This is a genomic window from Micromonospora endolithica (assembly GCF_003626595.1).
Lineage (GTDB): Bacteria > Actinomycetota > Actinomycetes > Mycobacteriales > Micromonosporaceae > Micromonospora > Micromonospora endolithica.
On sequence record NZ_RBAK01000001.1, the window covers coordinates 515344 to 630184 of the forward strand.

Here is a 114841-nt window from a genome sequence, read left to right on the forward strand (position 1 = left end):
AGGCCGCGCCGTGTGGCCCGGAGCGGGCCGGCAACGTGCTGATCGGCCTGCTGCTCAGCACGGTCGTCGCCGGGTGGCTGGGGCTGCGTTTCGCCGCCGGGGTGGGCGTGGTCACCGCCATCGCGCTGGTCGGCTTCACCCTGGCCCGTCCCCTGGTCGGACCGCCGCTGTGGTCGGCCGGGGTGGCGGTCGCGTACGTGGCCGGCTGCGTGCTGCTGCACCGCCGAGCCGTCGGCCGGTCCCGCGTCCGCCGGCCGAGGTCCGCAGAGCGGCAGCCGGTGCCGCCGATCCGCTGGTCGGTGCGCCCGCCGCTCGCGCCGACCCTCGCCGCGGTGGCGCTGCTCGGCGCGGGCGTCGCGGTGGCGCTCTGGGTCGCGTACGCCCAGGACCGGGCGGACGCCCGGCAGGCCGCCGCGACGGTGGTCACCGGCACGGTGCGGTCACACCCGGACGAGGCGACGGTGGAGCTGGCTCTGCCCGACGGCAGCACCACGCGGATCGGGGTGTTCGGGGCCGACGACCACCCGGTGGGCGGCCCGTTCCGGCTCGCCGTCGACGACCGTGGCCTGCGGCAGCCGCTCAGCGAGCCGTACGACCTGACCCCGTGGCTGTCCCTGGCCACCCTGCTCGGTGTGCTCGGCATCGGGGGCAGCGCGCCGGCGGCGACAGCCCTGGCGTCCCGTTGGCGGTTCACCCGCCGGCCCCAGCCGACAAGTGAGGTCGTCGTCGAGTTCGCCGCCGGGGTGGTCCGGCTCCGGCGTCGGGCCATGGACGAACTGCCCTTCGGTGAGGTGCCGATCCGGCCGGAGAGCGGCCTGCCCGGCGGGAGGCGACGGGACGCGATACTGCACGGCGTTCCGGTCTACGGTCGATGGTGCACGGTGACGGTCGACGGTCGGACGCTGTCGCCCCGGGCGCCGCTGCGGGCGCCGGCGCCGCCCCGGCCGGCACGGGACCGGCAGGGCGCCCCCGCGTGGCCGGCACTGCACGCGGTGGAGATCATCGCGACGGTGGCGGCCGTCCTCGCCGCGACCGTGTTCGGCATCCGGGTCAGCGACGTCACGCTCACCGGCCTGTTCGACCTGCTCTGCACCGCCGACCGCTGCCAGCCGGTCGCACTCGCCGTCGTCGGCTGGTCGACGGTGGGCGGCACGATGGTCCTGGCCGGCCTGATCTACCGGCATGCGCGGCCCGGTCGTCCCGCCCTCTACGCCCTCATCGGCTGCGTCGTCCTGCTCGCCTTCGCCCTGACGCTCCTGTTCGCCGGCGGCGGTCCCGGCGAGGATCCGCCCCCGGGGGCCGGTGCGCTCCGGGTCGGCCTCCTGGCCGGGCTGGCCCCGCTGCTGATCGGTGGGGTCGGTGGTTCCCCGTCGGCCCCGCGTCGCGGGCGCGGGCGGCCGGAGCCGGCCGAATCGGGACGGCCGCTGCTGCTGGTCAACATCGGGCAGGGCATCACCCTGACCGCGGTGGTGCTCTGGGCCGCGCTGTTCGGCTGACCGGCCGGCTCCTCGTCCCGAAACCTGGCCCGAGGTTGCGTGAATAACAAGACGGACGTACGGTTTTATTGAAGACGCCGACCGGCGGTAAGTGTCACCTAACCTGGGCGGCACTCCGGCCGGTACGAAAGACTGCTCAGGACTACTCACGGTCGCTGGTGTGAAGGAGTACGACGTGGCGAGCCTCGACACCTTCGGTGCGAAGACCCAGCTGCGCGTCGGAGACGCGAGCTACGAGATTTTCAAGATCAGCACGGTGGAGGGCCACGAACGGCTCCCCTACAGCCTCAAGGTCCTGCTGGAGAACCTGCTGCGGACCGAGGACGGCGCGAACATCACCGCCGACCACATCCGGCAGCTCGGCGGCTGGGACGCCGCCGCCGACCCGAGCGTGGAGATCCAGTTCACCCCGGCCCGGGTGCTGATGCAGGACTTCACCGGCGTGCCCTGCGTGGTCGACCTGGCCACCATGCGCGAGGCCGTCCGCGACCTCGGCGGCGACGCCGGGAAGGTCAACCCCCTCGCCCCGGCCGAGCTGGTCATCGACCACTCGGTGATCGCCGACCTGTTCGGCCGCGAGGACGCGTTCGCCCGCAACGTCGAGCTGGAGTACGAGCGCAACAAGGAGCGCTACCAGTTCCTGCGCTGGGGTCAGACCGCGTTCAACGAGTTCAAGGTCGTCCCGCCGGGCACCGGCATCGTGCACCAGGTGAACATCGAGTACCTGGCCCGCACGATCATGGAGCGCAACGGCCAGGCGTACCCGGACACCGTGGTCGGCACCGACTCGCACACCACGATGGTCAACGGCCTGGGCGTGCTGGGCTGGGGCGTCGGCGGCATCGAGGCCGAGGCCGCGATGCTCGGCCAGCCGGTCAGCATGCTGATCCCGCGCGTGGTCGGCTTCAAGCTGTCCGGCGAGATGCCGGCCGGCACCACCGCCACCGACCTGGTCCTCACCATCACCGAGATGCTGCGCAAGCACGGCGTGGTCGGCAAGTTCGTCGAGTTCTACGGCCCCGGCGTGAGCGCGGTGCCGCTGGCCAACCGGGCCACCATCGGCAACATGTCCCCGGAGTACGGCTCCACCGTGGCGATCTTCCCGATCGACGCCGAGACCATCCGCTACCTGGAGCTCACCGGCCGCGACGCGTCTCAGGTCGCGCTCGTCGAGGCGTACGCCAAGGAGCAGGGCCTCTGGCACGACCCGGACCACGAGCCGGACTACTCCGAGCGCCTGGAGCTGGACCTGGGCACCATCGAGCCGTCCCTGGCCGGCCCGAAGCGCCCGCAGGACCGGGTGCCGCTGGGCAGCGCGAAGACCCTCTTCCGGTCGGCGCTCACCGACTACGTGGCCGCCGACGAGACCGGCGGCGACCCCGGCCGCAAGCCGGGCGTACCGCAGCAGGACAAGCCGTTCGGCGCCGACGGCCACGCCGACGAGGCCAGCGCCGAGTCCTTCCCGGCCAGCGACCCGCCGGCCAACGGCGTCAGCGACCCGGCCGACGCGCCGCGCGACCTGGAGACCGCCGCGGTGGGCGCGGGCGGACGGGCCACCCGGCCGACCCGGGTCACCAGCCCGGACGGCGTCGAGTACGAGCTGGATCACGGCGCCGTGGTGATCGCCGCGATCACCTCCTGCACCAACACGTCCAACCCGCAGGTGATGATCGGGGCGGCGCTGCTGGCCCGCAACGCGGTGGAGAAGGGCCTCACCCGCAAGCCGTGGGTGAAGACCACCCTGGCCCCCGGCTCCAAGGTGGTCATGGACTACTACGACCGGGCCGGCCTCACGCCCTACCTGGACAAGCTCGGTTTCAACCTGGTCGGCTACGGCTGCACCACCTGCATCGGCAACTCCGGCCCGCTGCCGGAGGAGGTCTCCGCCGCGGTCAACGAGGCTGACCTCGCCGTCGTCTCGGTGCTCTCCGGCAACCGGAACTTCGAGGGCCGGATCAACCCGGACGTCAAGATGAACTACCTGGCGTCCCCGCCGCTGGTCGTCGCGTACGCGCTGGCCGGCACCATGGACATCGACCTGGCCAACGAGCCGATCGGCCAGGACAGCGAGGGCAACCCCGTCTTCCTCCGGGAGATCTGGCCGAACAGCGCCGAGATCCAGGACGTCATCGCCCAGGCGATCGGCGCCACCGGGTTCAGCGCCGCGTACGCCGACGTGTTCGCCGGCGACGAGCGGTGGCAGTCACTGCCCACCCCGACCGGCGACACGTTCGCCTGGGACACCGAGTCCACCTACGTGCGCAAGCCTCCGTACTTCGAGGGCATGCAGCAGGAGCCGGCGGCCGTCGTCGACATCGCCGACGCGCGGGTGCTGGCCAAGCTGGGCGACTCGGTCACCACCGACCACATCTCCCCGGCCGGCTCGATCAAGGCCGACTCCCCCGCCGGCACGTACCTCGCCGAGCACGGCGTGCCGCGCCACGAGTTCAACTCGTACGGCTCCCGCCGGGGCAACCACGAGGTGATGATCCGGGGCACGTTCGCCAACATCCGGCTGCGCAACCAGCTGGTCCCCGGTGTGGAGGGCGGCTTCACCGTCAACCACCTCACCGGCGAGCAGACCTCGATCTACGACGCCTCGGTCGCCTACCAGTCCGCCGGCATCCCGCTGGTCGTGCTGGCCGGCAAGGAGTACGGCTCCGGCTCGTCGCGGGACTGGGCCGCCAAGGGCACCATGCTGCTCGGGGTCAAGGCGGTCATCGCCGAGTCGTACGAGCGGATCCACCGCTCGAACCTCATCGGCATGGGCGTCCTGCCGTTGCAGTTCCCGGCCGGCGAGACCGCCGACTCGCTGGGCCTGAGCGGCACCGAGGCGTTCACGATCACCGGTGTTACCGCGCTGAACGAGGGCCGGACGCCGCGTACGGTCAAGGTCACCACGGACAGCGGCGTCGAGTTCGACGCGGTGGTCCGGATCGATACCCCCGGCGAGGCGGACTACTACCGCCACGGCGGCATCCTTCAGTACGTGCTGCGCCGCATGATCGCCAACTGACGCACCGCGGACCGAAGGCCCTCCCAGCACGAGCGGGGAGGGCCTTCGGCATTCCCGCTCGCCGTGAGTTCGACCTCGCCGCGTTCCGCAGCCGGTCTCCTCACGGCCGGTGGATCGCGGGCGCCGGATGGATCGCGGCGACCGGGTGGGCGGCCGGGAGATCGACGAGCCGCGAGCGTGCCGCCGCCCCGCCGCCGGTCCGGGCGGGCCGGCGCGGTGCGGGGACACCCGCGCCGGCCCGGGTCACCGCGCGGAGGTCCGCGGCCAGGGCGTCGACCTGGCCACGGGTGACCCCGGGCACGCAGACGACGTGCGACCAGTGCCCTTCGGTGGCCAGCAGCCACTTGCGGGTCACCTCGGCGGGTGGGGTGGCCAGGACCACGGTGAAGGCGTGCGGGTGTCGCCAGGCCGGCCAGCCGATCTCGGTGAGCCGGTCGACCGCGTAGCCGGCCACGTCCCGGGCACGGGCCGCGCGGGCGCGGTGCCCGTCGGTGCCGTAGCCGGCGATGGCGTACCAGAGCAGCGCGGCGGCCTGTCCACAACGGGAGCCGCTGACGGTGGTGTCGAGGGTGGAGGTGTAGGCGATGTGCCGACCCTCGCGGCGGATGCTGTCGCGCATGAGCACCACGCCGCAGGGAATCGGGGTGCCGAGGAACTTGTGCCCGGAGACGGCGAGGCTGTCGGCGCCACCGCCGTCGAGGGTGATCGCGCCGTCGAGGGCCAGGGGAAGACCGGCGAGAGCGCCGTCGACGTGGACATGCCGCCGGTCGACGCCCAGCTCCAGCAGGACCGCCTCGATGCGGTCGGGCCGGTCGACGGCCTCGGTCATCGTCGTCCCGGCGGTGGCCACGACGATCGCCGGTCGGTGGTGCCGTCGCCGGACGAGGGCGGCGAGGTGCCCGTAGTCCATCTCGCCGTGGTCGTCGACGTCGACGACCACGCCGGGGGCGCCGATGATGTCGATGATCTTGCTGATCGAGTAGTGCGCCGACCGGCTGTGGTAGACGATCGCGCCGGGGTGGCGGCCGAGCGCCGCGTGCAGGGCCGCGAGGTTGCCCTCGGTGCCGCCTGCGGTGACGTAGCCCCACCGGTCGCCGGCGGGCAGGGCCACCAGGTCGGCGCACCAGTCGACCACCGCTCGTTCCAGGGACTTGGTGTGCGCGGTGCCGCCCGGGTCGGTGTTCGGATCACCCACGTTGTTGAACAGCCGCCCGAACAGAGGCAGGACCGGGCCGTAGTCGATGTCGACCGCCCCGGGAAAACCGATCGCCGTGGCCTGCCCGGCCGCGGCCCGGGCGAGCAGCGCCCGGACCACCGCCCCCGTGTCGATGCCGCCGGCGTGCAGATCGACCGCGGAGGAGGTGAGGGCGGCCGCGTGCTCGGCGGGGCCGGCGCTCACGCGGTCCGTCCGGAGAGCAGGTGGTCGGCGAGGGTACGGTGCAACGTACCCAGTTGCGCCCACGCCGCCCGCAACGTCTGGTCGCCCTGTTCGGTGAGGTCGGCGTACGGGTTGTACGGCCACCGCTGGCTCGCGTCGAGGCTCTTGTTACTGGTGAACCCGTCGTCGCCCAGACGCCGGCGTGGATTGCGTACCATCCGGAGCGCGGTGCCGTCGCACAGCAGTGCGATGCCCTCGCCGGCCAGGTCGAACACCGACCTCGGCCGCGGCATGTCCGCCGGCTGGCGGCGCACCGCGTCGGCGACGGCGTGCCAGGGCCCGTCCTCACTGTCCAGAGTGCTGATTCCGACCCCCAGATAGCCGGCGTCACGCGGCATGTCGGGGTCGCCGCCGTTGATCAGCGAACCCTCCGGCCCGCGCGGGTCCCACCGCTGGCCCCGGCTCTCCGCCCGGGCGATGTTGCCGGCCGCAGTGCGCGACAGGTCATGCAGCACCTTGGGCAGATCATCGGATTCCGGGCCGGCCAGGAAGAGCCGGGTGGCGATCAGCAGCCGGCACCCGTGGGGCACCTGCCGATCCCCGACGGTGTAGAACAGCACGACACCGTGCGGGCCGAGCGCGTTGCGTCTGCCGAGCCGGTCGAACGCCTCCTGGCAATGTTTGGCGTTGACCCCGCGCAGCCGGGAGGCGACCTGTAGTCGCAGGTCCACCCAGGCGCGCTCGATGGCCGTCGTCTCACCGGGCCGGCCCGCCGGCGGTGGCGCGGCGGCTACCGGCTGGCCGGCCGGCGACCACTGGCCCCGGCCCTCGGTCCCCCACTGCGGGGGCGGTGGCGCGGACGGGCCGGGGCCGGGGCCGGGTTGACCCCGCCAGTCCGAGCCGGGTCCGCCGGACACGGGGTAGGCGCCCGACGGTCCGGTCGGCGGCTGCTCGGCCGGGGACCAGCCGCGGTCGTCGGGGCCGGCGTGGTGCCGGCCCGGAGGTGGCGACATCGAGTAGCTCATCCGTGCCCCCGCACTAGAAGGTGACGCCGACGTCGTCGGGCACCGCGTGGGTGTCCGGACGGCCCCGGCTGATTCCCTGGTAGACGGCCGGCCGCGTCCGCCGCAGGAACCCGGCCCACAGCACGCCACCGACGGCGGCGCCGGCGATGACCAGGGGCAGCAGGTACGGCGTCAGCGAGCCGGGTGCGGCGCCGAGCAGCGACCCGACGTTGCTCACCAGCGCGCCGAGGACGACCAGGCCGAGGAGCACCCCGGCGACGGGTACGAACAGCGATGATCCCGCTCCGGTGCCGGCCAGCATCGTGGTGCGCGCCGCCACCGCCGCGACGGAGGCGGCGATGAGCAGGCACAGGAGTCCAAGTGCGCCCAAGGTGGACAGCCAGGTGAACATGGTCGCCACCGGGTCCGCCCCCATCAACGCGAAGACGGCCACGACCACCACGGCGATCACGGTCTGGAGCACCGATCCCCCGACCGGCGCACTGACCCGGACGCCGCTGCCCGAGCGGGCCAGCGCCGCGGGCAGCACCCCCTCACGGGCCATCGCGAAGGCGTACCGGGCGATGACACTGTGGAAAGCCAGCAGCGACGTCATGATCGCCAGGACCAGCACCAGCTGGGCCAGCGGCGTCATGAACCCGCCGAACTGCCGCTCCAGCACCGCGAACGGCAACCCGCCGTCGGGATCGGCGGCGACCTCGGCGACGCGGTCCGGGCCGGCGGCCACGCCCATCGCCCACGCCGCGACGGCGTAGACGAGGGTCAGCAACAGCACGCTGGCGAAGACCGCTCGGGTGACACCCCGCTCGTCGCGGCTCTCCTCGGAGAAACTGGCCGGGGCGTCGACGCCCATGAGCGCCGCCAGGCACAGGGCGACCGCACCGCCGATCCCGCCGGCGCCCAGCCCCGAGATCGAGAAACCCTCCCAGGAGAGGCTGCCCGTCGCCGGAGCGGACATCGCGGACGTCGTGAACAGAACGACGATGACCAGCGAGCCCGCCAGCACCGTCGCCAGCAGCGCGGTGGACAGCCCGATGGCGCGTACCCCGACCGCGGCCACCAGGACCAGGGCCACCGCGGCCCACACCCACCAGGTGCCACCGACCAGGCCCGCCAGCGTCGCACCGAGCAGCCCGTAGAGGCTGATCTGGATCGCGTTGTACGCCACCAGCGCCACCACGCCGCCGGCCACACCCGACCGCCGGCCCAGGCCACGCGCCAGAATGGCGTAGTACGCCGCGGCGTGCGGCACCTGCCGTGACATGGCCGTGTAACCCACCGCCAGCAGCGCGACCACCCCGCCGACCAGCAGGAACACCAGCGGCACCGTGGTCACCCCGGTCGTGGCGTAGGTCGCGACCATACCGCCGGCCAGCACGACCATCGGGGCTGAAGCCGCCGCGCCGAACAGGCCCATTCCCCACGTGTTCAGAGTCCTGCGGGCCAGCGCCGCCTGTACGTGCGCCGTCATCGCTGAGCCGCCCGGAGGAACGGCGCGCTCGGGAGGCAAGCCGGCGGGACCGGACACGAGTCGCCGCGGAGGGCTCGCGATCGGGTCGGATGGAGCAACGCTCCACAAAGGACATCGGGGGTGGCCGGGCCGTTCAGGCTCAGCATGACGGGTCCTCCAGGAAGTTTCGCGCAGGAGCGCATCGATCACGAGGGGGTGACTGAATGATCACTACGGGTTCGGATCAAGATACTGATGATTGCCCCCGGGTGGCAATCCGCCACCGGCCGTATCCACCGACCCCGTGGGCCGGACCGTTGTCACCCGGGGCGGTCGACAACGGGCCGCCACGCCGGCTGACTACGGTCAACGGCCTGCGGTCGCGGGTAGAGCCGCATCGGCAACCGCGGCCACGGAGGACGTCCGCACGTGTTCGATGAGGGTGATGAGGACTCGCTTGCTGGACTCGCGGTCGCGGACGTCGCACAGCAGCACGGGCGTGCCGGGATCGAGATCGAGTGCCCGCCGCACCTGCTCGGTCGTGTAACGGCGAGCACCGTCGAAGCAGTTGACGGCGACGACGAACGGGGTGCCGCGGGTCTCGAAGTAGTCCAGGGAGGGGAAGCAGTCGGCCAGCCGGCGGGTGTCGGCGAGGACCACGGCGCCGAGCGCGCCGAGGGCGAGTTCGTCCCAGAGGAAGGCGAAGCGGTTCTGACCGGGGGTGCCGAACAGGTACAGCGCGAGGTCGTCGCTGATCGTGATGCGCCCGAAGTCCATGACGACGGTGGTGGTGGTCTTGTCGCCCACCCCGGACGTGTCGTCGACACCGATGCCACGCTCGGAGAGGTCCTCCTCGGTGGTCAGGGCCCGGGTTTCACTCACCGATCCCACGAGCGTCGTCTTGCCGACGCCGAAGCCGCCGGCGATGAGGATCTTGACAGCCGTGGGCACGCGCCGGCCGGCTTGGTCAGAGCGCTCGGAGCCCATTGAGGACCTCCTCCAGGGTGCGGTCGTCGTGGGTGATCACTGGGGGCGCGGGGTCCCAGACCTCGACGAGTCTGCGGACGAGGAGATCCCCCAGCAGCACCCGAACGGCTCCGAGAGGGAGGTCGAGGTGCGCGGACACTTCCGCGACCGACATGAGGTTGCGGCAGAGTTCGAGGATGCCCAGGTGCTCGGGGCTGAGCCCGTGCCGCTGGTCGGGAGGCAGCTGAGTGGTCTGGATCAGGGAGATGAGGTCGAACCGGCCGCTGACCGGATGGGTGCGTCCGCCGGTGACAGCGTACGGGCGCACGACGGGTCCCGGATCATCGTCGATCGGCGCCGGGACGGCACCGTGCCCTGTGGTCATGCCGGCTTACTTCCCTGCGCCGGCGCCGTTGGTGCGCGCGGGTGCGGTGAGGTGCCGCCCGGCCTGCTTGACGAGTTTCGCCATCTCGTAGGCGATGAGGCCGAGATCGGCGTTCTCGGTGGCCAGAACGCCCAGTGAGGCGCCGGAGCCGGCGGCGGTGACGAAGAGATACGTCGACTGCATCTCGATGATGGTCTGCTGGACGGGCCCGCCACCGAATCGGCTGCTGGCCCCTCGGGCGAGGCTCTGCACGCCGGAGGCGAGTGCGGCGAGGTGCTCGGCGTCGTCTCGGCTCATGGTGCTGGAGAAGGCCAGGAGCAGCCCGTCGTTGGACAACACGATCGCCTTGTCGACTTCTCGGACCCGGGTGACCAGATCGTTGAGCAGCCAGGCCAGGTCGGTGTTCACGGCGTTGGTCATGTGCGCGTCTCTTTCGAGGGGTGGGGTCAACTGCCGACGGGGGTGGAGGTGCCGTCGCCGTCCTGGTCGTTGTCTGCGCCGGCGGCCCGGCCTCGGCGGGTGCCGTCCTGAAAGGCGCTGATCTTCTGGCGAACGGCCTCCGGGTCCCGCTCGGGAGTGGGGGTGGCCGGGAGTGCCGTGGCCTCGACGGCCTGCGGCGCCCGGCGGACCCGCTGCGGCAGCCCGGTGTCCGTCACACCGTCAGCGACCCCGTCGGGCGCGGTCGGTGTCGGCTCCGACACGACGGTTGCCGGGGTCTGCTGGGTCGCGACGACCGCGGTGGAGGGTTGAGCCGGGGCCTGGCCGGAGTCCGCCGCGGGCTGTCGTGCTCCGACGATGGCGAGGGCCTGGGTGTCCGCCTGCGGACCGCGCAACCCGGCGTTCGTGTTGGTGGTGGGAGAGTCGGTGACGAGGTCGCTGGGGAAGAGCACCACCGCCGTGGTGCCACCGTACGCCGACTCCTTGAGATGCACGCGCGCGCCGAGGCGCGCGGCGAGGCGGGCCACCACGAACAGGCCGAGCTGCGGGTTGTCGGACAGGCGGAATCCGTCCGGGGAGGCGAGGCGCGCGTTGGCCGCGGCGAGGCCCTCCGGGTCCATGCCGAGTCCGCGGTCCTCGACCTCGACGGCGTACCCGTTGGCGACGGCCTGGCCGGTGACGTGGACGGGCGTGGTCGGCGGGGAGAACGACAGCCCGTTCTCGATGAGTTCGGCGAGCAGGTGGGTGGCGTCGGCGACCGCGCGTCCGGCCAGGCCGGCGTCGGCCATGGGCAGGACGGAGACGCGGGTGTAGTCCTCGACCTCGGCGACGGCTCCGCGTACCACGTCGAGGATCGGGATGTCGCGCTTCCAGGTCCGCGGCGAGGTTGCCCCGGTGAGCACGATCAGGTTCTCGGCGTTACGGCGCATCCGGGTGGCGAGGTGGTCGATGTCGAACAGCCGCTCCAGCGTCGCGGCGTCGTCCTCCTGACGCTGCATCTCGGTGAGCACGGTCAGCTGCCGGTGCACCAGGCCCTGGGTCCGGCGGGAGATGTTGAGGAACATGGAGTTGACGTCACGACGCAGCTCAGCCTGCTCGACGGCGGCCCGGATCGCGGTGTGCTGGACGTCGTTGAACGCGAGGCCGACCTGGCCGAACTCGTCACGGCCGTAGTCGAGATCCGGCGCTTCGGCGCGCACGTCGACGTGCTCACCCCGGCTGAGCCGCTCGATGACGGTGGGAAGCTTGTCGGTGGCCAGTTCACCCGCGTCCCGACGGAGGCGGTCCATCCGCCGCACGAGGTGCCGCGACGCCAACAGCGACGCCCAGACCATCAGCGCGCCGAGACCGGTGGCGAACAACAGGCGGAGCACGATTCCCACGACCACCGGGACCGCGGCGGCGACCAGGGCGTCACCCCGGGCGAGAATCAGATCGTTGACCGCGTCACGGGCGGCCTGCGAGGTTTCCTGCCAGTCCGCGATGGTCAGGCGGGGGGCCCCGGTCGGGCCCGCCTCGACGACCTGGTCCTCGTACCTTCGCAGGCGCTCGAAGACGTCTCCCGTGGTGAGCTGTCGGAGCGCGACCTGGTCGTCGCCGGACAGCCTCGGACCGGTGTCCTGGATGAGGAAGCGGTAGGTGCCCACCAGCTTGGTGAACTCGGCGTGCTCCGCGGGGCTGATCCGGCCCGCGGTCAGCGCTCCGGTCACCAGGGCGTCCTGCTGGGACATCACCTCCCAGGCCCGCTTGAGGTCGATCAGGTTGGCGGTGGTGTTGGCGATGTGTTCGTCGTCGAGCTGGCCGAGGGATCGCCAGACCTGGAAGATGCTGTCGATCACCTCGGTGTAGCCCGCGATCGCGGTGGCGCGGTCCACGACCGTGTCGTCGACCGGCTTCCGGGTGTCGCCCAGTTGCTCCAGCCGCGCCACCGTGTCCTGGATGAGCTTGTCGCTCTCGTCGCTGCCGGCGAGACGTGCCTGCCACCGCTGGGACTGCTCGACGAAAGAGGCCACCGCACTGTCGGTGGCCTCGCGCGTCTCCTCCAGAGCCCTCCGGTCCCGCACGGCGCTGCCGAGGTAGACCACACTGGCCCGCCGCTCCTGTTGCAGGGCGGCGATCAGCGGTTCACTCGGCTCGTAGACCTTGGCGTTGAGCTCGTTGACCCCGAGCATGTTCGCCCCGTCTCGCAGGGTCATCCACGCGGCGAAGGCCCACAGCAACACCAGTGCCGTGACCAGGAAAGCGACTTGCCTGCGCAGAGTGATCGTGCGGGAGCCCATCACACCGTCCCCGTGGAGAAGAAATTCGGGATCGCTCGCGCGGGCCGGCTCCCGCTGCTGAGAGTCGCTGCTCGTGAGCGCGCAGAAACGGTAGCAGCGCCCGTTGCGTCCCTCAAGGTCGCCCGGATCGACGACTGTCCTACCTGCACCTCTCGGATTCCCTACCGACGTGGAACAAGGTCGACCGCCACGTCACCCTTCGGCCGCAGCGACACCGACACCGCCGGCCGGATCGGACGAGCGGTAGCCACCCGAACGGCGAAGCGGCTCAGGATGGCGGCCGCCGCCAGCGCCGCCTCGATGAAGAAGAAGGCCTGACCCAGGCAACGATGCACCCCACCCGCGAAGGGGAAGTACGCGTAGGGGTGGCGCCCACGCTGGGCGCCCGGGGCGAAGCGCTCCGGGTCGAAACGGGCCGGGTCAGGCCACAGCTCCGGCAGCCGGTGAGTCAGGTAGGGACTGAGCACCACGGTCGCGCCGGCCGGCAGACGTACGCCGCCGAGGGTGTCCGGGGACCGCAGGGTTCGCGGGATCATCCATGCGGGCGGGAAGAGCCGCAGGGACTCCTCCAGCACCATCCGCGTGTAGCGCAGGCCCTTCACCTGCTCGGCGGTCACCGGTCCGTCGCCGACGACGGCCTCGACCTCGGCGACGATCCGGGCGGCGATGTCGGGGTGCGCGTCGAGCTGGATGAACATCCAGGTGAGGGCGAGAGCGGTGGTCTCCGTCCCGCCGGTGAACAGGCCGACCACGTCGTTGCGGACCTGCCGCACCTCCAACGGCCGACCGTCCGGGCCGGTGGCGTGTGCGAGCATCGACACGACGCCGGGCTGCGGCTTCCGCTGCCGGGCCCGCGCGATGTGCGGCAGGAGGATCGCGTCCACGGTACGGACGGCGCGACCGAAACGGCGGTCCCCGGGTAGCGGAACGCGGTGCGGGACGAACGGCATGGCCAGGCGCGCCTGCATGGATCCGAAGGCGGCGGCGATCTCACGACCCACGGTGTCGGCCTCGTGGCCGGGAATCTGCTCGCCGAGGAACACCCGCCCGAGGACGCGGTGGGTGATCCGCATCATCTCCCCCGCCAGCTCGACAGACTCCCCGCCCGCGGTGCGCGCGGCCAGGTCGTCGACCGCCTCGTTGACGGCCTCCACCATGCCGGGTACCAGCGCGCCGACCGCCTTCGCGGTGAACAGCGGCTCGATGAGGTGCCGGCTGCGTTCCCACCCCGGGCCCTCGGCGCCGATCCCGTCGGTGCCCTGCAACCGTTGCATGGCCGCCCACATCATCCCGTCGCGCAGGTACGTCTCCCGGGAGTTGCGCCACACGTGCTGCACCTGGTCGGGGTTGGTGACGAGATAGGGCTTGAACATGCCCAGGTGCAGTTGGATCATCTCGTCGCCGTAGGTGTCCCGGATGCGGTCGAGCTCGCCGAGAGGGTCCCTGCCGAGCGCGCCGAGGCGGGTGTAGAGGCGGTGGCGGCGGATGGTGGCTTCGGTGCCAACCGTCATGGGGCTCTCCGGAGGGGTAGCGCGGCCAGTGCGGGGGTGCGGGCGGAACCGACTATGTCCGGACCAGCCGGTAGGTCACGTCGGTCAGCTCCTGCGATCGGTTCCAGAGTGTTCGTTGCAACGTCTCGTCCCGGGCCCGCGACCCCAGGTCGACGCGGATCGGCGGCCCGGTCAGCCCCTGCCAGCCGGCCGGGCCGTACACGTCGCCGCCACGGACGTCCGGGTCGACGGCGGCCCGCACCGTGGGCAGGGCCGCCGAGGCGATGTCGTGGGTGAGCCAGTTGGTGCACCACTGTGTCTCCGGGCGCGCGAGCAGGCGCATCCACAGCGGACCGTCACGGGTGATGTCGGTACGCGCTCCCCCGGGATGCGCGGCGACGGACATGACGCTGGCGTTCGCCGCGTCCAACTGGTGCTGCATCTGGTACATGGTGAGCATGTTGGCCAGCTTGCTGTCGCTGTAGGCCTGGAAGGCCCGGTAGCGGCGGGCCCGCCAGTGCAGGTCGTCGAAGTCGATCGCACCCTTGCGCTGGGAGAGGCTGCTGACCCAGACCACCCGGGCGGCCGGCGCGGCGAGCAGCAGCGGCAGCAGGCGGCCGGTCAGTGCGAAGTGTCCGAGATGGTTGATGCCGATGTGCTGCTCGAAGTCGTCGGCGGTCTGTCGCGGCGGACCGACCAGGGTCATCACACCGGCATTGTTGATCAGGACGTCGAGGCGGTCGTGGCGGCGCAGGAGCGCGTCGGCGGCGGAGCTGACCGACGCGAGGGACGCCAGGTCCACGGTCAGCACGCTGACCGATCCGGCCGGGGCCGTCGCGTCGATGGCGGCGGCGGCGGCTTCGGCCTTCGCCTGGTCGCGGCAGGCCAGGACGACCGAGGCGCCGCGCCGGGCGAGCACGGTGGCGGTGGCCCGGCCGATGCCGGTGTTCGCGCCGGTGATCAGAATCGTCTTACCGCTGAGGTCCGGCACCTCGTCGATACCCCAACTCAGCGTAGTGAGATCGCTTCGCACGCCACCACCCTAGGGTCTCGGACCGTTCTGGGTGGCCCCGCCGGAGGCTGGCGGATCACCGCCACGGCGACTCCGGCGGGTGGCGGTCCACTCGCGACGCGAGGTGAGCACGAATCCAGGCGTACCGGGGCGTGCTGTGTCAGGCTCAGGGGCATGGACGACAAGACCATCCTGAACCGGATCTCCGAGTTGGTCGACGAGGAGCACCGGCTGCGCGGCGAAGCGCAGGCCCACGAGACGGGCACCGAGGGCGAGGCCCGGGACCGGCTGCGCGAGCTGGAGGAATCCCTGGACCAGTGCTGGGATCTGCTCCGCCGCCGGCGGGCCGCCCGGCAGGCGCACGGGGATCCCGACGCGCAGGGCGAACGCCCCAAGCCCGCCGTCGAGCGCTACCTCCAGTGACGGCTCTCCCGGGCGGCCGCGGGGCCGCCCGGGAGACCGACGTCAGCGGATCCCCGCCTCCCGCAGCAGCAGCGCGGTCAGCGCGGCCGGGTCGGCCACGGCGGCCGGCAGCCCCCGGGCCGCGAACCAGGACGAGACCACCCGTACGTCCCGCGCCAGGAACTCCGGGCCCTGCGGGTTCGCCACCAGGTCGACCACCTGCGGCAGGTCGATGAGCACCAGCCGTCCCGCGTGCACCAGCAGGTTGTACGGCGACAGGTCGCCGTGGGCGTGGCCGGCACGGGCGAGTACGACCAGCGCGTCGAGAAGCTGGTCCCAGAGGCCCCGCAGCTCCTCCGGGTCCGGTCGGAGCTGGGCCAGCCGGGGCGCGGCGGTGCCCTGCTCGGCGTCGCCGAGGAACTCCAGCATCAGCTCGGTGCCCCGCAGCTGCACGGGGTACGGGACGGTGACGGTGCCGTACCGGGAGCCGATCTCCCAGAGCCGGGCCAGCGCGGCGAACTCCGCCGCCGCCCACTGCCCGGCGATCATGCCCCGGCCGAAGGCGGTACGCCCGGCCATCGCCCGGGTCTCCCGGGAGCGGCGGACCCGGCGCCCCTCCAGGTAGCCGGCGTCCCGGTGGAACTGCCGGTGGTGCGGGTCGCGGTACCGCTTGACGGCCAGCAGGCAGGAGCGGTCGGTGCCGGGTACCGCGCGCCGGACCAGGTGGACGTCGGCCTCCTTGCCGGTCTTGAGCACGCCGAGTTCGGCGTCCTTGGCGGCCAGTTCGGTGACCAGCCAGTCCGGGAACGGCCGCGGGCCGTGCTGGGCGCCGTCCCAGGAGGACCAGTGCTCGCCGGTGTCCGGGTCGGGCTCGTCGTCCGGGTCGACGAGGGCGGGCCGTGCCGGCCCGCGCTTCAGGAACTGTGGTTCGTCGTCGTCGAAGCGGCGCTTGCCGCGGGTGCGGCGCTCGGGCGCCGGAAGATCGTGATCGCGCACGGTGGGGTTGATCCCTTATTCGAGGCTGATGGAGGCAGGTGGAAGCGACCTGCGAAGACGGTCATGACCGACCCCCTCTCCTCGACCGGGCTCGTCGCCCGGGTGCACCTTGCGTCGACCATGCTCGCGGTCCACCGGCCCACCACACAACCGAATTACCGGCGGGACGGGCGGACGCGACCGGTCAGCCGTCGCTCAGGCACCGGGCACCGTGGCGGCACCGCCGGGGCGGTCGCTCAGGCGCCGAGCACCGTGGCGACGGCGGCGATCAGGCCGTCGACGGTGCGGGTGGGCGCGAAGCGGGTGTCGGTCCACGGCCGGCCCCGGTGCAGCCACACGCTGGGCAGGCCGACCGCGGCCGCGCCACCGATGTCCGCCTCCGGGCCGTCGCCGATCACCCAGGCGCCGCGCAGCGGCATCCGTACCCGCTGGGCGGCCAGCGCGAAGATCCGCGGGTTGGGTTTGCTGACTCCGACCTCCTCGGAGATCACCCAGTCCGCGACGTACCGGTCCAGCCCGGTCTGCCGGATCTTGGCGTCCTGCTGGCGTACCGCGCCGTTGGTGACCACCACCGGCACCCAGCCGGCGTCGTCGGCGATCCGCAGCGCGCAGGCGACCAGCGGGTCGAGCCGGGTGTTGGCCGCCACGCCGTCGTGCAGCTCGTCGACCAGGTCGATGGACGGGATCCGCAGCGCGTAGCGGTCCCGGATGGCGTCCGCGACGTCCCACCTGTTGGTCAGCCCGTCCGCGTCGATGGACAGCAGCCACTCGATGTCGGTGGGCGGTGCGCCGATGCCGGCCAGGAACCGCTCACCCCAGGCGCGGAACGGCCCGGCCCGGTCGAGCAGGGTGTTGTCCAGGTCGAACAGGAGCAGCGGCACTCGGGCACCTTACGGGAACAGGGTGTCCGCCCGACAGGGCGCGGGGGCGGAGTTCACCGGCCGTCCGGGCCGTCGATCCGGTTCAGGCCGCCGACGCCGTCCGGGTGCGTCCCTGGTCGGGGAGACGGTCGACGAGCATGGAGTGCGCCTCCCGGGTCGCGGCGAGCGCCGCCGGGTCGAGCGCGACGACCAACACCTCCTCGCCGTCGTCGGCGGCGCGGGCCAGCGGCCGGCCCTCCGGGTCGTACACCGCCGCGCCACCGTTGAACCGCCACGGGTCGGTGCCGCCCACCGCGTTGGCGAACACCACGTACATGGTGTTGTCCAGGGCGCGGGCGGCGTAGTAGAGGTCGCGGCGGTGCGCGGAGCCGGCGAGGTAGCCGCTCGGGCAGAGGTAGCCGTGCGCCCCGTCGTCGGCGGCGGCCCGGCCGTGCTCGGGGAAGCAGCCGTCATAGCAGATGCCGAGGCCGAGCCGCCAGTCCTCGACGAGCAGGGTGGCACCCCGGTCGCCGGGCTGGAACAGCTCCCGTTCCCCGCCCCAGAGCTGCTGCTTGTCGTAGCCGACCCGGACCGTACCGGTCCGGTCGACCAGCAGGGACGAGATGGTCCGGCGACCGTCCGGGTGGCGGACCGCCGCGCCGACCACCACCGCCGTACCGCCGTCCCGGGCCGCCGCGCACAGCGGCGCGAGGCGGGGGTCGTCGACCCGCCCGTCGGGGTCGGCCGCCACGTCGGTGCCGGCGGGGTCGGCGGCGAGGGTCGGCGGATGGTACGCGGGCAGAAACAGCTCCGGCAGTACGGTCACCCGGGCACCCCGGTCGGCGGCCCGGCGGACCAGCCGGGCGGCGGTGCGCGCGTTGCCGGCCACCGCGCCGGGCACCGGCTCGGCCTGCACCGCGGCGACGGTCAGGGTGGTGCCGGGAACGACGGCGGGGGGTGGGCGCACCGGCCGATCCTAACCGGACGGGCGTCGCCGGACGCTATCCAAGCCGTACGTACGGTTTGCCTGACGCGGGGTGACCTGACACGATCTACCCGTGCCCAGAGTAAGTCAGGACCAGCTCGACGCGCGCCGACAGGAGATCCTGGCCGCCGCGCGGGCGTGTTTCGCCCGGCACGGCTACGAGGGCGCCACCGTACGCCGGCTCGAAGAGGCCACCGGGCTGTCCCGGGGCGCGATCTTCCACCACTTCCGGGACAAGGACTCGCTCTTCCTGGCGGTCGCCGAGGACGACGCCGCCGTCATGGTGGAGACGGTCGCCCGCAACGGACTGGTCCAGGTCATGCGCGACCTGCTGGGCCGGGCCACGTCCCCGGACACCGCCGGCTGGCTCGGCAGCCAGTTGGAGGTGTCCCGCCGGCTCCGGACCGATCCGGCGTTCGCCCGCCGATGGGCCGAACGGTCCGCCGCGATCGCCGAGGCGACCCGGGACCGGTTGGTCCGGCAACGGGACGCGGGAGTGCTGCGCGAGGACGTACCGATCGCGGTGCTGGCCCAGTTTCTCGAACTCGCCTACGACGGCCTGGTGCTGCACCTGGCCATGGGCCGCCCCGCCGACGACCTGGGCCCGGTGCTCGACCTCGTCGAGGAGGCGGTCCGCCGCCGCTGAGCCGCGGTACGTCTCGGGTTGGTAACTCGACCCTCGGGCCGACTCCGGTGTGGCGTCCCGGTTCCACAATGAGGCGGCGATTCTCCTCGTCCGACAGGAGCAGTCATGACCGTACTCGCCGCAACGGGCGACACCTGGGGCATTTCCAGTCCCGCCTTCCTCGGCCTCTACCTGCTGGCGGCCCTGGTGACCGTCGCCGGCACCCTGGTCCACCGCTCCCGGATCCTCGCCGGTCAGCGCGGCCTCGCCGCCGACCAGCTCGGCCCGCAGCAGGTGGCCTACCTCAACGGCGGCGACCAGGTCGCCGTCCTGACCGCCCTCGGCGGCCTGCGCGGCAGTGGTGCGGTGGGCGTACGCCCCGACCGGCTGCTGACCGTCGGCGGCCAGCTGCCCTCCGGTGTCACCCCACTGGACCAGGCGGTCTACCACGCCGCCCGGCGCAACCTGCGCTCCCGCGACCTGGGACGCGACGAGTGGGTCGGCCGCGCGCTGACCGAGCTGCGGGAAGGGCTCCAGCGGCAGGGGCTGGCGCTCTCCCCGGACCAGCGCAGGTCCGCCCGGCGCGGATCCCGGGTGCTGTTCGGGCTGCTCGCGCTCGGCATGTTCCGGACGATCGCCGGGCTGAGCAACGGCCGGCCGGTCGGCTTCCTGGTGATCGCGCTCGTCGCCGTGGCCGGCGCCGCGCTGCTGCTCGGCCGGGTGCCGTGGCGTACCCGGGCCGCCGACGCCGCGCTGCGGGACCTGCGCCGCCGCAACGCCCACCTCGCGCCCGCGTCCGCCCCGGCCTACGCCACGTACGGCCCGGCCGGCGCCGCGATGGGGGTGGCCCTCTTCGGTGCCGCGTCGCTGTGGGCGCTCGACCCGGGCTTCGCCGAGCAGGCCGAGATCCAGCGCCAGGCGACGGCGAGCAGCGGTGGCGCCTCGTGCGGCGGCGGCAGCTCGTGCGGGGGCGGCAGCTCCGACGGCGGTGGCGGGGGCGGCGGCTGCGGTGGGGGCGGGTGCGGCGGATGACCCCTCCGCACGGCGTGGGCATCGGCTGGCGTACCGAGATCGCGGGTTTCGTCGCCGGTCTGCCCGGGCTGCGGTTCGTGGAGGTGGTGGCCGAGTCGGTGCCGGCGGACGGCCCGCTGCCGGACGGCCTGGTGGCCCTGCGGGAGCGGGACGTCGCCGTCGTACCGCACGGGGTGCGGCTCTCCCTCGGCGGCGCCGAGCCGGTCGAACCGGCCCGGGTCGCGCACCTCGCGTCGGTGGCCCGACGGCTGGACGCGCCGCTGGTCAGTGAGCACATCGCCTTCGTCCGGGCCGGCGGCCGGGAGGCCGGCCACCTGCTGCCGCTGCCGCGCAGCCGGGGGGCCGTCGACGCGACCTGCGCGAACGTGGCCCGGGCGCAGGCCGAGCTGCCGGTGCCGATCGCGCTGGAGCCGATCGCCGCGCTGTTCGACTGGCCGGACGACGAGCTGGACGAGGCCGAATTCCTGACCGAGATCCTCGACCGGACCGGCGCGCTGCTCCTGCTCGACGTGGCCAACGTGTACGCCAACGCCCGCAACCGGGGCACCGACCCACTCGCGCTGCTCGACCGGCTGCCGCTGGACCGGATCGCGTACCTGCACGTGGCGGGCGGCGCCGAGCACGGCGGCTTCTATCACGACACGCACACCCACCCGGTGCCGTCGCCGGTGCTCGACCTGCTGGGCGAGCTGTGCGCCCGGCACCGCCCGCCGGCGCTGCTGCTGGAGCGGGACGGGCACTACCCGCCCGCGCCGGAGCTGCGCGCCGAGCTGGACGCCCTCGCCGGCGTGTCCGGGTACCCGGTGGTCACGTGAACGGCGACGAGGCCGCCGCGGCCGGTCACCCGGCGAGTCACCCGAGCGGTGACCTGGCCGCCCGACAGGCCGCGCTGGTGGCGGCGCTGGTCGCCGGCGGGCCGGCCCCGGTCGGCTTCGACCCGGCGGCGCTGGACGCCGCCCGTTCCGCCCTGCTGCGCAAACGCGCCGGCGAGGTGGCCCGGCACTGGCCGCTGCTCGCCGCCGGCCTCGGCGCCGACTGGCCGGCCACCTTCGTCCGGTGGGCGGCCGGCCGGCCCACCGCCGGATCGCTGCGCGACGGCTGGGACCTGGCCCGCGAGCTGCGCGACCGGGGCACGCTGCCACCACTGGGCGCCGAGGAGTTGGCCGTGCGCGAGGCCGTCGACCGCTATGACGGGCACCGGCCGCCGCGCCACCGCCGGCTGCCGGGTTGGGGACGCGCCGGCGGCGCCGTCGCGATTCAGTTCGCCGGCCGGGTACGCCTCCTGACCCCCGCCCCCCGCTGAACCCCGCACCCCGTGGGCGGGTGACGCGGAACGGGGGCGGGCGGTGGGGCAGGATCGCACCATGGATCTCGGACTGACCGACCGGGTGTACGTGCTGACCGGCGCCTCCCGGGGCCCCGGCTTCGCCGCCGCGCGTTGCCTGGTCGACGACGGGGCGAGGGTGGTGCTCTCCGCCCGGCACGACGACGCGGTGGCCGCCGCGGTACGGGAGCTCGGCGGACCGGAGCGGGCCGTGGGGTTGACCGCTGACCTGGCCGACCCGGAGACGCCGGAGCGGCTGGTCGCCGGGGCGCGCGAGCACTTCGGCCGGCTGGACGGGGCGCTGGTGTCGGTCGGCGGGCCACCGCCGGGCAGTGCCGCCTTTGTCGACGACGAGGGCTGGCGGCGGTCCTTCGAGACGATCTTCCTCGGCACGGTTCGGGTGGTCCGGACGGTCGCCGGTGTCCTGGCCGGCGGCCAGGGGGGCGCGATCGGTCTGGTCCTGTCCACCTCGGCCCGGTCGCCGGTATCGGGTCTGGGTATCTCCAACGGTCTGCGCCCCGGCCTGGTCGGGATGGCCAAGGACGTCGCCGACGAGTACGGCCCCCGGAATGTCCGGGTGGTGGGGCTGCTGCCCGGGCGGATCGGGACCGACCGCAGCGAGGCGTTGTTCGCCGCCGCCGACGATCCTGACCGGGCGCGCGCCGAGGCCACAGCGGGCATCCCGCTGCGCCGGATCGGCGAGCCGGCGGAGTTCGGCCGGGTGGCCGCGTTCGTCCTCTCCCCCGCCGCCGGCTACCTGACCGGGATCACCATCCCGGTCGACGGCGGCGCACTGCGGAGCCTGTGATGCCCGCCGACGGCCGGCACGATTCGACCGGACACGGATCGACCAGGCGCGCCGTACCGGCGAAGACATACCCCCGGCCCAGCCGGGAGGACCTCGCGGCGGCGGCGGAGCGCACCCTGCCCGACGTGATCGCGCCGGGCCTGGACGTGCTCTTCGTCGGCATCAACCCGGGACTGTGGTCGGCCGCCACCGGCTGGCACTTCGCCCGTCCGGGCAACCGGTTCTGGCCGGCGCTGCACCGGGGCGGGTTCACGCCCCGGCTGCTGCACCCCAGCGAACAGGACGACCTGCCCGGGTACGGGCTGGGGATCACCAACATGGTGGCGCGGGCCAGTGCCCGGGCCGACGAGCTGACCCCCGCCGAACTGGTCGACGGGGCCGAGGTGCTCACCGGCAAGGTGCGGCGGTACCGGCCCCGGTGGGTCGCCGTGGTCGGGGTGACCGCCTACCGGATCGGGTTCGCCCGGCCGAAGGCCACGTTCGGTCCGCAGCCGGAACCGCTGGCCGGCGCCCGGCTGTGGGTGCTGCCGAACCCCAGTGGGCTGAACGCGCACTTCACCCCGGAGACCCTCGGAGCCGCCTTCGCCGAGCTGCGGGCCGCCACCGGGTGACCGCGGGGCCGGGCGGGCCGGTCAGTTCGACGCGGCCGGGGGCAGAGCGTCGTCGGGGACGTAGGAACGCATCGGCAGGGTCACCGGTTCCGGGCCGGTCGCGTCGACGTACGGGGTCGGCGAGTCGGCGACCGCGAACTGGGTGCGGTACAACTCGGCGTACAGCCCGCCCACGGCGACCAGTTCGTCGTGCCGGCCTCGCTCGACGATCCGGCCCTCGTCGAGCACGATGATCTGGTCGGCGTCCCGGACCGTGGAGAGCCGGTGCGCGATGACCAGCGCGGTACGCCCGGTCAGCGCCACCGACAGGGCCCGCTGCACCGCCGCCTCGCTCTCCGAGTCGAGGTGCGCGGTCGCCTCGTCGAGGATCACGATCGACGGGGCCTTGAGCAGCAGCCGGGCGATCGCGATGCGCTGCTTCTCGCCGCCGGAGAAGCGGTAGCCGCGCTCACCGACGGTGGTGTCCAGTCCGTCGGGCAGCGCGCGGACCAGGTCGGCGACCTGCGCGCCGGCCAGCGCGGCCCAGATCTCGTCGTCGGTGGCGTCCGGCTTCGCGTACCGGAGGTTCTCGGCGATGGTCTCGTGGAACAGGTGCGAGTCCTGGGTGACCACGCCGATCTCGTCGCGCAGCGAGTCCAGGGTGGCGTCGCGCACGTCGACGCCGCCGACCAGCACCTGCCCGTCGGTCACGTCGTAGATCCGCGAGATCAGCATGGACAGCGTCGACTTGCCGGCGCCGGAGGGGCCGACCAGGGCGACCATCTGGCCCGGTTCGACGCCGAAGGAGACCCCCCGCAACACCGGTTCGTTGACGGTGCGGTCCAGCGTGGCGACCTCCTCGAGGCTGGCCAGGGAGATCTCGGCGGCGCTCGGGTAACGGAAGTAGACGTCGCGGAACTCCACCCGGCCGTTGGCCCGGGGCACCGGGGTCGCGTCCGGCTTCTCCTCGATGCCGGGCCTGAGGTCGAGCACCTCGAAGACCCGGTCGAAGGAGACCAGCGCGCTCATCACGTCCACCCGGACGTTGGACAGCGCGGTCAACGGGCCGTAGAGGCGGGTGAGCAGCAGCGCGAGGGTGACGACCGTGCCGGCGCTGACGTTGCCGGTCACCGCGAGCCAGCCGCCGAGCCCGTAGGTGAGTGCCTGGGCCAGCGAGGCGACCAGCAGCATGGCGACGAAGAAGGTGCGCGAGTACATCGCCGACTGAATGCCGATGTCGCGGACCCGCTCGGCCCGGTCGCCGAACCGCCGGGCCTCGACGTCCGGACGGCCGAACAGCTTGACCAGCAGGGCACCGGCGACACCGAAGCGCTCGGTCATCGTCGCGTTCATCTTCGCGTCGAGGTCGTACGACTCCCGGGTGATCTCGGCCAGCCGCTTGCCCACCCGGCGGGCGGGGATGATGAAGATCGGCAGCAGCACCAGCGACAGGGCGGTGATCTGCCACGAGAGGGTGAACATCACCGCGGCGGTGAGCACCAGCTGGATGACGTTGCTGACCACCCCGGAGAGGGTGGACGTGAAGGCGCGCTGCGCGCCCATCACGTCGTTATTGAGCCGGCTGACCAGGGCGCCGGTCTGGGTGCGGGTGAAGAACTGCAACGGCATCCGCTGCACGTGGTCGTAGACCCGGGTCCGCAGGTCCAGGATGATGCCCTCGCCGATGCGGGCGGAATACCACCGCTGGGCCAGCGACAGCATCGCGTCGGCCACCGCCAGCGCGGCGATGACCAGGGCGAGCCGGACCACCGCGCCACCGGCGTCGGAGCCGCCGTCGTTGATCGCGTTGATCACCCGGCCGGCCAGCACCGGGGTGGCGACGCCGATGATCGCGGCCAGCACCACCGTCACCAGGAAGACCACGATGTCGCGCCGGTAGGGCCGGGCGAAGGCCACGATCCGCCGGGCGACGCCGCGCTTGAGCCGGTGGGAGGAGATCTCGTCGCGGTTGCGCATCGACCGGAGCATGCTCCACCCGGCCATGCCACCGCCGGACATCGGGTGGGACACACGCACCTCCGGGATCGTCGGGCCGACCACACCGCCAGGTCGATTCTCCCGACGCCTGTGACAACCTCCGTCGCGGCCCGACTCTTCCCGAACGGTCCCCGCTATTCGCCGCGCCCGGCGAGATCGCGCAGCCGCCGGGTCTGTGCCTCCCGCTCAGCCCGCTGCTGGTCGGCCGCGGACCGGCCGACCGCGCCGGCGATCAGGGCCTTGATCTCCACCACCGCGTTCCGGTTGCCGGCGAGCAGGCCGGCGGTCAGGTCGCGGACGGCGACGTCCAGCTCCGCGTTCGGTACGACGAGGGTGGCCAGCCCGATCCGGTCCGCCTCGACGGCGTCCATCCGCCGGCCGGTGGCACAGATCTCCAGGGCACGGGAGTAACCGACGAGGTCGACGAGGCGCTTGGTGCCGGCCAGGTCGGGAACCAGCCCGAGGGTGACCTCGGCCATCGAGAGCTTGGCGTCCTCGGCCAGGACCCGCAGGTCACAGGCGAGTGCCAGTTGCAGGCCGGCGCCGATGGCGTGCCCCTGCACCGCGGCCACCGAGATGACGTCCGGGCGGTGCAGCCAGGTGAAGCCGGCCTGGAACTCTGCGATCGCGTCGGCGCACTCCTGCTCGGGCAGGGTGGCCAAGTCGGCGAACGAGCCCGGTCCGGAGGCACCGGCCACCGAGAGGTCGAGGCCGGCGGAGAACGCCCGCCCCTCGCCACGCACCACCACGACGCGCACGTCGCCGGGGAGATCCCGGGAGAAGTCGGCCATGGCGCGCCACATCGCCGGGGTCTGGGCGTTGAGAACGTCGGGCCGGCACAACGTGACCGTCGCGACCGGCCCGTCACATTCCAGCCGTACCCCGGTCGCCTCGGCGGTCACCGGGCGGCCCGGGGCGCGGCGCTGGTGGACGACGCTGGTGGGCGGGTCACGCCTTCTTGCGGCGCCGGGCGCCGCCGCGCTGCCGCAGCTGCACCCCGGACTCGGTGAGCACCCGGTGGATGAACCCGTAGGATCGTCCGGTCGAGGCCGCGAGAGCGCGGATGCTCTCACCGCCGGTGTACCGCTTTACCAGGTCCTTGGCGAGCGTCTGACGCTCGGCTCCGACGATCCGGCGACCCTTCTCAGTGCTGGTGGCTGTGCCGGTGGCTGCCATACTGTGTCCTCACGTCCCAGACTGTGCGGTTCGGATACGGTCCCACCTATTAGACCGCCTCGGACGATCATGCGCCAGATATCAACTCTTCGCCAACCGACACGCTATGCGATGTCAGCTTCCCGATACAGTGATGCCGACGACCGGCCCACCCCGCCGGCGACGCCGTCCCGCCGGGCACGCTCCCGCCGGACCGTACGCTTCGGGTCATGATCGACCTGTTGGGCACCGCGGCCGGCGCGGCCGTGGTGTTCGCCGCCACCGATGTCGACGACATCGTCATCCTGACCCTGTTCTTCGTCGCCGCCCGCACCACCGGACGGCCCCGCACCGGGCAGATCGTCGCCGGGCAGTACCTCGGCATCGGCGCGCTGGTGCTGGCCAGCGCGGTGGTCGCGGCCGGGCTGCTGGTGGTCCCGGACCCGTGGACCGGCCTGCTCGGCCTGCTGCCGATCGCGCTGGGCATCCGCGCGTCGCGGGACTCCGACGGCGACGAGACTCCGGCCGTGGTCACCGGCACGCTCGGCGTGGCCGGTGTGACGATCGCCAACGGCGCCGACAACGTGGCCGTCTACGTGCCGGTGTTCCGGGCCCTCGGCCCGGCGGACAGCGCGGTCTTCCTGCTCGTGTTCGTGGTGCTGATCGCGCTGTGGTGCGCGGCGGCGGCCTGGCTCGGCGGACACCCCCGGGTGACCCGGCTGGTCCAGCGCGCCGGTCACCGGCTGGTCCCGGCGATCTTCATCGCCATCGGCATGGTGATCCTGGTCGGCTCCGGCGTGGTCGGCCACCTGCTCGACCTGCTTGGCTGACGCTCGGGCTCGACCCGGCCCGCCGACGCCTCGGGCTGACCCGGTCCGCTGACACCTCAGGCGAGTTCGACCAGTTCCAGGAGGTCGTCACTCCAGGCGTCCTCGTCACCGTCGGGCAGCAGGATCGCCCGGTCCGGCTTGAGCGCCAGGACCGCGCCCGGGTCGTGGGTGACCAGTACGATCGCGCCGGGATAACGGGCGATCGCGTCGAGCACCTGCTCCCGGCTGACCGGGTCCAGGTTGTTCGTCGGCTCGTCGAGCAGGAGCACGTTGGCGCCGGAGCAGACCAGGGTGGCCAGCGCCAACCGGGTCTTCTCCCCGCCGGAGAGCACCCCCGCCGGCTTGTCCACGTCCTCGCCGGAGAACAGGAACGCGCCCAGGATCTTCCGCAGGTCGGTGTCGGTCTGGTCCGCGGCGGCGCTGCGCATGTGCTCCAGGATGGTCCGCTCCACGTCCAGCGTCTCGTGCTCCTGGGCGTAGTAGCCCAGCCGCAGGCCGTGGCCCGGGTGCACCGCGCCGGTGTCCGGCTCCAGCAGACCGCCCAGCATCCGCAACAGGGTGGTCTTGCCGGCGCCGTTGAGCCCGAGGATCGCCACCCGGGAGCCCCGGTCGACCGCGACGTCCACGTCGGTGAAGATCTCCAACGACCCGTACGACTTGGACAGGCCGGTGGCGGTCAGCGGCGTCTTGCCGCACGGCGCCGGGTTGGGGAAGCGCACCTTGGCGACCCGGTCGGCGACGCGTACCTCGTCCAGGCCGGCGATCAGCTTCTCGGCCCGGCGGGCCATGTTCTGCGCGGCGACCGTCTTGGTGGCCTTGGCCCGCATCTTGTCCGCCTGCGCCATCAGCGCGCCGGCCTTCTTCTCGGCGTTGGCCCGCTCCCGTCGCCGGCGCCGCTCGTCGGTCTCCCGCGCCTCCAGGTACGCCTTCCAGCCGAGGTTGTAGACGTCGACCACGGAGCGGGTGGCGTCCAGGAACCAGACCTTGTTGACCACCGACTCCAGCAGCGACCCGTCGTGCGAGATCACGATCAGGCCGCCCTTGTGGTTGGCGAGGAAGCCGCGCAGCCAGGTGATCGAGTCGGCGTCGAGGTGGTTGGTGGGCTCGTCGAGCAGCAGGATGCCGCCGCCGTTCTCGCCCGCGTCGCGGAACAGGATCCGGGCCAGCTCGATGCGCCGGCGCTGACCGCCGGACAGGGTGCCGATGGTCTGCGCGAGGGCCCGGTCGGGCAGACCGAGGTTCGCGCAGATCCGGGCGGCCTCCGCCTCGGCGGCGTACCCGCCAAGGGCGGCGAACTGGTCCTCCAGCGCGCCGTAGCGACGGACCAGCTTGTCGTCGGGGTCCTCGGCCAGCCGGGCCTCGACCTCCTTCATCTGGGCCATCAGTACGTCCAGGCCCCGGGCGGAGAGCACCCGGTCCCGTCCGGTGGCCTCCAGGTCGCCGGTCCGCGGGTCCTGCGGGAGGTAGCCGATGGCGCTGCGCCGGTCGATCTGGCCCGCGTACGGCTGTCCTTCCCCGGCGAGCACCTTCAGCGTGGTGGTCTTGCCGGCACCGTTACGGCCGACCAGGCCGATGCGGTCACCCGGCTGTACCCGCAGGGTGGTGTCGGACAGCAGGATGCGGGAGCCGGCACGGAGTTCCAGGCCGCTGGCAGTGATCATCTCGACGGACTCGCTCTCGGGGTCTGGAAGGGCTGACTCAGGCACGCGAAAGCGCCGGCGGACGCGGTGGGTCCGTCGGCGCGGGGCGGTTCAGCCTTCGCAGAGCAGCACCCGACAAGTGTACCGGGCGCCCCGTGGCCGTTCCGCCGGATTACCAGTCAAGATCATCGGGTACCGAATCCGTCGTCCGGACCCGGTCCGGTACCGCAACCACCTCAACTGGATCAAAGGGTGATCGGGGTACACATGGAGCTGAACGAGAACGCGCGTATCGACACCAGCCAGGTGGACGACCGCCGGGGGTCCGGAGGCGGTGGGGGCATCGGCGGGATCCCCATCCCGATCGGCGGTGGCCGGGGCGGCATCGTCGGAATCGTCATCGCCGTCCTGGTCGCCCTGGTAGGTGGCGGCTTCGGGCTGAATGCCGCCACCAACGGCGGCGGTGGCGAGCAGGGTGACAACACGTCGCTGGAGCAGACCTGCGCGGCCGAGGACGCGCTGCAGAAGCTCGAGTGCCGCAACACCCTCTACGTCAACTCGATCCAGGCGTACTGGCGCACCGCGCTGCCGGAGGCCTTCGGTGACCAGTACAAGGCGACCGACACGGTCTTCTTCAGCCAGGCCGTCACCACCGCCTGCGGGCAGGCCGACTCCGGCGTCGGCCCGTTCTACTGCCCGGCCGACTCGCTGGTCTACATCGACCTGAGCTTCTACCAGGTGCTCGGCGAGCAGCTCGGCGCCGAGGGCGAGTTCGCCCAGCCGTACGTGCTCGCCCACGAGTACGGCCACCACGTGCAGAACCTGCTCGGCACCAACGAGCAGGTGCGCCGCCAGCAGCAGCGCGACCCGGACAACGCCAACGCCCTGTCGGTCAAGCTGGAGCTGCAGGCCGACTGCTACGCCGGGGCCTGGGCGAAGAACGCGACCGGGACCGCCGACGACAGCGGCCAGAAGATCTTCAAGAGCATCACCGAGCAGGACATCCAGCAGGCCATCGACACCGCCGAGAAGATCGGCGACGACGCCATCTCCAAGCGCGCCGACCGCCCGGTGAACCCCGACGAGTTCACCCACGGCTCGTCGGCGCAGCGCCGCGAGTGGTTCACGAAGGGCTACGAGACCGGCGACCCGAAGTCCTGCGACACCTTCAGCGGGACCGTGTAGTCGGCGCGCCCGGAGTTAGGAAGGGTCCCTTTTACCACGCCAGGCGTTAAGAAGGGGCCCTTCCATACTGCCGGACGAGGATGTGCACGGCGCGGGCGGCGGCGACCGCCGCGACCAGCACCGCGTGCCGGGGTTCGGGCACGTCGAGCAGACGCTCGGCGCGCAACGCCGCCAGCGGCGCGAGCCGCCGGTCGGCCAGCACCGCGTCGACCGCGCGCCGGTCGCCGCCGCACACCAGCGCGGCGAGCGTCCCGACCGCCGGCAGCAGCAGGCGTACGGCCAGGTCGACCGCGTCCGCGGTGGCCGCCTTCGCCTGGTTGTCCCGCCGTCGGGCGAACCGCTGCTGCGACCAGCCACCGGCCGCGGTGCGCCCCTGCACGTACCGGGTGTCCACCTTCGACACGGTCAACTCGTCGCCGTCGGCGACCCCGACCGCTACCGCCCCCTTGCGGGCGAGCAGCAGACCGAGCCGGCGGGGCGCGGTCACGGCGGCCACGAAGCCGGGGAGGTCGGCGGTTTCCGGGACGCCGGGCGGCGTGTGCAGTTCGGCGGTCTCGCCGTCCGGGGCGACGAGCATCAGCCCGTACGCCTCGCTGGTGACAGCGGGCGGACCGTGCCGGTCGGTGAAGCCGTCGACCCAACGCCCCACCCGCCCCGGCGCCACGTCCACCCAACGCCCGCCACCGGCCGCAGCCCTGAAACCCACCCCCAGAACCTACGCCCTCTGCCTGGGTGGCCGACATCTTCGGGGAAGGTGCTGCCTCCACGGCGCCGGTGCCGGCATCTTCCCCGATGTCGCGTGCTCGCCGCCTTACCCGGCGAGAAGCATGGTGAGAGCAAGCGTGGCGATGACGGCGCTCGACACCAGGGCGGTGACCAGGCGGCCACGCCGACCCGCCAGCACCCGGCCGACCAGGGTGCCGCTGCCGGCGACCAGAAGTTGCCAACTCGCCGAGGCGAGGAACGCCCCCAGCACGAACGCCCCGGCGGTGCCCGCGTCCGGGTCGGCGGCGTCGCGCCGACCCAGCACGAGCGCCGCGAAGTAGACCACGGTCGCCGGGTTCAGCAGGGTCAGCGCCAGCAACCCGGCGAACGCCCGTGAGGGGCTGTCCATCCCCGGGCGCTCCGCGGCCGGCACCGCGGCCGGGCGCAGGGCCCGGCAGGCGGTGTGCGCGGCGAGACCGAGCAGCACCACGGCGGCCACGACCCGCAGGGGCCCGGCGACCGGGGCGATCGTGGCGGCCAGGGCCACGCCGCCGATCGCCGCCACCGCGGCGTACAGTCCGTCGGCCGTCGCCACCCCGAGCGCGGCGGCAGCTCCGACCCGGAACGAGGTCCGCGCGGCCAGGCCCATGACCAGTACCGCGATCGCACCGACCGGGATGGCGACGCCGAACCCGGCGACCATTCCGGCCAGGAACGCCGCCGTCACGACGGCGGACGGCGCGCCGGGGCGGACCTCGGCCCGGTCCGCTGTCGACGCGCGGCGGTCACCGCACGGACAGGAACCTGCTTCGGGTACGCCTCGGTCACGCGCCCATTCTGGACCGCGGCCGGCCGGCGACGCCTCCGGTTTTGCGCGGGTGGATCGCACCCGCAGATCAGGTTCGGCGGACGGGGAGAACCGTCGGACGGGCCGAGAAACTTGTCGCTCCCACCCAGGGCGGCGGGACGAGGCCGCGGACACAATGGTCGGGCACGATCGCCTTCTACCGTCAGTGAGGTTCCGTGCCCAAGGACCGCATCCTGCCCAACGAGACTGCCGTGCCGCTGCTGCACTGCACGTCACCGGACGAGACCCTGGCGTTCTGGCAGGCCCTCGGCTTCGCAGTGACCTGGAAGCAGACGAAACCGTACGTGTACCTGGCGTTCCGGTTTAGTGGGTTCGAGTTGCACTACGACGGCGCGCCGAGCGCTGTCGACCCGTCGGCCGAGAACACCGGTGGTTGCCTGGTGTTCGTCGACGCGGTCGCGCCGTACCACGCGGCGTTCAGCGCGGCGATGCGTCGCGCGTACGGCAGGGTGCTCGCCAAGGGGCAGCCCCGGATCACCCGCTACCGGCCCGGTGCTTCCCGGTTCACCCTGGTCGACCCGTCCGGAAACTCGATCACCTTCATCAGGCGCGACGAGCCTGCGGAGCTGGAGTACGGCGGCGCGAAGGAGCTGGCGGGGCTGGCCCGGGTGCTCGACAACGCCCGGATCCTGCGCGACTTCAAGAGCGACGACAAGGCCGCCTTCCGGGCACTCAATTCCGGGCTACGCCGACACGGCGACGCGGCGCCGGCCGTCGAGCAGGCGTTGGCGCTGGCCGCGTTGATCGAGCTGTCGGTGGCGCTGGAGGAGCCGGAGCGGGTACCCGGCTGGGGCACCCGGCTACGGATGCTCCCGCTGACCGACGCGGAACTCCAGCAGGTGACCCGCGCCGTCTCCGACCCCGCCGTCCTCCTGGACTGGCTGCCCTCGCAGCCTTGATCGGATGATGGAGAACCGTCCGCCTGACGGCGTGTCCGACAGTTTTCCATCATCCGATCGAGGTGCCGGCCGCGCCACGGCAACGGCTCAGACGTTGAAGCCGAGCGAGCGGAGCTGGTCGCGTCCCTCGTCGGTGATCTTGTCCGGGCCCCACGGCGGGAGCCACACCCAGTTGATCCGGATGTCGTCGACCAGACCGCCGCCGGGGCCGGTGGTCAGCGCCTGCCGGGTCTGGTCCTCGATCACGTCGGTGAGCGGGCAGGCCGCCGAGGTCAGCGTCATGTCCAGGGTGGCGACGTTGTCGTCGCCGATGTGCACGCCGTACACCAGGCCGAGGTCGACCACGTTGATGCCCAGCTCCGGGTCGACGACGTCCTTCATCGCCTCCTCGATGTCGGCGACGGCAGCCTTACCGGCGGCCGGCGCCGTGGCGCCCTCGGTCGCGACGGCACCGCTCGTCGTCGCGGTGTCCCCCGTCTGCGGCGTCGCGGTTTCCTCGCTCATGCCTTCACCTCCGTCGGGCTCGCGCCCACACCGGCGCGTGCCGCGGCGTCCTTGAACGCCATCCACGGCAACAGCGCGCACTTGACCCGGGCGGGGTAGCGGGCGACACCCGCGAAAGCGACCCCGTCACCGAGTACGTCCTCGTCCGGCGTGACCTGGCCACGACCGGACATCAACTCCACGAACGCCTCGTGCACCTCGAACGCCTCGCCGGCGGCCCGGCCGGTGAGCAGCTCGTGCAGCACGCTCGCCGAGGCCTGGCTGATCGAGCAACCCATGCCGTCGTACGAGACGTCGTGCAGCACCGCGCCGTCGGTGGCCACCCGGACGGTCACCTCGTCACCACAGGTCGGGTTGACGTGGTGGGCCTCGGCGACCCGGCTCGCCGGGTCGCCGGCGTCCCGCAGACCACGGCCGTGCGGGCGCTTGTAGTGATCCAGGATGATCTCCTGGTAAAGAGATTCGAGCTGCATCAGCCGAACACCTTCCGCACCTTTTCCAGGCCCGCCACCAGGGCGTCGATCTCCTCGGTGGTGGTGTAGAGGTAGAACGACGCACGGGTGGTCGCCGGCACTCCGAAGCGGGTGCAGACCGGCCGGGCGCAGTGGTGCCCCACCCGCACCTGCACGCCGAGGGAGTCCAGCACCTGCCCCACGTCGTGCGGGTGCACGTCGCCCAGCGCGAAGGAGATGGTGCCGCCCCGGCCGACCGGCACGGTCGGGCCGAAGATCCGCAGGTCGGGCACCGACGCGAGGGCGTCCAGCGCGTACGCCGTCAGCTGCTTCTCGTGCCACTGGATCGCCGGCATGCCGATGCCGGTGAGGTAGTCCACGGCCGCGCCGAGCGCCACCGCCTCGGCGATCGGCGGGGTGCCCGCCTCGAAGCGCGCCGGCGGCGCGGCGAACGTCGAGCCCGCCATCGACACCGTCTCGATCATCGAGCCGCCGCCGAACACCGGCGGCATGGCCGCCAGTAGCTCGGCCCGGCCCCACAGCACCCCGATGCCGGTCGGCGCGCACATCTTGTGGCCGGTGAAGACGATGAAGTCCGCGTCGAGGTCGACCACGTCCATCGGCATGTGCGGCACCGACTGGGAGCAGTCCAGCAGCAGCAGCGCACCGACCGCACGCACCCGCGCGGTGATCCGCGAGGTGGCGTTGACGGTGCCGAGGATGTTGGACATGTGCACCAGCGAGACGATCTTCGTCCGTTCGGTGACCAGCTCGTCCAGGCCCGACTCGTCCAGCCGGCCGGCGTCGGTGACCGAAAACCAGCGCAGGGTCGCGCCGGTCCGCTCGGCCAGCAACTGCCAGGGCACGATGTTCGAGTGGTGCTCCATCTCGGAGATCACGATCTCGTCGCCGGGGCCCAGCCGGAACCGCGGGTCACCGTCCGGACGCAACGAGGCGTTCGAGAAGGCGTACGCCACGATGTTGATCGCCTCGGTGGAGTTCTTGGTGAACACCACCTCGTCGACGCTCGGCGCGTTGACGAACGCGGCGACCTTGGCCCGCGCGCCCTCGTACGCCTCGGTGGCCTCGGTGCCCAGCGTGTGCACCGAGCGCGAGACGTTGGCGTTGTGCATCGCGTAGTGCTCGGCGAGCACGTCGAGCACCTGGCGCGGCTTGTGCGAGGTGTTGGCGCTGTCCAGGTAGACGAGCCGGTGCCCGTTGACCTCCCGGTCGAGGATCGGGAAGTCGGCGCGGACGGCGGCGACGTCGTACCGGGGCACGTCGTCGTACTGCGGCATGCCCGCCGGGATCGCGATCGCGCTCATGCCGGCACCCCGCTTCGCTCCGTGCCGGAACGAGGCACCGACGGGCTGAGCCGATGGTTCGCTCGCTGACGCTCGCTCACGGTTGGTCAGGCCTTCGCCGAACCGGCTCCGGCGGCGTACCGCTCGTAGCCCTCTTCCTCGAGCTTGTCGGCCAGCTCCCGGCCGCCCTGCTCGACGATCCGACCGGCCACGAAGACGTGCACGTGGTCGGGCTTGATGTAGCGCAGGATCCGGGTGTAGTGGGTGATCAGCAGCATTCCGGTGTCGCCGTTGTCGCGGACCCGGTTGACGCCCTCACTGACCACGCGCAGCGCGTCCACGTCGAGGCCGGAGTCGGTCTCGTCGAGGATGGCGATCTTCGGCTTGAGCAGTTCCAGCTGCACGATCTCGTGCCGCTTCTTCTCGCCGCCGGAGAAGCCCTCGTTGACGTTGCGCTGGGCGAACGCCGGGTCCATCTGGAGGCGCTCCATCGCACCGCGCAGCTCGCCGCCCCAGGTGCGCAGCTTCGGCGCCTCGCCGTCGATGGCGGTCTTGGCGGTACGCAGGAAGTTGGCCACCGAGACACCGGGGACCTCGACCGGGTACTGCATGGCCAGGAAGAGGCCGGCGCGGGCCCGCTCGTCGACGGACATGGCCAGCACGTCCTCGCCGTCCAGGGTCACCGAACCGCCGGTGATCTCGTACTTGGGGTGCCCGGCGATCGAGTACGCCAGGGTGGACTTGCCGGAGCCGTTGGGGCCCATGATCGCATGGGTCTCCCCCGACCGCACGGTCAGGTCGACACCGGCCAGGATCGGCTTGAGCTCACCCTCGGGCAGCTTGACCGACACCTTCAGGTCGCGGATCTCCAGGGTGCTCATTATCGGGTCACTCCATTGCTCGGCGTCAGGCTGACGTAGATGTCCCCGTCACGGACCTCGACGGGGTAGACGGGAACGGGTTCGGTGGCGGGCAGCCCGGTGGGCTCACCCGTCCGCAGGTCGAAACGGGAACCGTGCAGCCAGCATTCCAGCGTGCAGCCGTCGACCTCGCCCTCGGAGAGGGCGACGGCGGCGTGCGAGCACTCGTCGTACACCGCGTGGAACGAGCCGTCCTCGGCGTGCACCAGCGCGATCTGGGCGCCGTCGACGGCCGCGCTGATCGCGGTGCCCTTCGGCACGTCCTCGGTCGAGCAGATCCTGATCATCAGGCGCCCGCCTTCGCCAGCCGGGCCTCGATCGCGTCCCCCAGGCGCTCGCGCAGGGACTCCACCGGGATCTTGTTGATCAGCTCGGCGAAGAAACCGCGCACCACCAGGCGCCGCGCCTCACCCTCCGGGATGCCCCGGGCCATCAGGTAGAAGAGCTGTTCGTCGTCGAAGCGGCCGGTCGCGCTCGCGTGGCCGGCGCCGGCGATCTCGCCGGTCTCGATCTCCAGATTGGGTACGGAGTCCGCCCGCGCGCCGTCGGTGAGCAGCAGGTTCCGGTTGATCTCGTACGTGTCGGTGCCGGTCGCCTCGGCCCGGATCAGGACGTCGCCCACCCAGACGGTGTGCGCGCTCTCCCCCTGCAGGGCACCCCGGTAGCCGACGTAGCTGCGGCAGTCCGGGACGCTGTGGTCGACCAGCTGCCGGTGTTCCAGGTGCTGGCCGGAGTCGGCGAAGTAGACGCCGTACAGCTCGGCCTCGCCGCCCCGGTCGGTGTACTCCACCGAGGTGTACTGCCGGACCAGGTCGCCGCCGAGGGTCACCTGGACGTGCGTGACCCGGGCGTCCCGGCCCAGCTTCAGCTTGAGGTGCTGCGCCTGCACGGCGTCGTCGGCCCAGTCGGCCACGGTGACCAGGGTCAGCTTCGCCCCGTCGGCGATGGAGACCTCGACGTTGTCGGCCAGGGTGGCCGAACCGGCGTGCTCGACGACCAGGGTCACCTCGGCGAAGCGGCCCACCTCGACGAAGGTGTGGCCGAACGCCGCCCGGTCGGCGCCCTCGCCGACCACACGCAGGCTCACCGGCGCCGGAACCACCGCCGAGGAGTCCACCCGGACCAGCAGCGCCCCGTCGGCGGCGCCGTACGCCAGCGCGCTGACCCGGTCGACCGGGGTGAGCACACTGCCGATCCGCTCGTCGTCGCGGCCGACCCGCGAGACGGTCACGCCCGCGGGCAGGTCACCGTACTCGTGCCGGACCGTGCCGGTCCCGGCCGGCGCGTCGCCGGTCAGGCCGCGCAGCCGCTTGAGCGGGGTGAAACGCCACTCCTCCTCCAGGCCGGTCAGGGCCGGGAAGTCGGCGACGTCGTACGAGCGGAGCGCCTGCGACTTGGTGCTGGGCGGCGCGGAAGCCTGGGTAGTCATCTCTTCCTTGGTCTGTCCTGTGACGACGATGTCTGGTGCTCGGTGCGGCGAGCCGGCGTGGCCGGCCCGCCGCGCGGGACGGGCGGCGTCAGCCGACCGCGCCCTCCATCTGGAGCTCGATCAGGCGGTTGAGTTCCAGGGCGTACTCCATCGGGAGCTCCTTGGCGATCGGCTCGATGAAGCCGCGGACGATCATCGCCATCGCCTCGTCCTCGCTCAGGCCCCGGCTCATCAGGTAGAAGAGCTGGTCGTCGCTGATCTTGGAGACGGTCGCCTCGTGCCCCATCGACACGTCGTCCTCGCGGATGTCGACGTACGGGTAGGTGTCCGAGCGGGAGATGGTGTCCACCAGCAGCGCGTCGCACTTCACCGTGCTGCGGCTGCTGTGCGAGCCCTCCAGCACCTGCACCAGGCCCCGGTACGAGGTCCGGCCACCGCCCCGGGCGATCGACTTCGACACGATGGTGCTGCTGGTGTGCGGCGCCGCGTGCACCATCTTGGCGCCGGCGTCCTGGTGCTGGCCCTCGCCGGCCATGGCCACCGAGAGCACCTCGCCCTTGGCGTGCTCGCCGGTCATGTAGACCGCCGGGTACTTCATGGTGACCTTGGAGCCGATGTTGCCGTCGACCCACTCCATGGTCGCGCCCTCGTGGCAGACGGCGCGCTTGGTGACCAGGTTGTAGACGTTGTTCGACCAGTTCTGGATGGTCGTGTAACGGCAGCGGGCGTTCTTCTTCACGATGATCTCCACGACCGCGCTGTGCAGCGAGTCGGAGGAGTACAGCGGCGCGGTGCAGCCCTCGACGTAGTGCACGTACGCACCCTCGTCGACGATGATCAGCGTCCGCTCGAACTGGCCCATGTTCTCCGTGTTGATCCGGAAGTAGGCCTGCAGCGGGATCTCCACGTGCACGCCCTTCGGCACGTAGATGAACGAGCCACCGGACCACACGGAGGTGTTCAGCGCGGCGAACTTGTTGTCGCCGACCGGGATCACCGTGCCGAAGTACTCCTTGAAGACGTCCTCGTGCTCGCGCAGCGCGGTGTCGGTGTCCAGGAACAGGACGCCCTGCTCCTCGAGGTCCTCGCGGATCTTGTGGTAGACGACCTCGGACTCGTACTGCGCGGCGACGCCGGCGACCAGCCGCTGCTTCTCCGCCTCCGGGATGCCCAGCCGGTCGTAGGTGTTCTTGATGTCCTCGGGCAGGTCCTCCCAGCTGGTGGCCTGCTTCTCGGTGGACCGCACGAAGTACTTGATGTTGTCGAAGTCGATCCCGGTGAGGTCGGCGCCCCAGGACGGCATCGGCTTGCGCCCGAACAGCCGCAGGCCCTTCAGCCGCAGGTCGAGCATCCAGGCCGGCTCGTTCTTCTTGGCCGAGATGTCCCGCACCACCGCCTCGCTGAGGCCACGCTGGGCGACCGCCCCGGCGGCGTCCGGGTCGGACCAGCCGTACTCGTAGCGACCGAGGGCGGCAAGCTGCTCTTCCTGGGTCAGGGGCTGGACGATCTGCTCGGTCATCTATCTGTCCTCACAGTGGTGACGGTCTTACCGGACTTGGCGCGCCCCGACTGGGCCGGGATGTGCGTGGTGCACACCCCGTCGCCGTGCGCGATGGTGGCCAGACGCTGCACGTGGGTGCCGACCAGACGGGAAATGACCGCCGTCTCGGCCTCGCACAGCTGGGGGAACTCGGCGGCCACGTGCGCCACCGGGCAGTGGTGCTGACAGAGCTGGCCGCCGGAGGCGATGGTGGACGCGTTGGCAGCGTATCCCTCCGCGGTCAACGCCCCGGCGAGTGCCTCCGCCCGGGCGAGCGGATCGTCACCGGCGTCCTCCATGGCGGCCCGGCACCGGGTCTCCAGGGCCGCCACCTGGTCGGTGGCGAACGCCTCGACCGCGTCCGAGCCGCCGTTGCGGGCGATCCAACGCAGCGCCGCGGTAGCCATGTTGTCGTAGTGGTGCGTGCCGCAGCGGCCCCGGGCCGCGTCGGTGAGCAGGAAGACCTTGGCCGGTCGGCCCCGTCCTCGACTGCCCCGGACGACCTGCTCGCGCGCCGTCACGTCGCCGTCGGCGAGCATGGCGTCGAGGTGCCGTCGGATCGCCGCCGGGCTGAGGCCCAACGCGTCGCCGAGCTGCGCGGCGGTGGTCGCGCCGCGCTCCAGTAGCAGCCGGGTCACCCGGTCCCGGGTGGAAAGATCGGACGCGGCGGGCTGGGAGGCGGCAGAATCAGGTGCGGCAGAATGGGACGCGGCAGCTCGACCGGCGGCCGCAGTGGCCACCGGTGGGTGCCCGGAGAGCCCCGCCGCGTTTTTCACAACGCCAACGTTACGTAATTCCCGGGGGGCCCGCAAACCCGGGGTCCGGTGATCCGAACCACCGCCGTGCCGGAGTCACCCGATCGGGCTCCACTACGTTGCGTAGGATTCGCTCCGTGAAGCCTGCCGTCCGGTTCCCGGTCTCCACCACGCTGCTGCGTCGTCTGACGTACGCCAACATCGTCGCGAACGTCGCGATCGTCGTCACCGGCGGGGCCGTCCGACTGACCGCGTCCGGTCTCGGCTGCCCCACCTGGCCCCGCTGCACCGACGAGTCCTACACCACCACGGCGGAGATGGGCGTGCACGGGGTGATCGAGTTCGGCAACCGGCTGCTCACCTTCGCCGTCGGCATCATCGCGCTGGCCACGCTGCTGGCGGTGTTGCTGCACCGTCCCCGGCGCCGGGGACTGCTGCCGCTGGCGGTCGCCGTGTTCCTCGGCATCCCGGCCCAGGCGGTGCTGGGTGGCATCACCGTGCTCACCGACCTCAACCCGTGGGTGGTCGGCCTGCACTTCCTGGCGTCGATGCTGGTGATCGCGGCCGCGTACGCCCTCTGGCAGCGGGCGAAGGACCCGGACGGACCGGTGGTCGCGGTGGTGCCGGCGCCGCTGCGGACCCTGGCCCGGATCACCACCGCGGTCAGCGCGGCGGTGCTGGTGATCGGCACCTGGGTGACCGGCAGCGGCCCGCACGCGGGCGACCACGGCGCGGCCCGCAACGGCCTGGACCCGGAGACGATCTCCCAGGTCCACGCCGACTCGGTCTTCCTGCTGATCGGCCTGTCGGTGGCGCTGGTGTTCGCGTTCCGGGCCGTCGGCGCCGCCCGGGCGTACCGGGCCGCGCTGGTGCTGGTCGCCGTGGAGCTGGGCCAGGGCCTGATCGGTTTCGTGCAGTACTTCACCGACCTGCCCGCCGTCCTCGTCGGCGCGCACATGCTCGGCTCCTGCCTGGTGCTGCTGGCCACCCTGTCGGTCCAGTGGTCGACCCGGGAGCGGCAGCCGGTGGCGCCCGCCCCGGCGCCGCCGTCCACCCCGGCCGTCGAACCGGTCGCCGCCAACGCCTGACCTGGCGGAAACTGCGTGGGCGCCCGGATGGAGGACAACGACTTCGCCGGCAACGCCGAAGGCGCGGTCCGGCTGGACACGCCGCCGGCGGGCGGTCACCGGCAGCGCGACCACCAGCAGGAGTGACCGGCCCGCCCGTGCTCAGCCCGGACGACGGGCGAGGTGGGTGACGATCGCGTCGGCGAGGCGATCGGCGGCACCGTCGCCGTGGCCGAGGAAGAGTGAGGGCTCGGTCAACTCCAGCTCCACCAGGACCGGGTCGCCGTCGGCCCCCGGGATCAGGTCCACCCGGGCGTAGAGCAGCCGGTCGGACCCGCCGGGCACCGCCGCGAGGGTCCGCCGCGCCACCGACAGCTGCTCCTCGGTGGCGGTCCGCGGGGCGATCTCCTCCGGCTTGTAGAGCCCGTCCATGCCGAGGTCGGGGCCGGTGAGCAGGGCACCCTTGCGGATCGCGTGACTGAACCGCAGCCCGTCCGGGCCGGTGACGAACAGCAGGGCGGTCTCCCCCGCCACGTCCACCGCCGAGAGGTACGGCTGGACCATGGTGACCCGGCCGGCCGCGCCGAGGCGCCGGACGTGCGCCCGGGCCAGGTCCCGGTGTCCGGGGTCGGACAGGTCGTAGCGGCCGGTGTCCTGGCTGCCGGCGCTGACCGAGGGCTTGAGCACGTACTCGCCCCGGTCGGCCGGGAGGTCCCACTCCTCGCCCGGCGCCACCCAGGTGGTGGGCACGGTCGGCACACCGGCGGCGGAGAGCTGGTCGAGGTAGCGCTTGTCGGTGTTCCAGGTGACCACGTCCGCCGGGTTGACCAGGGCCGGCACCGACGACGCCCAGGCGACGAAGGCGTCCCGGCGGGACATGTAGTCCCAGGGCGAACGGAGTACCACCAGGTCGTACGCGGACCAGTCGGCGGCCGGGTCGTCCCAGACGACGGGCTCCGCGGCCACCCCGCGGGCCGCGAGGGGACCGAGGACGAGCCGGTCGTCGTCCTCCAGGTCGGGGAAGGCGGAGCAGGTGACGAGAGCGACCCGGGGTTCCCCCCGGGTCGACTGGTGGTGGTTGGTCATCTATGTGTTCAGCGGGCCATGGTGCGCCGTGCCATCGACCGCCACAGGTCGTTGCTCGGGCGCATCTGGTCCATCAGTTCACGCTCCCACGCGTTCTCGACGGTGACTCCCGCCTTGGCGCACGCCTGACGTGCGACGACGGTGTCGTCGGCGAACTGGTCGCCCCACGCCCCGTCCTCGCCCACCAGCACGATCCGTGCGCCTCGCTTGCCGACGTACTCGATGACCGCCTTCGCGCCGCCGTGCCCGGCGGCGAACGACTTGATACCCGCGACCAGGCCGTTGGGGGCCTGGGCGTTGGCGGCCTGCTCAGCCGTCAGCGTCGTATCGGAACCATCTGCCATGACGCGAAGCCTAAGCAGATGTGCACCCGTGCGGGCGACTTTCGTGAACCTTTTGTGATGCCAATTACCCGCTGGTTTAAGGAAGACCACAGGTGATCTGCCCGTATTTATCCCTACTTAGAGGCCCGAATCGCTGTCACATAATTGCCGGATGTGGAACGCAAGTGGCGGGTCCGCCCTGTGACGAAACTTCCAATTGTCGGGCGGTAAAGACGGACAATTCATCGATGATGGCGACTTTTCCCTGACCTACGTCACTCACCGTGCACGCCCGGATCGATCCGGCTACGGATCGGTGAACGAGGAAACGGGCGGCACGAGCGGGTGGACGGCCGACCGGGCAGACCGGGCGGCCCGGGGCGCCGTCTCAGATCAGGGCGTCGAGCGCGACCGCGGCGAAGACGATGGTCAGATAGGTGGTGGACCAGTGGAACAGGCGCATCGGCTTGACCGCCTGGCCGCGGGTCGCGCGGCGGCAGAGCTTGTGCGCCTCGACCAGGAAGATCGCACCCACCACCAGGGTCGGTACGCCGTACACGGCGCTCATCCCCAGCGGCCAGACGGCCAGCGAGGTCAGCACGGTGAGCCAGGCGAAGAGCAGGATCTCGGCGTTGACCCGGCGGGTGGACGCCACCACCGGGAGCATCGGGATGCCCGCCCGGGCGTAGTCGTCCTTGTACTTCATCGCCAGCGGGTAGAAGTGCGGCATCTGCCAGAAGAAGACCACCGCGAACAGGCCCCACGCCGCCGGGGCGAGCGACCCGGTCACCGCCGCCCAGCCGATCAGCACCGGCGCCGCGCCGCAGGCGCCGCCCCAGAACGTGTTGGCCGTCGTGGTGCGCTTGAGCCAGAGGGTGTAGACGAGGTCGTAGTAGACGATCGCCGCCAGGGTGAGGCCGGCGGCCAGCAGGTTCGTGGCCGCCGCCATCAGGGCGACCGAGACGACCGCCAGCACCAGGCCGAAGACCAGCGCGTTGCGCGGCGACACGGTGTGCGCCGGCAGCGGGCGGCGCTTGGTGCGCCGCATCAGCTGGTCGATGTCCCGGTCGATGTAGCAGTTGAGGACGCTGGCCGCGCCCGCGGCGAGCGAGCCGCCCACCAGCACCACGGCGATCAGCCACAGCGACGGCAGGCCGCCGTGCGCGAGCATCATCGCCGGAACCGTGGTCACCAGGAGCAGCTCGACGATCCGCGGCTTGGTGAGCGTCACGTACGCCGCCACGACCGCCCGGACGTCACGCGGGCGGGCCGTCGGGGTCTCCGCGACCGTGCGCACCGGCTGCTGCCCGGCAGAGTTGCTGACGGGGCGCTCGGTGATCATGCTCACGGATTGCCACCTTCCGGCGTCGGGAGGGGAGTCGGGGCGGGCGGGACCGCGTCCGGGTCCACACCGCCCCACACACTACGCGCTGTCGTTTTGGCTGCCCGGGCGACCCGGTAACGGTGCGGGCCGTCACACCGCCGGGTCGTCGGCACGACCTGAACGGTCCGCCGCACCGGAACGTACAGAAGAGCATGCGGAGATCCCCGGGCGCACGTTTAGGACCGCTCGATAGGGTCATCAGTGAGGGTTCCGCCCATCTGCCGAGGAGCACAACCATCGTGGCTGCCAACCGACCCGAGCACCCCGCACTCAACTGGTCCGACCTCGACCGCCGGGCCGTCGACACGGTCCGCGTGCTGGCCATGGACGCCGTGGAGAAATCCGGCAACGGCCACCCGGGCACCGCGATGAGCCTCGCGCCCGCGGCGTACCTGCTCTTCAACCGGGTGATGCGGCACAACCCGGCCGACCCGAACTGGCCCGGGCGGGACCGTTTCGTGCTCTCCGCCGGGCACTCCAGCCTCACCCTCTACATCCAGCTCTTCCTCTCCGGGTACCCGCTGAGCCTGGAGGATCTGAAGTCGCTGCGGCAGTGGGGATCCCTCACCCCCGGCCACCCCGAGCACGGGCACACCCCCGGTGTGGAGACCACCACCGGGCCGCTCGGGCAGGGTCTGGGCAACGCGGTCGGCATGGCGATGGCGGCCCGCCGCGAGCGCGGCCTGTTCGACCCGGAGGCCGAGCCGGGCGCCTCGGTCTTCGACCACGACATCTGGTGCATCGCCTCCGACGGCGACATCGAGGAGGGCATCAGCCACGAGGCCAGCGCGCTCGCCGGCCACCAGCAGCTGGGCAATCTCTGCCTGATCTACGACGACAACGAGATCTCGATCGAGGACGACACCCGGATCGCCAAGAGCGAGGACGTCGCGGCCCGCTACGAGGCGTACGGCTGGCACGTGCAGACCGTCGACTGGCGCCGCGGCGAGGCCGACCAGGGCGACTACCACGAGGACGTGGAGGAGTTGTACCGGGCGCTGCTGGCGGCGAAGGCCGAGACCGCGCGCCCGTCCTTCATCGCGCTGCGCACCATCATCGGCTGGCCCGCGCCGAACAAGCAGAACACCGGCAAGATCCACGGCTCCGCGCTCGGCGCCGACGAGGTGGCCGCCACCAAGCAGCTCCTCGACTTCGACCCGGCCCAGACGTTCCAGGTCGACGAGGAGGTCCTCGGGCACGCCCGCACGGTGATGGGCCGGGGCGACGCGGCCCAGCAGGAGTGGACCCCCGCGTTCGACGCCTGGAAGAAGGCCAACCCGGAGCGCGCCGCGCTCTACGAGCGGATGGCCGGCCGGGTGCTGCCGCGGGGCTGGACCGACGCGCTGCCGGAGTTCCCCGCCGACGCCAAGGGGGTGGCGACGCGCGCCGCCTCCGGCAAGGTCCTGGAGGCCCTCGCCCCGGTGCTGCCGGAGCTGTGGGGCGGCTCGGCCGACCTGGCGGAGAGCAACAACACCACGATGAAGGGTGAGCCCTCCTTCATCCCGGCCGCGCACGCGACCAAGGACTTCCCCGGCCACGAGTACGGCCGCACCCTGCACTTCGGCATCCGCGAGCACGCCATGGGCGCGATTCTCAACGGCATCGCCCTGCACGGCGGCACCCGCCCGTACGGCGGCACGTTCCTCGTGTTCAGCGACTACATGCGCCCGTCGGTGCGGCTGGCCGCGCTGATGAAGCTGCCGGTGACCTACGTCTGGACGCACGACTCGATCGGCCTGGGCGAGGACGGTCCGACCCACCAGCCGGTCGAGCACCTGACCGCGCTGCGGGCCATCCCCGGGTTGGACGTGGTCCGCCCGGCCGACGCCAACGAGACCGTCTGGGCGTGGCGGCAGGCCCTGGAGCACACCGACCGGCCGACCGCGCTGGCGCTCAGCCGGCAGCCGTTGCCGACCCTGGACCGGTCGGTCCTGGCCGGTGCCGAGGGCGTGGCCAAGGGCGGCTACGTGCTGGCCGAGGCGTCCAACGGCAAGCCGCAGGTGATCATCGTCGGTACCGGCTCCGAGGTGCAGCTCTGCCTGACCGCCCGGGAGCGGTTGGAGGCCGACGGCACCCCGACCCGGGTCGTCTCGATGCCCTGCCAGGAGTGGTTCTACGAGCAGGACGAGGCGTACCGGGAGTCGGTCCTGCCCCGTGGGGTAAAGGCCCGGGTGAGCGTGGAGGCGGGCATCGCCATGTCGTGGCGCGGCGTGGTCGGCGACCTCGGCGAGAGCGTCAGCCTGGAGCACTACGGCGCGAGCGCCCCGCACACCGTGCTGTTCGAGCAGTTCGGCTTCACCGGGGACCGGATCGTCGCGGCGGCACACGCCTCGCTGGCCCGGGTGGGCGACATCACCGGTTTCACGACCGGCAACTGAGGGGAGCGTCGACGGCATGACAAGCGACAGGTTGAACGAGCTCACCGCCGCGGGTGTGGCGGTCTGGCTCGATGATCTTTCCCGGGTCCGACTCAGCTCCGGCGGGCTGGACCAGCTCCGCCGGGAGAAGCACGTCGCCGGGGTGACCACCAACCCGACGATCTTCGCGAAGGCGCTGAGCGACGCCGACACCTACGACTGGCAACTGCGCGACCTGGCCACCCGTGGGGTGGAGGTCGAGGAGGCCGTCCGCATGCTCACCACGTACGACGTGCGGTGGGCGTGCGACGTCATGCGCCCGTCGTACGACGGCAGCGCGGGCGTCGACGGCCGGGTCTCGATCGAGGTGGACCCGCGGCTGGCCCACGACACGGAGAAGACCGTCGCCGAGGCCAAGGCGCTGTGGTGGCTGGTCGACCGGCCGAACCTCTTCATCAAGATCCCGGCCACCGAGGCGGGCCTGCCGGCGATCACCGCGACCCTGGCCGAGGGGATCAGCGTCAACGTGACCCTGATCTTCAGCCTGGAGCGCTACTCGGCGGTGATGGAGGCGTTCCTCGCCGGCCTGGAGCAGGCGAAGGCCAACGGCCACGACCTCTCCAAGATCGGCTCGGTGGCGTCGTTCTTCGTCTCCCGGGTCGACTCCGAGATCGACAAGCGGCTGGAGAAGATCGGCTCCGAGCAGGCCAAGGCGCTGCGCGGGAAGGCCGCCGTGGCCAACGCGAAGCTGGCGTACGAGCGCTACGGCGAGGTCTTCTCCTCCGACCGCTGGCAGGCGCTCGCCGACGCCGGCGCGCACCCGCAGCGGCCGCTGTGGGCGTCCACCTCGACGAAGAACCCGGACTACCGGGACGTGATCTACGTCGAGGAGCTGATCGCCCCCGGCACGGTCAACACGATGCCCGAGCCGGTCATCCACGCGTACGCCGACCACGGCGAGACCCGGGGCGACACCATCACCGCCTCCTACGACGAGGCCCGGCAGGTCTTCGCCGACCTGGAGTCGGTGGGCGTCGACATCGACGACGCCATCGGCGTGCTGGAGCGCGAGGGTGTGGAGAAGTTCGAGACGAGCTGGCAGGAGCTGCTCGACGGGGTCCGCAAGTCGCTGGAGGCCGCCGCCGCCGGCAAGAGCGACCCGAGCGACGCCGCCAAGCCGAACGCGCGGGCCGCCCAGCAGGCGGGGGGCAATGCATGAGTGACCTGCTGTCCGGGGCCGTCGAGGCGGCCGCCGGTCTCTCCGTGCACGGCGCGGACGCGGTCGACCGGTCCGCTCCCGCCTCCACCCGCGACGCGCTGGTCAACGCCGGCGTGCCCGCCAAGCTCGCCGACAAGGACCCCACGCTGTGGGGCCCGGACGCCGAGGCGGAGGCGAAGGTCCGCCTCGGCTGGGTGGACACCCACCGGCAGAGCCGGGAGCTGCTCCCCCAGCTCGCCGAGCTGACCGCGGAACTGGCCGACCTCGACCACGTGGTGCTGGCCGGGATGGGCGGCTCGTCGCTGGCCCCCGAGGTCATCGCCCGTACCCTCGGCAAGCAGCTCACCGTGCTGGACACCACCGACCCGGGCCAGGTCCGGGCGGCGCTGGCCGACCGGCTGGAGCGCACCGTGGTCGTGGTGGCCAGCAAGTCGGGCTCCACCGTGGAGACCGACAGCCACCGCCGCGCGTACTGGCAGGCGTTCCTGGACGCCGGGATGACCGAGGCGGAGGCCGGCCGGCACTTCGTGATCGTCACCGACCCCGGTTCGCCGCTGGAGGCCACCGCCGCCGAGATGGGCGCCTTCACCGTGCTCGCCGACCCGAACGTCGGCGGGCGCTACTCCGCGCTGACCGCGTTCGGACTGGTCCCGTCCGCGCTGGTCGGCGTCGAGGTGGCCGAACTGCTGGACCAGGCCGACGAGCTGTCCCGGTCGCTGGGCGGGGACCGCGACAACCCGGGCCTGGCGCTCGGCGCGGCCCTCGGCGCGGCGGCCACCATGGGCCGGGACAAGGTCGCGCTGATCTCCGACGGCACCGGCATCGACGGGCTGGGCGACTGGGCCGAGCAGCTCATCGCCGAGTCCACCGGCAAGGCCGGCGTCGGCATCCTCCCGGTGGTGGTGGAGTCGCCGCAGAGCCCGGGTGCCACCGGCGCCGACGTGCTCACCGTCACCTACGGCGGCGCGCTGGCCGCCGGTGACGTTCCCGGCGGCGGCGCGAACCCGGACGTGGCGGTCAACGGCCCGCTCGGCGCCCAGTTCCTGACCTGGGAGTACGCCACCGCGATCGCCGGCGTGGTGCTGGGTATCGACCCGTTCAACCAGCCCAACGTCACCGAGTCCAAGGAGAACACCAACAAGATCCTGGCCTCGGGCCCGCCGGCGGAGACGCCGTCGTTCACCGAGGGCGCGATCGAGGTGTACGCGCCGCAGGGCCACCCCGGTGACCTGGCCGGCGTACTCCGGTGGCTGTCCGACGGGCTGGGCGACGACGGCTACCTCGCGGTGATGGCGTACCTGGACCGCTTCGCCGACGCCGACGCGGCCCGGCTGCGGCCGGCGCTGGCCGGCGCCTCCGGTCGTCCGGTCACCTTTGGTTGGGGGCCGCGCTTCCTGCACTCGACCGGCCAGTACCACAAGGGCGGTCCGCAGGTCGGCGGCTACCTCCAGCTCACCGGCGCGGTGACCGAGGACCTGCCGGTGCCCGGCAAGCCGTACACCTTCGGGGAGTTGCAGGCGGCGCAGGCCGCCGGCGACCGGCAGGCCCTGGCGGGCCGGGAGCGTCCGCTCGTGCGCCTGCACCTGACCGACCGGTCGGCCGGCGTGGCCCAGCTGCTCGATGCGGTTGGAGCGTTGCGGGCGTGACGATGACGAACGTGGACGACGCGGAGCGAGGAGGCGGCGTGAATCCGCTACGCGACGCGCAGGATCGGCGGCTGCCGAGGATCCCGGAGCCGTGCGCTCTGGTGATCTTCGGCGTCACCGGCGACCTGGCTCGGAAGAAGCTGCTGCCGGCCGTGTACGACCTGGCGAACCGGGGACTGCTGCCGCCGGGCTTCGTGGTGCTCGGGTTCGCCCGCCGGGACTGGGGTGACGGTGACTTCGAGTCCCTCGCCTACGAGGCGGCCAAGAAGCACGCCCGGACCCCCTGGCGGGAGGAGGTCTGGGCGCGGCTCGCCGGCAACATCAAGTTCGTCGGTGGTTCCTTCGACGACGACGCCGCGTTCGACCACCTCGCCGCGACGCTGGAGGATCTGCGCCAGACCCACGGCATTCCCGGCAACGCCGCCTTCTACTTCTCCATCCCCCCGGCGGCGTTCCCGGTCGTGCTCAAGCAGCTCGCCCGCACCGGCATGGCCGACAACGACAAGTGCGGCGGCTGGCGCCGGGTGGTGGTGGAGAAGCCGTTCGGCAACGACCTGCCGTCGGCGAAGTCCCTCAACGACCTGGTCGACGACGTGTTCACCCGCAACGACGTGTTCCGGATCGACCACTACCTGGGCAAGGAGACGGTCCAGAACATCCTCGCCCTGCGGTTCGCCAACAACCTGTTCGAGCCGCTGTGGAACTCCAAGTACGTCGACTCGGTGCAGATCACCATGGCCGAGGACGTGGGCATCGGTTCCCGGGCCGGCTTCTACGACGCGGCCGGCGCCGCCCGGGACGTCCTGCAGAACCACCTGCTCCAACTGCTGGCGCTGGTGGCGATGGAGGAACCGACCAGCTTCGACGCGGAGGAGATCCGCACCGAGAAGCTCAAGGTGCTCAAGGCGATCACCCTGCCGAAGGACGTCACCGAGGGCACCGTGCGCGGCCAGTACCTGCCCGGCTGGGTGGGCGGCCAGCGTGCCGTCGGCTACCTGGAGGAGGAGGGCGTTCCGGAGGACTCCACCACCGAGACGTACGTGGCCGTGCGGCTGGGCATCCAGAACCGGCGGTGGGCGGAGGTGCCGTTCTACATCCGGGCCGGCAAGCGACTGCCCCGGCGGGTGACCGAGGTCGCCATCATCTTCAAGCGCGCCCCGCACCTGCCGTTCAACGACGCCGACATGGAGTCGCTGGGCAACAACCAGCTGGTCATCCGGGTGCAGCCGGACGAGGGTGTGGTGCTGAAGTTCGGCTCCAAGGTGCCCGGCACCACGATGGAGGTCCGCGACATCGCGATGGACTTCCAGTACGGCGAGGCGTTCACCGAGTCCAGCCCGGAGGCGTACGAGCGGCTGGTCCTGGACGTGCTCATCGGGGACCGCACGCTCTTCCCCGACGCCGCCGAGGTCGAGCAGAGCTGGCAGGTCGTGGACCCGCTGGAGAAGGCGTGGGCGGGCACCACACCGGAGCCGTACCGGGCCGGCGAGTGGGGTCCCCGGGCCGCCGACGAGATGCTGGCCCGCGAGGGCCGGGCCTGGCGGCGGGCATGAGCGCGCACTGCGACCGAACCAGGAGGCACCCGTGATCGGGCTGTGGGACACCAGCGGCAACGAGGTGGTCAAGGCGCTCGCCGCCGAGCGGCGCAGCGCCGGCGGGGTCGCCAGCGGGATGGCACTCACCCTGATCGTGGTGGTGGACGAGAAGCGGGTACGCGAGGCGGAGGCGGCGGCCACCATCGCCGCCGCCGCCCACCCGTGCCGCCTGCTGGTGGTGGTCCGCTCCGACATCGAGCGGGACCGCACCCGGCTGGACGCGGAGATCGTCGTCGGCGGGCGGCTCGGGCCGTGCGAGGCGGTGGTCACCCGGATGTACGGGCGGCTGGCCCTGCACGCCGAGTCGGTGGTGATGCCGCTGCTGGTGCCCGACGTACCGGTCGTCACGTGGTGGCACGGCGATCCGCCGGCCGAGATCGCCACCGACTTCCTCGGTGTGGTCGCCGACCGGCGGATCACCGACGCCGGCCAGGCCGCCGACCCGATCGCGGCGCTGCGGCAGCGGGCCCGGGACTACGCGCCCGGGGACACCGACCTCGCGTGGACCCGGATCACCCTGTGGCGCACCCTCGTCGCGGGCGCGTTCGACACCACCGAGGCACGGGTCACCGAGGCGACCGTGGTCGCGCCCCGGACCGACCCGACCGCCGCGCTGATGAGCGGCTGGCTGGCCAGCCGGCTGGGCATCGTCCCGCAGTGGGAACACACCGACGAGTTCCCCCGGATGCGGGAGGTGCAGCTGCGCTGCGCCAACGGCGACCAGCTGACGCTGACCCGGGACGACAGCATGGCGACCTTCCGGCGTACCGGCCAGGAGGACCGGCGGCTGCCGCTGGTCCGGCGGCCGCTCGGCGACGAACTGGCCGAGGAACTGCGCCGGCTCGACGCCGACCAGGTGTACGCGGAGGCGCTCGGCGCCGCCGGTGGGCTGACCGGCCTGGACCAGCGGCCGGCCCAGCGGGTGCACGTCTGGAAGGACCCGGCCGAGGCCCAGCGGGCCGAGGCCGGAGTCACCGCCCACACCGGCACGAGTGCCGGGCACTGACCGTCCCGACGGCGGCACGGCACACCGGCCCGACCGGCCGGAGAGACGAAGGCAGAACGAATGAGTGAGGCGAGTGTCGCCGTCCACGCCGACGCCGACCTGCTGGCGCAGGCGGTGGCGGCCCGGTTGCTGGTGAAACTCCTCGACGCGCAGGCCGAACGCGGCCAGGCGTCGGTGGTGCTGACCGGGGGGCGGATCGCCGCGGCCGTGTACCGGGCTGTCGCCGCGCTGCCCGCCCGGGACGCGGTGGACTGGTCCCGGGTCGACGTGTGGTGGGGCGACGAGCGGTTCCTGCCGGCCGGGGACCCGGACCGCAACGAGACCCAGGCCCGCGCGGCGCTGCTGGACGTGGTGCCGCTGGACCCGGCCCGGATCCATCCGATGCCGGCGTCCGACGGCCCGGCCGGCGACGACCCGGAGGAGGCCGCCGCCCGGTACGCGGCGGAGCTGGCCGCGGCGGCCCCGGGCACCGCCCCGCTGCCGCACTTCGACGTGCTGATGCTGGGCGTCGGGGAGGACGGGCACGTCGCCTCGGTCTTCCCCGAGCATCCGGTGCACTACGAGAGCCGGCCGGTGAGCGCGGTGCGGGGCAGCCCGAAGCCGCCGCCGGTGCGGACCACGCTGACCCTGCCGGCGATCAACACCGCCGAGGAGGTGTGGCTGGTGGCCAGCGGCGCCGACAAGTCCCCGGCGGTCGGGATGGCCCTCGCGGGGGCGGGTTCGGTGCAGTTGCCGGCGGCCGGGGTGCAGGGCACCGGCCGTACGCTCTGGCTGCTGGACCGGGCCGCGGCCGCCGACGTGCCGACCCGCCTGCGCAGCCTCCGCTGAAGGGTAAGGAAGGGCACCTTTTTAACGCCTGGTGTAGAGGAAGGGCCCCCTTTTAACGTCGCGCGTTAAAAGGGGGCCCCTCCTTTCACTCGGGGCGGCCGCGGCGGCGGCGCAGGGCGGCCAGGGCCTCGGCGAGGATCGCCTCCCCCTCCTCCTCGGTGCGTCGCTCCTTCACGTACGCCAGGTGGGTCTTGTAGGGCTCGGCCCGGGTACGGCCCGGCGGGTTCCCGGCGTCCCGGCCGGCGGGGAGGCCGCAGCGCGGGCAGTCCCAGACGTCCGGCGGCGTCGCGTCCGCGGCCATCCGGATCTCCACCCGGTGGTCGTTGCGGCACCAGTAGGTGACCGGCCGGCACGGGGCTGGCTCGTAGCGTTCGGTGGGCCGGCCGGGGGCGGACCCGACCCGGGTGCCACGGATGACGTTGCCGTTCGACACGGCTGCTCGCTCCTGTCGTCGTGAGGGGGTACCGCCGCCGGACGGACCGGCGGCGGGCGACGCGGTGCAGCGGGTGGAACGACCGCGCGCGGCCCGTCTGGTGACGGACCGCGCGCGGGTGTGACGACTCGCGGGCTGCTCAGGCGCTGGTGAGCTGCAGACGCAGCCAGAGCCCCAACCCGACGATGCAGGCGAACCAGACGATGCCCACCAGGACCGTGTAGCGGTCGAGGTTCTTCTCCGCGACCGACGATCCGGCAAGGCTGGAGCTGACGCCGCCGCCGAACATGCTCGACAACCCACCACCCTTACCGCGGTGCAGCAGGATCAGCATGGTGAGAATGATGCTCGTGATGACCAGCAACACGATCAACGTGTATGCGAACCAGATCGGCATGGCTGGGGCAGTTCCTCTCGTTGCGGTCCTCGCCCGGGCAGATCGGGCACGGTGGCACCGACCGGCGGACGGGCGGAGTCAAGGATAGCGAGCGATCAGCGGGCCGTGTGCTCCGGGAACCGGCAGATCTTCGCGAACTCCTCGGCGTCCAGGCTCGCCCCGCCCACCAGGGCCCCGTCCACGTCCGGCTTGGCCATGATCGCCGCCACGTTGGAGGACTTCACCGAGCCGCCGTAGAGGATCCGGACCACGTCGGCGGTGTCCTGACCGAAGTTCTCGGCCAGCCGCCGGCGCACCTCGCCGCAGACCTCCTGGGCGTCCTCCGGCGTCGCGGTCTTGCCGGTGCCGATCGCCCAGACCGGTTCGTACGCGACCACGACCTGCTTGACCTGGTCGGCGGAGAGCCCCTTCAGGGCGCCGTCGAGCTGGTCGGAGCAGTGCGCCACGTGGGTGCCCTGCTCCCGGACGTCCAGCCCCTCCCCCACACAGAGGATCGGGGTGAGGCCGTGGGTCAGCGCCGCCTGCACCTTGGCGCCCACCAGCGCGTCGTCCTCGTGGTGGTACGCACGCCGCTCCGAGTGGCCGACCACGACGTACGTGCAGCCCAGCTTCGCCAGCATCGCGCCGGAGATGTCCCCGGTGTACGCGCCCGACGCGTGCGGCGAGAGGTCCTGCGCGCCGTAGCCGATGAGCAGCTTGTCCCCGTCCACGGCGGTCTGCACCGTCCGCAGGTCGGTGTACGGCGGCAGGACCACCGTCTCCACATCGGTGAGCTGCTTCTCGGTGAGGCTCGCCGCCAGCTTCTGCACCAGCAGGTTGGCCTCGAGGTGGTTCAGGTTCATCTTCCAGTTGCCGGCCATCAACGGCCGGCGGGTGGTGCTCGCCATTCAGTTCTCCAAGGCCGCGATGCCGGGGAGGGTCTTGCCCTCCAGGTATTCCAGGGAGGCGCCACCACCGGTGGAGATGTGCCCGAAACTCGACTCGTCCAGCCCGAGCACGCGGATGGCCGCCGCCGAGTCACCGCCACCGACGACGCTGAACGCGTCGGACTCGGCGATCGCCTCGGCGACACCGCGGGTGCCGTTCGCGAAGGCCGGCATCTCGAACACGCCCATCGGGCCGTTCCAGAAGATCGTCCGAGCGTTCCCCGGATCTCCGCAGGCGGAGGTCTTCAGGGCGGCGGCGAAGCCGGCCACCGTCTCCGGGCCGATGTCCAGCCCGACCCGGTGGCTCGGGATACCGTCGGCGCGAAAGACCTCGTGCTCGGCGTCGGGGGCGAAGGCGGTCGCCGCCACCACGTCGACCGGGAGCATGATCTTGCCCGGCTCGCGCTCCATCAGGTTGCGGCAGGTGTCCACCATGTCCTTCTCCAGCAGCGAGGTGCCGACCTCGTGCCCCTGGGCCTTCAGGAAGGTGAAGCACATGCCGCCACCGATCAGCAGCCGGTCCACCGTCGGCAGCAGCGCCTCGATGACCGCCAGCTTGTCGGAGACCTTCGACCCGCCGAGCACCACCACGTACGGGCGGTCCGGCTCACTGGTCAGCCTGGACAGCACCTCCACCTCGCGCAGCACCAGCCGGCCCGCGACGTGCGGCAGCCGCGCCGGCACGTCGTAGACGCTGGCGTGCTTGCGGTGCACGGCACCGAACGCGTCGTCCACGTAGGCGTCGCCGAAGGCGGCGAGCTGGTCGGCGAAGGCGCCCCGCTCGGCGTCGTCCTTGCTGGTCTCCCCCTTGTTGAAGCGGAGGTTCTCCAGCAGGGCGACCTGGCCGTCGGCCAGAGCCTCCACGGTGGACCGCGCCGAGTCGCCCACGGTGTCCTCGGCGAAGTGCACCGGCGCGCCGAGCAGCTCACCGAGCCGCCCGGCGACCGGGCGGAGACTGAACTGCGGGTCCGGCGCGCCCTTCGGGCGGCCCAGGTGCGAGCAGACGACCACCTTCGCGCCCGCGTCCACCAGCGCCTTCAGCGTCGGCAGCACCGCGCGGATGCGCCCGTCGTCCGTGATCTCACCCGTCTGCTTGTCGAGCGGGACGTTCAGGTCGGCGCGCACCAGCACGCGCCGACCCGACACCCCCTCGCCGAGCAGGTCGTCGAGGGTACGAATCCCACTCACAGGGACTGACCCACCAGCTTGACCAGGTCGACCAGGCGGTTCGAGTAGCCCCACTCGTTGTCGTACCAGCCGACCACCTTGACCTGGTTGCCGACGACCTTGGTCAGCGGCGCGTCGAAGATGCACGAGGCCGGGTCGGTGACGATGTCGGCGGACACGATCGGGTCCTCGTTGTAGGTCAGGTAACCCTTGAGCGGTCCCTCCGCGGCGGCCTTCAGCGCGGCGTTGACCTCGTCCACCGTGGTTTCCCGGTTGACGTTGACGGTCAGGTCGGTGGCGGAGCCGGTCGGGATCGGCACCCGCAGCGCGTAGCCGTCCAGCTTGCCCTTCAGGTCCGGCAGCACCAGGCCGATCGCCTTGGCCGCGCCGGTCGAGGTGGGCACGATGTTCAGCGCGGCGGCCCGGGCCCGACGCAGGTCCGAGTGCGGCGCGTCCTGGAGGTTCTGGTCCTGGGTGTACGCGTGGATCGTGGTCATCAGACCGTGCTGGATGCCGAACGTGTCGTGCAGGACCTTCGCCATCGGGGCGAGGCAGTTGGTGGTGCAGGACGCGTTCGAGATGATGGTGTGCTTGGCCGGGTCGTACTGGTCGTGGTTCACGCCCATCACGACCGTGACGTCCTCGTTCTTCGCCGGCGCGGAGATGATGACCTTCTTGGCCCCGCCGTCGACGTGTGCCTTCGCCTTGGTGGCGTCGGTGAAGAAACCGGTGGACTCGATGACGACGTCCGCGCCGACCTCGCCCCACGGCAGCTTCGACGGGTCCTTCTCCGCGTACGCCTTGATGGTCTTGCCGCCGACGGTGATCTCGTCGGCGGTGGCCTTCACCTCGTGCGGGAGGCGGCCCAGGATGCTGTCGTACTTGAGCAGGTGGGCGAGCGTCGCGTTGTCGGTCAGGTCGTTGACGGCCACGACCTCGATGTCCGCGCCGGACGCCAGCACGGCCCGGAAGAAGTTACGGCCGATGCGGCCGAAGCCGTTGATGCCAACCCGGATGGTCACAGGTCCCATCTCCTCGCGTTCTGGTCCGCCGGCATAAGACCCGGGCCGGCGGAGGTGTGTGCGCCGACCGTTGGAGCCGGCCGTTGACGGTTCATCTCGGCCACCCCGCCGCGGTCTCGAAGGACCGGACCGCCCGAGGCGGTGAACACGGCGAGGATGCCTGTGCCGGCCCCCTTGCCGTACGTCGTGACCTTAGCCGAGCGGGCGGCGCCGCACCGCGCCGGGGCAAGATCCGGTTCGCGTCGCGGGACACCACGGCATGGCGGAGGACGCGCGCTCGCCGCGCTCGCTCGGGTCCTCCGGCCGCCACCGTCCCATCAGACCACGAGCATGTCGGGCGTGACGGCCGCTTCGGTATCCGGGATGCCCAGGTCCCGGGCCCGCTTGTCGGCCAGCGCCAGCAGCCGCCGGATCCGGCCGGCGATGGCGTCCTTGGTCAACGGCGGGTCGGCCAGGGCCCCCAGCTCCTCCAGGGAGGCCTGCCGGTGCTCCAGCCGCAGCCGGCCGGCGTCGGTGAGGTGGTTCGGCGCCTCGTCGGCGAGGATCTCCAACGCGCGGGTGACCCGGGCCGCGGCGGCCACCGCCGCGCGCGCCGAGCGGCGCAGGTTCGCGTCGTCGAAGTTGGCCAGCCGGTTGGCGGTGGCCCGTACCTCACGGCGCACCCGGCGCTCCTCCCACGCCAGCACGCTGGAGTGCGCGCCGACCCGGGTGAGCAGGGCGGCGATCGCGTCACCGTCCTTGACCACCACCCGGTCCACCCCGCGCACCTCGCGGTTCTTCGCGGTGATGCCGATCCGGCGGGCCGCGCCGACCAGGGCCAGCGCCGACTCCGGGCCGGGGCAGGTTATCTCCAGGGCGCTGGACCGGCCCGGCTCGGTCAGCGAGCCGTGCGCCATGAACGCGCCCCGCCACGCGGACACCGCGCAGCAGACGTTCGCCGCGACCACGTGCGGGGGCAGCCCACGCACCGGTCGGCCCCGCACGTCCAGCAGGCCGGTCTGCCGGGCCAGCGCCTCGCCGTCCTTCACCACCCGGACGATGAAGTGGCTGCCCTTGCGCAGGCCGCCGGAGGCCAGCACGTGTATCTCACTGGGGTACCCGTAGACCTCCGCGATCTCCCGGCGCAGCCGTCGGGCCACCGCGCCGGTGTCCAGCTCCGCCTCCACCACCACGCGGCCGGAGACGATGTGCAACCCGCCGGCGAACCGCAGCAGCGCCGCCATCTCCGCCCGCCGGCAGCAGGGCTTGGGCACGTCGACCCGGCTCAGCTCGTCCTTGACCGCCGCCGTCATCGCCATTGTGCGTCCCCTCACGGACCGGTTCCGGCGTGTCGCCGGAGATTACGTACGTGTCTAACGATCGGCACCCAGGACCGGCACCAGTGCGGCGCCGAGGGCGGCCGGATCATGACGGGGAGTGCCGTCGATGACCGCGACAGGGGCGAGGACCAGCCGGGCACCCAGCGATTCTGCCGCACGTTCGACCGGATCGGGGTCACCGACCGCCTTCGAATCCGCCAGCACGAAGTCGGCCTCCAGCGCCGGCAGGTACCAGCGCAGCGCCGCCAGGTGGTCGGCGACCGACAGGCCCAGGGTCTCCTTCTCGGCCGCGAGGTTCAGCGTGACCAGCCGGCGGGCCGGGCTGGTCACGATCGCGTCGGCCAGCTCGGGCACCAGCAGGTGCGGCAGGACGCTGGTGTACCAGCTGCCCGGCCCGAAGATCAGCCAGTCGGCCGCGCCGACCGCCTCCACCGCCTGCGGGCAGGCCGCCGGGGTCTCCGGGTTCAGCCGCAGCGACTCCACCCGTCCGGTGGTCACCGCCACCTGGTGCTGCCCGGTGACCGTCCGGACCTCGTCCGGCCGGTCCGGGTCGGCGCCGCGTACCCGGGCCTCGATCCCGACCGGCTGGCAGGACATCGGCAGCACCCGGCCGACCGTGCCCAGCATCGCGCCGGCGTGCTCCAGGGCCGCCACCGGGTCGCCGAGCAGCTCCATCAGGCCGCAGAGCACGAGGTTGCCGACCGCGTGCCCGGTCAGGCCGTCCCGGTCGTGGAGCAGCCCGTCCGCGCCGCGCCCGTCGCCGGCCGGGGCCGCGACGCCGCCGGCGACCGGTATGCCCGCGCGGGCCGGGGTGACGAACCGGTGCTGGAACAGCCCGGCGCTGCGCCGGGTCTGCGGATGGTCACCGGCGAGCGCGACGAGCGCCTGCCGCAGGTCGCCCGGGGGCAGGCCACCCCGCTCCGCGCGCAGCCGGCCGCTGGACCCGCCGTCGTCACCGACGGTGACCACCGCCGTGATGTCCAGGTCGAGTTCCGGGGCGCAGCGCCGCAGCGCGCGCAGCGAGGCGGAGAGCCCGTGCCCTCCCCCGAAGGCGACCACTTTCGTCGCCGTCATTCCCGCCCCAGGTCCCGGTGCTGCGCGTTCGCGGCCAGGCCGGACTGCCGCAACCGGCCGGCCAACTCCTCGGCGATGGCCACGCTGCGGTGCTTGCCACCGGTGCAGCCGACCGCCACGGTCAGGTAGCGCTTGCCCTCCCGCTCGAAACCGGAGGTGGTGGCGCCGACCAGGTCCGCGTACGACGTCACGAACGCCTCCGCGCCCTCCTGGCCCAGCACGTACGAGCTGACCGCCTCCTCCCGCCCGGTGTGCTCCCGCAGCTCGGGCACCCAGTACGGGTTGGGCAGGAAACGGGCGTCGAGCACGAAGTCCGCGTCCGGCGGCAGGCCGTACTTGAAGCCGAACGACAGCACGGTGACCCGCAGCCGGCGGGCGTCCTCGCCGCCGAACAGCTCCTCGACGCGGCGCCGCAGCTGGTTGACGTTCAGGTGACTGGTGTCGATGATCACGTCGGCCTGGTCGCGGGCCTCCTCCAGCAGGCCGCGCTCGACGGCGATGCCGTCGGCCAGCCGCCCGTCACCCTGCAACGGGTGCGACCGCCGGACGCTCTCGAACCGGCGGATGAGCACCTCGTCGTCGGCGTCGACGAAGACCACCCGGGGCGAGAATCCGCGCTCCTTCAGCTCCCGGATCGCGCCGGCCAGGTCGGTGGAGAACGCCCGGGACCGCACGTCCAGCACCATCGCCGTACGCCGGGCCGCACCGCCGGCCTTGTAGGCCAGCTCCGCCATGTCGAGCATGAGCGCCTGCGGCAGGTTGTCCACCACGTAGAACCCGACGTTCTCCAGTGCCCGGGCGACCGTGCTGCGACCGCCGCCGGACAGACCGGTGACCACCACCAGGGTGGTGTCCGCCTCCGTCGGCGCCGGCTGACCGCCGACGATGCCGTGCCGGTCCTCGCCCGTACCCGCCTCGCTCACCCACTACCCCCAAGCCGTGGCCCGCGGGCCGTTCCCGGCCGCGCATGGTCAGTCGCCGACTCTAACGGCTGGGACCGGGGTCGGGATTCCACGGGTGACCGCCGGAACACCGTTCGTCCGGTCCGCGGCCGGGCCCCCGCCGGACCGGTCGTGCTCCCGACAGCCCGGAAGCCTTGATGACGATCAGTGACCCTCAATACCATTTACGTGATCACCGCAGCTCAGCGGGGAGATACGGAGGGCGCCATGCACGATCTGGCGGACAAGAACAAGTACGTCGGGTTCCTCTTCATGCGGATCAGTCCTGAGTACTTCGCCCTCGGCCGGGAGGGTATCCACGAGGTCTCCGCGGAACACGCCCGGGATCTGGGCCGATTCGCCAAGCAGCTCACCCACGTGGTCTGCACCGGGGTCAACGGAAAGTACGACCAGGTCACCATGGTCGAGGCCGACACCCTGGAGGAGATCAACGCGGCGGCGACCGCGTTCCGGATGGGCGGCAAGGCCCGCTACATCGAGATCGTCGACATCGTGGTCGGGATGAAGGCCCCGCCGCGCGGTCTGGCGAACCGGTCGACCCAGGCGGCGTGACCGGCGCACACCACGCCTCGGGGGAGCCCGGCGGCATCCCGGGCGCGGTGGGCCGGCCCGCGCCCGGGACCGCGTGTCCGGCGCGACCTGTCCGGCGCCGCGGCCTGTGCGGCGCGACCGACCGCCTCCGGCGCGGTCCCGGTGGAGGTGTCGGGGCGGGTCTCTAGAATCCTCCGATGACCTCCACCACCGACGTGCGGATCTCGGCGGCCGAGCAGGTGCTGCGCCGCGTCTTCGGCTACGACGCCTTCCGCGGTTTCCAGCAGGAGGTCGTGGACCACGTGGTCGACGGCGGCGACGCGCTGGTGCTGATGCCCACCGGTGGCGGCAAGTCGCTCTGCTATCAGATCCCCGCCCTGGTCCGGGACGGCGTGGCGGTGGTCGTCTCCCCGCTGATCGCGCTCATGCAGGACCAGGTCGACGCGCTGACCGCCGTCGGGGTGCGGGCCGGTTTCCTCAACTCGACGCAGGACCTCGCCGCCCGGCGTACGGTCGAGGCCGCCTTCCTCGCCGGCGAGCTGGACCTGCTCTACCTGGCACCGGAGGCGCTGGCCAGCCGGACCACCCTGCACCTGCTGGACCGGGGCCGGATCGGGCTCTTCGCGATCGACGAGGCGCACTGCGTGTCGCAGTGGGGCCACGACTTCCGCCCCGACTACCTCAACCTGTCGATGCTGCACGAGCGGTGGCCGGGTGTGCCCCGCATCGCGCTCACCGCGACCGCGACCAGCGCCACCCGCACCGAGATCGCCACCCGGCTGCGCCTGACCGAGGCGCGGCACTTCGTGGCCAGCTTCGACCGACCCAACATCCAGTACCGGATCGTGCCCAAGCGGGAGCCGCGCAAGCAACTGCTCGCCCTGCTGCGCGACGAGCACCCCGGCGACGCCGGCATCGTCTACTGCCTGTCCCGGGCCTCGGTGGAGAAGACCGCCGAGTTCCTGGTGGCCAACGGCGTACCCGCCCTGCCTTACCACGCCGGCCTGGACGCGACCACCCGCGCCACCCACCAGCAGCGGTTCCTCCGGGAGGACGGTCTGGTCATGGTGGCGACGATCGCGTTCGGCATGGGCATCGACAAGCCGGACGTACGCTTCGTCGCCCACCTCGACCTGCCGAAGTCGGTCGAGGGCTACTACCAGGAGACCGGCCGCGCCGGGCGGGACGGCCTGCCGTCGACGGCCTGGCTGGCGTACGGGCTCCAGGACGTGGTGCAGCAGCGGAAGATGATCGAGACGTCCGAGGGCGACCTGGCCCACCGTCGCAACCTCGCCGCCCACCTCGACGCCATGCTGGCCCTCTGCGAGACGGTCCGCTGCCGCCGCGCGCAGCTCCTGGAATACTTCGGGCAGCCGGGCGGCACCGCCTGCGGCAACTGCGACACCTGCCTCAACCCGCCGGAGTCCTGGGACGGCACGGTCGCCGCGCAGAAACTGCTCTCCACCGTCTACCGGCTCGACCGCGAGCGCAACCAGCGCTTCGGTGCCGGGCAGTGCATCGACATCCTGCTCGGCCGCACCACGGACAAGGTCACCCAGCACCGCCACGACGCGTTGACGGTGTTCGGCATCGGCACCGAGCTGGGCGAGGCCGAGTGGCGCGGCGTGGTCCGCCAGCTACTGGCCGAGGGCCTGCTGGCCGTCGAGGGCGACTACGGCACGCTGGTCCTCACCGACACCAGCGCCGAGGTGCTGGGACGGCGGCGCACGGTGATGCTGCGACGGGAGCCGGAGCGGCCCGCGTCGACCCGCTCGTCGAAGCCGCGCGGCGCGGCCACCGTGGTGGCGGAGCTGGACCCGGCGGCGACCGCCGTCTTCGAGCGGCTCCGCGCCTGGCGGGCGACCACCGCCAAGGAGCAGGGCGTGCCGGCCTACGTCATCTTCCACGACGCGACGCTGCGGCAGATCGCCACCGACGCGCCGGGCACGCTGGACGGGCTGTCCCGGGTCAGCGGGGTCGGCGAGAACAAGCTCGCCAGGTACGGCGAGCAGATCCTCGCCGTCCTCACCGACGCCTGACCCACTCCCCACCCCACGCGGCGCGCCCCCTCACCACGCGCACGTCCCGACGCCAGCTCCCCCGCGCCACGGCCGGTGCGCTACGACGTGCCGCACCCGGCCGCGCCCCAGATCCGCGGAAATCGGGGAGGTGCTGCCTCCCGAGCGGCCGAGGCAGCACTTTCCCCGACGGTGCCGCCTCACCGCAGGCGAGGCGGGACGAAACCGGGCGGGCGGGTGCGGGGGCGGGCCGGCTTCAGTCGGTGGGCGGGGTCTTCGACTCTCCGTCCAGGGCGGCGAGAATCGCCGCCGCGGTCTGCTTGCCGACGCCCGGCACCTCGGTGATCTCCTCCACCGTCGCGGCCGAGAGCCGCTTGAGCGAACCGAAGTGTCGCAGCAGCGCCTTGCGCCGCACCTCGCCCAGCCCGGGCACGGTGTCCAGCGCCGAGGCGGTCATCCGCTTGGAGCGGCGCTGCCGGTGGAAGGTGATGGCGAAGCGGTGCGCCTCGTCGCGTACGCGTTGCAGCAGGTAGAGCCCCTCGGAGGTGCGCGGCAGGATGACCGGGAACTCGTCGTCGGGCAGCCACACCTCCTCCAGCCGCTTGGCCAGGCCGCAGAGGGCCACGTCGTCGATGCCCAGGTCCGCGAGGGCCTGCGCGGCGGCGGCCACCTGCGGCGCGCCGCCGTCCACCACCACCAACTGCGGCGGATAGGCGAACCGGCGTGGCCGCCCGGTGGCCGGGTCGATCAGCACACCCACCCGGGGCTCGTCGTCGGCCTGCCCTGCCGGTGCGTCCGGTTCGTCGGCCGCCTCCACGCCCACCTCACCGGTCTCGGCCCGCGCGTCCAGGTAGCGGGCGAAGCGGCGACGGAGCACCTCGGCCATCGCGGAGAGGTCGTCGGTGGCCCCCCGGATGATGAACCGCCGGTACTCGCTCTTGCGGGGCAGCCCGTCCTCGAAGACGACCATGCTGGCCACCACGTCGGTGCCCTGGATCTGCGAGATGTCGAAGCACTCGATGCGCAGCGGGGACGTCGGCATGCCGAGCGCCTCGCTGATCTCGTCGAGCGCGCGGCCCCGGGTGGTCAGGTCGCCGGCGCGCTTGAGCTTGTGCCGGGCGAGGGCGTCCTTGGCGTTCCGCTCCACCGTCTCCAGCAGGGCCCGCTTGTCGCCGCGCTGCGGCACCCGCAGGGCCACCCGGCTGCCCCGATGGCCGGACAGCCAGTCGGCGAGCGCGTCGGAGTCGGCGGGCAGCTCGGGTACCAGCAGCTCGCGGGGCACGTCCGCCTCGCCGTGCTCGCCGCCGTAGACCTGGGTGCAGAAGTGGTGCACCAGGTCACCGATGGTCAGGTCCTCGGTCTTCTCGACCACCCAGCCCCGCTGGCCCCGGACCCGGCCGTCCCGCACGTGGAACACCTGGACGGCCGCCTCCAGGGGATCGTCGGCGAACGCCACCACGTCGGCGTCGGTGCCGTCGCCGAGCACCACCGTCTGCTTCTCCATGGCCCGACGCATCGCCGCCACGTCGTCGCGCAACCGGGCCGCCCGCTCGAACTCCAGCTGCTCGCTGGCCTCGGTCATCTCCCGCTCCAGCCGCCGCACCATCACGTCGGTGCGGCCGCCCATGAAGTCGCAGAAGCCGTCGACGATACGCCGGTGCTCCTCCGCCGACACGGTGCCCACGCAGGGTGCGGAGCACTTGCCGATGTAGCCCAGCAGGCACGGCCGACCGACCTGCCCGGCCCGCTTGAAGACCCCGGCCGAGCAGGTGCGCGCCGGGAAGACCCGGAGCAGCAGGTCGAGCGTCTCGCGGATCGCCCAGGCATGCGAGTAGGGCCCGAAATAGCGCACGCCCTTGCGCTTCGCCCCGCGCATCACCTGCAGCCGGGGGAACTCCTCGTCCAGCGTCACGGCCAGGTAGGGGTAGGACTTGTCGTCCCGGTAGCGGACGTTGAAGCGGGGGTCGTACTGCTTGATCCAGGTGAACTCCTGCTGGAGGGCCTCCACCTCGGTGGCGACCGACATCCAGTCCACCGACTCGGCGGTGAGGACCATCTGCCGGGTGCGCTGGTGCAGGTTGACCGGGTCGGCGAAGTAGGAGTTGAGCCGGCTGCGCAGGTTCTTCGCCTTGCCGACGTAGATCACGCGGCCGGTGCCGTCCCGGAAGCGGTAGACCCCCGGAGACTCCGGAATGGTGCCGGTCGCGGGACGGTAGGTCGAGGGGTCAGCCACGCCCACAAGCCTAGTCCGCGCCCCCGACACGCCCCGGCCACCGACCGCCCCGGACCGGGGCGCCCCCCCGCCACCGACCCGGCCTGGACCGGTCACCGACCCGGACCGGCCCCGACCGGGCGGGCCCGGCCGGGCGCGGCAGGGGCGGACGCGGACGGGTCAGGCCAGCGAGATCTGGTCGCCGGTGACCTTGACCTCCTTGACGGGCAGCGGCTTGGTCGCCGGGCCGGTCTTGACCGAACCGTCCTCGATCGAGAACTTGCTGCCGTGACAGGTGCAGTTGATCGTGCCGCCGTCGACGTTCGACACCGGGCAGTTCTGGTGGGTGCAGATCGGGTCGAAGCCCTTGAACTGACCGGCGGTCGGCTGGGTGATCACCACACCCTGAGCGGCGAGGACCACTCCCCCGCCGACCGGGACGTCGGTGGTCCGGACCAGGGACTGGGCGTTCTCACGGTCGCCGCCCCCGGCGTCACCGGTGCTCGGCACCGCCGGACCACCGCTGGTCGGCGCCGATCCGTCGCCCGAGTCGTCGCCACCGCAGGCGGCCAGCACGACCGCCGCACCGACGGCGCCCGCGCCGGTGAGCAGCGCGCGGCGGGTCTGCGTGCCCGGTCCGGTTACCACCTGGTCGTCACTCATGCCTGGCCTCTCTCTCGGCTGCCGCCGTCGGTCATGATCCGCGGCCACACTCGGGTACACGGACCACTGTGCCCGACGGTTCATCCGATCGGCGACCAACCACCGGCTCCGGCGACCGACCGGGTCACCGGCCGGCCCCGGTGGGGACGGGACCGGCCGTCGACGCTCGCGCACCCCAGCGGGGACGAGACCGGCCCTCGACGCTCGCGCGCTCCGGCCCGGGCACCCGGCCGGTCGGCGGGGTCAGCGGGCGCCGACCGGCATCTTCCGGGCCGTACGCGACTTCGTGCCGTTGGCCTTGGCGGCGCGGGAGGTGGCCGCGGCGGCGCCCTTCGGCTCGCCGTCGAGCTTGAGCGCCTGGCGCAGGAACTGGCCGGTGTGGCTCTCGGCGACCTCGGCGACCTCCTCGGGGGTGCCGGTGGCGAGCACCGTCCCGCCACGGTGACCGCCCTCGGGACCCATGTCGATGAGCCAGTCCGCCGTCTTGATCACATCGAGGTTGTGCTCGATGGTGATGACCGTGTTGCCCTTGTCCACCAGGCCCTCGAGCACCATCAGCAGCTTGCGGATGTCCTCGAAGTGCAGGCCGGTGGTCGGCTCGTCGAGCACGTAGACGGTCCGGCCGGTGGAGCGCTTCTGCAACTCGGAGGCGAGCTTGACCCGCTGCGCCTCGCCGCCGGACAGGGTGGGTGCCGGCTGGCCGAGCCGCACGTAGCCGAGACCGACGTCGACCAGGGTCTTCAGGTGCCGGTGGATGGCCGGGATCGCCGAGAAGAACTCGGCGGCGTCCTCGATCGGCATCTCCAGCACGTCCGAGACGGTCTTGCCCTTGTAGTGAACCTCCAGGGTCTCCCGGTTGTAACGGGCGCCCTTGCAGACCTCGCAGGGGACGTAGACGTCCGGCAGGAAGTTCATCTCGATCTTGATCGTGCCGTCACCCGAGCACGCCTCGCACCGTCCGCCCTTGACGTTGAACGAGAACCGGCCCGGACCGTAGCCCCGCACCTTGGCCTCGGTGGTCTCGGCGAAGAGCTTGCGGACGTGGTCCCAGACGCCGGTGTAGGTGGCCGGGTTGGACCGGGGCGTACGACCGATCGGCGACTGGTCGACACCGACGACCTTGTCCACGTGTTCCAGGCCGGAGACCCGGGTGTGCCGGCCGGGCACCAGCCGGGCGCCGTTGATCTGGTTGGCGAGCACCGCGTGCAGGATGTCGTTGACCAGGGTCGACTTGCCCGAGCCGCTGACCCCGGTGACCGCGATGAGCTGCCCGAGCGGGAAGCCGACGGTGAGGTTGCGCAGGTTGTGCTCCCGCGCGCCGTGCACCACCAGCTCACGGTCGGGAGTCCGCGGTCGGCGCCGGGTCGGCGTGGGGATGACCTTCCGCCCGGCCAGGTAGGCCCCGGTCACCGACTCCTTGTTCTTCAACAGCGCCGGCACCGACCCGCTGTGCACGATCCGACCGCCGTGCTCGCCGGCGCCGGGACCGATGTCGACGATCCAGTCGGCGACCCGGATGGTGTCCTCGTCGTGCTCGACGACGATCAGCGTGTTGCCCAGCCCGCGCAGGCGGATCAGGGTCTCGATCAGCCGGTGGTTGTCGCGCTGGTGCAGGCCGATGGACGGCTCGTCGAGCACGTAGAGCACACCGACGAGGCCGGAACCGATCTGGGTGGCCAGCCGGATGCGCTGCGCCTCGCCGCCGGACAGGGTGCCGGCCGGGCGGTCTAGGGAGAGGTAGTCCAGGCCGACGTCGAGCAGGAACCTCAGCCGGGCGTTGATCTCCTTGAGGACCCGCTCGGCGATCATCTTCTGCCGGTCGGTCAGCTCGATGCCGGCGAGCAGGTCGGCGGCCTCGCCGACGGAGAGGTTGCAGACCTCGGCGATGCTCCGGCCGGCCAGGGTGACCGCGAGCACCTCGGGCTTGAGCCGGGCGCCGCCGCAGGCCGCACAGGGCACGTCACGCATGTAGCCCTCGTACTTGTCCCGCGACCACTCCGACTCGGTGTCGGAGTGCCGCCGCTCGATCCACTGCACCACGCCCTCGAAGCCGGTGTAGTAGGAGCGCTCGCGGCCGTACTTGTTGCGGTAGCGCACGTGCACCTGGTCGTCGGAGCCGTGCAGGATCGTCTTCTGCGCCCGCGACGGCAGTGCCCGCCACGGGGTGTCGACGTCGAAGTGCTGGCTCGCACCGAGTGCCTCCAGCAGGCGCAGGAAGTATTCCAGGTTGTGCCCGGTGGCCCAGGGCTGGATCGCGCCCTCGCGCAGGGTGCGCTCCGGGTCGGGGACGAGCAGCTCCGGGTCGACCTCCTTCTTGGTGCCCAGGCCGGTGCACTCCGGGCAGGCGCCGTACGGCGCGTTGAAGGAGAAGACCCGGGGCTCCAGGTCCTCGATCGCCAGCGGGTGGTCGTTGGGGCAGGCCAGGTGCTCGGAGTAGCGCCGCTCCCGCTCCGGGTCGTCCTCGGCGAGGTCGACGAAGTCGAGCAGGACCAGGCCGCCGGAGAGCCCGAGCGCGGCCTCCACCGAGTCGGTCAGCCGCTGCTTGGCGGTGGCCTTGACGGTCAGCCGGTCGATGACCACCTCGATGGTGTGCTTCTCCTGCTTCTTGAGCTTGGGCGGCTCGGTGAGCGGGTGCACCACGCCGTCGACCCGGGCCCGGGCGTAGCCCTTGGCCTGGAGTTCGGCGAACAGGTCGACGTATTCGCCCTTGCGGCCCCGGACCACCGGCGCCAGCACCATGAACTTCGTGCCCTCGGCCATCGCCAGGACCCGGTCGACGATCTGCTGCGGGCTCTGCTTGGAGATCCGCTCCCCGCAGACCGGGCAGTGCGGCTCGCCGATGCGGGCGAAGAGCAGCCGGAGGTAGTCGTAGACCTCGGTGATCGTGCCCACCGTCGAGCGCGGGTTGCGCGAGGTGGACTTCTGGTCGATGGAGACCGCGGGGCTGAGGCCCTCGATGAAGTCGACGTCGGGCTTGTCCATCTGACCGAGGAACTGCCGGGCGTACGACGACAGGGACTCGACGTAACGCCGCTGGCCCTCGGCGAAGATCGTGTCGAAGGCCAGGCTCGACTTGCCCGACCCGGAGAGCCCGGTGAAGACGATCAGGGCGTCCCGGGGCAGGTCGAGACTGACGTCACGCAGGTTGTGCTCGCGCGCGCCACGGATGATCAGTCGGTCGGCCACTGTCCGTGTACTCCCGGAAGAAGAAGATGAGGAGGATCTGTCCGCTCTGAGCTGGTCTGAGCGGTGGTGCGGGCGCGGAGAATGCGCCTCGGCAACTCTAGCCCCGAGGTACGACACTTTCCCTCGCCCGCACATTCCCCCAGCTCGGCCCGGTGGGGGTGGCCCCCGGACCGGGGTCGACTCCTCAGAATCCCCCGGGGCCCGGCGGCGACGACGGACGGGCTGTCCGTCGCCGACCACCTCGCCATCCGCCCCGCCGCTCGGCGGCCGTTCGGGTCTCCCGGCGCCGGCTCTCGTAGGCCACCTCGCGCTGCAACCGCCGCCAGCTCTCCCAGCGGCGGTGCGCCAGCTCACCGGACTCCAGGGCGTCGGCCACCGCGCAGGCCGGCTCGCCGTCGTGCGCGCAGTCGGCGTACCGGCAGCCGGTGGCGAGGTCGGCGATGTCGGCGAAGGCCCGGTCCAGGCCCGCCGAACCGTCCAGCAGGCCGACCGCCCGTACGCCCGGGGTGTCCAGCACCGCGCCCCCGCCGGGCACCGCGACCAGCGCGCGGAACGTGGTGGTGTGCCGGCCCTTGCCGTCGGACCGGCGGATCGCCTGGGTGGGCATCACCACCGCGCCGGCGAGGGCGTTGACCAGGCTCGACTTGCCCGCGCCGGACGGGCCGAGCAGGCCGAGCGTGCGGCCCGGCGCCACCTCGGCACGCAGCGGGTCGAGCCCGGTGCCGTGCTCGGCGCTGACCGGCAGCACCGGTACGCCGGGGGCGACGGCGGCCACCTGGCGGGCGATCGCGTCCGGGTCGGCCGCCAGGTCGGACTTGGTCAGCACGACCAGCGGCCGGGCCCCGGACTCGTGGGCCAGGGACAACAGGCGCTCGATCCGGCCCACGTCCGGCTCCGGGTGCACCGGTTCCACCACGGCGGCGGCGTCCAGGTTGGCGGCCAGCACTTGGCCGCTGGCGTCCTTGCCGGCGGTACGGCGGATCAACGCGGTGCGGCGGGGCAGCACCGCCTCGACGGTCACCCGCCCGTCCGGCCAGGTGCCGACCAGCACCCAGTCGCCCGCGCAGGGCAGGCAGGTCGCGTCGCGGGCGGCGGCGGCCAGCACCGCGCCGCCCACGGTGGCCCGGACCGGGCCGGACGCGCAGAGCACCGTGCAGACGCCCCGGTCCACCCGGGCCACCCGGCCCGGACGGTGGTCGCTGCGCCGAAGGTGTCGCTCCGCCCGGTCGGCGTCCCAGCCGAGGGCGGTCAGATCGATGGTCATGGCATCCTCATCGGTACGGGTGACGGGTGGTCCACGCGTGCTGCCACCGGCATGTCCACCACCTCCTCCGACCTCGGCGCCGCGTTACCGCCGAACGGTGCCACGCGCGGCGGCACACCGAAAAGCGATTTCCCCACGGCACCGGACCGGCGGCGATTCTCCGGCGACGCCGGAGCCCGCGGGCGGCTAGGGTCGACCCGTGACCGCCGACCCCCTGCTGTTGACCGGCGAGGTGGCCGACGCCACGGCCCGCCTGCTGCGGACCGCCGCGACCTTCGACGAGGCCGATCTCACCGCCGCGTCACTGCTGCCCGGCTGGACCCGGGGACACGTGCTGGCCCACGTCGCCCGCAACGCCGACGGGTTCGTCAACCTGCTCGTCTCCGCCCGCACCGGCCGGGCCGTGCCGATGTACGCCGGCGCGGCGGAGCGTACCGCCGACATCGCGGCCGGCGCGGTGCGTCCGCCGGCCGCGCAGCTGGACGACCTGCGGCGTTCCGCCGACCGGTTCGACGAGGCGGTGGCCGCGATGCCGGTCGACGCCTGGAGCGCCACCGTGCAGGCCCGGCGCGGGCCGTGGCCGGCCGCGATGCTGGTCTGGGGCCGGCTGCGCGAGGTGGAGGTGCACCACGTCGACCTGGCTGCCGGCTACCGGCCGGCGGACTGGTCGGAGGCGTTCGGGCACCGGTTGCTGCACGAGGTCGCCACCGGCCTCGCCGGACGCCCGGAGACGCCCCCGATGGTGCTGCGGTTCGACGGCAGCCGCCACGAGCTGGTCGTGGGCGACCGGGAGCGGGCGCCCACGATCGCCGGCCCCGCACCGGAACTCGCGGCCTGGCTGATCGGTCGCGGCCCCGGCACCGTGCTGACCGTCACCCCCGACGGCCCGCTGCCCGACCCACCGGAATGGATATAGACAGCCCATGACCTACAGCGGAGACGTCACGCCCGGCGGTGCGCCGGCCGTGCGCGAGCTCGAACGACTCACCATCACGAAGATCTCGGTGGGTCCGATGGACAACAACGCCTACCTGCTGCGCTGCCACGCCACCGGCGAGCAGGTGCTGATCGACGCGGCCAACGAGGCGCCCCGCCTGCTGGACCTGGTGGGCGACGCCGGACTGCGCACGGTGGTCACCACCCACCAGCACATGGACCACTGGGTCGCGCTGGAGGAGGTCGTCGCCAAGACCGGCGCCCGGGCGCTGGTGCACCCCGACGACGCCGCCGGCCTGCCGATCGCGGCGCAGCCGGTCGCCGAGGGCGACACCGTGCCGGTGGGCGACTGCGCCCTGGAGGTCGTGCACATCAAGGGGCACACGCCCGGCTCGATCGCCCTGCTCTACCGCGACCCGGACGGCGCGCCGCACCTCTTCACCGGCGACAGCCTCTTCCCCGGCGGCGTGGGCAACACCGACCAGGACCCGGAGCGCTTCGCCGCGCTGATCGACGACGTGGAGCACAAGCTCTTCGACCGCCTGCCGGACGAGACCTGGTTCTACCCGGGGCACGGCAAGGACGGCACCCTCGGAACGGAGCGCCCGTCGCTGCCCCAGTGGCGCGCCCGGGGCTGGTGAAACCCCGACGGCGCCGGGCGGTGACCCGCCCGGCGCCGTCCCCCGGCCCCCGTCCCCGGGGTCCCCGTGCCCCCGGTCCCCGTGTCCCCCCGGGCCGGTCAGCCGGCGCCGGTCATCATGCCGAGCCGGCGCCGCGTCCCCATCAGCACCGCGCCGGCGAGCAGCAGGCCGACCGCCATGGTGACCAGCATCGGGCTGGGGTCGCCGGGCAGCAGGCCGGCCAGCGACCGCGACGCGGTGCCCAGCACCAGGTAGAGACCGGCCCAGGCCGCCGCGCCCCCGGTCGCGCAGACCAGGAACCGCCGGTACGACATCCGCAGCCCGCCCGCCGCCAGCGGCAGCAGCGCGTTGAACACCGGCAGGAAGGGCGCCACCAGCACCATCCGGCCCCCGCCCTGCCGCAGGATCCCCTCCGCCGCCGTCCACCGCGCCTCGCCGATCCAGTCCCCGATCCGGCTGCGCCGAAGGTGGTCACCCCACCGCCGGCCGACCAGGAAGCTCAGCGACCAGCCGGCGAGACAACCCCCGACCACCGAGGCGAACGTGGCCGCGCCGGTGGCCGCCCCGCCGACCCCCACCGCCGCCAGGATCGCCACGTCCCCGGGCACCAGCACCCCGAGCAGCGGTACGGCGTCGAAGAGCATGACCACCCCGAGCACCCCCATCAGCAGCACGAGGGGTAGCTCTCCGACCTGCGACAGCGCGTCCACCATGCTCCGTACGCTATGGCCGGCGGGGCCCCACCCGCATCGGGTCCGATCCCCCACCGTGCCCTGGCCACGGACTAGGGGTGGTCCCTGAGAAGCACCGGCGCGGGGCGCAGCACCTGCACCCGACGCAGCGGGGTGTCGACGGCGGGTTCGGTGGTGGGCACCGGGTAGTCGGCGACCACCGCCAGGCCGCCGGGGGGCAGGTGCCCCCGCCCCGGATCGCCGAGCAGCACGTCGGCCCCCGCGGCGGCGGCGCGGTGCAGGAAGGGCAGCATCCGCGCGGCCAGTCCACGGCTGTAGAGCACGTCACCGGCCACCAGCAGGTCCACCCCGACGGGGTCGGAGTCGAGCAGGTCGCCGCCCCGGGAGACGACCGACACGTGGTTGGCCTGGGCGTTGACGGTGACCGCCGCGACCGCGTACGGGTCGATGTCGTTGGCGACCACCTGCGCGGCGCCGGCCAGCGCGGCGGCGATCGCGACCAGGCCGGAGCCGGCGGCCAGGTCGAGCACCCGACGACCGGCGACCAGGTCGGGGTGGTCCAGCAGGTACCGGGCGAGGGCCTGGCCGCCGGCCCAGACCGAGGCCCAGTACGGCGGTGGGAGTCGCCGGCCGGCATGTGCCTCCATCCGGGCCCACCACAGGATGGCGTCCTCGGCCAGGTACAGCCGGACCTCGGGGACGAACGGGGTCGGCACCAGGCAGAGCCGGTCCAGACCGGCGCCGGGCGCGCCGATCTCCCGCTCCAGGTCGGCCAGGGCGGCCGCGGCACCTCTCACCGGGGCAAGCATGCCCCAGCGGAAGGGCCACCATGCCGCTTTCCGGCCGTCGGAACCGGAGAGTTCACCGCAACGCCTGCGGCACTTCGCCCCGCAGATCGGGGTTCGGGCGGTTAGGGTCGGGGAGGTACAGGGCGATCATCGGCCGTGGGGCCGGGGGTCACCCGCATTGAACAGGGAGAGAGCATGGCAACCGGCACGGTCAAGTGGTTCAACGCGGAAAAGGGCTTCGGCTTCATCGAGCAGGACGGCGGAGGGCCGGACGTCTTCGTCCACTACTCGGCCATCTCGATGAGTGGTTACCGGGAGCTGAACGAGGGCCAGAAGGTCGAGTTCGAGGTGACCCAGGGGCAGAAGGGTCCGCAGGCGGACAACGTACGGGCTGCGTGACCCGTGCCGGTGGCGGCGGCCGGGGACGGCCGCCGCCGCTGCGCATCCCGGTCGCGCTCAGGTCGCGGTCGCCGCGAGTGGCAGGTCCCGCCGCCGCCGCAGCGGTCCGATCAGCAGGATCAGGGGTGTCACCGCGAGCCACCCGGTCATGACCAGGATCGCCGGGCGGGTGCCCAGGAGCCCCGCGAGCGCGCCCGCGCTCAGCGCGGCCAGCGGGATCGTGCCGTAGTTGAGCAGCTGCATGCTCACCGTGATCCGGCCGAGCAGCCGGCGCGGTGGGTAGGTCTGGCGGAAGGTCGACTTCACGACGTTGCCCACCGCGACCCCGAAACTGACCAGCGACCCGCCGAGCGGCGCCCAGAACCACTGGCCGCCGGTGTCGGTGAGCGGCACCAGCAGCGCCGGCGGCCCGGTGAGGGCCGCCGCGATCAGCATCGCCCGTGCCGTGCCGTACCGCCGCCCGATGCGGGTGGCCAGCACCGCGCCGGCCACGCCGCCGAGACTCGCCGCCGCGACCACGAGCCCGACCGCGCCCGGTGCCAGTCCCACCTCGCGGACGAGAAAGACGACCAGCAGCGCCTGGTAGCCGGTCAGCCCGATGTTGGCGGCCGCGCCGGACGCGGTCAGCACCCGCAGGTACGGGTCGCGGGCGACGAACCCGAGCCCCTCGGCGATCTCCCGGCGCAGCGACGGCCGCCCGGCGGCGGCCGGCGGTCGCTCGACGGTGCGGATGCGGCGCAGGCAGAGGGCGGAGACCAGGAAGCTCACCACGTCGAGCAGCAGGGCGGACACCGCGCCGACGAGCTGGGCGACGAGGCCGGCGATGCCGGGACCGAGCACGTAGCTCGCCGTACGGGTGGCGGTCAAGCCCGCGTTGCCCGCCGCCAGCCGCTCGGGTGGGAGCAGCGACGGCAGGTAGACCTGGCCGGCGGTCTCGAAGAAGACCCGCGCGAGCCCGGCGGCGAGGGCCACCGCCAGCAGGTGTCCGATGGTGAGCACGCCGAGCACGGCGGCGACCGGGACGGTGAGGAAGAGCGCCGCGGCGATCAGGTCGCACAGGATCATCAGCGGTCGGCGGCGCAACCGGTCCACCCAGGCCCCGGCCGGCAGCCCGACCAGCAGCCAGGGTAGCCAGGCCGCGGCGGTGAGCACCGTGACCTGGAGAACGGTCGCGTCCAGGACGGTCACCGCCACCAGCGGCAGGGCCACCGCGGTCACGTTGCTGCCGACGTTGCTCGCGGTGTCTCCCAGCCACAGCAGGCGGAAGTCGCGGTGTCGCCACAGCCCGTCGCCGGTGGAGTCGGTGGCCGCGTTGGGCGCTCCGCCCCGTGCGGCGGCCCCCGGCACGTCGGGCTTGACGGTGACCGCGGGTCCGCGGGTGGGCCCGCTCACGGGCGGGCCGGAACGCCGTGGGCGAACACGAACACCGGCTCCCGACGGCGCCCGTCGTCGGAGATCGCGCGGTCGGCCCAGCGGGCCAGCAGGTCGTTGAGCTGCCCGCTCAGCTCGGCCAGTTCCTCCGGGGTCAGGTGGAGCCAGCGGTCGGTGGAGAACGGCGCGTCGGCCCATCTGGCGTGCGCGTCGTCGTCGGCCTCCCACCAGGCTCGGGCGAGCGCCGCGTGCCGGTCCAGGTTGAGCGAGGAGGCGGCGTCGGCCACCGCGCGGGCCGCCGGGTCGTGGTCGAAGTCCGCGTTGGACCAGCGCACTCCCCGGTTGACCAGCCGCCACCAGCGCTCCCGCCGGTCACGGGCGAGTTCGGGCGCCTCGGTGACGAGGTCGGCGGCGGCGAGCACCTTCATGTGGTGGCTGACGTTGGCCGGCGCGTGCCCGGTCTGCTCGGCGAGCGTGCCGACCGGGCACGGCCCGTTCACTTTGAGCGTGTCCATCAGCCGGCGGCGCAGCGGGTGCGCCAGCGCGGCGAGCACGCGGGTGTCGGTGACGGCGCGGACCTCTGGTGGCTCCATGTCGCCAGCCTGCCATCCGCAACAGCAGTTGCGCAATGACTATTGCGCAACTGCTGTTGTCCGATGCGGTCAGGCGACCAGGCGGGCGGCCAGTTCGTCGGCGACCTGCGCGGCCATCGCCGCCGGAATCGCCGCCGCGACGGCCTCGGGGGTGAGGGTGGCGAGGATGCCCGAGACGATCGCCTGCTCGTCGGTGAAGTCCTTGCTGGACAGGGCGGTCACCTGCGTGGCCAGGGCGGGAAATGACTGCGCCATGCCCAGCATCCGGCCCAGCGGCGAGGTGGCCGCCGGCGGCCTGACCAGACCCGGCGTGCCGACCGGCGTCACCAGCCAGTTCCGCAGGTTCTGCAGGTCCGCGAGCACGTCGCCGACCGTGCGGTCCGGGTAGCCGGTGTCCTTGATGAGCTTGTCCGTCTGTTCCATGTCGTCCTCCGGTGCCGGTGGGGTGATCAGGCCGATGGTGGTGAGGTAACGGCGGAACAGCGGGGTCTGGTCCCGGCCCGCCTTGATCGAGTCGCGGAAGAAGCTGAAGTGGGTGTGCCAGAGGTGGGAGTCGTCCCCGCTGGAGCGACGGCGCAACCGGTCCCACCGCCGGACGACCCGGCCGTCCGGGGAGTAGATGATCTCCCGAAGATCGCGGCTGTCCGGGGTGTCGGCGACACACTGCGCCACGCACCAGGTGGAGAAGCTGTAGAGGTCGTGCGTCCGGCCACCCGAGCGGACCTCGAAGAGGCCGACGTCCAGACCCGCGGCGTCCAGGGTCAGGCCGGACGAGTCCCGGGTGGACTCGACGACGGAGTAGTCGTTGGTCACCACCCGGTCGGATCCGCAGTGGTAGCCGCCCCGGTGGGCGGAGTCCCCCACGATGCCGACCTCGGCCGGTTCGAGGTCGTCGTCCCGTACCGTGTCGGGGTCGATGTTGAGGTGGTCGAGGAGTAGGCGGCGGACGGCCATCAGGTTTGCCGGTGCCCGCGTCATGGGTGTTCCCCCTTGCGATGATGGGGGTCGGGCACGTCGGTGACACCGCGTACGCGGTGTGGGAACCTCACGTGCGGCCCGGCCGATTGGTGCGAAGTGTCGGGCCTAGCACCACGATAGCCCCGAATATCGAAGAATGCCCAGCTCAGGGCCGCTATTCTTGGCTGGGAAGAAACTGGGTGTCAGAGCTGACGACCGGCAGGACCACAACGGACGGTCGATCTGGATCGTGCAGGATCTCCCGCCAACCCGCACGCAGCGTGACAGCGGCACCGAGAGGTTCGCCCGTTCCCGGGTTGCGCGCGTACCGCGGATGGGCGCCACCGCTCACCTGCACGCGCAACCGGTGCCCGCGCCGGAACCGGTGGGCGACCGGCCACAGCTCCACCGGCACCCGGACCACCCCGTCGGCGCTCGGGAACCGTCCGGGGGTGACCCGGACCAGGCCGTCGCACACGTTCCACGAGCGGCCGCGCCGGTCCACGTCGCACAGTCGCACGAAGACGTCCAGGTGGGACAGTTCGCTGCGGACGTGGATCTCCGCGTGCGCCGGCCCGATCACCTCGATCGCCTCGCGCAGCGGCGCACCGGTCCAGACGACCACGTCGGGCCGGGCCTCCACCGCGCGGTTGTCCACCGGGCCGGCCCGCTGGGCGACCAGCAGCGGGCCACCCAGCGACGGGGTGGGGTCGGCCGGGTCGTACCAGAACCGGTCGGGTGGGGACGCCACCGCACCGGCCGTGCTCAGCTCGCCGCCGCCGCGCAGGTGCCAGCGGGTCGGCGTGTGCGGCGGCGGCCAGTCCGGCAGGTCCCGCCATCCGCCGCCGCCGACGTGCACCCGTACCGGGGCGACACGGCGCGCCGGCGTGCCGGCGAGATGCGTGTCGAGATGGTCCAGGCCCTCCCGCAGCGCCGCGACGAAGAGCCCCGGACTGCCGTGCGTCCACGGGCCGACGGTGAGCCGGGGCCGGGCACCGGCCGCCCGCAGCGCCGCGTAGTCGCGCAACTGGGCCGGCAGGAAGATGTCGTGCCAGCCACCGACCAGGGCCACCGGCGCGCGGACGTCGGCGATGCGGTCGGAGAAGACCCGGGTACGCCAGTAGTCCGCCTCGGGCGTGTGGTGCCGCAACCACTCCTGGAAGAACGGGACGGTGACCCCGGTGGCGACCCGGTCCGCCTCGGCCAACGGCAGGTGGGCCAGGGCGGCGGCGAGCCGGGGCTGACCCCGCTTGAGTTCCCACTGCCGGGCCAGCCACGGCACGGTCTGCGCCTGGAGCAGTTCGGCCCAGGTGAGCACGGTGTCCAGCGCGAAGGACTCCCCCGCGTACGTGGAGTCCCGGGTCCCGGAGGCGGTCACCACGGCGACCATCGCGCGCAGTTCGTCGGCCGCGTCGGCGGCCAGCGCCCACTGCACGAAGCCCTGGTAGCTGGCGCCGAACATGGCGAACGCGCCGGACCACCAGGGCTGGCGGCGCAGCCAGTCCAGCGTGTCCAGCCCGTCGTCGCGCTCGTGCACCAGCGGGTCGAAGGTCCCGCCCGAGCCACCGGTGCCCCGGCAGGACTGGATCACCACGTGGTGACCCCGCTCGGCGAACAGGCGACCCAGCAGCCGCATCGGCCCGCCCCGCCCGTACGGCGTGCGGATCAGCACCGCCGGCGCGCCGGGCAGGGCCGGTGCGTGGTGGTCGGCGCGCAGCGTCACCCCGTCGCGGACCCGCAGCGGAATGTCCCGGGTGAGAGTTACCCGCCCGGTCACCGCCGGCGGCAGGCCCAGGGCGGCGGTGGCGAGCCGGGCGGCCAGCCGGTCGAGCACGGCGGTCAGCCCGCCGTCCGTCGGGGCGGTTCGGGGCGGGCGGCCCGCACCGCGTCCCGGTGTTCCCGCATCGAGTCACCCATCGCCGCCATGAAACGGTGCACCGTCTCCAACTCGTCGTCGTCGAACCGGCTCATCACGTCGTCGGTCCGGCGGCCGAGCGGCCGGAAGAAGTCCATCGCCAGAGCCGCCCCGCGCTCGGCGTAGTGCAGGAAGACCTTGCGCCGGTCGGCGGTGTCCCGGTCCCGCCGGATGTGGCCACCGCGTTCCAGCCGGTCGATCAGGGCGGTCACCGAACCGGAGGAGAGGTTGAGCTGCGCGCCGAGGCGGCCGGGGGTCATCGGTTCCCCGTAGAGCTCGGCGTCCATGACCGCGATCAGCGCGTGCAGGTCGGTGGGGTTGAGGCCGTGCAGACCGGCGAAGGCGTGGCCGATGTGCTGGGCGTCGACCGAGTAGCGCCGCAGCTGCGCGGTGATCTCCGCGACCAACTGCTCCCGGCGCGTGTCGCGCCTGCGGTACATGCCGTGGCCTGTCACGTCCCGTCGCTTCCTCCCGCCGCGCCCTGCGGTTGCAGCATAACCCCGCTAACGATAATCTCGCTTATCAAGATACTTGCTTATCGTGATGAGTGCCCGACCGTCGACCCTGAGGACACCGATGTCTCTGTTCACCCGTGTCGCCCGTGGCCGCCTGGCCGCGTGGCTCACCGTCGTCGCCGCGATCGTCGTCGGCATCGTCGTCTTCTGGTTGCCCAAGCCGGACAACCCCGCGCCGGTCTCCTCCACCGGGCTCTCCGCGCAGTGGCAGTCCACCCAGGTGGAGCGCCTCCAGGACCAGCTGCCCGCGAGCGACGTGCAGCCGGCGATCGTGGTGGTCAGCCGAACCGACGGCGCACCGCTCACCCCGGCCGACCGGGAAGCGCTCGCCGCGCAGTCCGGCGACCTGGGCCGACTCGCGGCCGGCGGGCAGGTCTCGCCGCCCCAGGTCTCCCCGGACGGCACCGTCGCCCTGGTCGCCGTACCCCTGGACACCGCCGGCGGCCAGGAGGAGGTGGCCGCCACCGTCGACCAGCTCCGCGCCGCCCTCGACGACACCCCGCAGGGCCTGACCACGGAGGTCACCGGCGGGCCGGCGTTCACCGCCGACCTCACCAAGGTCTTCGAGGGCGCCGACGTGACCCTGCTCGCGGTGACCGCCGGTGTGGTCGCGGTGCTGCTGCTCGTCACCTACCGCAGCCCGTTCCTGTGGATCGTGCCACTGGTCGTCGTCGCCGCCACCGAGCAGCTGACCCTGCGCGCCATCGACACGATCGTCCCGGCCGTCGGCATCCACCTCCAACCCGGGGCGGTCACCGGCATCGCCAGCGTCCTGGTCTTCGGCGCCGCCACCAACTACGCGCTGCTGCTCATCGCTCGCTACCGGGAGGAACTGCACCGCGAGTCCGACCGCTTCGCCGCGATGCGCGCCGCCCTGCGCCGCACCGCCGAGCCGATCCTGGCCAGCGGCTCGACCGTCGTGCTCGGCGTACTCACGCTGTTGCTGTCGGAGCAGGAGACCAACCGCGCCCTCGCCGTCGCCTGCGCGACCGGCGTGGTGTTCGCGATGCTCTCCGCGCTGCTGGTCCTGCCCGCCGTGCTGGTCATCCTCGGCCGCGGCCTGTTCTGGCCGTTCGTGCCGCGCGTCGGCGGCGCCGTCCGCGAGGGCAAGGTGTGGGGCCGGCTCGGCAGCGCCGTCGCCCGCCGGCCGGTACCGGTCGCCGCCCTGGCGACCCTGCTGCTGGTCGGCCTCGCCCTCGGCGGGCTCGGCATCCGCACCGGCCTGTCCGAGACCGAGCAGTTCCGGGTGAAGCCGGAGGCGGTCGCCGGCGCGGAGACCCTTGCCGGGGCGTTCCCCGCCGGGACGACCCAGCCGGTCGCGGTGCTCACCGTCCCGTCCGCCGCCGCGGCGGTCACCGACGCCGCCGCGAACACCCCCGGCGTGGCCTCGGCCCGGCCCGGCGCCGCCGGACCGGCGGTCGCGCAGGTCGACGTGGTGCTGGAGGCCGAACCCGGCACGGCCGCCGCCGACCGCGCGATCGAGGCGTTGCGCGACGCGGTCGAGGCCGTCGGAGGATCGGCGCCGCCCGCGGTGTCCGGCGTCGACGGCTTCGACGGGGCCGTGGTCGGCGGTTCGGTCGCCGCCACCGTCGACACGAACGCGGCGAACGGCCGGGACCTGCGGCTGATCCTGCCGATCATCCTGCTGCTCGTCGGCGGCGTCCTGGTGGCGCTGCTCCGCGGCCTGCTCGCCCCGCTGCTGCTGGTGCTCACCGTGATCGCGTCGTTCTTCGCCAGCCTCGGCGCGGCGTGGCTGCTGTTCGACGTGGTGCTGGGCTTCCCGGCACTGGACAGCGGGGTGATCCTGCTGGCGTTCGTGTTCCTGGTGGCGCTCGGCGTGGACTACAACATCTTCCTGGTCACCCGGGCCCGCGAGGACGCCCGCCGCACCGGCACCCGCGAGGGCATGCTGTCCGCGCTGAGGGTCACCGGCGGGGTCATCACCAGCGCGGGCATCCTGCTCGCCGCGGTGTTCGCGGTGCTCGGCGTGCTGCCGCTGATCCTGCTCACCCAGATCGGCGTCATCGTCTGCGTCGGTGTCCTGCTGGACACCCTGCTGGTGCGGACGGTCCTGGTGCCGGCGCTGGCGTTCGTGCTCGGCGACCGGTTCTGGTGGCCCGGCCGCATCCGCCGGGAGGAGGCCGCCGCCGCCGACCTGCCGGCCGGCCAGGAGCCGGTGGCGGAACGCGACTGACCAGCCGGGACACCGACGGGGGCCGCGGCGAGATCGCCGCGGCCCCCGTCGCGAGTACGGGTCAGTAGTCCAGGCAGACGCACTCGGTCATCAGGGCGCGGACGTTGCGCACGTACTGCGGGTTGGGCACGGTCAACGGCCGGCCCTCCCGCGCCACCGCCCCGTGCCCGTAGTTGTAGGCGGCGATCACCGCGTTGAGCAGGCACGAGTCCAGCTCGGCCGTGCACAGGCCGGCCTCCAGCCGGTAGTCCTGCTCGAAATACATGTCACCGATGTACTTCGTCAACCAGGCCAGGTAGTTGGCGCCCAGGTAGGCGTTGTCCCGGTAGTCGTCGATGTCGTAGCTCTGCTCGAAGCGCTGGTTCATCCACTCGGCGGTGGCCGGCATCACCTGCATCAGCCCGATGCCACCGTCGCAGGCGACGATGTTGGACTGCCAGCCGCTCTCCTGCCAGGCGGTCGCCTTGACCAGCGCCGGCGGGATCCGGATGTCCGGCGCGGACGTCGGCCAGTAGACCCGCGCCGCCGCGTCGGCGAGCGCCGCGCCGGCCTGCGCCCGGGTCGCCTGGGTGCCCACGTAGCGGGGCTTGCACGCGGTCGACGAGGGCTTCGGCGGAGGCGGCGGGACCTTCGTCTCGGTGGGCGGCTTCGCCACCGCCCGGGGCGCGGTGGCCCGGGTCGGCTTCACCGTCGGCTTCGGGCTGGGCTTCGCCGACGCGCTGCGCGCCGGCGCCGCGCCCATCGACTCCCGGCCGGGCGCCGTCGGCGGCGGCGCCGACGTCGGTACGGCCGCGACGTCCCCGGTGGCCTCCCCGGTGGCCTCGGCCGGCGCCACCGCTGCCGCCGGCTCCTGCGCCCGCGTGCCCTCCCGGGCACAGCCGGCCACCCCGACCACCACCAGCACCGCGGCGACCACCGCGGACCTGTACCGCCTCATCCGTACCCCCGTGCGCGCAGCCGTCCCCGATGGACCGCCGCACCGTAACAGGAATCGATGCTCCCGCACCGTCCCCTCCTCACGCCTCGGCGTCCACCCGAACGGGCGCCGCCGGCTCGGGTTCCGGGTCCACGGCGCGGTCACGGGTCATCCAGGCGACCACGAACACCGCCGTCCAGGCCACCCCGAGCAGGACCGCGGTGGCGGTGCCGCTGGCCGTGCTCAACCCCAGGTAGAGGCGGGCACCGCCGATACCGACCACCCCGGCCGCGGCGAGCGTCCACGCGGTCACCGCCAGCGGCCAGGGCGCTCCCCGGGAGAGCAGCCACGCGAGCGTGCACAGACTCGCGGTGGCCACCGCGTTCTGGGTCGGGAACAGCACCGGACCGCCGGCCGGGGCAGACCCGCCCACCTCCCCCGGCCCGGCCAGGTCCGCCGCCACCGCGAGCACCACCAGCGGCACGAACGCGCCGACGGTGCCGACCACGCTGAGCAGGTCCGCGCGCCACGGCCGGTGCCGCCAGGCGAGCACCGCGGCCACCACCGCCACCACCGCGATCAGGAACGACCCGCGCAGGCCGGAGACCACCGCGAGGGTGACGTCGACCGCCCCCGGCGTACGCCGGGACGCGAACCAGTCGGCGATCGCCCCGTCCACCGCGGCCAGGCCGCTGTGTCGCACCACCACCTGCAGCAGCCACGTCACCGCCAACCCCGCGCCGAACAGCAGCAGCAGGCCGGCACCGAGGTTGATCAGCAGCGTCCACGCGGGCCCGATGTGCATGGCGAGAAGGAAGAACAGCACCCCGTACCGGCCGGTCAGCCAGCGCACCGGCGGCAGTGCGCCGGCCCGGGACAGCAGGGCCCGCGCGGGGTCGGGATTGCGGCCCAACCACCGGCCCACCAGCAGCACCGTCACCACCGCGCCGAGCAGCAGCAGCACCGCCCCGCTGGCCCGGCCCAGCAGCCGGGAGAACGTCTCGTACGACTCGCCGGCCAGGTTGCCGGCGAGCACCGAGGCACCCACCCAGGTGACCACGCCGGCCAGGTTCCAGGGCAGGAACCGCCGGTACGGCATGCCCGACGCGCCGGCCAGTCGGGGCACCAGGGTGCGGGCGAACGCCACCCAGCGGGCGGTGCACACCCCCCGGCCGCCCAGCCGGCCCAGCATCGCGTCGGCCCGGCTCCAGCGCTCCGCACCGACCCGCACGCCCAGCCGGCTGGCCCGCAACCGGGGCCCGTACCGGCGACCGGCCCGGAACGCCAGCGCGTCCCCGGTCACCGCTGCGAGAATCATCACCAGCAGGGCCGGACCGAGCCGGAGGGCGCCGGTGTAGGTGAGGAAGCCGATCAGCAGGAGGGTGGCCTCGCCGGGCACCAGCAGGCCGAAGATCACCGCCGTCTCACCGGCGACGATCAACGCCGCCACCACGAGGACCAGCAGGGATGGCAGCTGCTGCAGCGAGTTCACCAGCTCGTGCACGTCGACCCCCGACTCACACGGGTCAGCCTGCCAGCAGGTGTACCGCGAGTGACAGGAGTTTCGGCAGAGATCCGGGAACGGCCCGGGGTGACCCCGACGCTGCCCCTGATCCGCGCAGGCAGGAAGATGGAGCCCATGCAGCTTCGCACCGACCTCCGCAACGTCGCCATCATCGCTCACGTCGACCACGGCAAGACCACCCTGGTCGACGCCATGTTGCGGCAGGCCGGAGCCTACGGCGCCCGGGGCGAGACGACCGAGCGGGTGATGGACTCCGGGGACCTGGAACGGGAGAAGGGCATCACCATCCTGGCCAAGAACACCGGCGTGCGCTACCTGCCGGCGGACGGCTCCGACCCGGTAACCATCAACATCATCGACACCCCGGGGCACGCCGACTTCGGCGGCGAGGTGGAGCGCGGCCTGACCATGGTCGACGGGGTGGTGCTCCTGGTCGACGCCAGCGAGGGCCCGCTGCCGCAGACCCGCTTCGTGCTCCGCAAGGCTCTCAAGGCCCGGATGCCGATCATCCTGGTGATCAACAAGGTGGACCGCCCCGACGCCCGGATCAAGGAGGTCGTGGACGACACCTACGAACTCTTCCTCGACCTGGACGCCGACGAGGAGCAGATCGACTTCCCCATCGTCTACGCCTGCGCCCGCGACGGCATCGCCTCGCTGACCCAGCCCGCCGACGGCTCGGTGCCCAGCGACAGCACCTCCCTGGAGCCGCTGTTCCGCACCCTGCTGGACACCATCCCGCCGCCCGCCTTCGAGGAGGGCGCGCCGCTGCAGGCGCACGTCACCAACCTCGACGCCTCGCCGTTCCTCGGCCGGCTGGCGCTGTGTCGGGTCCGCCAGGGCACCATCCGCAAGGGCGAGACGGTGGCCTGGTGCCGCACCGACGGCAGCACCCAGCGGGTCCGCATCTCCGAGCTGCTGATCACCGAGGGCCTGGAGCGCAAGCCCGCCGACTCGGCCGGCCCCGGCGACATCATCGCGGTCGCCGGCATCGCCGACATCATGATCGGTGAGACCCTGGCCGACCCGGAGAACCCGGTTCCGCTGCCGCTGATCACCGTCGACGAGCCGGCCATCTCGATGACCATCGGCACCAACACCTCGCCGCTGGTCGGCCGGGTCAAGGGTGCCAAGGTCACCGCCCGGATGGTCAAGGACCGCCTCGACAAGGAGCTGATCGGCAACGTCTCGCTGCGGGTGCTGCCCACCGAGCGGCCGGACGCCTGGGAGGTGCAGGGCCGTGGCGAGCTGGCGCTGGCGATCCTGGTCGAGCAGATGCGCCGCGAGCAGTACGAGCTGACCGTCGGCAAGCCGCAGGTGGTCACCAAGGAGATCGACGGCAAGATCTGCGAGCCGGTGGAGCGGCTGACCATCGACGCCCCCGAGGAGTACCTCGGCGCGATCACCCAGTTGCTGGCCACCCGCAAGGGCCGGATGGAGCAGTTGGTCAACCACGGCACCGGCTGGATCCGGATGGAGTGGCTGGTTCCGGCCCGCGGCCTGATCGGCTTCCGCACCGAGTTCCTCACCGACACCCGGGGCACCGGCATCCTGCACCACGTCTTCGAGTCGTACGAGCCGTGGTTCGGCGAGCTGCGGACCCGCAACAACGGCTCGCTGGTGGCCGACCGCTCCGGCGCGGTCACCTCCTTCGCGATGATCAACCTCCAGGAGCGGGGTCAACTCTTCGTCGAGCCGACCACCGAGGTCTACGAGGGCATGATCGTCGGTGAGAACTCGCGCTCCGACGACATGGACGTCAACATCACCAAGGAGAAGAAGCTCACCAACATGCGGGCCTCGACCTCCGACGAGACCGAGAAGCTGATCCCGCCGCGCAAGCTGTCGCTGGAGCAGGCCCTGGAGTTCTGCCGCGAGGACGAGTGCGTCGAGGTCACCCCGAACGCGGTCCGGATCCGCAAGGTGGTCCTGGACCAGACCCAGCGGGGCCGGATGGCCGCCCGCCGCAAGCACGCCGGCTGACCCGCAGCACGCCTGAAAGGAAGGGCCCCTTTTTAACGCCTCGGCGTTAAAAAGGGGCCCTTCCTCTACCGGAGGCGTTAACAGGGGGCCCTTCCTTACACTGTGGCGCATGATCTTCGAGGAGCTGGACGCCCGGCTCGACCGGGTGCCGGGGACCGTGTCGGCGTACGTGGGGCGACTCGGCGCCGAACCCACCTGGACCCGGCACCCGGACGCCCCGCACTACGCGGCGAGCACCATGAAGGTGGCGGTGCTCACCGCGCTGCACCGGGCCGCGGAGGCGGGCCGGCTCGACCTGGACGCCCCGGTGGCGGTGGACAACGACTTCGCCTCCGCGTCGCCCGGAGCGCCCCGCTTCTCCTGCGCCCGGCACTACGACAACGACGACGCGGTCTGGGAGCGGGTCGGCGGCACCGCGACGCCGCGCTGGCTGGCCGACCGGATGATCGTGCGCTCCAGCAACCTCGCCACCAACATCCTCATCGGCCACGTCGGGCTGCCGGCCGTCGCCGAGGTGTGGGCGCTGGCCGGTGCCCGGCACAGCGTCACCGGCCGGGGCATCGAGGACTTCGCCGCCCGCGAGGCCGGCGTCACCAACCTGGTCACCGCCGCCGACCTGGCCGCGCTGCTCGGCGGGATCGCCCTTGGCGTGACCCGGCCCGGCCCGCTGGCCGCACCGGTGGGCTGCGCCGCGATGCGGGACGTGCTGCTCGCCCAGGAACACCGCGAGGACCTCGCCGCCGGGCTGCCCGAGGGCACCCGCATCGCGCACAAGAATGGCTGGGTACGCGGCGTCCGGCACGGCGCCGGCGTGGTCTACCCCGACGACGCGCCGCCGTACGTCGTCGTCGCCTGCACCACCACCGACCTGGCCGACGGGGGTCCGGACGGCGACGACGTCGTCGACGACGCCTGCCGGCTCATCGCCGATCTCTCCGCCGCCGTCTGGAACGCCCGGCACGACCTTCGTTGAGCCGGGGGTGGTCCCGGCGGCCCCCGGGGTCCTACGCTGCTGCCCACCCCACCGCGAGGAGACCGCCGATGCTCCGCAGCCCTGTCCTGCTGGCCGCCTTCGTCGCGGTGACCGCCGGGAACCTCCTCGCCAACGCCGCCGGCAACGACCTCGGCGAGCTGGTCACCAAACCTTTGCTGATGCCGCTGCTGGCCGCGTACCTCTGGCGGGCCGCCGCCGACCGCGGCACCCGCCCCGACCGGCTGGTCCTCGCCGCCCTGGCCCTGTCCACCGGCGGCGACGTGGCGCTGCTCGGCACCGGCGCCGGCGCGTTCCTCACCGGCATGGCGCTGTTCCTCGGCGCGCACGCCTGCTACGTCGCGGCGTTCGTGCGCGGCGGCGCGGCGACCGCGCTGCGCCGCCCGCCGCTGCTCGCCGTCCCGCTGGCGTACGCGGTGCTGACCGTCGCCGCCCTGACCTGGATGTGGCCCGGACTGGCCGACGCCGGGCTGGCGGTGCCGGTGGCCGGCTACGCGATCGCGCTGGCCACCATGGCCAGCACCGCCACCGCGTACGGCTGGCGGGTCGGCCTCGGCGGCGGGCTGTTCCTCCTGTCCGACCTGCTCATCGCGCTGAACGTGGCCGGCACGGCGACCCTGCCCGGCCCGCCGATCTGGGTGATGGCCACCTACGCCGCCGGCCAGGCGCTGATCGTCACCGGCTGGGCCGCCCGCCGGGGTGCCGCCGCGAGCACGCCGCCGGTCACTCCAGCAGCAGCGCCCGCAGCCGGCTGACCAGCGCGTCGTCCACCCCCAACCCGTCGCGCAGGTACGCCCCGAACGACCCGTGCGCCCGGCGCACCTCCTCGTACGCCGCGTCCAGGTACGCGTCGCGTACCTCCAGCACCGGTCGTACCGCCTCGACGTCCAGGCCCGGCTGGCGCTTGCGCATCGCCTCCAGGATGACCTCCCGCAGGCTCTCGCTCAGGGCGTTGTTGGCCAGGTAGTCGGCCCGGATCGCCGACTCGTCCACCCCGAGGGCGTGCAGCAGCACCACGGTCAGCCAGCCGGTCCGGTCCTTGCCCGCCGAGCAGTGGTAGAGCAGCGGGAGATTCGCCGCGTCGGCCGCCAGCCGGACCGCTTCGGCGAACCCCTCACGCGCCGAGGCTCCGGTCACGAACCAGCGGTAGATCGCCTCCATCGCCGCCGGCGTGCCCTGCCCGGCGAGGTCGCCGTACGCGGTCAGGTCGTGCCCCAGCAGCATCGCCGACACGTAGGTGAAGACCGGGTGCTCGGCGTCGTGCACCGGCAGGTGCACGACCTTCGGCTCACCGGGCAGCCGGTCCGGCGGCGCGACCGCCATCTCCGAGTGGTCCCGCAGGTCGACCACGCACGCCGGGCCGAGCTTGGCCAGCACCGGCAGATCCTCGTCGGTCAGCCGGCCCAACGCCGGGGTACGCAGCAGCACCCCCGGCCGGACCCGCCGACCGTCGGCGCCGACCAGGCCGCCGAGGTCCCGCGCGTTCGGCGCGCCCACCAGTTCCCAGGTTCGCATGTGGCCTCCCCATCATGAGTCGATCTCGCTATAGGGTGCCCGACATGACGATCGCCGCGGTACGCACCCACCGGCTCTCCGCACCCCTGCACACGCCGTTCGTCACCGCGCTGCGCCGGACCACCACGATCGAGACCCTGGTGGTCGAGGTCGTCGACCGCGACGGGCGGTCCGGGTTCGGCGAGGCGCCGCAGGTCTGGCAGGTGACCGGCGCGTCGGTGGCCGGCTCCGAGGCGTGCGTACGGGAACTGCTCGGGCCGATGCTGACCAGCCGGAACCCCGACGACCTGGTGGCCCGCTGCGTCGAGGTGGACCGGGCGGTGGCGGGCAACGAGGCGGCCAAGGCGGCTGTCGACGTCGCCCTGCACGACCTGGCCGCGCGGCGGCTCGGCGTACCGCTGGTGCGGTTGCTCGGCGGCACCGCGCTGACCGTGCCGACGGACGTGACCCTCGCCGCCGGCGAAGCGGTGGACCTGGCGTCCGCCGCCCGCCAGCGGCGGGCCGACGGCTTCGACGTGCTCAAGCTCAAGGTCGGCACCGACGCGTCCGGCGACCTGGACCGGGTCCGCGCGGTCCGCGCCGCGGTGGGCCCGCGGATCCGCGTCCGGCTGGACGCCAACCAGGGTTGGACACCGCGCGAGGCGGTCCGCGTGATCCGGAACATCGAGGACGCCGGCCTGGACGTCGAGCTGGTCGAGCAGCCGGTGCACCGGGCGGACCTGGACGGACTGGCCTGGGTCAGCGACCGGGTGTCGACGCCGATCCTGGCCGACGAGTCGGTCTTCGGGGTGCGGGACCTGGTCGAGGTGATCCGCCGTCGCGCCGCGGACCTGGTCAACGTGAAGCTCGCCAAGTGCGGCGGCCTGCGCCCGGCACGCACCCTGCTGGACCTGGCCGCGGCGCACGGGGTGGGCACCGTGGTCGGCTCCATGATGGAGAGCCAGGTCGGGGTCGGGGCCGCCGCCAGCCTGGTCGCCGCGCAGGGCACCACCGCCGTCTCCGACCTGGACGCCGCCTGGTGGCTGGCCTGGACGCCGGTGCGCGGCGGTGTGCGGTACGAGGGCGCCACGGTGGTGCTGCCGGACGAGCCGGGTCTGGGGATCAGCTCGGCGACTGAAGTAAAGATGCAGACTCGCGGTTGAGTTGTGGCGAAAACTTTCATAGGGTCGCGGGCAGCATGCGGCGTGACCAGGAGGTGGACGTGCAGGTGCGACCGGGCCGCGAGGCCGTCGTCCGGGTCGCGGTGGCGACCCTCTGGACCTCCCCCGACGCGGTACGCCCCGTCGACCGCCCCGCCCTGTCCGTCCCCGTCGACGTGGCCGCGTGGATCGCCGGGCTGGACACCGACCAGCGGGTGGGCGACTGCGTCCTGAGCCAGTTGCTGCTCGGCGAACGGGTGCTGGTCACCGGGATCCGCCCGGACGGCTGGGCGCACGTGGTGGCGGTCGAACAGCAGGCGGCCCGGCTCGACCCGCGCGGGTACCCGGGCTGGCTGCCGGTCGACCAACTCGCGCCGGCCACCCCGCTTCCCGACACCGTCCCGTTGGTCGTGGACGTCCCGGTCACCGCTCTGCACGACACCCCCGACGGCCCGGCGGCGCTGCCCGGCGTGGTCCTCGGCACCCGACTCACCTCGGCCGGACCGGCCCACGCCGGCTGGCACCCGGTACTCCCCCCCGGTCACGCCGACCCGCTCTGGCTGCCCGCCACCCACGCGGTGCCACTGCCCACCGGGACGCCGCCGCCGCAACGGGCGCTCGACGTGGCCCGCCGGCTGGGCGACGTCGTCTACATCTGGGGCGGCGTGTCCGCGTACGGCATCGACTGCTCCGGCCTGGTCCACCTGGCGTGGCGGCGCCTCGGTGTCGACCTGCCCCGGGACGCCGACGACCAGGCGGCCGCGACCACGCCGCTACGGCTGGGCACCGAGCGCCCCGGCGACCTGTACTTCTTCGCCCGGCCCGGCCGGCACATCCACCACATCGGAATCGTCACCGCCGAGCCGGCCGGCGACGACCGCCGGATGCTGCACGCCTGCTACCGCAAGCGCCGGGTGCTGGAGGAGCGACTGCCCGCCGACCGGACCGCGACGTTGGTCGCCGTCCACCGGGTCTGAGCGCGGACAACGATCGAGGGGCGACCGACGGCCGCCCCTCGATCCGGGTCCGCGCGGCGGCTCAGCGGCGCGCCTCGGCCAGTTCCCGGCGGCGGTCCCGGGAGGACTTGACCAGGCTGGCGATCGTCGCGACCAGCAGGGTGCCCAGGATGACCAGCAGCGACAGCCAGATCGGGATGTGCGGCGCCCAGCCCACGTGCTCACCGCCGTTGATGAACGGCAGCTTGTTGTCGGCCAGGGCCTCCAGCACCAGCTTGACGCCGATGAAGCCCAGCACCACGGCCAGGCCGTAGGTGAGGTAGACGAGCCGGTCCAGCAGCCCGCCCAACAGGAAGTAGAGCTGCCGCAGGCCCATCAGCGCGAAGACGTTCGCGGTGAAGACCAGGTAGGGCTCCTGGGTGATGCCGAAGATCGCCGGGATCGAGTCGAGCGCGAAGATCAGGTCGGTGGTGCCGATGGCGATCATCACGATCAGCATCGGCGTGAAGAGCCGCCGGCCCGCCTCGTGGGTGGTCAGCTTCGCGCCGTCGTAGTCGCGGGAGATCGGCAGCGCCCTGCGGCTCCACCGGATGAGCACGTTCTCGGTGAACTCGTCCTCGTCCGGCTCACCCTGCCGGGCGAGGTTGACCGCGGTGTAGATGAGGAACGCGCCGAAGATGTAGAACACCCAGGAGAACTGGGAGATCAACGCCGCGCCGGCCGCGATGAAGCCGCCGCGCATCACCAGCGCCAGCACGATGCCGACCAGCAGCACCTTCTGCTGGTACTGCCGGGGCACGCCGAAGCGGGCCATGATGATCACGAAGACGAAGAGGTTGTCGACCGACAGGCTGTACTCGGTGAGCCAGCCGGTGTAGAACTGCCCGGCCGCACTGGCACCGGAGAAGAACCAGACGCCGACGCCGAAGATCAGGGCCAGCCCCACGTAGAAGCCGACCCAGAGGCTCGACTCGCGCACACTCGGCTCGTGCGGACGCCGACCGATGATCAGCAGATCCAGGAGCAGGATGGCGGTCAGCGCGACGAGCGTTCCCGCCCACACGAGTCCGGACACGTCCAATGTTCATCCTCCGGCAGACACGCAGCGACGCGCACACCGTACGCCCTCGCGGGCCGTGCGGTGCCGACGACGCTGACTCTGGTGACTGTCGGAGGTCTCTTCCGCCACCGACCCGCGAACGGGCCGGCGACCAACGGGGCCGGGTCGCGCCACCGGGGGGCCGGCGCTCGACCGTGCTGACGACTCCGTCGCGGGGGAATACTCCCCTCCTCGATCGTCATTCTCGCCCACCGCGCCCACTCGGCGCATCCCGGGCTCCCGTGTCTCTCCCCACCACGCGAAGTCGGAATAGCACCGTCACCCCGCGTGAGGCATCCTAGGAGGATAGTTTGCATTGCCATCCGACCGCCGCCCGCGTGCCGCCCTCGACCAGCGCGCAACTTCGGGGAAAGTGCGGTCTCAGGGGCGTCGGAGGCAGCGACATCCCCGAAGTTGCCCGGGTCTTGGGTGGCCGAAGGCCCGGTCGCATGACCGTCCGGGACCGGCGGAGCAGGGCGGCGACTCGCTCAGGCGCGGTACGCGGCCAGCCACACCCGCACCGCCTCGTCGGCCCAGCGGTGCAGGTCGACCTCGTCGCGGCTGGCGTGAACCGCGAACATCGCCTCGTCCAGCGGGACCGACAGGATCAGGTGATTGAGGTACTGCGCGGCGGTCAACGGATCGGGGGCGCGCACCAGCCCCCGCTCGGCGAGTCGGGCGACGACACGGGCCAGGGTCGCGTGGCCGCGCTCGGGTGCGGCCCGGTGCCAGGCCCGGGCGAGGTCGGGGAAGCGGCCCGCCTCACCGATGATCATCCGGCGGAGCTGGACCAGGTGCGGTCGGGTCACGGCGGCGACGTGTTCGCGGGCGAAGGACCGCAGGTCCCGGGGCAGATCGGTGGACTCGGCGAGCGCCTCGACCAGCGGCGACCCGGCGCGTTCGGCCGCGCCGATCGCGTCGGTGAACACCGCCTCGAAGAGCGCCTGCTTGTCGGCGAAGTGCGCGTACACGGTGACCTTCGACGCCTTCGCGCGGGCGGCGATGCGGTCCATGCCCGCGCCGAGGTAGCCGTGCTCCAGGAACTCGGCCAGGGCGGCGGCGAGGATCGTCCGGCGCTTGCGCTCCTTCTCCATCACCCAACTGTACTGTACGGTTCAGTTCATGGAGACGACCGTGACCTCCCCGGACGGCACCCGCATCGCCTACCAGCAGGCCGGCTCCGGCCCACCGCTGATCCTCATCGACGCCGCCGGGCACTTCCGGGCCAACAGCCCGCTCGGCGAGCTCGCCGAGCTGCTGACGGACCACTTCACCGTGGTGCGGTACGACCGGCGGGGGCGCGGCGCCAGCGGCGACACCCCGCCGTACACCCCGCACCGGGAGGTGGAGGACCTGGCGGCGCTGATCGGCGCCGTCGGCGGCCCGGCCGCCCTCTACGGCTACTCCTCCGGCTGCCTGGTGGCCCTGCACGCCGCGGCCGCCGGCCTGCCGGTCCGCCGCCTCGCCCTGCTGGAACCGCCGATCGAACCGGCCCGCGACGACCCCGCCCAGCGGGCGTTCGCCACCCGGCTGCGGAGCCTCACCGGGGTCGACGCGGTGGAGTTCTTCCTGGAGAGCATCGGTCTGCCCGCCGACGTCCTCGCCGGCATGCGGGACACGCCACACTGGACGGCGATGGTGTCCGTCGCGCACACGCTGGCCTACGACAGCATGCTCAGCGAGGCCACCGACGCCGACCTGCTGCGGCGGGTAACCGCGCCGGCACTGGTGCTGGACAGCGCGGGCAGCACCGGGGAACTGACCGGGATGGCGGCGACGGCGGCGGCGCTGCTGCCGCACGCCACCCACCGCAGCCTGCCCGGCCAGTGGCACGGAGTGCCGGCGACGACCCTCGCGCCGGCGCTGACCGACTTCCTCCGTTGAGAACGGCGGAACCGCCCCCCGTGCCACGTCCGCTACCGGTGTCGTGGGAAGCTGCGCTCATGGTGCTCGAAGTTGCGTTGATCGACGTCATCCCGGGACACGAGGACGAGTTCGCCGCCGCGTACGCGCAGGCGCACCCGGTCATCACCAGCGCCGAGGGATGCCGCTCGGTACGGATGACCCGGGGCGTCGAGTCCCCCTCCCGATTCGTGCTGCTGGTCGAGTGGGACTCGGTCGAGGCGCACGACGTGAACTTCCGGCAGACCGAGAAGTTCCAGCAGTGGCGGGCGCTGATCGGCCCGCACTTCGCCAACCCGCCGTCGGTCGAGCACTTCGTCGACGTGCCGGCCTGACAAAGGCCCGAGGCTGTCGTACCCACCGGCTAGCGTGCGCGCACGCGCCGGCCGCCGGCCCCGACGGGCTCGGGGGCGCCGGGTCCGGTGGCCGCGCGGCGAAAGCCCCTGGCCGAACGGGTCCGTTGCCGCGACAGGTCAGTTGCCGCGACGGGTCAGTTGCCGCGACGGGTCAGTTCCGCGACGGTCCGCTCCGCCGACAGGGCCGCCGCCGACAGCCAGCCGGTGAGCCGGTCGTACCGCTCGACGTCAGCCTCGGTGGTCAGCCGCACGTCGGTGGTCAGCCCCTCCAGCATCACCGTGCGCGGGTCGGCCGGGTCCGGGAAGGAATAGCAGGAGTAGGGCGTGAGCGGGTGCAGCGCGCCCTTCGCCGCCCGCCCCCGGGGCAGCAGGCGGATCGTCACGTGCGCCAGCCCGGCCAGCTCGACCAGGTGCCGCATCTGCTCCCGCCACACCTCGTCAGGGTTGTCGCCGGGATCGCAGGCGGCCTCGGTGAGCAGCGCGGTGTAGCGCGGCGGGTCCGCGCGGCGCAGCACCTCGCACCGGGAGACCCGGGCCCGCACGTCGGCCTCCACGTCGACCGTGGGATCGAGCAGCCGACCGGCGACGACCCGCAACCGGGCGTACGCCGGGGTCTGCAGCAACCCCGGCACGATCGCGGGTTGGAACTCGACGATGCTGGCCGCGCCGGCCTCCAACTCGGCGTAGGTGCGCTGCCGCTCCCCCATCTCGCCCAGCGCCTTCCACCAGCCCCGGCTGGTGGCGGCGTCCCGGGCGATCACGATCAGGGCGTCGCGCTTCGGCGTCGGCACCTGGTAGACGTCGAGCAGGTCGAGCACGTCGGCGAGGTCGGGCCGGCTCTGCCCCAGCTCGATGCGGGACAGTTTCGAGGTGGAGGCCCAGCCCAGACGGTCACAGACCTGTTCCAGGGTCAGTGACTCCCGCCGGCGCAACTGCCGCAGCTCGGCGCCGAGCCTGGCCCGTCTGATCACCGGACTCGTCGACAACGCCATTCGCGCCTCCCCACCGAGGGAGCGTACGCATGACGATCACCCAGCGCAATAGCTTGCTTGCGCAACGCGACGGCGGTCCGGCCGCCCCCGTCGTCAACGGCCGGACCCGCACGCGTCAGTCGGCGGTGTCAGATCCGGTACGTGCCGAAAGACCAGACGTTGCCGTCCAGGTCCCGGGCCGCGTAGTCGCGGGAGCCGTAGTCGGTGTCGAAGGGTGGCCGGACGATCTCCGCGCCGGCCGCCCGGGCCCGATCGTGATGAGCGTCCAGGTCGTCGACCGCGACGTAGACCACGTAGTCGTCGTCGGCCGCCCGCACCGGCGCGGACGCGGCGGCCGGGCGGGGACCGAGCATGATCATGCCGGTGCCGAAGACGAGTTCGGCGTGGGCCACGGTGCCGTCGGGGGCCTCGTGCACCGCGTGCGCGGTGAAGCCGAACGCGGCGCGGAGCCACTCGATCGCGGACCGGGGGTCGGTGTACCGGAGAACCGGATAGACAGTTCGCATGCCCCGATCCTGGCCCACCGGCGATCACCCCCGATTGGACGAATGTGATCCCGCCGGGAACAGCGCGGCCGGGGTGGCGCCGGCGAACTCGCGAAAATCGCGGATCAGGTGGGCCTGGTCGTAGTAGCCGTACCGGACCGCCAGATGCGCCCAGCTGCCCGCCGGCGGGACCTCCTCGGCGACCAGGTCCGGCACGAGATCACACACCGCCAGGCCTCGGCGCAACACCGCGTACGTCCGCTGGAAGCGCAGCAGCCGGACGGTCGTACGCGGGCTCAGGCCAACCTCCCGGTGGAACCGGACGGTGAGGTGCCGGCGGCTCCAGCCCACCTCCTCGGCCAGCTCGCCGACCCGGACCGGTCCCCCGGCGCCGGCCAGCCGTCGCCATGCCCACACCAGTCGGGGGTCGACCGGGTCGGTGCCGGCCAGCCGGGCCGCCAGCGTGGCGTCGAGCAGCGCGAAACGACCGGGCCAGGTCGGCTCCTCGGCCAGCCGGGCGCGCAGCCGGTCCAGCCAGCCCTCTGGCCACCGGTCCACACCCACCGCCCGGTTCGCCAACTCACCCAGCGGCGCGGCCAGGATCCGGCGCGCCGCCAGCGGGGTCAGCAGCATCTGCACCGCGGCGCCCACCCCGGTCGTGGACGTCTCGCAGTAGCCGTCGAACGGCCCGGCGACGAAGGAGTCGACCGCGTACGCGCCCCGGCCCGCCGCCCGGGGATCGACCACGTCCAGCGGGGCACCCCAGCCGAGGATGAGCACCACGAAGGCGCCGGCCGCCTCGTGCCGGACCAGCGGGCCCGACACGGACTCCCGGTAGCCGACATACCGCCCGACGTACCGGCGCAGCCGGGGCTCGGGCAGGCCGACCACCACCTCGTCCACCGTGGTCACCCCTCCCGAGCCCGGGCCCGCCTACTTCACGCCGGCGGCGTCCATGCCGCGCAGCTCCTTCTTCAGGTCCGACACCTCGTCGCGGATGCGCGCCGCCAACTCGAACTGCAACTCCCGCGCCGCCGCCAGCATCTGGTCGTTCAGCTCCTGGATGAGCTGGGCCAGCTCGGCACGGGCCATGCCCTCCCGGGCCGGACCAGCACCGGTCGCCACCCGGCGGCTGCGGGTCTCCTTCACCGGCGCCTTACCCCGCGACATCTGCCGCACCGCGCCGCCGACCCGGGTGTCGGTGTCCTCCGCCTCACGGTAGATGTCGTCCAGGATGTCGTGGATCTTCTTCCGCAGCGGCTCCGGGCTGATCCCGTTGGCCTCGTTGTGGGCGATCTGCTTGGCCCGCCGCCGGTTGGTCTCGTCGATCGCGTTGGCCATCGACGGGGTGATCTTGTCGGCGTACATGTGCACCTGCCCGGACACGTTCCGGGCCGCCCGGCCGATGGTCTGGATCAGCGACCGGCCGCTGCGCAGGAAGCCCTCCTTGTCCGCGTCGAGGATCGCCACCAGCGACACCTCGGGCAGATCGAGACCCTCCCGGAGCAGGTTGATGCCGACCAGCACGTCGTAGTCGCCCTTGCGCAGCTCGCGCAGCAGCTCCACCCGGCGCAGCGTGTCCACCTCCGAGTGCAGGTAACGCACCCGGATGCCGTTCTCCAGCAGGTAGTCCGACAGGTCCTCGGCCATCTTCTTGGTCAGCGTGGTGACCAGCACCCGCTCGTCCCGCTCGGTGCGCAGCTTGATCTCGTGCATCAGGTCGTCGATCTGCCCCTTGGTGGGCTTGATGACGACCTCCGGGTCGACCAGGCCGGTCGGACGGATCACCTGCTCGACGAACTCCCCCTGAGCCTGCTCCATCTCCCACGTGCCCGGCGTCGCCGACAGGAAGACCATCTGGCCGACCCGCTCCAGGAACTCGTCGAACCGTAACGGGCGGTTGTCGGCGGCGCTGGGCAGCCGGAAGCCGTGGTCGATGAGCATCCGCTTGCGGGAGGCGTCGCCCTCGTACATGCCGCCGATCTGCGGGATCGTCACGTGCGACTCGTCGACCACGGTCAGGTAGTCGTCGGGGAAGTAGTCGAGCAGGCAGTGCGGCGGGCTGCCGGGCAACCGACCGTCCATGTGCATCGAGTAGTTCTCGATGCCCGAGCAGAATCCGACCTGCCGCATCATCTCGATGTCGTAGGTGGTGCGCATCCGTAGCCGCTGCGCCTCCAGCAGCTTGCCCTGCCGCTCCAGCTCCGCCAACCGCTCGCCCAGCTCGGCCTCGATGTCGCGGATCGCCCGCTCCATCCGCTCCGGGCCGGCCGCGTAGTGCGTGGCCGGGAAGATCATCAGATGGTCGACCTCGCGGACCACGTCGCCGGTGAGCGGGTTGAGGTAGTAGAGCTTCTCCACCTCGTCGCCGAACAGCTCGATCCGGACGGCCAGCTCCTCGTAGGCCGGAATGATCTCCAGGGTGTCGCCCCGGACCCGGAAGGTGCCCCGCTGGAAGGCCATGTCGTTGCGCGTGTAGCGGATGTCGACCAGCCGGCGCAGCAGCTGGTCGCGGTCCAGCTCCTGGCCGACGGTCATCCGGACCGCGCGGTCCAGGTATTCCTCCGGGGTGCCCAGGCCGTAGATCGCCGACACGGTCGCGACCACCACCACGTCGCGGCGGGTCAGCAGCGACATCGTCGCCGAGTGACGCAGCCGCTCGACCTCCTCGTTGATCGAGGAGTCCTTCTCGATGTAGGTGTCGGTCTGCGGGATGTAGGCCTCGGGCTGGTAGTAGTCGTAGTAGGAGACGAAGTATTCGACGGCGTTGTGCGGCAGCAGCTCGCTGAACTCCTTGGCCAGCTGCGCGCAGAGCGTCTTGTTGGGCGCCAGCACGAGCGTCGGCCGCTGCAACCGCTCGACCAGCCACGCCGTGGTGGCGCTCTTGCCGGTGCCGGTCGCGCCGAGCAGGACGGTGTTGCGGTCGCCGCGCCGCACCCGACGCTCCAACTCGTCGATCGCCGCCGGCTGGTCGCCGGCCGGCTGGAAGTCGCTGACGACCTGGAACCGGCCGTCGAGACGGGGAATGTCGAGCGCCATGACCCCAACGGTACGCCCGGGGTCCGACACTCCGGACCGACTACCGGCGGTCCCTGATCGGCTTCGATATTCCCATTGTGTGGCCCATCTCACGGGGCTACGCTCTGCACGTAGGCCGCTCGCGGCGGCCGACCGGGCAGGTGGCCTGGCCGTCAAGGGCGGCCGCCCCCGGCACAGGGGTCGCAGCACCCGGCACGCCCGGCGTGCGCACCCGACGTGGTCGCGCTGAAGGCGCAGACCGGCCGCCGCGAGCGCCCCTGCACGTCGCCACGCGACGTCCCGGGTCGCCACCCTCCCCCACTGCCCTCCTCGCCCGCCCCGCCGCGAGCGCCCGGCGCGCCGTGATCGCCCGGCCCGCCGTGATCGCCCGGCGCGCCCTCGTCGCCCGGTACGCCGTCGGCCCGCGGCTCCTCGTCACCCCACGGCGGTGAGGCCCGTTCAACATCCGTGACGTCCTCCGCCGGCCCCGGCCCCTCGTCCGGGGTTCCGACCCCCGCCACCGCCGCCGACCGGCTGCCGGTCCCGCCCGGCAGCCGGCGGTCACGCCGCGCGGCCTCGGCCGCCGACCGGCCGCCGGAGGTCACGCCGCCGCCCGCCGACGCCCAGACCGGGACCATCCCGCGGGTGGGGGCCGGTCGCCGGCGTACCGTCCTGGTGTTGCTGGCCATGGTCGCCGTCCTCGCCGCCGGCGGTCTCGTGGCGGGGCTGAGCTGGACACCCGAGCCGTCGGAACCACCCCGGGCGGCGACCGCCGACGAACGCGCCCGGCTGTCCGCCATGCGGGTCACCAACTACCGCGACCTGCGGGCCGGCGTACACGTCACGGCCGGCGCCGGGGCCACCCGCGTCGAACTGGTCGGCTGGGTCGACTGGTCCCGTTCCCTGGCCTACCTGGACGTCGGCGGGCCGGGGGCCGGGGCGGAACGCGGGCTGCTCCAGGCCACCCCGGCGGTCACCGTGCTCCGGCCGGACCCGGACGCGGTACCCACCCCGGCCACGCCGCCCCTGGTACCGCCGGCAGACCGGTGGCGCCTGCACGACCTGCCCGTGAACGGTGGCCTCGGCCCGGTGCTGGACCTGCTCTTCGGGCTCGCCGCCGACCGCCCGGACCCGGCCGGGGATCCCGCCGCCGTGCGCTGGATCGGCCGGGACACCGTCGAGGCCGAGCCGGTGGACATCCTCCAGGCCCCGGCCACCGGCGCCGACCGGGGCGCCGGCGGACAGCCTCGGCACTGGCTGGACCGGGACGCCCGGCTGCACCGGCTGGAGTCCGCGCTGCCCGGCACCGGCCCGGTCACCGTCGTCCTCAACCGGACCGACCGTCCCACCCTCCGGCCGGTCGACCCGCTCGGCGGGCACCCCGGGCTGCCCCGCGTCCTCGGCCCCGCCGAGCAGGGCCGGTGGGACCGGTTGCCGGCCCGGCTGCGCGCCCGTGGCGGTGCCACGGTCACCCTGACCGCCCCGGTCGGCACCCGCACCAACCTGCGCGGCTCCGGCTGGGTCGACTGGATCGGACGGGCCGCGTACCTGACGGTCACCGACCTCGTCGTTCCCGACCGGCGGACGCTGCTGCGGCGCGCCGGCGGGCGTACCACCCGGCAGGCCGCGCCGGCCGGAGTTGTCGGTGGCACCGCCGAGGCAACCGGCCGCCCGCCGTTGCCACCGCCGGCGCGCGGCTGGCGGACCGATCCGGCCCGGGACGAGCTGGCCGTGCTGCTGGACGCGGCACTCGGCGCGGGCGGCGCCGGTCCGGCCGGCACCGTCCGCCGGATCCGCGGCGACAATCTCCACCGCCGGGCCGTGGACGTGGTGGAGGTACGGACGGCGAGAACCGTGCTGCGCTACTGGATCGACCGCGACGGCCTGCTGCGCCGGCTGGAACTGCGTACCGGGGCCGGTGTCTGGGCGCAGCTCGACCTCTCCCCCGGTCGGGTGCCCCGGGTCGGCCCGGCGCCCGCCCGACCGCCCTCGGCACGGCCGCCCGCGACCGCCACCGGCCGCTGACCGGTCAGGGACGCCAACCGGTCTGCGCGGCCCACTCCTCGGCCCGCAACTGCTCCTCGTCGAACCAGGGATCCTTGGCGGTGGCGTAGGCCGCGCCGTCCGGCACCGAGGCGACCAGCTCGCGCTTCAACATCAGGTACGCGGAACGCTGGTCCGGGTCGGCCCGCAGGTGATCGCGCATCAGCAACGCGTACCGCCAGCCGGGCGAGTCGGCCTCCCGGACGTGCAGGTTCACCGGCCGGGCCGGGTCGGCGCTGCCGTGCAGCCGCTTCGGCCACCGGCCGCTGCTCGGCGGGCGGGGCGCGTCCCACCAGTCGCCCGGCAGGCGGGGGAAGCCGGCGTCGGCGAGCCGTTGCGCCAGCGGTCCGTCCGCGTCGGCCAGCCGCGGCACGGTGAGCTGGATGTCGATCACGTCCTTGGCGGCGAGCCCCGGGACGGCGGTCGAACCGATGTGGTCGATCCGCGGGTCCGCCGGGGCGAGGGCGTGCCGGATCCGGGCGGCCAGGCGGGCGTACTGCTGCGGCCACGTCGGATCCGCCTCGACCAACGCCAGCCGCTCCGGTCGGGCCGCCCGCCGCTGGCGCACGTTCGCCTCGTAGGGCCGCAGCCGGGAGTCCCACAACGCGTCCACCGCCGCGTGCAGGTCCGCGAGGCTGCCGTCGTTGGTCAGCACCACGTCTGCCGCCGCCCGCCGCCGGGCGTCGTCGGCCTGCGCGGCGATGCGCCGCTCGGCCTCCGCCCGGTCCATCCCCCGGTCGCGGGCCAGCCGCTCCAGCCGCGTGGCGACCTCGGTCTGCACCACGACCACCAGATGGTACGAGGGCGCGAGCCCCACCTCGACCAGCAGCGGCACGTCGTTGACCACGACCGCGTCCCGTGCCGCCGCCGCGGCCAGCTCGGCGGTACGCGCGCGCACCCGCGGGTGGATGATCGCCTCCAGCCGTCGCCGGGCCGGCTCGTCGGCGAACACGGTCGCCCCCAACGCCGCCCGGTCGAGCGTCCCGTCGGGGCCCAGCACCCGCGCGGAGAAGGTGTCCACGATGGCGGCCAGCCCCTCGGTGCCCGGCCCGACCACCTCCCGCGCCACCACGTCCGCGTCGATCAGCACCGCACCCCGCTCGGCCAGCCGCGCCGACACGGCGCTCTTGCCCGACCCGATCCCACCGGTCAAACCCACCATCAGCACGACATCAGTCAACCGGATCGCCCCCGACCCGCCAAACCGGCCCACCCCGTACCGTCGCGCACCAGCCCGAACGGCGCCGCCGGACACCACACCGAGCCGGGCGGGCGAGCCAGGACGGGCCGGCCGGGCCGGCCGCCGGACAAAGTCCCGTGATCCACCGTGGAGGCCCGCGTCAGCAGGCGGAGGAGGGCGAGATGCGGTGGCGGTGGTAAGGCGAGGGCCCCGCCCCCGGCGATCTCTCGATCGCGGGGACGGGGCCCGTCGTCGTTCAGCGGGTCACTTGCCGCCGGCGAGCTTCTCCCGCAGAGCGGCGAGCGCCTCGTCGGTGGCCAGGGTGCCGGCCGGCTCCTCGGCCTGACGGCTCGGGGCCGTGCTGGTCGAGGTGGTGGTGCCAGCACCGGCGGACACCGGCGGCGCCGGGTTCGCGGCGGCCTCGGCGTCGGCGGCCCGGGAGGTCTGCACCTGCTTGGTGTGGGCCTCCCAGCGCTGACGCGCCTCGGCGTACTGGTTCTCCCAGGTCTCGCGCTGCTTGTCGTACCCCTCGAGCCACTCGCCCGTCTCCGGGTCGAAGCCCTCCGGGTAGATGTAGTTGCCCTCGGTGTCGTACGTCGCGGCCATGCCGTAGAGGGTCGGGTCGAAGTGCTCCTCGCCCTCGACGAAGCCCTCGTTGGCCTGCTTGAGCGACAGCGAGATCCGGCGACGCTCGAGGTCGATGTCGATGACCTTGACCATGACCTCGGAGCCGACCTGGACGACCTGCTCCGGGATCTCCACGTGGCGCTCGGCCAGCTCGGAGATGTGGACCAGGCCCTCGATGCCGTCGTCCACCCGGACGAAGGCGCCGAACGGCACCAGCTTGGTGACCTTACCCGGCACGATCTGCTGGATCGCGTGGGTGCGGGCGAACTGCCGCCACGGGTCCTCCTGGGTCGCCTTCAGCGACAGCGAGACCCGCTCGCGGTCCAGGTCGACGTCCAGGACCTCGACCTCGACCTCCTGGCCGACCTCGACGACCTCGGACGGGTGGTCGATGTGCTTCCAGGACAGCTCGGAGACGTGCACCAGGCCATCCACGCCACCCAGGTCGACGAACGCGCCGAAGTTGACGATCGAGGACACGACGCCCTTGCGGACCTGGCCCTTCTGCAGCTTGTTGAGGAACTCGGTGCGCACCTCGGACTGCGTCTGCTCCAGCCACGCCCGGCGGGACAGGACCACGTTGTTGCGGTTCTTGTCCAGCTCGATGATCTTCGCCTCGAGCTCACGGCCGACGTACGGCTGGAGGTCGCGCACCCGCCGCATCTCGACCAGGGACGCGGGCAGGAAGCCGCGCAGCCCGATGTCGAGGATGAGGCCGCCCTTGACCACCTCGATGACGGAGCCGCGGACGACGCCGTCCTCGTCCTTGATCTTCTCGATCGTGCCCCAGGCCCGCTCGTACTGCGCCCGCTTCTTGGAGAGGATCAGACGCCCCTCCTTGTCCTCCTTCTGGAGGACCAGGGCCTCGATGTGGTCACCGACCGAGACGACCTCGGCGGGGTCCACGTCGTGCTTGATCGACAACTCCCGAGAGGGGATGACACCCTCGGTCTTGTAGCCGATGTCGAGCAGGACCTCGTCCCGATCGACCTTGACGACGGTGCCTTCGACAATGTCGCCGTCGTTGAAGTACTTGATGGTCTCGTCGATCGCGGCGAGGAAAGCCTCCTCGGAACCGAGATCGTCGTGGGTGACCCGGGTGGCGCTCGAGGGGGCCTCGATGCTGCTCGTCATGTGGGCGGTTGCTCCGGTCGGATGGGTTGTCACAGCAGGCGTGGTGTCGCGGTGACCTGTTCGCGCCGACGGATCCGTCGCCGGGCACACCGAACGATCAGCATGTGAAGATCATTGAGTGGCTCCGGTGACCGCACACCTGCTCCCTGCCGAGGCACACGATCCGCGAGCGCATCGTCTAGCCTACCCGCTGCATTACCACAGCGTGCAAGGCCTCCCAGGTCCTCGCTGCCTCGCCACCTGCGAAAGCGGAAATTTCGCCCGGCTCACGCCTCGCCTGTCACCTGCGTCACAGCGGCACCGCGCGAACGGTAGCGCCACCGGAGCGGCGGTCACCCGGCGGGGTGCCGCCCGCCCACCGCCGGGGTCGGGGCCTAGCGTGGGCGGGTGGACGACGACAGCAGGGTGATCCGCCGCCGGGTCGGCGACGCCGAGGTCCGCCGCGCCAACCGCGGCTGGTGGGACTCCGACGCCGACGACTACCAGGCCGAGCACGGGGCGTTCCTCGGCGACCTGGACTTCGTCTGGTGTCCCGAGGGTGTCCGGGAGGCCGACGTACACCTGCTGGGTGAGCTGGCCGGGCGGCGGGTGCTGGAGCTGGGCGGCGGCGCGGCGGCCGGCGCGCGCTGGCTCGCCGCGCAGGGCGCCCGGCCGGTCGCGCTGGACCTGTCCGCCGGCATGTTGCGGCACGCGGCGCTCGCCGCCGGGCGCACCGGCGTACGCGTGCCGCTGGTGCAGGCCGACGCCCTCGCCCTGCCGTTCGGCGACGCGGTGTTCGACGTGGTCTGCACGGCGTTCGGCGCGATCCCCTTCGTGGACGACTCGGCCGCCGTCATGCGGGAGGTGTTCCGGGTGCTGCGCCCGGGCGGCCGGTGGGTGTTCTCGGTGACCCACCCGATGCGCTGGATCTTCCTGGACGACCCGGGCGAGGGCGGACTGACCGCGGTGCACTCGTACTTCGACCGCTCCCCGTACGTGGAGCAGGACGAGCGCGGCGTCGCCACCTATGTCGAGCAGCACCGCACCCTGGGCGACCGGATCCGGGAGCTGGTCGGCGCCGGGTTCCGGCTGACCGACCTGGTGGAGCCGGAGTGGCCGGCGGGCCACGAGGGGGTGTGGGGGCAGTGGAGTCCGCTGCGCGGCCGGCTCTTCCCCGGCACCGCCATCTTCGTCTGCGACAGACCCTGACCGTGTCGCACGTCCGGTGCGACCTGCGGTCCGCGCGGCGGCGGTAGGCTCCCCGCATGAGCGCCGAGCCCATCCCGACGACATCACCTGGCCCCTGGTGTCCGGACCCGATGCGGCAGCAGCGTGCGGACTACACGCTGGAGGACCTGCTCGCCCTGCCGGACGACGCCCCCCGCGTCGAACTCGTCGACGGAGTAGTCCAGGTGACACCCTCCCCCACCCTGGGCCATCAGGACATATCCCTGCTGCTGAGCCTGTGGCTGCGTTCCCACGCCCCGGCTCACCTGCACGTGGCGCAGGCCGTCGGCGTGGTGCTGAGCCACAACACCAGCCGGCAGCCGGACGTGCTGCTGTGCCACGCCGGCCTGCCGGCCGACCGATCCCGGCTGCGGCCGTCCGACGTCGTGCTGGCCGTCGAGATCGTCTCGCCGGGCACCCGGCGGGTCGACCGGTTCGCCAAGCCCGGTGAGTACGCCGCCGCCGGCATCCCGTTCTACTGGCGCGTCGAGCAGGACCCGGTGCACCTGTACGCGTACCAGCTCGGCGACCGGATCGGGCCGGGCGGCGAGCGGCAGTACGAGCTGGTCGACGACGGGGCGGACCTGGTCGTTTTGGTCGAGCCGTTCGACATCAAGCTGCCGATCGCCGAGATCATCCCGTAGCGGCACCCGTTTCCCGGCGACGACGGCGGGTACCCGGACGGCATCGCCGTGAGGACGTTCCACCGACCGGAGGCGCTCCGCCATGAGCAGGAACGACGATCCGCAGCAGACCTATCGGGAGTTCACCGAGGCGGTGAACATGAAGCCCGGCGAGCTGTCGACCTGGCTGGAGACCGAGGAGTCCAAGCAGGTCGGTTGGCACAAGGGCGGCAAGTCCGGCGGCGGTGAGTCGGTCGGCCACGAGTCCGGCCGCCGGATCATCGACCTGCTGCGCCGCAAGCGCGCCGACCTGTCCGACGCCGACTACTCGCACATGCGCAAGGTGATCGGCTACGTGCACCGGCACCTGGCCCAGCGCCCGTCCGGCGACGTCCGGGACACCAAGTGGCGCTGGTCGCTGATGAACTGGGGCCACGACCCGCTCAAGGGCTGAGCGGGTCGTCGTGGTCGACCCTCAGTGGTCGGCGCTGTTCCAGTCGCGGCCCTCGCCGACCGACACCTCCAGCGGCACCGACAGCGGGTAGGCCGCGCCCATCTCCCGCCGCACCAGCGCCTCCAGCGTCTCGCGCTCGCCGGGTGCCACCTCGAAGACCAGCTCGTCGTGTACCTGCAGCAACATCCGCGACCGCAGCCCGGCGTCGCGCAGCGCCGTGTCGACGCGCAGCATCGCCACCTTGATCACGTCGGCGGCGGAGCCCTGGATCGGGGCGTTGAGGGCCATCCGCTCGGCCATGTCCCGGCGCTGCCGGTTGTCGCTGACCAGGTCGGGCAGGTAGCGCCGACGGCCGAGGATGGTCGAGGTGTAGCCGTCGTGCCGGGCGCGGGCCACCACCTCCTGGAGGTAGTCGCGTACGCCGCCGAAGCCGGCGAAGTAGTTGTCCATCAGCCCGCGCGCCTCCTCGGCGGTGATGCCGAGCTGTTGGGCGAGACCGAAGGCGCTGAGCCCGTACGCCAGGCCGTAGTTCATCGCCTTGATCTTGCGCCGCTGGTCGGCGGTGACCGCGCCGACCTCGACGCCGAACACCGACGAGGCGGTGGCGGCGTGGAAGTCGTGGCCGGAGTTGAAGGCCTCCACCAGCGCCTCGTCGACCGACAGGTGCGCCATCAGCCGCATCTCGATCTGGCTGTAGTCGGCGGTGAGCAGGCACTCGTAGCCCTCCCCCACCACGAACGCCCGGCGGATCCGCCGGCCCTCCTCGGTGCGGATCGGGATGTTCTGGAGATTGGGCTCGGTGGAGGAGAGCCGGCCGGTGGCCGCCACCGTCTGGTTGAAGGTGGTGTGGATCCGGCCGTCGTCGGAGACCGACTTGAGCAGCCCGTCGACGGTGGTCTTGAGCTTGGCCACGTCGCGGTGGCGCAGCAGGTGGGCCAGCACCGGGTGCGGGTTCTGCGCGTAGAGCCACTGCAGGGCGTCGGCGTCGGTGGTGTAACCGGTCTTGATCTTCTTGGTCTTCGGCAGGGCCAGCTCGCCGAAGAGGATCTCCTGCAACTGCTTGGGCGAGCCGAGGTTGAACTCCCGCCCGACCGACTCGTAGGCGCCCTGCGCGGCGGCCTTCACCTCGGCGGCGAAGTGGGCCTCCAGCTCGGAGAGGTAAGCGGTGTCGGCGGCGATGCCGGTGCGTTCCATGCCCGCGAGCACCCGCATCAGCGGCAGTTCCACCTCGGCCATCAGCCGCGCCGACTGCTCACCGTCGCGGGACAGCTCGGCGTCGATCGCGTCGGCCAGGTCGAGGGTGGCCCGCGCCTGGAGCATCAGGTTCTGCTCGGCCACGCCGTCGTCGCCGAGCCCGTCGAGGGTGAGCTGGCCGGTCTCCGGGGCGTCGACCCGCAGCTCCCGGTGCAGGTAGCGCAGGGCCAGGTCGGTCAGGTCGTACGAGCGCTGGTCGGGCCGGGCCAGGTAGGCGGCGATCTGGGTGTCGCGGGCGATGCCCTGCAACGACCAGCCGTGCGCGGCGAAGGCCAGCACCGCCGGCTTGCTGTCGTGCAGCACCTTGGGCCGCGTCTCGTCGGAGAGCCAGGCGGCGAAGGCCGCCTCGTCGGCCGCTTCCAGGCCGGCCGGGTCGAACCAGGCCGCCGCCCCACCGGCGGCGGCCAGGGCCAGCCCGGTGATCGACGCGGTGTGCCGGCGGTTGGGCCCGGTGTCGAGCTTCGTGGCCAGGCCCACCGTGGTGCCGGCCGGGGCGTGGGTCTCCAGCCAGCCGGCGACCGCGCCCGGCGCGGCGAGCACCTCGCCGGTCAGGTCGAAGCCGGACTCCGCCTCCGGCTCGACGGCCTCCAGGTATTGGTAGAGGCGGTCGCGCAGGATGCGGAACTCCAGCGTGTCGAAGACCTGGTGCACCGCCTCCCGGTCCCAGCCCTGCCACCGGGCGTCCTCGGGGCGCAGCGGCAACTCCAGGTCGGAGACCAGGCAGTTGATCTCGTAGTTGCGGATCACGTCGGCCAGCCGCTCGCGCAGGCTGTCGCCGGCCTTGCCCTTGATCTCGTCGGCGCGGGCCACGACGCCCTCGAACCCGCCGTAGGTGTTGACCCACTTCGCCGCGGTCTTCGGGCCGACGCCGGGGATGCCGGGCAGGTTGTCGCTGGTCTCCCCCACCAGGGCGGCCAGGTCGCGGTAGCGCTCGGGGCGCACGCCGTACTTCGCCTCGATCGCGGCCGGGTCCATCCGGGCCAGGTCGGAGACGCCCTTGCGGGGGTAGAGCACGGTGACCTGGTCACCGACGAGCTGGAAGGCGTCCCGGTCACCGGTGCTGATCAGCACCGACATGCCCTGGTCGCGGGCCTGGCAGGCGAGGGTGGCGATGACGTCGTCGGCCTCGTAGCCCTCCCGCTCCACCACCGGGATGCGCAGCGCCGCCAGGACCTCCTTGACCAGGCTGACCTGGCCCTTGAAGTCGGTCGGCGTCTCGCTGCGGCCGGCCTTGTACTCCGCGTACTTCTCGGTGCGGAAGGAACGGCGGGAGACGTCGAAGGCGACCACGATGTGGGTCGGCTGCTCGTCCCGCAGGACATTTATCAGCATCGAGGTGAAGCCGTAGACCGCGTTGGTCGGCTGACCCGTCGTGGTGGAGAAGTTCTCCACCGGCAGGGCGAAGAAAGCCCGGTATGCCATGGAATGTCCGTCGACGAGGAGCAGGCGCGGCGTCGTAGCTGTCACGGCAGCGACTCTAGCCCGTACGCCCGACATCCCCGGCCCTGACATGGCCCGGACCGGCCGACCGAGCCGCAGGACCGACCGGGACGGGAAGGAAACGGGAAGATCCGCCGCCGACGCTGGTAGGCCGGGGCGACCGGCACGCCGATCCGGCGTCGCCGGCCGCAGCATGCCGACCTGCCGGACCGACGGTGCGGGCGGCGGGCCTCGTTCGGGGGCGGGCGGACCACCGCGGTCCGCCCGACAGGCCCGTCCTCCGCCGGGCACCGGGGCTGGCCGGCACGGCGCCGCGCCGGCACACCGAACCACCCGCAGGCCACGGCGACCGGCGGTGGCTGCCGGTGACCGCCCCGTCGACCCAGGGTGGCCCGTCCGGTGGCCGGAGAGCGGACGCGTACTAGGCTGACGCTTCCGCCGTCCCGTCGCGCCCTCGGGGATGCCCTTGGAGCTCCGCCTGCTCGGTCCGATCGAACTTCGCCACGGCCCGCACGTGATCGTCCCCGGCCGGCGGATGCACCGGCTGCTGCTCGGCCTGCTGGCGATGCGGACCGACAGCATGGTCCCGACCAGCGAACTGGTGGACTCGTTGTGGCAGGACCGGCCGCCCCGGAGCGCCCGCTCGATGATCCACTCCCGGGTCTCCGAGCTGCGCGCCGCGCTCGCCGCCGCCGGCCTGGGCGAGGACCGGCTCGCCATCGTCACCGCCCGGGACGGCTACCGGGCGGTGCTCGATCCGGAGGCGGTCGACGTGCACCGCTTCCGCCGGCTGCTGGCCGGCGCGCGGGGCGACGGGGAACCCGACTGGCCGCACCGGCGTGACCTGCTCCAGGAGGCGGTCGGCCTGTGGCGGGGACCGGCCTTCGGTGGCTGGCTGCCGAGGAGTCCCGCGCCACCGGAGGTGCAGGCCCTCGACGAGGCGCGACTCACCGCCCTGGAGCTGTGGCACGAGGCGAGGCTGCGCTCCGGCACCTCCGGCGCGACCCTGGTCGACGAACTCGCCCCGCTGGCGGCCCGGCACCCGAGCCGGGAACGTCTCACCCTGCTGCTGATGCGGGCCCTCGCCGACTGCGGCCGGAGCGGCGAGGCGTTGCACGCCTACGAGCAGCACCGCCGGTGGTTGGCCACGGAACTGGGGGCCGACCCGGGTCCGGAGCTGCGACAGCTGCATGTCGACCTGCTCCGGGCCGCCGCTCCGGCGACCGCGCCGACCGGGACGGCGACCGGGCCGACCGGCACAGCGAGCGGGAGGACCGGACCGGCGACCGGACCGGCGGGTTCGGCACCGACGTCGTCAGCGCCGGCACAACTGCCGGCGGCGCCGGCCGGTTTCGTGGGTCGGCACGGTGAACTGGATCGGCTGGACCGCAGCGCCGACGCCGGGGCAAAGGTGGTCGCCCTGGTCGGTCCGCCCGGCGTCGGCAAGACCGCGCTGGCCCTGCGGTGGGCCCACGAGCAGGCCCGCCGGCCGGGCCGCTCCGGGCACCTGCACGCGGACCTGCGCGGCAACGACGGGGCGCATCCACCGACCCCGGCCGCGGTGCTGGAGCGGTTCCTGCGCGCGCTGGGCGTATCCGGCGACGCCATCCCCGCCGAACCGGAGGAACGCGCCGCCCGGTACCGCTCCGAGCTGGCCCGGCGGTCCATGGTGGTGGTCCTCGACAACGCGGCGACCTCCGGGCAGGTCCGACCGCTGCTACCCGGAGCGGGCGACAGCCTGGTCGTGGTGACCAGCCGGCATCGTCTCGACGGACTGGTCGCCACCCACGGCGTCGCGCGGATGCAGGTGGAGCCCCTCGACGAGGAAGAGGCCTGCGCGTTGCTCGCCCGCGCCGGTGGCGACGGCCGGCCGGTCCCGACCGACCCGGCCCTGCTGCGCCGGCTGGCGGCGCTGTGCGACCGGCTGCCCCTGGCACTGCGGATCGCCGCCGCCCGGCTGGACGCCGACGGAGGCGCCCGGGCGCTCGCCGACCGGCTCACCGACGAGAACTCCCGGCTCGGCCTGCTCGCCTCCGAGGACGTGTCGGTGCGCGCCGCCCTCGCGGTGTCCGTCGGCAGCCTGCCCGCGCCGGCCCGCTCGCTGTTCCGACTGCTCGGTCGGCATCCCGGGCAGCGGCCGTCGACCGACGCCGCGGCGGCACTGGCCGACCTGCCACCGGCCCGGACCCGGGCGCTGCTCGACCAACTGGCCGCAGCCCACCTGGTGCACGAGCTGGACGAGGACCGCTACCAACTGCATGATCTCGTCCGTCTCTTCGCCGTCGAGCGGGCCGACGCCGAACTGCCCGACCACGACCCGGCCCCGGTCCGCCTGCTCGCCTGGTACCGGGACGCCGCCAACGTGGCGGACCGTACGCTGCGGCCGGCCGAGCGGCCCAACTTCGACTCGGGCCCGCCCGACCCGCCGGTCCGGTTCGCCACCCCGGGCGCCGCGTTGGCCTGGCTCGACCAGGAGGCGGACAACCTGGTCGCCGCGGTGCGGGCCGCCGCCGCGGAGCAGCCCCGCCTGGCCTGGCAGATCGCCGCCGCGCTGTACGGCTGGCTGTTCCGCCGGCACCACCGCGACCGCTGGGTGGAGCTCTACACGCTGGCCGTGCGGGCGGCCCGGGACGCCGGTGACGACAGCGGCGAGGCACTGATCGCCGGCCGGCTGGCCATTCCGCTGAGCCTGCTCGGCCGGCACGACGAGGCGGGGCGGTGGACCCGGCGGGCGTACGAGCTGCGCCACGCCACCGGTGACCGGCTCGGCGCGGCGACGGCCCTGCTGAACCTCGCCGCGATCGAGAACAACGCCGGTCGCCCCGAGGAGGCGATCCGCCGGCTGACCGAGGCCGAGGAACACAGCCGCACCCTGCCCGACGCCACCCACCTGCGCGCGCTGGTACGCAGCAACCTCGGTGAGGCCCACCTCCTCGCCGGACGGCACCGGGAGGCGGAGGTCCACTACACCGCCGCGCTGGGCATCGCCGAGAACGGCTGCGGACCGCGCGACGTGGCGGAGATCCTGGTCGGGCTGGCCCGCACCCACCGGGGCGCCGGAGATCCGGCGGGAGCCCTGCCGTACGCCGTGCGGGCGGTGGAGCAGGCCCGCGCGGCCGGCGACGTGCTGGTCGAGGCGGAGGCCCGGGAACAGCTCGGTCGGGCCCGGGTCGAGCGGGGCGACCGGGCCGGTGGGCTGCACGAGCTGCGGACGGCCCTGGCGGCGTACCGGCAGAAGGGCCATCGCGGCACCGCGGACCTCGCCCGGGACGTCGCCGCGCTGGCTGACCACCGGCGTTGAAAACGGAAGGTCCCGGCGCGGCGACCGCCGCACCGGGACCTTCCGTCACGCGTACGCGTCAGGCCACGCCGAGGTACGCCTCCTTGACCGCCGGGTCGTGCAGGAGGTCCTGACCGGAGCCCTCCTTGACGATCCGCCCGGTCTCCAGCACGTAGGCCCGGTGGGCGCGGGACAGCGCCTGCTGGGCGTTCTGCTCCACCAGCAGGACCGTGGTGCCCTGCTGGTTGATCTCCGTGATGATGTCGAAGATCTGCCGGATGACCATCGGGGCCAGACCCATCGACGGCTCGTCCAGCAGCAGCAGCTTCGGCCGGCTCATCAGCGCCCGACCGACCGCGAGCATCTGCTGCTCGCCGCCGGACAGGGTGCCACCGGGCTGCTTACGCCGCTCCCGCAGCCGCGGGAACATCTCCAGCACGCGCTCCAGGTCGGCCGCGATGCCGGCGGAGTCCCGCCGGGTGTACGCGCCCATGTCCAGGTTCTCCAGGACGGTCATGCCCGGGAAGATCTGCCGCCCCTCCGGGGACTGGCACAGGCCCCGGACCACCCGCAGGTCGGCGCGGAGCTTGCTGATGTCCTCGCCGTTGAAGGTGATCCGCCCCGCGGACAGCGCCCGGGTGCCGGAGATGGCCCGCATGGTGGTGGTCTTGCCGGCGCCGTTCGCGCCGATCAGGGCCACCACCTCACCCTCGTTCACGGTGAGGCTGATCCCGTGCAGCGCCTCGATCCGCCCGTAGGACACGGACACGTCGGCAAGCTCAAGCAGCATCGGTGGACTCCCCCAGGTAAGCGGCGACCACCCGCGGGTCCCGGCTGACCTCAGCCGGCGCCCCCTCGGCGATCTTCCGCCCGAACTCCAGCACCACGATCCGGTCCGTGACACCCATGACCAGGCGCATGTCGTGCTCGATCAGCAGCACGGTGACACCCATGTCCCGGATCTTGCGGATCAGTTCGAGCAGCTCCTCCTTCTCGGCCGGGTTGAACCCGGCCGCCGGCTCGTCCAGGCAGATCAGCTTCGGCTCGGTGCCGAGCGCCCGGGCGATCTCCAGCCGCCGCTGGTAGCCGTACGGGAGGTTGCGCGCCGCGTCGTTGGCCCGGTCGGCGATGCCGACGAACCGGAGCAGCTCCATCGCCTTGGCCTCGGCGGCCCGCTCCTCCAGCACGTGCCGGGACAACCCGAACGTGCCGGCGAACGAACGACGCAGCTGCTGCCAGGTGCGGGCCAGCCCCGACGTGGCGGTGACCTCCGGCAGCTCCTCCGGCTTCGGCCGCTTGCGCGGCACCCGGAACAGCGCGCCGGGCACGCTGGTCTTGTGCCGCGAGTCGGTGCCGACGATGACGTTCTCCAGCGCGGACATCTCGGGGAACAACCGGATGTTCTGGAACGTCCGGGAGATGCCCATCCGGCTGATCTGGTGCGGCTTGCGGCCGGTCACCTGCTCGCCACCGAACCGCACCGCGCCCGACGTCGGCTTGTAGACCCCGGTCATCACGTTGAAGCAGGTGGTCTTGCCGGCGCCGTTCGGGCCGATCAGGCCGAGGATCTCACCCTCGTGGATCTCGAAGCTGATCCCGTCGAGGGCGACCACGCCGCCGAAGCGCAGCGTGACGTTGTCGATCTCCAGTAGCGACCGGCGCGGTCCCGGCTGCGCCGGGATCTTCGGCGCCGCCGTGGTGGTGGTCTCGTCAGACATGAGCGGGCGCCTCCTCTGCCTCCGCCGCGCGGTCCTTCAACTCGCGGGTCCGCCGCCGGCTCGGGATCAGGCCCTGCGGACGCAGGATCATCACCAGCACCATGGCCAGACCGAACGCCAGCCAACGGTAGTCGGCGATCTCCCGGAACCGCTCCGGCAGGTACGCCAACAGCACCGCGCCCAGCGACACGCCGACCATGTTGCCCGAGCCGCCGACGACGACCATCGCGACGAAGAGGATCGACAGGTTGACGTTGAACTGGGTCGGGTCGATGAACGCGTACCGGCTGGCGAAGAGCATGCCCGCCAGGCCACCCAGGGCGGCGCCGATGGCGAACGCCCAGAGCTTGAACTTGAACGGGTAGACACCCATCACCGCGGCGGCGTCCTCGTCCTCGCGGACCGCGAGCCAGGCCCGGCCCACCCGGCTGTGCTCCAGCCGGCGGACGGCGAAGACCATCACCACCACCACCGTGATCGCCAGCCAGTACCACGGCTTGACGTCGACCAGGCCGAAGAGCTGGTTGTCCGTCGACGGCGGACCCTCCGGCCCGGGAATCGCCGAGATGCCCTGCGGACCGTTGGTGAGGCTCTCCGAGTTCCGCGCGACGATCCGGATGATCTCCCCGAAGCCGAGCGTGACGATGGCCAGGTAGTCACCGCGCAACCGCAGCGTCGGCCAACCCAGCAGCACCCCGGAGATGAGGGTCAGCACCAGCGCGAGCATCGCGCAGATCGCCCAGGTCACCGCCCAGGTCTGCGGCAGGTCGAACTCCCGCTGGAACCACTTGACCACCGGCGAGTTCACCGAGCCGAACAGACCCACGCTGTACGCGCCGATGGCGAAGAAGCCGATGTAGCCCAGGTCGAGCAGACCGGCCAGACCGATCACCACGTTCAGGCCGACCGCCACCAGCACGTAGACGGCGCAGGTGAACAGCACACCGGCCCAGTTGCTGCCACCGTCGATCGAGTCGGTGCGCAGGTTGTTCAGACCCGGGACGACCAGGTTGCCGGGCAGCTTGCCCAGCCACGGCAGGCAGTAGACGAACACGATCAGGGCCACGCCGGCCAGCCTGCGCTGCCACTTCGGCAGCGCCCGCCACCGCTCCCCGATCCCACCCAGCGCGCCCACGCGCCGGCGGTCCAGACTGCGAATCTTGTCGATCATGCTCGGGCCCTCCCCAGCGACTCGCCCAGCAGGCCGGTGGGACGGAACATCAGCACCACGACCAGCACGACGAACGCGATGACGTCCTCCCACTCCGAGCTGAAGAGGGTGGCACCGTAGACCTCGACGAGGCCGAGGAACAGACCGCCGACCAGCGCTCCGCGCAGGTTGCCGATGCCACCGAGCACGGCGGCGGTGAACGCCTTCAGGCCCAGCACGAAGCCGATGCTGCTCTGGGTGATACCGAACCGCATGCTCCACAGCAGGGCGGCGGCGCCGGCCATGATCCCGCCGAGCACGAAGATCAGCATGATCACGCGCTCCTGGTTGACGCCCATCAGGGCCGCCGTCTCCGGGTTCTGCGCGACCGCCCGCACTCCCCGGCCGTACCGGGTGCGGTTGATGAACCAGTCCAGGGCCGCCATCATCGCCAGGACGGACACGAAGACGATCAGCTGGATGTTGTTGATCTCGATCCCGGCGATCTCGATGACCGTCTTCTGTTCGAGGATCGTCGGCATGCCGAGGATGATCCGCTCCCGCGAGAACATCGAGGGCACCGCGCCACCGAGCAGCCGCGGCAGCAGCAGGCCGAAGACCTCCACCAGGACCAGCGACACGCCGATCGCGGTGATCAGGAAGATCAGGGGCGGCGCGTTCTTCCGCCGCAGGGGTCGGTAGGCGATCCGTTCGATCGCCAGGGCGGTGCCGCCGGAGGCTATCGCCGCCACGATCAGACCGAGCACCAGGAAGAGGATCGCCTGGCCGATCGGGGGGTTGTTCTCCACACCGAACGCGGTCCACAGGCCCAGCACCGCGAAGGTGCCGACCATGAACACCTCGGAGTGGGCAAAGTTGATCAGACGCAGGACGCCGTAGACGAGGGTGTAGCCCAGGGCGATCAGGGCGTAGATGGCCCCCTTGGACAACCCGTCGACGGTGTGCTGGCCGAAGTGGCCGAAGAGGTCGTCGAAATTCACCAGGTCTCCTTGCATCGAATACGGCCGGGGCCAAGACCCCGGCCGTACTCCCATGACATGACGTCAGCTGAGCTTGAGCTCCTGCAGCGGCTCGAACGCCGTGCCCTTGATCTGGTAGGACCAGATGACGACCTTGGTCGGGTCGACGTCACCGTTCTCCGCGAACTTGACGTACTTCGACACGCCCTGCTTGTCGTAGGCCTTCACGAACGCCAGGATGTCGGCGCGGCTCTTCTTGCCGTCCTTGAACGCGTCCACGTAGATCTGCGCGGCGTCGAAGCCCTCCGCACCGTAGGAGCCCGGCGCCTGGCCGTACGCCTTCTGGTAGTCGGCGGCGAAGCTGCCACCGGCCTTGTCGGCCGGGAGGCACGGGCAGGTGATGATGCTGCCCTCGGCGCCACCGGAGGCACCCTCGGGGAACGCCGGGTCGTACAGACCGTCCGGGCCGACGAACTTGGCCTTGATGCCGGCGGCGCGCATCTGACGCACCAGCGGCGCGGCCTCACGGGTGTAGCCGCCGTAGAACACGAAGTCGGCACCCGCGGCCTTGATCTTGGCGATCGTCGGGTCGAACTGCGACTGCCGCTCCTGGATCTTGTCGCTGCCGGCGAGGAGCGGGCCGAGGTTCTTGCCCAGCTCGGCGGTGATGCCCGCGCCGTAGGCGCTGCCGTCGTCGATCATGAAGACCTTGGTCGCGTTCTGCGACTTCACGTACGTCGACACCGCGCCACCCTGGGTGGCGTCGTTGCCGACCACCCGGAAGAAGGACTTGTTGCCCTTCGAGGTCAGGTCGGTCCGGGTCGCCGACGGGCTGACCATGGCAAGGCCCGCGGCCTCGTAGACCGGCATCGTCGCGTCGGTCTCGGCGGAGAAGTGGCCACCGATGACGCCGAGGAACGAGGCGTCACCGGCGACCTCGTTGGCGATCGGGGTCGCCTGCGCCGCGTCGCCCTGGGTGTCGAACTCCTGCAGGGTGATCTGGCAGTCGGCGTTCGCGTCGTTGTGCTGCTTGATGGCGAGCTTCGCGCCGTTGAGCGACGGCAGCACCAGACCCGCGTTGTCACCGCTGAACGCGCCGAAGATAGCGATCTTGCCGCCACACTCGCCGGACGCGGTGTCGTCACCACTGGTGTCCTGGCACCCTGCGGCGGCAACCAGCACCGCGGCAAGCGCGGCAGTACCCAGCGCCCTTGAATAGCTTCGCCTCACGGCTTCCTGACCTCCTCGAGAAGCAGGTGGGCGATTGATTCCGAGAGTTGGCGACAGGACAGCCCGCACCACCACCACCCGGCAGGGACGCCCCCTGCGTTACGGCTCGTGATGGCGGAGCGTACCGACACTCCTACGGTCTAGGAAGGCCTGGGAACGGGGTCTGCGAAACCGTTACGAAGACGTGCGGGATCAAGACGATCGCCGTAACAGGTCAA

The 114841-nt window shown here is 72.6% G+C and carries 101 protein-coding genes and 1 pseudogene (1 of these 102 cut by a window edge); 37 read left to right on the plus strand and 65 right to left on the minus strand.

Annotated features, from left to right (window positions below; genetic code table 11):
* Window positions 1-1496 carry the 3' portion of a hypothetical protein gene (locus tag D7223_RS02275; RefSeq protein ID WP_120724244.1) on the plus strand. 151 nt of this gene lie to the left of the window's left edge, so 1496 of the gene's 1647 nt are visible here — the last part of the coding sequence; the start codon falls outside the window, past its left edge; it ends in the stop codon at window positions 1494-1496.
* A gap of 160 nt (window positions 1497-1656) precedes the next feature.
* Window positions 1657-4512, plus strand: coding sequence for an aconitate hydratase (locus D7223_RS02280; protein ID WP_120724246.1), 2856 nt, complete (start codon window positions 1657-1659; stop codon window positions 4510-4512).
* 100 nt (window positions 4513-4612) lie between these two features.
* Here the strand turns inward: D7223_RS02280 and D7223_RS02285 are convergent, their stop codons facing one another.
* From D7223_RS02285 to D7223_RS02325, 9 genes are all read right to left on the minus strand, one after another.
* Entirely contained in the window at window positions 4613-5911 is a 1299-nt protein-coding gene (locus D7223_RS02285) for a histidine decarboxylase (protein ID WP_420330285.1), read from the minus strand.
* Window positions 5908-6915, minus strand: coding sequence for a hypothetical protein (locus tag D7223_RS02290; protein WP_238161503.1), 1008 nt, complete (start codon window positions 6913-6915; stop codon window positions 5908-5910). Before D7223_RS02290 ends, D7223_RS02285 begins: the two co-directional genes overlap by 4 nt.
* A gap of 13 nt (window positions 6916-6928) precedes the next feature.
* Window positions 6929-8386, minus strand: coding sequence for an APC family permease (locus D7223_RS02295; RefSeq protein WP_120724248.1), 1458 nt, complete (start codon window positions 8384-8386; stop codon window positions 6929-6931).
* Window positions 8387-8731: 345 nt separating this feature from the next.
* Entirely contained in the window at window positions 8732-9352 is a 621-nt protein-coding gene (locus tag D7223_RS02300; protein ID WP_120724250.1) for a GTP-binding protein, read from the minus strand.
* Window positions 9333-9716, minus strand: coding sequence for a DUF742 domain-containing protein (locus D7223_RS02305; RefSeq protein ID WP_120724252.1), 384 nt, complete (start codon window positions 9714-9716; stop codon window positions 9333-9335). The genes D7223_RS02300 and D7223_RS02305 overlap by 20 nt, the downstream gene beginning before the upstream one ends.
* Window positions 9717-9722: 6 nt before the next feature.
* Complete coding sequence (locus D7223_RS02310; protein ID WP_120724254.1) at window positions 9723-10136, minus strand: roadblock/LC7 domain-containing protein; 414 nt, start codon at window positions 10134-10136, stop codon at window positions 9723-9725.
* 26 nt (window positions 10137-10162) lie between these two features.
* A complete protein-coding gene (locus D7223_RS02315; RefSeq protein ID WP_120724256.1) occupies window positions 10163-12433 on the minus strand; it encodes a sensor histidine kinase in 2271 nt (756 codons plus the stop codon).
* A 161-nt stretch (window positions 12434-12594) separates the two neighbouring features.
* Window positions 12595-13944: a cytochrome P450 gene (locus D7223_RS02320; protein ID WP_120724258.1), complete on the minus strand. Its 1350-nt coding sequence runs from the start codon at window positions 13942-13944 to the stop codon at window positions 12595-12597.
* Window positions 13945-13996: 52 nt separating this feature from the next.
* Window positions 13997-14956: an oxidoreductase gene (locus D7223_RS02325; protein ID WP_120724260.1), complete on the minus strand. Its 960-nt coding sequence runs from the start codon at window positions 14954-14956 to the stop codon at window positions 13997-13999.
* Between the two features lie 153 nt (window positions 14957-15109).
* Between D7223_RS02325 and D7223_RS02330 the strand changes: the two genes are divergently transcribed.
* On the plus strand, window positions 15110-15358 hold the full coding sequence (locus D7223_RS02330; RefSeq protein ID WP_120724262.1) for a DUF2630 family protein: 249 nt from the start codon (window positions 15110-15112) through the stop codon (window positions 15356-15358).
* Window positions 15359-15400: 42 nt separating this feature from the next.
* On the opposite strand, the gene D7223_RS02335 is transcribed toward D7223_RS02330, so the two are convergent.
* The 3 genes from D7223_RS02335 to D7223_RS02345 all read right to left on the minus strand — a co-directional run bounded on the left by D7223_RS02335 (window position 15401) and on the right by D7223_RS02345 (window position 18160).
* Entirely contained in the window at window positions 15401-16333 is a 933-nt protein-coding gene (locus tag D7223_RS02335; protein WP_120724265.1) for an RIO1 family regulatory kinase/ATPase domain-containing protein, read from the minus strand.
* A gap of 236 nt (window positions 16334-16569) precedes the next feature.
* A complete protein-coding gene (locus D7223_RS02340; protein WP_120724267.1) occupies window positions 16570-17214 on the minus strand; it encodes an HAD family hydrolase in 645 nt (214 codons plus the stop codon).
* Between the two features lie 82 nt (window positions 17215-17296).
* Window positions 17297-18160, minus strand: coding sequence for a carbon-nitrogen hydrolase family protein (locus tag D7223_RS02345; RefSeq protein WP_238161504.1), 864 nt, complete (start codon window positions 18158-18160; stop codon window positions 17297-17299).
* Window positions 18161-18251: 91 nt separating this feature from the next.
* On the opposite strand from D7223_RS02345, the gene D7223_RS02350 reads away from it, so the two are divergent.
* From D7223_RS02350 to mug, 6 genes are all read left to right on the plus strand, one after another.
* Entirely contained in the window at window positions 18252-18824 is a 573-nt protein-coding gene (locus tag D7223_RS02350; RefSeq protein WP_120724269.1) for a TetR/AcrR family transcriptional regulator, read from the plus strand.
* Between the two features lie 105 nt (window positions 18825-18929).
* Window positions 18930-19835: a TIGR04222 domain-containing membrane protein gene (locus tag D7223_RS02355; protein WP_120724271.1), complete on the plus strand. Its 906-nt coding sequence runs from the start codon at window positions 18930-18932 to the stop codon at window positions 19833-19835.
* A complete protein-coding gene (locus D7223_RS02360; RefSeq protein ID WP_120725657.1) occupies window positions 19832-20650 on the plus strand; it encodes an MbnB/TglH/ChrH family RiPP precursor modification enzyme in 819 nt (272 codons plus the stop codon). The genes D7223_RS02355 and D7223_RS02360 overlap by 4 nt, the downstream gene beginning before the upstream one ends.
* Window positions 20647-21138 carry an SCO6045 C-terminal-like domain-containing protein gene (locus D7223_RS02365; RefSeq protein WP_120724273.1) on the plus strand — a complete coding sequence of 164 codons (492 nt, stop codon included), beginning with the start codon at window positions 20647-20649 and terminating at the stop codon, window positions 21136-21138. Before D7223_RS02360 ends, D7223_RS02365 begins: the two co-directional genes overlap by 4 nt.
* Before the next feature lie 61 nt (window positions 21139-21199).
* Window positions 21200-21967: an SDR family oxidoreductase gene (locus D7223_RS02370; RefSeq protein WP_120724275.1), complete on the plus strand. Its 768-nt coding sequence runs from the start codon at window positions 21200-21202 to the stop codon at window positions 21965-21967.
* Window positions 21967-22578, plus strand: a complete 612-nt coding sequence (mug, locus tag D7223_RS02375) for a G/U mismatch-specific DNA glycosylase (RefSeq protein ID WP_120724277.1) — start codon at window positions 21967-21969, stop codon at window positions 22576-22578. Before D7223_RS02370 ends, mug begins: the two co-directional genes overlap by 1 nt.
* A gap of 21 nt (window positions 22579-22599) precedes the next feature.
* Here mug and D7223_RS02380 read toward each other — a convergent pair whose 3' ends face one another.
* From D7223_RS02380 to D7223_RS02390, 3 genes are all read right to left on the minus strand, one after another.
* Entirely contained in the window at window positions 22600-24576 is a 1977-nt protein-coding gene (locus D7223_RS02380) for an ABC transporter ATP-binding protein (RefSeq protein WP_120725660.1), read from the minus strand.
* Window positions 24577-24689: 113 nt separating this feature from the next.
* Window positions 24690-25457 carry an enoyl-CoA hydratase/isomerase family protein gene (locus D7223_RS02385; RefSeq protein WP_120724280.1) on the minus strand — a complete coding sequence of 256 codons (768 nt, stop codon included), beginning with the start codon at window positions 25455-25457 and terminating at the stop codon, window positions 24690-24692.
* A gap of 46 nt (window positions 25458-25503) precedes the next feature.
* Window positions 25504-25731, minus strand: a complete 228-nt coding sequence (locus D7223_RS02390; RefSeq protein WP_007072022.1) for a helix-turn-helix domain-containing protein — start codon at window positions 25729-25731, stop codon at window positions 25504-25506.
* A gap of 209 nt (window positions 25732-25940) precedes the next feature.
* Between D7223_RS02390 and D7223_RS02395 the strand changes: the two genes are divergently transcribed.
* On the plus strand, window positions 25941-26540 hold the full coding sequence (locus D7223_RS02395; protein WP_120724282.1) for a cadmium resistance transporter: 600 nt from the start codon (window positions 25941-25943) through the stop codon (window positions 26538-26540).
* Window positions 26541-26596: 56 nt separating this feature from the next.
* Here the strand turns inward: D7223_RS02395 and D7223_RS02400 are convergent, their stop codons facing one another.
* A complete protein-coding gene (locus tag D7223_RS02400; RefSeq protein WP_120724284.1) occupies window positions 26597-28201 on the minus strand; it encodes an ABC-F family ATP-binding cassette domain-containing protein in 1605 nt (534 codons plus the stop codon).
* 246 nt (window positions 28202-28447) lie between these two features.
* On the opposite strand from D7223_RS02400, the gene ypfJ reads away from it, so the two are divergent.
* Window positions 28448-29365 carry a KPN_02809 family neutral zinc metallopeptidase gene (gene ypfJ, locus D7223_RS02405; protein WP_120724286.1) on the plus strand — a complete coding sequence of 306 codons (918 nt, stop codon included), beginning with the start codon at window positions 28448-28450 and terminating at the stop codon, window positions 29363-29365.
* Between the two features lie 46 nt (window positions 29366-29411).
* On the opposite strand, the gene D7223_RS02410 is transcribed toward ypfJ, so the two are convergent.
* Both D7223_RS02410 and D7223_RS02415 read right to left on the minus strand, forming a co-directional pair.
* The gene (locus D7223_RS02410) at window positions 29412-30071 is read right to left on the minus strand and encodes an acVLRF1 family peptidyl-tRNA hydrolase (protein WP_120724288.1); all 660 of its coding nucleotides are present in this window, start codon (window positions 30069-30071) and stop codon (window positions 29412-29414) included.
* A 105-nt stretch (window positions 30072-30176) separates the two neighbouring features.
* Window positions 30177-30773 (minus strand): LysE family transporter, encoded by a 597-nt coding sequence (locus D7223_RS02415; RefSeq protein WP_120725662.1) that lies wholly within the window; start codon window positions 30771-30773, stop codon window positions 30177-30179.
* Window positions 30774-31093: 320 nt separating this feature from the next.
* Here D7223_RS02415 and D7223_RS02420 point away from each other — a divergent pair, with 320 nt between their 5' ends.
* On the plus strand, window positions 31094-31837 hold the full coding sequence (locus tag D7223_RS02420) for a VOC family protein (protein ID WP_120724290.1): 744 nt from the start codon (window positions 31094-31096) through the stop codon (window positions 31835-31837).
* 87 nt (window positions 31838-31924) lie between these two features.
* Here the strand turns inward: D7223_RS02420 and D7223_RS02425 are convergent, their stop codons facing one another.
* The 8 genes from D7223_RS02425 to D7223_RS02460 all read right to left on the minus strand — a co-directional run bounded on the left by D7223_RS02425 (window position 31925) and on the right by D7223_RS02460 (window position 38762).
* The gene (locus D7223_RS02425; RefSeq protein WP_120724292.1) at window positions 31925-32341 is read right to left on the minus strand and encodes a metal-sulfur cluster assembly factor; all 417 of its coding nucleotides are present in this window, start codon (window positions 32339-32341) and stop codon (window positions 31925-31927) included.
* Window positions 32338-32814, minus strand: coding sequence for a Fe-S cluster assembly sulfur transfer protein SufU (gene sufU / locus D7223_RS02430; protein WP_120724294.1), 477 nt, complete (start codon window positions 32812-32814; stop codon window positions 32338-32340). Before sufU ends, D7223_RS02425 begins: the two co-directional genes overlap by 4 nt.
* Complete coding sequence (locus D7223_RS02435) at window positions 32814-34118, minus strand: cysteine desulfurase (protein WP_120724296.1); 1305 nt, start codon at window positions 34116-34118, stop codon at window positions 32814-32816. Before D7223_RS02435 ends, sufU begins: the two co-directional genes overlap by 1 nt.
* 86 nt (window positions 34119-34204) lie before the next feature.
* Window positions 34205-34978 carry a Fe-S cluster assembly ATPase SufC gene (gene sufC, locus D7223_RS02440; protein ID WP_120724298.1) on the minus strand — a complete coding sequence of 258 codons (774 nt, stop codon included), beginning with the start codon at window positions 34976-34978 and terminating at the stop codon, window positions 34205-34207.
* Complete coding sequence (locus tag D7223_RS02445; protein WP_120724300.1) at window positions 34978-35304, minus strand: non-heme iron oxygenase ferredoxin subunit; 327 nt, start codon at window positions 35302-35304, stop codon at window positions 34978-34980. Before D7223_RS02445 ends, sufC begins: the two co-directional genes overlap by 1 nt.
* Complete coding sequence (gene sufD / locus D7223_RS02450) at window positions 35304-36446, minus strand: Fe-S cluster assembly protein SufD (RefSeq protein WP_120724302.1); 1143 nt, start codon at window positions 36444-36446, stop codon at window positions 35304-35306. The genes D7223_RS02445 and sufD overlap by 1 nt, the downstream gene beginning before the upstream one ends.
* Before the next feature lie 88 nt (window positions 36447-36534).
* A complete protein-coding gene (sufB, locus tag D7223_RS02455) occupies window positions 36535-37965 on the minus strand; it encodes a Fe-S cluster assembly protein SufB (RefSeq protein WP_120724305.1) in 1431 nt (476 codons plus the stop codon).
* Window positions 37962-38762 (minus strand): helix-turn-helix transcriptional regulator, encoded by an 801-nt coding sequence (locus tag D7223_RS02460; protein ID WP_186832185.1) that lies wholly within the window; start codon window positions 38760-38762, stop codon window positions 37962-37964. Before D7223_RS02460 ends, sufB begins: the two co-directional genes overlap by 4 nt.
* A gap of 98 nt (window positions 38763-38860) precedes the next feature.
* Between D7223_RS02460 and D7223_RS02465 the strand changes: the two genes are divergently transcribed.
* Complete coding sequence (locus tag D7223_RS02465; protein ID WP_186832184.1) at window positions 38861-39829, plus strand: COX15/CtaA family protein; 969 nt, start codon at window positions 38861-38863, stop codon at window positions 39827-39829.
* Between the two features lie 141 nt (window positions 39830-39970).
* Here D7223_RS02465 and D7223_RS02470 read toward each other — a convergent pair whose 3' ends face one another.
* The 3 genes from D7223_RS02470 to D7223_RS02480 form a co-directional block, all read right to left on the minus strand.
* Entirely contained in the window at window positions 39971-40894 is a 924-nt protein-coding gene (locus D7223_RS02470; protein ID WP_120724311.1) for an ATP-grasp domain-containing protein, read from the minus strand.
* An 8-nt stretch (window positions 40895-40902) separates the two neighbouring features.
* Window positions 40903-41238 (minus strand): hypothetical protein, encoded by a 336-nt coding sequence (locus D7223_RS02475; protein ID WP_120724313.1) that lies wholly within the window; start codon window positions 41236-41238, stop codon window positions 40903-40905.
* Window positions 41239-41605: 367 nt separating this feature from the next.
* Window positions 41606-42565, minus strand: a complete 960-nt coding sequence (locus D7223_RS02480; protein WP_120724315.1) for a heme o synthase — start codon at window positions 42563-42565, stop codon at window positions 41606-41608.
* A gap of 275 nt (window positions 42566-42840) precedes the next feature.
* Here D7223_RS02480 and tkt point away from each other — a divergent pair, with 275 nt between their 5' ends.
* Genes tkt through pgl form a run of 6 tightly spaced genes read left to right on the plus strand, consistent with a single transcriptional unit; the run spans window position 42841 to window position 51252 of the window.
* The gene (tkt, locus tag D7223_RS02485; RefSeq protein WP_120724317.1) at window positions 42841-44979 is read left to right on the plus strand and encodes a transketolase; all 2139 of its coding nucleotides are present in this window, start codon (window positions 42841-42843) and stop codon (window positions 44977-44979) included.
* 16 nt (window positions 44980-44995) lie between these two features.
* Window positions 44996-46177, plus strand: a complete 1182-nt coding sequence (gene tal, locus D7223_RS02490; RefSeq protein ID WP_120724319.1) for a transaldolase — start codon at window positions 44996-44998, stop codon at window positions 46175-46177.
* A complete protein-coding gene (locus tag D7223_RS02495) occupies window positions 46174-47823 on the plus strand; it encodes a glucose-6-phosphate isomerase (RefSeq protein WP_120724321.1) in 1650 nt (549 codons plus the stop codon). The genes tal and D7223_RS02495 overlap by 4 nt, the downstream gene beginning before the upstream one ends.
* A 2-nt stretch (window positions 47824-47825) precedes the next feature.
* Window positions 47826-49376: a glucose-6-phosphate dehydrogenase gene (gene zwf / locus D7223_RS02500; RefSeq protein ID WP_120724323.1), complete on the plus strand. Its 1551-nt coding sequence runs from the start codon at window positions 47826-47828 to the stop codon at window positions 49374-49376.
* 31 nt (window positions 49377-49407) lie between these two features.
* A complete protein-coding gene (locus D7223_RS02505) occupies window positions 49408-50424 on the plus strand; it encodes a glucose-6-phosphate dehydrogenase assembly protein OpcA (RefSeq protein WP_120724325.1) in 1017 nt (338 codons plus the stop codon).
* A 60-nt stretch (window positions 50425-50484) separates the two neighbouring features.
* The gene (pgl, locus tag D7223_RS02510; protein ID WP_120724327.1) at window positions 50485-51252 is read left to right on the plus strand and encodes a 6-phosphogluconolactonase; all 768 of its coding nucleotides are present in this window, start codon (window positions 50485-50487) and stop codon (window positions 51250-51252) included.
* An 85-nt stretch (window positions 51253-51337) separates the two neighbouring features.
* Here pgl and D7223_RS02515 read toward each other — a convergent pair whose 3' ends face one another.
* The 8 genes from D7223_RS02515 to rapZ form a co-directional block, all read right to left on the minus strand.
* The gene (locus D7223_RS02515) at window positions 51338-51685 is read right to left on the minus strand and encodes an RNA polymerase-binding protein RbpA (protein ID WP_120724328.1); all 348 of its coding nucleotides are present in this window, start codon (window positions 51683-51685) and stop codon (window positions 51338-51340) included.
* Between the two features lie 139 nt (window positions 51686-51824).
* Window positions 51825-52082 carry a preprotein translocase subunit SecG gene (secG, locus tag D7223_RS02520; protein WP_120724330.1) on the minus strand — a complete coding sequence of 86 codons (258 nt, stop codon included), beginning with the start codon at window positions 52080-52082 and terminating at the stop codon, window positions 51825-51827.
* A 95-nt stretch (window positions 52083-52177) separates the two neighbouring features.
* A complete protein-coding gene (tpiA, locus tag D7223_RS33175) occupies window positions 52178-52969 on the minus strand; it encodes a triose-phosphate isomerase (protein ID WP_120724332.1) in 792 nt (263 codons plus the stop codon).
* The gene (locus tag D7223_RS33180) at window positions 52970-54187 is read right to left on the minus strand and encodes a phosphoglycerate kinase (RefSeq protein ID WP_120725664.1); all 1218 of its coding nucleotides are present in this window, start codon (window positions 54185-54187) and stop codon (window positions 52970-52972) included.
* 5 nt (window positions 54188-54192) lie between these two features.
* Window positions 54193-55197 carry a type I glyceraldehyde-3-phosphate dehydrogenase gene (gene gap, locus D7223_RS02535; RefSeq protein ID WP_120724334.1) on the minus strand — a complete coding sequence of 335 codons (1005 nt, stop codon included), beginning with the start codon at window positions 55195-55197 and terminating at the stop codon, window positions 54193-54195.
* Between the two features lie 317 nt (window positions 55198-55514).
* Window positions 55515-56495: a DNA-binding protein WhiA gene (whiA, locus tag D7223_RS02540; RefSeq protein WP_120724336.1), complete on the minus strand. Its 981-nt coding sequence runs from the start codon at window positions 56493-56495 to the stop codon at window positions 55515-55517.
* Window positions 56496-56549: 54 nt separating this feature from the next.
* On the minus strand, window positions 56550-57590 hold the full coding sequence (locus D7223_RS02545) for a gluconeogenesis factor YvcK family protein (RefSeq protein ID WP_120724338.1): 1041 nt from the start codon (window positions 57588-57590) through the stop codon (window positions 56550-56552).
* Window positions 57587-58513: an RNase adapter RapZ gene (gene rapZ, locus D7223_RS02550; protein ID WP_420330286.1), complete on the minus strand. Its 927-nt coding sequence runs from the start codon at window positions 58511-58513 to the stop codon at window positions 57587-57589. Before rapZ ends, D7223_RS02545 begins: the two co-directional genes overlap by 4 nt.
* A 246-nt stretch (window positions 58514-58759) precedes the next feature.
* Between rapZ and D7223_RS02555 the strand changes: the two genes are divergently transcribed.
* Window positions 58760-59104: a hypothetical protein gene (locus D7223_RS02555; RefSeq protein ID WP_120724340.1), complete on the plus strand. Its 345-nt coding sequence runs from the start codon at window positions 58760-58762 to the stop codon at window positions 59102-59104.
* Between the two features lie 176 nt (window positions 59105-59280).
* On the plus strand, window positions 59281-61122 hold the full coding sequence (recQ, locus tag D7223_RS02560; protein ID WP_120724342.1) for a DNA helicase RecQ: 1842 nt from the start codon (window positions 59281-59283) through the stop codon (window positions 61120-61122).
* Window positions 61123-61357: 235 nt separating this feature from the next.
* On the opposite strand, the gene uvrC is transcribed toward recQ, so the two are convergent.
* The 4 genes from uvrC to rsgA form a co-directional block, all read right to left on the minus strand.
* Window positions 61358-63334, minus strand: coding sequence for an excinuclease ABC subunit UvrC (gene uvrC / locus D7223_RS02565; RefSeq protein ID WP_120725668.1), 1977 nt, complete (start codon window positions 63332-63334; stop codon window positions 61358-61360).
* A 159-nt stretch (window positions 63335-63493) separates the two neighbouring features.
* Window positions 63494-63976 carry a Rieske (2Fe-2S) protein gene (locus D7223_RS02570; protein ID WP_120724344.1) on the minus strand — a complete coding sequence of 161 codons (483 nt, stop codon included), beginning with the start codon at window positions 63974-63976 and terminating at the stop codon, window positions 63494-63496.
* 243 nt (window positions 63977-64219) lie between these two features.
* Window positions 64220-67162 (minus strand): excinuclease ABC subunit UvrA, encoded by a 2943-nt coding sequence (gene uvrA / locus D7223_RS02575; protein WP_120724346.1) that lies wholly within the window; start codon window positions 67160-67162, stop codon window positions 64220-64222.
* Window positions 67163-67346: 184 nt separating this feature from the next.
* The gene (rsgA, locus tag D7223_RS02580) at window positions 67347-68426 is read right to left on the minus strand and encodes a ribosome small subunit-dependent GTPase A (protein ID WP_120724348.1); all 1080 of its coding nucleotides are present in this window, start codon (window positions 68424-68426) and stop codon (window positions 67347-67349) included.
* A gap of 199 nt (window positions 68427-68625) precedes the next feature.
* Between rsgA and D7223_RS02585 the strand changes: the two genes are divergently transcribed.
* Together D7223_RS02585 and D7223_RS02590 are read left to right on the plus strand one after the other, a co-directional pair.
* Window positions 68626-69342, plus strand: a complete 717-nt coding sequence (locus tag D7223_RS02585; RefSeq protein ID WP_120724350.1) for a maleylpyruvate isomerase family mycothiol-dependent enzyme — start codon at window positions 68626-68628, stop codon at window positions 69340-69342.
* 7 nt (window positions 69343-69349) lie between these two features.
* Window positions 69350-70003 (plus strand): MBL fold metallo-hydrolase, encoded by a 654-nt coding sequence (locus tag D7223_RS02590; protein ID WP_120724352.1) that lies wholly within the window; start codon window positions 69350-69352, stop codon window positions 70001-70003.
* 98 nt (window positions 70004-70101) lie between these two features.
* Here the strand turns inward: D7223_RS02590 and D7223_RS02595 are convergent, their stop codons facing one another.
* Both D7223_RS02595 and D7223_RS02600 read right to left on the minus strand, forming a co-directional pair.
* Window positions 70102-70716, minus strand: a complete 615-nt coding sequence (locus tag D7223_RS02595) for a DedA family protein (RefSeq protein ID WP_120724354.1) — start codon at window positions 70714-70716, stop codon at window positions 70102-70104.
* A gap of 71 nt (window positions 70717-70787) precedes the next feature.
* A complete protein-coding gene (locus D7223_RS02600) occupies window positions 70788-71504 on the minus strand; it encodes a class I SAM-dependent methyltransferase (protein ID WP_420330287.1) in 717 nt (238 codons plus the stop codon).
* Between the two features lie 174 nt (window positions 71505-71678).
* Here D7223_RS02600 and D7223_RS02605 point away from each other — a divergent pair, with 174 nt between their 5' ends.
* Window positions 71679-71882 carry a cold-shock protein gene (locus D7223_RS02605; RefSeq protein WP_120724359.1) on the plus strand — a complete coding sequence of 68 codons (204 nt, stop codon included), beginning with the start codon at window positions 71679-71681 and terminating at the stop codon, window positions 71880-71882.
* Between the two features lie 57 nt (window positions 71883-71939).
* Here the strand turns inward: D7223_RS02605 and D7223_RS02610 are convergent, their stop codons facing one another.
* From D7223_RS02610 to D7223_RS02630, 5 genes are all read right to left on the minus strand, one after another.
* A complete protein-coding gene (locus D7223_RS02610) occupies window positions 71940-73274 on the minus strand; it encodes an MFS transporter (protein ID WP_238161505.1) in 1335 nt (444 codons plus the stop codon).
* Window positions 73271-73846, minus strand: coding sequence for an ArsR/SmtB family transcription factor (locus tag D7223_RS02615; RefSeq protein ID WP_120724361.1), 576 nt, complete (start codon window positions 73844-73846; stop codon window positions 73271-73273). Before D7223_RS02615 ends, D7223_RS02610 begins: the two co-directional genes overlap by 4 nt.
* Window positions 73847-73915: 69 nt before the next feature.
* Window positions 73916-74824 carry a hypothetical protein gene (locus tag D7223_RS02620; protein WP_120724363.1) on the minus strand — a complete coding sequence of 303 codons (909 nt, stop codon included), beginning with the start codon at window positions 74822-74824 and terminating at the stop codon, window positions 73916-73918.
* A gap of 154 nt (window positions 74825-74978) precedes the next feature.
* The gene (locus tag D7223_RS02625) at window positions 74979-76637 is read right to left on the minus strand and encodes a CocE/NonD family hydrolase (RefSeq protein ID WP_120724365.1); all 1659 of its coding nucleotides are present in this window, start codon (window positions 76635-76637) and stop codon (window positions 74979-74981) included.
* A 5-nt stretch (window positions 76638-76642) separates the two neighbouring features.
* Window positions 76643-77158, minus strand: coding sequence for a MarR family winged helix-turn-helix transcriptional regulator (locus tag D7223_RS02630; protein ID WP_120724367.1), 516 nt, complete (start codon window positions 77156-77158; stop codon window positions 76643-76645).
* Window positions 77159-77294: 136 nt separating this feature from the next.
* Here D7223_RS02630 and D7223_RS02635 point away from each other — a divergent pair, with 136 nt between their 5' ends.
* Window positions 77295-79427 carry an MMPL family transporter gene (locus D7223_RS02635; RefSeq protein WP_120724369.1) on the plus strand — a complete coding sequence of 711 codons (2133 nt, stop codon included), beginning with the start codon at window positions 77295-77297 and terminating at the stop codon, window positions 79425-79427.
* Window positions 79428-79488: 61 nt separating this feature from the next.
* Here the strand turns inward: D7223_RS02635 and D7223_RS02640 are convergent, their stop codons facing one another.
* Both D7223_RS02640 and D7223_RS02645 read right to left on the minus strand, forming a co-directional pair.
* Entirely contained in the window at window positions 79489-80364 is an 876-nt protein-coding gene (locus tag D7223_RS02640; RefSeq protein WP_120724371.1) for a lytic transglycosylase domain-containing protein, read from the minus strand.
* A 79-nt stretch (window positions 80365-80443) separates the two neighbouring features.
* Window positions 80444-81847 carry a DedA family protein gene (locus tag D7223_RS02645; protein WP_120724373.1) on the minus strand — a complete coding sequence of 468 codons (1404 nt, stop codon included), beginning with the start codon at window positions 81845-81847 and terminating at the stop codon, window positions 80444-80446.
* Window positions 81848-81982: 135 nt separating this feature from the next.
* On the opposite strand from D7223_RS02645, the gene typA reads away from it, so the two are divergent.
* The 3 genes from typA (at window position 81983) to D7223_RS02660 (ending at window position 85597) form a co-directional block, all read left to right on the plus strand.
* Window positions 81983-83851, plus strand: coding sequence for a translational GTPase TypA (typA, locus tag D7223_RS02650; RefSeq protein ID WP_120724375.1), 1869 nt, complete (start codon window positions 81983-81985; stop codon window positions 83849-83851).
* Window positions 83852-83960: 109 nt separating this feature from the next.
* Entirely contained in the window at window positions 83961-84824 is an 864-nt protein-coding gene (locus tag D7223_RS02655) for a serine hydrolase (protein ID WP_120724377.1), read from the plus strand.
* Window positions 84825-84892: 68 nt separating this feature from the next.
* Entirely contained in the window at window positions 84893-85597 is a 705-nt protein-coding gene (locus tag D7223_RS02660) for a lysoplasmalogenase (protein ID WP_120724379.1), read from the plus strand.
* Here the strand turns inward: D7223_RS02660 and D7223_RS02665 are convergent.
* A complete protein-coding gene (locus tag D7223_RS02665; protein ID WP_120724381.1) occupies window positions 85566-86357 on the minus strand; it encodes a tyrosine-protein phosphatase in 792 nt (263 codons plus the stop codon). The genes D7223_RS02660 and D7223_RS02665 overlap by 32 nt on opposite strands.
* Window positions 86358-86401: 44 nt before the next feature.
* Here D7223_RS02665 and D7223_RS02670 point away from each other — a divergent pair, with 44 nt between their 5' ends.
* Window positions 86402-87499 carry a mandelate racemase/muconate lactonizing enzyme family protein gene (locus tag D7223_RS02670; RefSeq protein ID WP_120724384.1) on the plus strand — a complete coding sequence of 366 codons (1098 nt, stop codon included), beginning with the start codon at window positions 86402-86404 and terminating at the stop codon, window positions 87497-87499.
* Window positions 87500-87534: 35 nt separating this feature from the next.
* Complete coding sequence (locus D7223_RS02675; RefSeq protein ID WP_238161506.1) at window positions 87535-88473, plus strand: C40 family peptidase; 939 nt, start codon at window positions 87535-87537, stop codon at window positions 88471-88473.
* A gap of 61 nt (window positions 88474-88534) precedes the next feature.
* Here the strand turns inward: D7223_RS02675 and D7223_RS02680 are convergent, their stop codons facing one another.
* Together D7223_RS02680 and D7223_RS02685 are read right to left on the minus strand one after the other, a co-directional pair.
* Window positions 88535-89533: a TerC family protein gene (locus D7223_RS02680; protein ID WP_120724386.1), complete on the minus strand. Its 999-nt coding sequence runs from the start codon at window positions 89531-89533 to the stop codon at window positions 88535-88537.
* A 506-nt stretch (window positions 89534-90039) separates the two neighbouring features.
* On the minus strand, window positions 90040-90645 hold the full coding sequence (locus D7223_RS02685; protein WP_120724388.1) for a TetR/AcrR family transcriptional regulator: 606 nt from the start codon (window positions 90643-90645) through the stop codon (window positions 90040-90042).
* Window positions 90646-90673: 28 nt separating this feature from the next.
* On the opposite strand from D7223_RS02685, the gene D7223_RS02690 reads away from it, so the two are divergent.
* Both D7223_RS02690 and D7223_RS02695 read left to right on the plus strand, forming a co-directional pair.
* Window positions 90674-91435 carry an alpha/beta fold hydrolase gene (locus tag D7223_RS02690; protein WP_120724390.1) on the plus strand — a complete coding sequence of 254 codons (762 nt, stop codon included), beginning with the start codon at window positions 90674-90676 and terminating at the stop codon, window positions 91433-91435.
* A 59-nt stretch (window positions 91436-91494) separates the two neighbouring features.
* The gene (locus tag D7223_RS02695) at window positions 91495-91788 is read left to right on the plus strand and encodes an antibiotic biosynthesis monooxygenase family protein (RefSeq protein ID WP_120724392.1); all 294 of its coding nucleotides are present in this window, start codon (window positions 91495-91497) and stop codon (window positions 91786-91788) included.
* Window positions 91789-91943: 155 nt separating this feature from the next.
* Here D7223_RS02695 and D7223_RS02700 read toward each other — a convergent pair whose 3' ends face one another.
* The 4 genes from D7223_RS02700 to uvrB form a co-directional block, all read right to left on the minus strand.
* Complete coding sequence (locus D7223_RS02700) at window positions 91944-92801, minus strand: helix-turn-helix domain-containing protein (protein ID WP_120724394.1); 858 nt, start codon at window positions 92799-92801, stop codon at window positions 91944-91946.
* A 128-nt stretch (window positions 92802-92929) separates the two neighbouring features.
* Window positions 92930-93307, minus strand: coding sequence for a VOC family protein (locus D7223_RS02705; protein ID WP_120724396.1), 378 nt, complete (start codon window positions 93305-93307; stop codon window positions 92930-92932).
* A 24-nt stretch (window positions 93308-93331) separates the two neighbouring features.
* Window positions 93332-94189 carry a helix-turn-helix domain-containing protein gene (locus D7223_RS02710; RefSeq protein WP_120725674.1) on the minus strand — a complete coding sequence of 286 codons (858 nt, stop codon included), beginning with the start codon at window positions 94187-94189 and terminating at the stop codon, window positions 93332-93334.
* 30 nt (window positions 94190-94219) lie between these two features.
* Complete coding sequence (gene uvrB / locus D7223_RS02715) at window positions 94220-96325, minus strand: excinuclease ABC subunit UvrB (protein ID WP_120724398.1); 2106 nt, start codon at window positions 96323-96325, stop codon at window positions 94220-94222.
* 447 nt (window positions 96326-96772) lie between these two features.
* Between uvrB and D7223_RS02720 the strand changes: the two genes are divergently transcribed.
* Complete coding sequence (locus D7223_RS02720) at window positions 96773-98329, plus strand: hypothetical protein (protein ID WP_120724400.1); 1557 nt, start codon at window positions 96773-96775, stop codon at window positions 98327-98329.
* A 4-nt stretch (window positions 98330-98333) separates the two neighbouring features.
* On the opposite strand, the gene coaE is transcribed toward D7223_RS02720, so the two are convergent.
* Both coaE and rpsA read right to left on the minus strand, forming a co-directional pair.
* Complete coding sequence (coaE, locus tag D7223_RS02725; protein WP_120724402.1) at window positions 98334-99515, minus strand: dephospho-CoA kinase; 1182 nt, start codon at window positions 99513-99515, stop codon at window positions 98334-98336.
* A gap of 276 nt (window positions 99516-99791) precedes the next feature.
* Window positions 99792-101288 (minus strand): 30S ribosomal protein S1, encoded by a 1497-nt coding sequence (gene rpsA, locus D7223_RS02730; protein ID WP_120724405.1) that lies wholly within the window; start codon window positions 101286-101288, stop codon window positions 99792-99794.
* Window positions 101289-101675: 387 nt separating this feature from the next.
* Between rpsA and D7223_RS02735 the strand changes: the two genes are divergently transcribed.
* The 3 genes and pseudogenes from D7223_RS02735 to D7223_RS02745 all read left to right on the plus strand — a co-directional run.
* Complete coding sequence (locus D7223_RS02735; RefSeq protein WP_120724407.1) at window positions 101676-102476, plus strand: class I SAM-dependent methyltransferase; 801 nt, start codon at window positions 101676-101678, stop codon at window positions 102474-102476.
* A 56-nt stretch (window positions 102477-102532) separates the two neighbouring features.
* The gene (locus D7223_RS02740; protein WP_238161508.1) at window positions 102533-103138 is read left to right on the plus strand and encodes a Uma2 family endonuclease; all 606 of its coding nucleotides are present in this window, start codon (window positions 102533-102535) and stop codon (window positions 103136-103138) included.
* Between the two features lie 82 nt (window positions 103139-103220).
* Window positions 103221-103568: pseudogene (locus tag D7223_RS02745) on the plus strand (DUF3140 domain-containing protein); the annotation flags it as partial.
* A 24-nt stretch (window positions 103569-103592) separates the two neighbouring features.
* On the opposite strand, the gene polA reads toward D7223_RS02745, so the two are convergent.
* Window positions 103593-106292, minus strand: a complete 2700-nt coding sequence (polA, locus tag D7223_RS02750; RefSeq protein ID WP_120724416.1) for a DNA polymerase I — start codon at window positions 106290-106292, stop codon at window positions 103593-103595.
* Window positions 106293-106725: 433 nt separating this feature from the next.
* Here polA and D7223_RS02755 point away from each other — a divergent pair, with 433 nt between their 5' ends.
* Window positions 106726-109566, plus strand: a complete 2841-nt coding sequence (locus D7223_RS02755) for an AfsR/SARP family transcriptional regulator (RefSeq protein WP_120724418.1) — start codon at window positions 106726-106728, stop codon at window positions 109564-109566.
* A gap of 58 nt (window positions 109567-109624) precedes the next feature.
* Here D7223_RS02755 and D7223_RS02760 read toward each other — a convergent pair whose 3' ends face one another.
* The 5 genes from D7223_RS02760 to D7223_RS02780 form a co-directional block, all read right to left on the minus strand.
* Window positions 109625-110335: an ABC transporter ATP-binding protein gene (locus D7223_RS02760; RefSeq protein ID WP_120724420.1), complete on the minus strand. Its 711-nt coding sequence runs from the start codon at window positions 110333-110335 to the stop codon at window positions 109625-109627.
* Window positions 110325-111263, minus strand: coding sequence for an ABC transporter ATP-binding protein (locus tag D7223_RS02765; RefSeq protein WP_120724423.1), 939 nt, complete (start codon window positions 111261-111263; stop codon window positions 110325-110327). Before D7223_RS02765 ends, D7223_RS02760 begins: the two co-directional genes overlap by 11 nt.
* Entirely contained in the window at window positions 111256-112434 is a 1179-nt protein-coding gene (locus D7223_RS02770; RefSeq protein ID WP_120724425.1) for a branched-chain amino acid ABC transporter permease, read from the minus strand. Before D7223_RS02770 ends, D7223_RS02765 begins: the two co-directional genes overlap by 8 nt.
* Entirely contained in the window at window positions 112431-113414 is a 984-nt protein-coding gene (locus D7223_RS02775; RefSeq protein ID WP_120724428.1) for a branched-chain amino acid ABC transporter permease, read from the minus strand. The genes D7223_RS02770 and D7223_RS02775 overlap by 4 nt, the downstream gene beginning before the upstream one ends.
* A gap of 63 nt (window positions 113415-113477) precedes the next feature.
* Window positions 113478-114623, minus strand: a complete 1146-nt coding sequence (locus D7223_RS02780; RefSeq protein ID WP_120724430.1) for a branched-chain amino acid ABC transporter substrate-binding protein — start codon at window positions 114621-114623, stop codon at window positions 113478-113480.
* Window positions 114624-114841 lie beyond the last annotated feature (218 nt).

Excerpts from the sequence above, each read along its gene's own strand:
- D7223_RS02290 (WP_238161503.1), bottom strand. The coding sequence starts at position 6,915 with ATGAGCTACTCGATGTCGCCACCTCCGGGCCGGCACCACGCCGGCCCC.
- D7223_RS02295 (WP_120724248.1), bottom strand. The coding sequence starts at position 8,386 with ATGACGGCGCACGTACAGGCGGCGCTGGCCCGCAGGACTCTGAACACG.
- D7223_RS02300 (WP_120724250.1), bottom strand. The coding sequence starts at position 9,352 with ATGGGCTCCGAGCGCTCTGACCAAGCCGGCCGGCGCGTGCCCACGGCT.
- D7223_RS02305 (WP_120724252.1), bottom strand. The coding sequence starts at position 9,716 with ATGACCACAGGGCACGGTGCCGTCCCGGCGCCGATCGACGATGATCCG.
- D7223_RS02310 (WP_120724254.1), bottom strand. The coding sequence starts at position 10,136 with ATGACCAACGCCGTGAACACCGACCTGGCCTGGCTGCTCAACGATCTG.
- D7223_RS02315 (WP_120724256.1), bottom strand. The coding sequence starts at position 12,433 with ATGGGCTCCCGCACGATCACTCTGCGCAGGCAAGTCGCTTTCCTGGTC.
- D7223_RS02320 (WP_120724258.1), bottom strand. The coding sequence starts at position 13,944 with ATGACGGTTGGCACCGAAGCCACCATCCGCCGCCACCGCCTCTACACC.
- D7223_RS02330 (WP_120724262.1), top strand. The coding sequence starts at position 15,110 with ATGGACGACAAGACCATCCTGAACCGGATCTCCGAGTTGGTCGACGAG.
- D7223_RS02355 (WP_120724271.1), top strand. The coding sequence starts at position 18,930 with ATGACCGTACTCGCCGCAACGGGCGACACCTGGGGCATTTCCAGTCCC.
- D7223_RS02360 (WP_120725657.1), top strand. The coding sequence starts at position 19,832 with ATGACCCCTCCGCACGGCGTGGGCATCGGCTGGCGTACCGAGATCGCG.
- D7223_RS02370 (WP_120724275.1), top strand. The coding sequence starts at position 21,200 with ATGGATCTCGGACTGACCGACCGGGTGTACGTGCTGACCGGCGCCTCC.
- mug (WP_120724277.1), top strand. The coding sequence starts at position 21,967 with ATGCCCGCCGACGGCCGGCACGATTCGACCGGACACGGATCGACCAGG.
- D7223_RS02380 (WP_120725660.1), bottom strand. The coding sequence starts at position 24,576 with ATGTCCGGCGGTGGCATGGCCGGGTGGAGCATGCTCCGGTCGATGCGC.
- D7223_RS02390 (WP_007072022.1), bottom strand. The coding sequence starts at position 25,731 with ATGGCAGCCACCGGCACAGCCACCAGCACTGAGAAGGGTCGCCGGATC.
- D7223_RS02395 (WP_120724282.1), top strand. The coding sequence starts at position 25,941 with ATGATCGACCTGTTGGGCACCGCGGCCGGCGCGGCCGTGGTGTTCGCC.
- D7223_RS02400 (WP_120724284.1), bottom strand. The coding sequence starts at position 28,201 with ATGATCACTGCCAGCGGCCTGGAACTCCGTGCCGGCTCCCGCATCCTG.
- ypfJ (WP_120724286.1), top strand. The coding sequence starts at position 28,448 with ATGGAGCTGAACGAGAACGCGCGTATCGACACCAGCCAGGTGGACGAC.
- D7223_RS02415 (WP_120725662.1), bottom strand. The coding sequence starts at position 30,773 with ATGGTCGCCGGGTTCGGCGTCGCCATCCCGGTCGGTGCGATCGCGGTA.
- D7223_RS02425 (WP_120724292.1), bottom strand. The coding sequence starts at position 32,341 with ATGAGCGAGGAAACCGCGACGCCGCAGACGGGGGACACCGCGACGACG.
- sufU (WP_120724294.1), bottom strand. The coding sequence starts at position 32,814 with ATGCAGCTCGAATCTCTTTACCAGGAGATCATCCTGGATCACTACAAG.
- D7223_RS02435 (WP_120724296.1), bottom strand. The coding sequence starts at position 34,118 with ATGAGCGCGATCGCGATCCCGGCGGGCATGCCGCAGTACGACGACGTG.
- sufC (WP_120724298.1), bottom strand. The coding sequence starts at position 34,978 with ATGAGCACCCTGGAGATCCGCGACCTGAAGGTGTCGGTCAAGCTGCCC.
- D7223_RS02445 (WP_120724300.1), bottom strand. The coding sequence starts at position 35,304 with ATGATCAGGATCTGCTCGACCGAGGACGTGCCGAAGGGCACCGCGATC.
- sufD (WP_120724302.1), bottom strand. The coding sequence starts at position 36,446 with ATGACTACCCAGGCTTCCGCGCCGCCCAGCACCAAGTCGCAGGCGCTC.
- sufB (WP_120724305.1), bottom strand. The coding sequence starts at position 37,965 with ATGACCGAGCAGATCGTCCAGCCCCTGACCCAGGAAGAGCAGCTTGCC.
- D7223_RS02470 (WP_120724311.1), bottom strand. The coding sequence starts at position 40,894 with ATGACCAACCACCACCAGTCGACCCGGGGGGAACCCCGGGTCGCTCTC.
- D7223_RS02475 (WP_120724313.1), bottom strand. The coding sequence starts at position 41,238 with ATGGCAGATGGTTCCGATACGACGCTGACGGCTGAGCAGGCCGCCAAC.
- tal (WP_120724319.1), top strand. The coding sequence starts at position 44,996 with ATGACAAGCGACAGGTTGAACGAGCTCACCGCCGCGGGTGTGGCGGTC.
- D7223_RS02495 (WP_120724321.1), top strand. The coding sequence starts at position 46,174 with ATGAGTGACCTGCTGTCCGGGGCCGTCGAGGCGGCCGCCGGTCTCTCC.
- zwf (WP_120724323.1), top strand. The coding sequence starts at position 47,826 with ATGACGAACGTGGACGACGCGGAGCGAGGAGGCGGCGTGAATCCGCTA.
- pgl (WP_120724327.1), top strand. The coding sequence starts at position 50,485 with ATGAGTGAGGCGAGTGTCGCCGTCCACGCCGACGCCGACCTGCTGGCG.
- secG (WP_120724330.1), bottom strand. The coding sequence starts at position 52,082 with ATGCCGATCTGGTTCGCATACACGTTGATCGTGTTGCTGGTCATCACG.
- tpiA (WP_120724332.1), bottom strand. The coding sequence starts at position 52,969 with ATGGCGAGCACCACCCGCCGGCCGTTGATGGCCGGCAACTGGAAGATG.
- whiA (WP_120724336.1), bottom strand. The coding sequence starts at position 56,495 with ATGGCGATGACGGCGGCGGTCAAGGACGAGCTGAGCCGGGTCGACGTG.
- D7223_RS02545 (WP_120724338.1), bottom strand. The coding sequence starts at position 57,590 with ATGACGGCGACGAAAGTGGTCGCCTTCGGGGGAGGGCACGGGCTCTCC.
- D7223_RS02555 (WP_120724340.1), top strand. The coding sequence starts at position 58,760 with ATGCACGATCTGGCGGACAAGAACAAGTACGTCGGGTTCCTCTTCATG.
- recQ (WP_120724342.1), top strand. The coding sequence starts at position 59,281 with ATGACCTCCACCACCGACGTGCGGATCTCGGCGGCCGAGCAGGTGCTG.
- D7223_RS02570 (WP_120724344.1), bottom strand. The coding sequence starts at position 63,976 with ATGAGTGACGACCAGGTGGTAACCGGACCGGGCACGCAGACCCGCCGC.
- rsgA (WP_120724348.1), bottom strand. The coding sequence starts at position 68,426 with ATGACCATCGATCTGACCGCCCTCGGCTGGGACGCCGACCGGGCGGAG.
- D7223_RS02590 (WP_120724352.1), top strand. The coding sequence starts at position 69,350 with ATGACCTACAGCGGAGACGTCACGCCCGGCGGTGCGCCGGCCGTGCGC.
- D7223_RS02595 (WP_120724354.1), bottom strand. The coding sequence starts at position 70,716 with ATGGTGGACGCGCTGTCGCAGGTCGGAGAGCTACCCCTCGTGCTGCTG.
- D7223_RS02600 (WP_420330287.1), bottom strand. The coding sequence starts at position 71,504 with ATGCTTGCCCCGGTGAGAGGTGCCGCGGCCGCCCTGGCCGACCTGGAG.
- D7223_RS02605 (WP_120724359.1), top strand. The coding sequence starts at position 71,679 with ATGGCAACCGGCACGGTCAAGTGGTTCAACGCGGAAAAGGGCTTCGGC.
- D7223_RS02615 (WP_120724361.1), bottom strand. The coding sequence starts at position 73,846 with ATGGAGCCACCAGAGGTCCGCGCCGTCACCGACACCCGCGTGCTCGCC.
- D7223_RS02620 (WP_120724363.1), bottom strand. The coding sequence starts at position 74,824 with ATGACGCGGGCACCGGCAAACCTGATGGCCGTCCGCCGCCTACTCCTC.
- D7223_RS02630 (WP_120724367.1), bottom strand. The coding sequence starts at position 77,158 with ATGTACCGCAGGCGCGACACGCGCCGGGAGCAGTTGGTCGCGGAGATC.
- D7223_RS02635 (WP_120724369.1), top strand. The coding sequence starts at position 77,295 with ATGTCTCTGTTCACCCGTGTCGCCCGTGGCCGCCTGGCCGCGTGGCTC.
- D7223_RS02640 (WP_120724371.1), bottom strand. The coding sequence starts at position 80,364 with ATGAGGCGGTACAGGTCCGCGGTGGTCGCCGCGGTGCTGGTGGTGGTC.
- typA (WP_120724375.1), top strand. The coding sequence starts at position 81,983 with ATGCAGCTTCGCACCGACCTCCGCAACGTCGCCATCATCGCTCACGTC.
- D7223_RS02655 (WP_120724377.1), top strand. The coding sequence starts at position 83,961 with ATGATCTTCGAGGAGCTGGACGCCCGGCTCGACCGGGTGCCGGGGACC.
- D7223_RS02660 (WP_120724379.1), top strand. The coding sequence starts at position 84,893 with ATGCTCCGCAGCCCTGTCCTGCTGGCCGCCTTCGTCGCGGTGACCGCC.
- D7223_RS02665 (WP_120724381.1), bottom strand. The coding sequence starts at position 86,357 with ATGCGAACCTGGGAACTGGTGGGCGCGCCGAACGCGCGGGACCTCGGC.
- D7223_RS02670 (WP_120724384.1), top strand. The coding sequence starts at position 86,402 with ATGACGATCGCCGCGGTACGCACCCACCGGCTCTCCGCACCCCTGCAC.
- D7223_RS02675 (WP_238161506.1), top strand. The coding sequence starts at position 87,535 with ATGCGGCGTGACCAGGAGGTGGACGTGCAGGTGCGACCGGGCCGCGAG.
- D7223_RS02685 (WP_120724388.1), bottom strand. The coding sequence starts at position 90,645 with ATGGAGAAGGAGCGCAAGCGCCGGACGATCCTCGCCGCCGCCCTGGCC.
- D7223_RS02690 (WP_120724390.1), top strand. The coding sequence starts at position 90,674 with ATGGAGACGACCGTGACCTCCCCGGACGGCACCCGCATCGCCTACCAG.
- D7223_RS02695 (WP_120724392.1), top strand. The coding sequence starts at position 91,495 with ATGGTGCTCGAAGTTGCGTTGATCGACGTCATCCCGGGACACGAGGAC.
- D7223_RS02700 (WP_120724394.1), bottom strand. The coding sequence starts at position 92,801 with ATGGCGTTGTCGACGAGTCCGGTGATCAGACGGGCCAGGCTCGGCGCC.
- D7223_RS02705 (WP_120724396.1), bottom strand. The coding sequence starts at position 93,307 with ATGCGAACTGTCTATCCGGTTCTCCGGTACACCGACCCCCGGTCCGCG.
- uvrB (WP_120724398.1), bottom strand. The coding sequence starts at position 96,325 with ATGGCGCTCGACATTCCCCGTCTCGACGGCCGGTTCCAGGTCGTCAGC.
- rpsA (WP_120724405.1), bottom strand. The coding sequence starts at position 101,288 with ATGACGAGCAGCATCGAGGCCCCCTCGAGCGCCACCCGGGTCACCCAC.
- D7223_RS02740 (WP_238161508.1), top strand. The coding sequence starts at position 102,533 with ATGAGCGCCGAGCCCATCCCGACGACATCACCTGGCCCCTGGTGTCCG.
- D7223_RS02755 (WP_120724418.1), top strand. The coding sequence starts at position 106,726 with ATGCCCTTGGAGCTCCGCCTGCTCGGTCCGATCGAACTTCGCCACGGC.
- D7223_RS02760 (WP_120724420.1), bottom strand. The coding sequence starts at position 110,335 with ATGCTGCTTGAGCTTGCCGACGTGTCCGTGTCCTACGGGCGGATCGAG.
- D7223_RS02765 (WP_120724423.1), bottom strand. The coding sequence starts at position 111,263 with ATGTCTGACGAGACCACCACCACGGCGGCGCCGAAGATCCCGGCGCAG.
- D7223_RS02770 (WP_120724425.1), bottom strand. The coding sequence starts at position 112,434 with ATGATCGACAAGATTCGCAGTCTGGACCGCCGGCGCGTGGGCGCGCTG.